At 57.0% G+C, this 115343-nt stretch carries 100 protein-coding genes, 2 tRNA genes and 4 pseudogenes (1 of these 106 running past the window's edge); 68 read left to right on the top strand and 38 right to left on the bottom strand.

From position 1 onward, the window contains the following. Positions 1–145 precede the first annotated feature (145 nt). Genes AC0IXS_RS16095 through AC0IXS_RS16085 form a run of 3 tightly spaced genes read left to right on the top strand, consistent with a single transcriptional unit; the run spans position 146 to position 3607 of the window. On the top strand, positions 146–1456 hold the full coding sequence (locus tag AC0IXS_RS16095) for a murein hydrolase activator EnvC family protein (protein ID WP_004883095.1): 1311 nt from the start codon (positions 146–148) through the stop codon (positions 1454–1456). A 33-nt stretch (positions 1457–1489) separates the two neighbouring features. Further along, positions 1490–2821, top strand: a complete 1332-nt coding sequence (locus AC0IXS_RS16090) for a S41 family peptidase (RefSeq protein ID WP_122669178.1) — start codon at positions 1490–1492, stop codon at positions 2819–2821. A 3-nt stretch (positions 2822–2824) separates the two neighbouring features. Next, a complete protein-coding gene (locus AC0IXS_RS16085) occupies positions 2825–3607 on the top strand; it encodes a divergent polysaccharide deacetylase family protein (protein ID WP_057409564.1) in 783 nt (260 codons plus the stop codon). 3 nt (positions 3608–3610) lie between these two features. On the opposite strand, the gene AC0IXS_RS16080 is transcribed toward AC0IXS_RS16085, so the two are convergent. The 8 genes from AC0IXS_RS16080 to AC0IXS_RS16045 form a co-directional block, all read right to left on the bottom strand. Then, positions 3611–4366 carry a substrate-binding periplasmic protein gene (locus AC0IXS_RS16080; protein ID WP_057409563.1) on the bottom strand — a complete coding sequence of 252 codons (756 nt, stop codon included), beginning with the start codon at positions 4364–4366 and terminating at the stop codon, positions 3611–3613. A gap of 189 nt (positions 4367–4555) precedes the next feature. Beyond that, positions 4556–5326: an imidazole glycerol phosphate synthase subunit HisF gene (hisF, locus tag AC0IXS_RS16075; RefSeq protein WP_025993341.1), complete on the bottom strand. Its 771-nt coding sequence runs from the start codon at positions 5324–5326 to the stop codon at positions 4556–4558. 35 nt (positions 5327–5361) lie between these two features. Continuing rightward, positions 5362–6099, bottom strand: coding sequence for a 1-(5-phosphoribosyl)-5-[(5-phosphoribosylamino)methylideneamino]imidazole-4-carboxamide isomerase (gene hisA, locus AC0IXS_RS16070; RefSeq protein ID WP_057409562.1), 738 nt, complete (start codon positions 6097–6099; stop codon positions 5362–5364). A gap of 23 nt (positions 6100–6122) precedes the next feature. Beyond that, entirely contained in the window at positions 6123–6383 is a 261-nt protein-coding gene (locus AC0IXS_RS16065; protein WP_191957009.1) for a DUF2164 domain-containing protein, read from the bottom strand. A 5-nt stretch (positions 6384–6388) separates the two neighbouring features. Then, positions 6389–7027: an imidazole glycerol phosphate synthase subunit HisH gene (gene hisH / locus AC0IXS_RS16060; protein WP_043306305.1), complete on the bottom strand. Its 639-nt coding sequence runs from the start codon at positions 7025–7027 to the stop codon at positions 6389–6391. After that, the gene (gene hisB / locus AC0IXS_RS16055; RefSeq protein WP_004883084.1) at positions 7027–7620 is read right to left on the bottom strand and encodes an imidazoleglycerol-phosphate dehydratase HisB; all 594 of its coding nucleotides are present in this window, start codon (positions 7618–7620) and stop codon (positions 7027–7029) included. Before hisB ends, hisH begins: the two co-directional genes overlap by 1 nt. 362 nt (positions 7621–7982) lie before the next feature. Beyond that, entirely contained in the window at positions 7983–9179 is a 1197-nt protein-coding gene (locus AC0IXS_RS16050) for an amino acid aminotransferase (protein WP_057409561.1), read from the bottom strand. Between the two features lie 171 nt (positions 9180–9350). Next, entirely contained in the window at positions 9351–11012 is a 1662-nt protein-coding gene (locus AC0IXS_RS16045; protein WP_191954847.1) for an OFA family MFS transporter, read from the bottom strand. 263 nt (positions 11013–11275) lie between these two features. Here AC0IXS_RS16045 and AC0IXS_RS16040 point away from each other — a divergent pair, with 263 nt between their 5' ends. From AC0IXS_RS16040 to AC0IXS_RS16020, 5 genes are all read left to right on the top strand, one after another. After that, complete coding sequence (locus tag AC0IXS_RS16040) at positions 11276–11680, top strand: acetyl-CoA sensor PanZ family protein (protein WP_191954848.1); 405 nt, start codon at positions 11276–11278, stop codon at positions 11678–11680. A gap of 103 nt (positions 11681–11783) precedes the next feature. Beyond that, positions 11784–14006: an AsmA family protein gene (locus tag AC0IXS_RS16035; RefSeq protein ID WP_191957010.1), complete on the top strand. Its 2223-nt coding sequence runs from the start codon at positions 11784–11786 to the stop codon at positions 14004–14006. A gap of 197 nt (positions 14007–14203) precedes the next feature. Continuing rightward, on the top strand, positions 14204–15271 hold the full coding sequence (gene mutY, locus AC0IXS_RS16030) for an A/G-specific adenine glycosylase (RefSeq protein WP_004883066.1): 1068 nt from the start codon (positions 14204–14206) through the stop codon (positions 15269–15271). Continuing rightward, positions 15268–15540, top strand: a complete 273-nt coding sequence (locus AC0IXS_RS16025) for an oxidative damage protection protein (RefSeq protein ID WP_004883065.1) — start codon at positions 15268–15270, stop codon at positions 15538–15540. Before mutY ends, AC0IXS_RS16025 begins: the two co-directional genes overlap by 4 nt. A gap of 101 nt (positions 15541–15641) precedes the next feature. Beyond that, positions 15642–15717 (top strand) — tRNA-Phe (locus AC0IXS_RS16020). A gap of 129 nt (positions 15718–15846) precedes the next feature. Here AC0IXS_RS16020 and AC0IXS_RS16015 read toward each other — a convergent pair. Continuing rightward, a complete protein-coding gene (locus AC0IXS_RS16015) occupies positions 15847–16137 on the bottom strand; it encodes a type II toxin-antitoxin system RelE/ParE family toxin (protein WP_057409557.1) in 291 nt (96 codons plus the stop codon). Next, a complete protein-coding gene (locus tag AC0IXS_RS16010; RefSeq protein ID WP_029244074.1) occupies positions 16130–16375 on the bottom strand; it encodes a type II toxin-antitoxin system ParD family antitoxin in 246 nt (81 codons plus the stop codon). The genes AC0IXS_RS16015 and AC0IXS_RS16010 overlap by 8 nt, the downstream gene beginning before the upstream one ends. Before the next feature lie 182 nt (positions 16376–16557). Between AC0IXS_RS16010 and AC0IXS_RS16005 the strand changes: the two genes are divergently transcribed. The 4 genes and pseudogenes from AC0IXS_RS16005 (at position 16558) to AC0IXS_RS15990 (ending at position 19104) form a co-directional block, all read left to right on the top strand. After that, entirely contained in the window at positions 16558–16839 is a 282-nt protein-coding gene (locus AC0IXS_RS16005) for a hypothetical protein (protein ID WP_004883057.1), read from the top strand. 264 nt (positions 16840–17103) lie between these two features. Continuing rightward, positions 17104–17880 (top strand): annotated as a pseudogene (locus tag AC0IXS_RS16000) (PAS domain-containing protein); the annotation flags it as partial. Continuing rightward, complete coding sequence (locus tag AC0IXS_RS15995) at positions 17875–18450, top strand: methyl-accepting chemotaxis protein (RefSeq protein ID WP_257013862.1); 576 nt, start codon at positions 17875–17877, stop codon at positions 18448–18450. The pseudogene AC0IXS_RS16000 and the gene AC0IXS_RS15995, both read left to right, overlap by 6 nt. Positions 18451–18618: 168 nt before the next feature. Beyond that, on the top strand, positions 18619–19104 hold the full coding sequence (locus tag AC0IXS_RS15990; RefSeq protein ID WP_449121640.1) for a hypothetical protein: 486 nt from the start codon (positions 18619–18621) through the stop codon (positions 19102–19104). Positions 19105–19364: 260 nt separating this feature from the next. On the opposite strand, the gene gabP is transcribed toward AC0IXS_RS15990, so the two are convergent. After that, positions 19365–20756 carry a GABA permease gene (gene gabP, locus AC0IXS_RS15985; protein WP_004883048.1) on the bottom strand — a complete coding sequence of 464 codons (1392 nt, stop codon included), beginning with the start codon at positions 20754–20756 and terminating at the stop codon, positions 19365–19367. 537 nt (positions 20757–21293) lie between these two features. Between gabP and AC0IXS_RS15980 the strand changes: the two genes are divergently transcribed. The 5 genes and pseudogenes from AC0IXS_RS15980 to AC0IXS_RS15960 all read left to right on the top strand — a co-directional run bounded on the left by AC0IXS_RS15980 (position 21294) and on the right by AC0IXS_RS15960 (position 25558). Next, the gene (locus tag AC0IXS_RS15980; RefSeq protein ID WP_025996651.1) at positions 21294–22067 is read left to right on the top strand and encodes an ABC transporter ATP-binding protein; all 774 of its coding nucleotides are present in this window, start codon (positions 21294–21296) and stop codon (positions 22065–22067) included. A gap of 13 nt (positions 22068–22080) precedes the next feature. Continuing rightward, positions 22081–22842 carry an ABC transporter substrate-binding protein gene (locus AC0IXS_RS15975; protein ID WP_025996650.1) on the top strand — a complete coding sequence of 254 codons (762 nt, stop codon included), beginning with the start codon at positions 22081–22083 and terminating at the stop codon, positions 22840–22842. Between the two features lie 66 nt (positions 22843–22908). Beyond that, positions 22909–23604, top strand: a complete 696-nt coding sequence (locus tag AC0IXS_RS15970) for an ABC transporter permease (RefSeq protein ID WP_122690393.1) — start codon at positions 22909–22911, stop codon at positions 23602–23604. After that, positions 23601–24290, top strand: coding sequence for an ABC transporter permease (locus AC0IXS_RS15965; protein ID WP_004883040.1), 690 nt, complete (start codon positions 23601–23603; stop codon positions 24288–24290). The genes AC0IXS_RS15970 and AC0IXS_RS15965 overlap by 4 nt, the downstream gene beginning before the upstream one ends. A 1-nt stretch (position 24291) precedes the next feature. Beyond that, positions 24292–25558: pseudogene (locus AC0IXS_RS15960) on the top strand (methyltransferase). 300 nt (positions 25559–25858) lie between these two features. On the opposite strand, the gene AC0IXS_RS15955 reads toward AC0IXS_RS15960, so the two are convergent. The 3 genes from AC0IXS_RS15955 to AC0IXS_RS15945 form a co-directional block, all read right to left on the bottom strand. Then, complete coding sequence (locus tag AC0IXS_RS15955) at positions 25859–26185, bottom strand: DUF6124 family protein (RefSeq protein WP_057410277.1); 327 nt, start codon at positions 26183–26185, stop codon at positions 25859–25861. Positions 26186–26639: 454 nt separating this feature from the next. Next, positions 26640–26963 (bottom strand): DUF6124 family protein, encoded by a 324-nt coding sequence (locus AC0IXS_RS15950; RefSeq protein WP_057410276.1) that lies wholly within the window; start codon positions 26961–26963, stop codon positions 26640–26642. A 451-nt stretch (positions 26964–27414) separates the two neighbouring features. Further along, positions 27415–28428, bottom strand: coding sequence for a J domain-containing protein (locus AC0IXS_RS15945; protein WP_471825141.1), 1014 nt, complete (start codon positions 28426–28428; stop codon positions 27415–27417). An 821-nt stretch (positions 28429–29249) separates the two neighbouring features. Between AC0IXS_RS15945 and AC0IXS_RS15940 the strand changes: the two genes are divergently transcribed. The 4 genes from AC0IXS_RS15940 to AC0IXS_RS15925 all read left to right on the top strand — a co-directional run bounded on the left by AC0IXS_RS15940 (position 29250) and on the right by AC0IXS_RS15925 (position 35647). Beyond that, positions 29250–29325, top strand: a tRNA-Thr gene (locus tag AC0IXS_RS15940). Positions 29326–29487: 162 nt separating this feature from the next. Further along, positions 29488–30807, top strand: coding sequence for a tyrosine-type recombinase/integrase (locus AC0IXS_RS15935; protein WP_471825139.1), 1320 nt, complete (start codon positions 29488–29490; stop codon positions 30805–30807). A 935-nt stretch (positions 30808–31742) separates the two neighbouring features. Beyond that, on the top strand, positions 31743–32720 hold the full coding sequence (locus AC0IXS_RS15930) for an integrase domain-containing protein (protein ID WP_471825137.1): 978 nt from the start codon (positions 31743–31745) through the stop codon (positions 32718–32720). A gap of 566 nt (positions 32721–33286) precedes the next feature. Beyond that, complete coding sequence (locus AC0IXS_RS15925; RefSeq protein WP_471825135.1) at positions 33287–35647, top strand: AAA family ATPase; 2361 nt, start codon at positions 33287–33289, stop codon at positions 35645–35647. A gap of 555 nt (positions 35648–36202) precedes the next feature. Here AC0IXS_RS15925 and AC0IXS_RS15920 read toward each other — a convergent pair. Both AC0IXS_RS15920 and AC0IXS_RS15915 read right to left on the bottom strand, forming a co-directional pair. Next, complete coding sequence (locus AC0IXS_RS15920; RefSeq protein WP_471825133.1) at positions 36203–37195, bottom strand: retron St85 family RNA-directed DNA polymerase; 993 nt, start codon at positions 37193–37195, stop codon at positions 36203–36205. Further along, positions 37192–38187: a retron St85 family effector protein gene (locus tag AC0IXS_RS15915; RefSeq protein WP_460114121.1), complete on the bottom strand. Its 996-nt coding sequence runs from the start codon at positions 38185–38187 to the stop codon at positions 37192–37194. The genes AC0IXS_RS15920 and AC0IXS_RS15915 overlap by 4 nt, the downstream gene beginning before the upstream one ends. Positions 38188–39009: 822 nt before the next feature. On the opposite strand from AC0IXS_RS15915, the gene AC0IXS_RS15910 reads away from it, so the two are divergent. The 34 genes and pseudogenes from AC0IXS_RS15910 (at position 39010) to AC0IXS_RS15745 (ending at position 75217) form a co-directional block, all read left to right on the top strand. Continuing rightward, entirely contained in the window at positions 39010–39318 is a 309-nt protein-coding gene (locus AC0IXS_RS15910; protein ID WP_471825131.1) for a hypothetical protein, read from the top strand. Between the two features lie 161 nt (positions 39319–39479). Continuing rightward, the gene (locus tag AC0IXS_RS15905) at positions 39480–39743 is read left to right on the top strand and encodes a CopG family ribbon-helix-helix protein (RefSeq protein ID WP_471825129.1); all 264 of its coding nucleotides are present in this window, start codon (positions 39480–39482) and stop codon (positions 39741–39743) included. After that, positions 39706–39996 (top strand): type II toxin-antitoxin system RelE/ParE family toxin, encoded by a 291-nt coding sequence (locus AC0IXS_RS15900; protein WP_471825127.1) that lies wholly within the window; start codon positions 39706–39708, stop codon positions 39994–39996. The genes AC0IXS_RS15905 and AC0IXS_RS15900 overlap by 38 nt, the downstream gene beginning before the upstream one ends. A gap of 197 nt (positions 39997–40193) precedes the next feature. After that, on the top strand, positions 40194–40919 hold the full coding sequence (locus AC0IXS_RS15895; protein ID WP_471826249.1) for a hypothetical protein: 726 nt from the start codon (positions 40194–40196) through the stop codon (positions 40917–40919). Positions 40920–41416: 497 nt separating this feature from the next. Next, positions 41417–43078, top strand: coding sequence for a ShlB/FhaC/HecB family hemolysin secretion/activation protein (locus AC0IXS_RS15890; RefSeq protein WP_191958110.1), 1662 nt, complete (start codon positions 41417–41419; stop codon positions 43076–43078). Between the two features lie 9 nt (positions 43079–43087). Next, positions 43088–43606 (top strand): toxin-activating lysine-acyltransferase, encoded by a 519-nt coding sequence (locus tag AC0IXS_RS15885; RefSeq protein ID WP_122690380.1) that lies wholly within the window; start codon positions 43088–43090, stop codon positions 43604–43606. Positions 43607–43652: 46 nt separating this feature from the next. Next, positions 43653–52853 carry a hemagglutinin repeat-containing protein gene (locus AC0IXS_RS15880; protein ID WP_471825125.1) on the top strand — a complete coding sequence of 3067 codons (9201 nt, stop codon included), beginning with the start codon at positions 43653–43655 and terminating at the stop codon, positions 52851–52853. 308 nt (positions 52854–53161) lie between these two features. Next, a complete protein-coding gene (locus tag AC0IXS_RS15875; RefSeq protein WP_471826247.1) occupies positions 53162–53827 on the top strand; it encodes a hypothetical protein in 666 nt (221 codons plus the stop codon). Between the two features lie 345 nt (positions 53828–54172). Further along, on the top strand, positions 54173–54787 hold the full coding sequence (locus AC0IXS_RS15870) for a GAD-like domain-containing protein (protein WP_471825123.1): 615 nt from the start codon (positions 54173–54175) through the stop codon (positions 54785–54787). A 54-nt stretch (positions 54788–54841) separates the two neighbouring features. Beyond that, positions 54842–55225 carry a hypothetical protein gene (locus AC0IXS_RS15865; RefSeq protein ID WP_137203385.1) on the top strand — a complete coding sequence of 128 codons (384 nt, stop codon included), beginning with the start codon at positions 54842–54844 and terminating at the stop codon, positions 55223–55225. A gap of 155 nt (positions 55226–55380) precedes the next feature. Beyond that, on the top strand, positions 55381–55770 hold the full coding sequence (locus AC0IXS_RS15860) for a hypothetical protein (protein ID WP_471825121.1): 390 nt from the start codon (positions 55381–55383) through the stop codon (positions 55768–55770). 27 nt (positions 55771–55797) lie between these two features. Beyond that, positions 55798–56124, top strand: coding sequence for a hypothetical protein (locus AC0IXS_RS15855; RefSeq protein ID WP_471825119.1), 327 nt, complete (start codon positions 55798–55800; stop codon positions 56122–56124). Positions 56125–56500: 376 nt separating this feature from the next. Next, the gene (locus AC0IXS_RS15850) at positions 56501–56812 is read left to right on the top strand and encodes a hypothetical protein (protein ID WP_471825117.1); all 312 of its coding nucleotides are present in this window, start codon (positions 56501–56503) and stop codon (positions 56810–56812) included. A gap of 54 nt (positions 56813–56866) precedes the next feature. Continuing rightward, on the top strand, positions 56867–58279 hold the full coding sequence (locus AC0IXS_RS15845; protein ID WP_471825115.1) for a hypothetical protein: 1413 nt from the start codon (positions 56867–56869) through the stop codon (positions 58277–58279). Further along, positions 58276–58833, top strand: coding sequence for a DUF6990 domain-containing protein (locus AC0IXS_RS15840; protein ID WP_471825113.1), 558 nt, complete (start codon positions 58276–58278; stop codon positions 58831–58833). The genes AC0IXS_RS15845 and AC0IXS_RS15840 overlap by 4 nt, the downstream gene beginning before the upstream one ends. An 847-nt stretch (positions 58834–59680) precedes the next feature. Further along, positions 59681–59992, top strand: coding sequence for a hypothetical protein (locus tag AC0IXS_RS15835; protein ID WP_471825111.1), 312 nt, complete (start codon positions 59681–59683; stop codon positions 59990–59992). A gap of 125 nt (positions 59993–60117) precedes the next feature. Beyond that, positions 60118–62187: pseudogene (locus AC0IXS_RS15830) on the top strand (hemagglutinin repeat-containing protein); the annotation flags it as partial. Then, a complete protein-coding gene (locus AC0IXS_RS15825) occupies positions 62184–62537 on the top strand; it encodes a DUF596 domain-containing protein (protein ID WP_471825109.1) in 354 nt (117 codons plus the stop codon). The pseudogene AC0IXS_RS15830 and the gene AC0IXS_RS15825, both read left to right, overlap by 4 nt. 127 nt (positions 62538–62664) lie before the next feature. Next, complete coding sequence (locus tag AC0IXS_RS15820) at positions 62665–63207, top strand: polymorphic toxin type 15 domain-containing protein (RefSeq protein ID WP_471825107.1); 543 nt, start codon at positions 62665–62667, stop codon at positions 63205–63207. Further along, complete coding sequence (locus tag AC0IXS_RS15815; protein WP_471825105.1) at positions 63173–63787, top strand: GAD-like domain-containing protein; 615 nt, start codon at positions 63173–63175, stop codon at positions 63785–63787. The genes AC0IXS_RS15820 and AC0IXS_RS15815 overlap by 35 nt, the downstream gene beginning before the upstream one ends. A 204-nt stretch (positions 63788–63991) precedes the next feature. Further along, entirely contained in the window at positions 63992–64381 is a 390-nt protein-coding gene (locus AC0IXS_RS15810; RefSeq protein ID WP_471825103.1) for a PDDEXK family nuclease, read from the top strand. Between the two features lie 245 nt (positions 64382–64626). Further along, positions 64627–65493 carry a hypothetical protein gene (locus AC0IXS_RS15805; RefSeq protein ID WP_471825101.1) on the top strand — a complete coding sequence of 289 codons (867 nt, stop codon included), beginning with the start codon at positions 64627–64629 and terminating at the stop codon, positions 65491–65493. A 62-nt stretch (positions 65494–65555) separates the two neighbouring features. Then, positions 65556–66515 (top strand): annotated as a pseudogene (locus AC0IXS_RS15800) (IS5 family transposase). Positions 66516–66872: 357 nt separating this feature from the next. Beyond that, positions 66873–67202, top strand: a complete 330-nt coding sequence (locus AC0IXS_RS15795) for an antitoxin YezG family protein (protein WP_471825099.1) — start codon at positions 66873–66875, stop codon at positions 67200–67202. Between the two features lie 13 nt (positions 67203–67215). Next, a complete protein-coding gene (locus AC0IXS_RS15790) occupies positions 67216–67572 on the top strand; it encodes a hypothetical protein (protein WP_471825097.1) in 357 nt (118 codons plus the stop codon). A 4-nt stretch (positions 67573–67576) separates the two neighbouring features. After that, entirely contained in the window at positions 67577–67966 is a 390-nt protein-coding gene (locus tag AC0IXS_RS15785; protein WP_471825095.1) for a hypothetical protein, read from the top strand. A 308-nt stretch (positions 67967–68274) separates the two neighbouring features. Further along, on the top strand, positions 68275–68949 hold the full coding sequence (locus tag AC0IXS_RS15780) for a hypothetical protein (protein WP_471826245.1): 675 nt from the start codon (positions 68275–68277) through the stop codon (positions 68947–68949). 345 nt (positions 68950–69294) lie between these two features. After that, a complete protein-coding gene (locus AC0IXS_RS15775) occupies positions 69295–69909 on the top strand; it encodes a GAD-like domain-containing protein (protein ID WP_471825093.1) in 615 nt (204 codons plus the stop codon). Between the two features lie 140 nt (positions 69910–70049). Then, on the top strand, positions 70050–70808 hold the full coding sequence (locus tag AC0IXS_RS15770; protein WP_471825091.1) for a hypothetical protein: 759 nt from the start codon (positions 70050–70052) through the stop codon (positions 70806–70808). 493 nt (positions 70809–71301) lie between these two features. After that, positions 71302–71997, top strand: coding sequence for a hypothetical protein (locus AC0IXS_RS15765; RefSeq protein WP_471826243.1), 696 nt, complete (start codon positions 71302–71304; stop codon positions 71995–71997). Positions 71998–72352: 355 nt separating this feature from the next. Continuing rightward, on the top strand, positions 72353–72967 hold the full coding sequence (locus AC0IXS_RS15760; protein WP_471825089.1) for a GAD-like domain-containing protein: 615 nt from the start codon (positions 72353–72355) through the stop codon (positions 72965–72967). Between the two features lie 226 nt (positions 72968–73193). Beyond that, positions 73194–73532 carry a hypothetical protein gene (locus AC0IXS_RS15755; protein ID WP_471825088.1) on the top strand — a complete coding sequence of 113 codons (339 nt, stop codon included), beginning with the start codon at positions 73194–73196 and terminating at the stop codon, positions 73530–73532. 308 nt (positions 73533–73840) lie between these two features. Continuing rightward, positions 73841–74515: a hypothetical protein gene (locus tag AC0IXS_RS15750; protein WP_449124435.1), complete on the top strand. Its 675-nt coding sequence runs from the start codon at positions 73841–73843 to the stop codon at positions 74513–74515. A 396-nt stretch (positions 74516–74911) separates the two neighbouring features. Then, positions 74912–75217 carry a hemagglutinin repeat-containing protein gene (locus tag AC0IXS_RS15745; RefSeq protein ID WP_471826241.1) on the top strand — a complete coding sequence of 102 codons (306 nt, stop codon included), beginning with the start codon at positions 74912–74914 and terminating at the stop codon, positions 75215–75217. Between the two features lie 94 nt (positions 75218–75311). Here AC0IXS_RS15745 and AC0IXS_RS15740 read toward each other — a convergent pair whose 3' ends face one another. From AC0IXS_RS15740 to AC0IXS_RS15730, 3 genes are all read right to left on the bottom strand, one after another. After that, on the bottom strand, positions 75312–76751 hold the full coding sequence (locus tag AC0IXS_RS15740; RefSeq protein ID WP_471825086.1) for a Fic family protein: 1440 nt from the start codon (positions 76749–76751) through the stop codon (positions 75312–75314). Continuing rightward, positions 76744–77376, bottom strand: a complete 633-nt coding sequence (locus AC0IXS_RS15735; RefSeq protein WP_471825084.1) for a DUF4062 domain-containing protein — start codon at positions 77374–77376, stop codon at positions 76744–76746. Before AC0IXS_RS15735 ends, AC0IXS_RS15740 begins: the two co-directional genes overlap by 8 nt. Before the next feature lie 118 nt (positions 77377–77494). Then, positions 77495–78046, bottom strand: coding sequence for a GNAT family N-acetyltransferase (locus AC0IXS_RS15730; protein ID WP_191954999.1), 552 nt, complete (start codon positions 78044–78046; stop codon positions 77495–77497). 125 nt (positions 78047–78171) lie between these two features. Here AC0IXS_RS15730 and AC0IXS_RS15725 point away from each other — a divergent pair, with 125 nt between their 5' ends. Further along, the gene (locus AC0IXS_RS15725) at positions 78172–78708 is read left to right on the top strand and encodes a hypothetical protein (RefSeq protein WP_043305041.1); all 537 of its coding nucleotides are present in this window, start codon (positions 78172–78174) and stop codon (positions 78706–78708) included. Between the two features lie 8 nt (positions 78709–78716). Here the strand turns inward: AC0IXS_RS15725 and AC0IXS_RS15720 are convergent, their stop codons facing one another. The 7 genes from AC0IXS_RS15720 to AC0IXS_RS15690 all read right to left on the bottom strand — a co-directional run bounded on the left by AC0IXS_RS15720 (position 78717) and on the right by AC0IXS_RS15690 (position 87673). Further along, positions 78717–79676, bottom strand: a complete 960-nt coding sequence (locus tag AC0IXS_RS15720; protein WP_471825082.1) for a quinone oxidoreductase family protein — start codon at positions 79674–79676, stop codon at positions 78717–78719. A gap of 35 nt (positions 79677–79711) precedes the next feature. Beyond that, the gene (locus AC0IXS_RS15715; RefSeq protein ID WP_004883022.1) at positions 79712–79885 is read right to left on the bottom strand and encodes a DUF1427 family protein; all 174 of its coding nucleotides are present in this window, start codon (positions 79883–79885) and stop codon (positions 79712–79714) included. Positions 79886–80353: 468 nt separating this feature from the next. After that, the gene (locus AC0IXS_RS15710; RefSeq protein ID WP_096767332.1) at positions 80354–81142 is read right to left on the bottom strand and encodes an AraC family transcriptional regulator; all 789 of its coding nucleotides are present in this window, start codon (positions 81140–81142) and stop codon (positions 80354–80356) included. 138 nt (positions 81143–81280) lie between these two features. Continuing rightward, entirely contained in the window at positions 81281–82561 is a 1281-nt protein-coding gene (locus AC0IXS_RS15705; RefSeq protein WP_004883019.1) for an OprD family porin, read from the bottom strand. A gap of 216 nt (positions 82562–82777) precedes the next feature. Continuing rightward, a complete protein-coding gene (locus AC0IXS_RS15700) occupies positions 82778–82984 on the bottom strand; it encodes a hypothetical protein (protein ID WP_081021688.1) in 207 nt (68 codons plus the stop codon). A gap of 211 nt (positions 82985–83195) precedes the next feature. Continuing rightward, a complete protein-coding gene (gene aguA / locus AC0IXS_RS15695) occupies positions 83196–84302 on the bottom strand; it encodes an agmatine deiminase (RefSeq protein ID WP_057408552.1) in 1107 nt (368 codons plus the stop codon). A 458-nt stretch (positions 84303–84760) separates the two neighbouring features. Next, positions 84761–87673, bottom strand: coding sequence for an aminotransferase (locus AC0IXS_RS15690; RefSeq protein WP_191958068.1), 2913 nt, complete (start codon positions 87671–87673; stop codon positions 84761–84763). 243 nt (positions 87674–87916) lie between these two features. On the opposite strand from AC0IXS_RS15690, the gene rfbB reads away from it, so the two are divergent. The 6 genes from rfbB (at position 87917) to AC0IXS_RS15660 (ending at position 94301) form a co-directional block, all read left to right on the top strand. Then, positions 87917–88999 carry a dTDP-glucose 4,6-dehydratase gene (gene rfbB / locus AC0IXS_RS15685; protein WP_057408557.1) on the top strand — a complete coding sequence of 361 codons (1083 nt, stop codon included), beginning with the start codon at positions 87917–87919 and terminating at the stop codon, positions 88997–88999. After that, entirely contained in the window at positions 88996–89871 is an 876-nt protein-coding gene (rfbA, locus tag AC0IXS_RS15680; protein ID WP_122668878.1) for a glucose-1-phosphate thymidylyltransferase RfbA, read from the top strand. The genes rfbB and rfbA overlap by 4 nt, the downstream gene beginning before the upstream one ends. Continuing rightward, positions 89868–90413 (top strand): dTDP-4-dehydrorhamnose 3,5-epimerase, encoded by a 546-nt coding sequence (rfbC, locus tag AC0IXS_RS15675; RefSeq protein ID WP_025996600.1) that lies wholly within the window; start codon positions 89868–89870, stop codon positions 90411–90413. The genes rfbA and rfbC overlap by 4 nt, the downstream gene beginning before the upstream one ends. A gap of 219 nt (positions 90414–90632) precedes the next feature. Then, positions 90633–92447: a sensor histidine kinase gene (locus tag AC0IXS_RS15670; RefSeq protein ID WP_057408550.1), complete on the top strand. Its 1815-nt coding sequence runs from the start codon at positions 90633–90635 to the stop codon at positions 92445–92447. After that, a complete protein-coding gene (locus AC0IXS_RS15665) occupies positions 92444–93829 on the top strand; it encodes a sigma-54-dependent transcriptional regulator (protein WP_004883009.1) in 1386 nt (461 codons plus the stop codon). The genes AC0IXS_RS15670 and AC0IXS_RS15665 overlap by 4 nt, the downstream gene beginning before the upstream one ends. Next, on the top strand, positions 93816–94301 hold the full coding sequence (locus AC0IXS_RS15660; RefSeq protein ID WP_057408549.1) for a thioesterase domain-containing protein: 486 nt from the start codon (positions 93816–93818) through the stop codon (positions 94299–94301). Before AC0IXS_RS15665 ends, AC0IXS_RS15660 begins: the two co-directional genes overlap by 14 nt. 236 nt (positions 94302–94537) lie before the next feature. Here the strand turns inward: AC0IXS_RS15660 and cysQ are convergent, their stop codons facing one another. Together cysQ and nudE are read right to left on the bottom strand one after the other, a co-directional pair. Beyond that, the gene (cysQ, locus tag AC0IXS_RS15655; protein WP_057408548.1) at positions 94538–95380 is read right to left on the bottom strand and encodes a 3'(2'),5'-bisphosphate nucleotidase CysQ; all 843 of its coding nucleotides are present in this window, start codon (positions 95378–95380) and stop codon (positions 94538–94540) included. Further along, a complete protein-coding gene (gene nudE, locus AC0IXS_RS15650; protein WP_025996596.1) occupies positions 95377–95943 on the bottom strand; it encodes an ADP compounds hydrolase NudE in 567 nt (188 codons plus the stop codon). Before nudE ends, cysQ begins: the two co-directional genes overlap by 4 nt. Before the next feature lie 99 nt (positions 95944–96042). Here nudE and yrfG point away from each other — a divergent pair, with 99 nt between their 5' ends. Next, positions 96043–96705: a GMP/IMP nucleotidase gene (gene yrfG / locus AC0IXS_RS15645; RefSeq protein ID WP_449116994.1), complete on the top strand. Its 663-nt coding sequence runs from the start codon at positions 96043–96045 to the stop codon at positions 96703–96705. A 410-nt stretch (positions 96706–97115) separates the two neighbouring features. On the opposite strand, the gene AC0IXS_RS15640 is transcribed toward yrfG, so the two are convergent. Then, a complete protein-coding gene (locus tag AC0IXS_RS15640; RefSeq protein WP_122573628.1) occupies positions 97116–98264 on the bottom strand; it encodes an IS4 family transposase in 1149 nt (382 codons plus the stop codon). Positions 98265–98530: 266 nt separating this feature from the next. Further along, positions 98531–98977 carry a peptidoglycan-binding protein LysM gene (gene lysM, locus AC0IXS_RS15635; RefSeq protein WP_057409182.1) on the bottom strand — a complete coding sequence of 149 codons (447 nt, stop codon included), beginning with the start codon at positions 98975–98977 and terminating at the stop codon, positions 98531–98533. A gap of 151 nt (positions 98978–99128) precedes the next feature. Here lysM and AC0IXS_RS15630 point away from each other — a divergent pair, with 151 nt between their 5' ends. The 4 genes from AC0IXS_RS15630 to AC0IXS_RS15615 all read left to right on the top strand — a co-directional run bounded on the left by AC0IXS_RS15630 (position 99129) and on the right by AC0IXS_RS15615 (position 103963). Next, positions 99129–100010 carry a LysR family transcriptional regulator gene (locus AC0IXS_RS15630; protein WP_004883001.1) on the top strand — a complete coding sequence of 294 codons (882 nt, stop codon included), beginning with the start codon at positions 99129–99131 and terminating at the stop codon, positions 100008–100010. A gap of 103 nt (positions 100011–100113) precedes the next feature. After that, positions 100114–100950, top strand: a complete 837-nt coding sequence (gene fdhD, locus AC0IXS_RS15625; protein ID WP_137203371.1) for a formate dehydrogenase accessory sulfurtransferase FdhD — start codon at positions 100114–100116, stop codon at positions 100948–100950. Then, a complete protein-coding gene (locus AC0IXS_RS15620) occupies positions 100947–103283 on the top strand; it encodes an FdhF/YdeP family oxidoreductase (RefSeq protein WP_043305030.1) in 2337 nt (778 codons plus the stop codon). Before fdhD ends, AC0IXS_RS15620 begins: the two co-directional genes overlap by 4 nt. A gap of 197 nt (positions 103284–103480) precedes the next feature. Then, on the top strand, positions 103481–103963 hold the full coding sequence (locus AC0IXS_RS15615) for a glycine zipper domain-containing protein (RefSeq protein ID WP_057409184.1): 483 nt from the start codon (positions 103481–103483) through the stop codon (positions 103961–103963). 154 nt (positions 103964–104117) lie between these two features. On the opposite strand, the gene AC0IXS_RS15610 is transcribed toward AC0IXS_RS15615, so the two are convergent. Continuing rightward, positions 104118–106052 carry a RecQ family ATP-dependent DNA helicase gene (locus tag AC0IXS_RS15610; RefSeq protein ID WP_471825074.1) on the bottom strand — a complete coding sequence of 645 codons (1935 nt, stop codon included), beginning with the start codon at positions 106050–106052 and terminating at the stop codon, positions 104118–104120. Positions 106053–106225: 173 nt separating this feature from the next. On the opposite strand from AC0IXS_RS15610, the gene AC0IXS_RS15605 reads away from it, so the two are divergent. Further along, positions 106226–107056 (top strand): hypothetical protein, encoded by an 831-nt coding sequence (locus AC0IXS_RS15605; protein WP_191954994.1) that lies wholly within the window; start codon positions 106226–106228, stop codon positions 107054–107056. On the opposite strand, the gene AC0IXS_RS15600 is transcribed toward AC0IXS_RS15605, so the two are convergent. The 7 genes from AC0IXS_RS15600 to AC0IXS_RS15570 all read right to left on the bottom strand — a co-directional run. After that, positions 107023–108684 (bottom strand): acyl-CoA synthetase, encoded by a 1662-nt coding sequence (locus AC0IXS_RS15600; RefSeq protein ID WP_191954993.1) that lies wholly within the window; start codon positions 108682–108684, stop codon positions 107023–107025. The genes AC0IXS_RS15605 and AC0IXS_RS15600 overlap by 34 nt on opposite strands. A gap of 662 nt (positions 108685–109346) precedes the next feature. Next, positions 109347–109853: a hypothetical protein gene (locus tag AC0IXS_RS15595; protein ID WP_122690355.1), complete on the bottom strand. Its 507-nt coding sequence runs from the start codon at positions 109851–109853 to the stop codon at positions 109347–109349. Further along, on the bottom strand, positions 109850–110755 hold the full coding sequence (locus AC0IXS_RS15590; protein ID WP_122690354.1) for an NAD synthetase: 906 nt from the start codon (positions 110753–110755) through the stop codon (positions 109850–109852). The genes AC0IXS_RS15595 and AC0IXS_RS15590 overlap by 4 nt, the downstream gene beginning before the upstream one ends. Before the next feature lie 89 nt (positions 110756–110844). Further along, on the bottom strand, positions 110845–111783 hold the full coding sequence (gene tagQ, locus AC0IXS_RS15585) for a type VI secretion system-associated lipoprotein TagQ (RefSeq protein ID WP_122690353.1): 939 nt from the start codon (positions 111781–111783) through the stop codon (positions 110845–110847). Positions 111784–111869: 86 nt separating this feature from the next. Then, a complete protein-coding gene (locus AC0IXS_RS15580) occupies positions 111870–113591 on the bottom strand; it encodes a formylglycine-generating enzyme family protein (RefSeq protein WP_122690352.1) in 1722 nt (573 codons plus the stop codon). Next, entirely contained in the window at positions 113584–114777 is a 1194-nt protein-coding gene (locus AC0IXS_RS15575) for an ABC transporter permease (protein ID WP_191958074.1), read from the bottom strand. Before AC0IXS_RS15575 ends, AC0IXS_RS15580 begins: the two co-directional genes overlap by 8 nt. Then, positions 114777–115343, bottom strand: partial view of an ABC transporter ATP-binding protein gene (locus tag AC0IXS_RS15570; protein ID WP_122690350.1) — the 3' portion only. 150 nt of this gene lie beyond the right edge of the window; only the last 567 of its 717 coding nucleotides appear in the window; its start codon lies off the right edge, out of view — the gene reads right to left on this strand; it ends in the stop codon at positions 114777–114779. Before AC0IXS_RS15570 ends, AC0IXS_RS15575 begins: the two co-directional genes overlap by 1 nt.

The following is a 115343-nucleotide window of genomic DNA, read 5'->3' as shown; positions in this document are numbered from 1 at the left end:
AAACCGGCACAAGGCCATCAGGCGGTGCCGGTTTTTTGTGTTACAGGCCCCAAAGCAGTACGACCGGGGCGTTTTTTTTGTACCCCATGCCGGGCATACTAGGCCTGACACTTTTTCTCACAATTCCTCGGTATCGCCCACCCTCATGCTTCGCGCCTTGATCGCCCTTGTTCTGATCTGCCTGCTCAATCCGGCGTTCGCCGAAGACGAGCGTGCGCAAACCCAAAAACAGATAGACGCTGCGCGTCAGGATGTCGCTGAGCTGCAAAAAGTCCTGAAACAGGTTCAGGAAGAACGCACAGGCGTCCAGAAGGACCTGCGCACCACCGAAACGGAAATGGGCAAGTTGGAAAAGCAGGTCGAGGTCCTGCAAAAGGAACTAAAAAAGACCGAAGCCGAGCTGACGAAGCTCGACGGTGAGAAAAAAAAACTGAATAGCGCCAAGGTTGAACAGCAACGCCTCATCGCCATTCAGGCCCGCGCCGCCTACCAGAGTGGCCGCCAGGAATACCTCAAGCTGTTGCTCAACCAGCAACACCCTGAAAAATTCGCCCGCACCCTTACCTATTACGACTACCTGAGCCAGGCCCGCCTGGAGCAGCTACGCAATTTCAATGAAACCCTGCGTCAGTTGGCCAATGTTGGCAAAGATATCGACCTGCAGCAGGCGCAGTTGCTGGTTCAGAAGAGCAACCTCGACAGCCAGACAGAAGAATTGGCCAAGGTTCGCCAGGAACGTCAGCAGGCTTTGGCTAAACTTAACCAGGACTACAAGGCCCGCGACCAGAAGTTGCAGGCCCGTCAGCAGGACCAGGCCGATCTGGCCAAGGTACTGAAGACCATCGAAGAGACGCTGGCCCGACAGGCCCGCGAAGCTGAAGAAGCACGCCAGAAGGCGCTGTTGGCGGCAAAGGAAGCAGAAGAGAAACGTCAACGTGAAGCCGAGGCCGTCGCCCGCAACAGCGGCAAAACCGATGATGAACCCGCTCCGCGTCGTCCGGTCAAAAGCCCCGGCGCGCTGGTTTCCAGTGCCGGTGTTTCGTACGGCGGACCTTTTGCAGAGGCCAAGGGAAAACTTCCATGGCCCATCGATGGTCGATTGCTTGCACGCTTTGGTGAAGCGCGCGGTGATGACGAGCGGACCAAATGGGACGGCGTCATGATCAGCGCTTCGGCCGGAAGTCAGGTACATGCCGTGCACGGAGGGCGAGTGGTTTTCGCTGACTGGTTGCGCGGCGCCGGGCTTCTGGTCATTCTCGACCATGGTAATGGCTATTTGAGTCTGTACGGACACAATCAGAGCCTGCTCAAGTCGGCAGGCGATATCGTAAAAGCCGGTGAAGCGATTTCCACCGTAGGCAACAGCGGCGGTCAGGACACATCAGCGTTGTACTTTGCTATTCGTCAGCAGGGTCGCCCAAGCGATCCAGCCCAATGGTGCCGCACTCAAGGATAAGTCGGCGCCAATATCAGTAGGAGCTCGTTAGACATGCTGCATTTGTCCCGCCTCACCTCGCTGGCCATGGCGATTGCCATCGTTATCGGCGCGCCGCTGGCGCAAGCTGCCGAAAAGACCACGCCAGCTCCGGCAGCAGCAGTCGCTCCGGCCAATGCCAACGCCAAGCCGCCGCTGCCGCTCGAAGAGCTGCGCACGTTTGCCGAGGTCATGGATCGGGTCAAGGCCGCCTACGTAGAGCCGGTGGATGACAAGACCCTGCTGGAAAACGCCATCAAAGGCATGCTCAGCAACCTTGACCCGCACTCCGCCTACCTCGGCCCGGAAGACTTCCAGGAGCTGCAGGAAAGCACCAGCGGTGAATTCGGCGGCCTGGGTATCGAAGTCGGCGTGGAAGACGGCCTCGTCAAAGTGGTCTCGCCTATCGACGATACCCCGGCCTCCAAGGCAGGCATCGAAGCCGGCGACCTGATCGTGAAGATCAACGGCGCGCCGACGCAGGGTCAGACCATGCAGGAAGCGGTCGACAAGATGCGCGGCAAGATCGGCGAGAAAATCACCCTGACGCTGGTACGCGACGGCGGCACGCCGTTCGACGTGACGCTGGCGCGCGCGACCATTCAGGTCAAGAGCGTCAAGGCGCAGATGCTGGAGAACGGCTACGGCTACATCCGCATCACCCAGTTCCAGGTCAAGACCGGCGACGAAGTGGGCAAGGCGCTGGCCAAGCTGCGCAAGGACAACGGCAAGAAGATGAGCGGGCTGATTCTGGACCTGCGCAACAACCCTGGCGGCGTGTTGCAGTCGGCGGTGCAGGTGGCGGACCACTTCCTCACCAAGGGCCTGATCGTCTACACCAAGGGCCGTATCGCCAACTCCGAGCTGCGCTTCTCGGCAGACCCGGCAGACGCCAGCGAAGGCGTGCCTCTGGTGGTGCTGATCAACGGCGGCAGCGCCTCGGCGTCGGAAATCGTCGCCGGTGCGCTGCAGGATCAGAAACGCGGCATCCTGATGGGCACCGACAGTTTCGGCAAAGGCTCGGTGCAAACCGTGCTGCCGTTGAACAACGATCGCGCATTGAAGATCACCACGGCGCTGTATTACACGCCGAACGGCCGTTCGATTCAGGCGCAGGGCATCAATCCTGACATCGTGGTGCGTCGTGCCAAGGTCACCAACGAAGTCGATGGCGAGAACTACAAGGAAGCCGACCTGCTCGGTCACCTGGGTAACGGCAACGGCGGCGCGGACAAACCGACCCTCAAGGGCGGCGCGGCAGCCAAGGCGCGTCCGCAGGACGATGACTTCCAGCTCAGCCAGGCCCTCAGCCTGCTCAAGGGGTTGAGTATTACGCGCGGCAACTGACGGATGCGTATTCTCTGCCTTCTGCTGTTGGCATTTTCGATCACTGGCGCTGCCCATGCGGCGCCAGTCGAGACCAGCGCAAAACCGGCCAAAGCCTACCTCAGCCTGATCATCGATGACCTGGGCCAGAACCCCGAGCGCGACAGCCGTACGCTCGCCCTTCCCGGCCCGGTCACACTGGCGATCATGCCCGACACACCCCACGCCACCGAATTCGCCAGACAGGCGCATCGCGCGCACAAGACCGTGATGCTGCACATGCCAATGGACCCGGCGACCGGGCCTTATGCGTGGCACCCTGAACTGCCGTTGCCGGAACTTGAAAGCCGCCTGAACGCCGCACTGCTCAAAGTGCCGTACGCAGCAGGCATCAACAACCACATGGGCAGCCGCATGACCGCAGAGCCGGTTGCCATGGCGTGGTTGATGGAAGAGTTGCAGCGTCGGCACATGTTCTTCGTCGACAGCCGCACCAGCGCCAAGACCGTCGCCGCCGCTCAGGCGCAACGCATCGGTCTGGCCAGCGTGTCACGCGATGTGTTTCTCGACGATGAGCGCACGGCCGAAGCCATTACCCGGCAATTACAGACGGCTATCAAGCTGGCGCAAAAGCAGGGCTCGGCGGTGGTGATTGGTCATCCTTACCCTGTCACGCTGGACGTGCTTGAGCGCGAACTGCCCAAACTGAAAGCGCAGGGCATCGAGTGGATCGAATTGCGTGAGATGATCAGCCAGCGTGGCAACAAGGCCATGGCCGGTCATGGCAAAGACGGGACCTATCGCTAGGTTTTACAGGTAACGGTCGTTGATTTTCTTCAACTTCCCTTCGTCGCGCATCTTATCCAGCGCGGCCTGCAGGCGATCCACTACGTCCTGCGGTGTGTCCTTGTTCAAGGCCAGGTACAACTCGGCGGTGTGGAAACGCAGCACGGTCTTGAGATCGGTGATGCCTTCCTGCTTGGCCAGATAAAGCCCTACAGGATCAGCCGTTGCCCACAGATCGATCTGCCCGCTGACCAGTTTTCGAGCGTTGTCCTGATCGCGCAGCATCACCACCGGATCCAGCCCCTTGAGCGCCAGATGCTCGGCGACCGCGTCGCCCTTGTAGGCGCCAATCCGATAACCCCTGGCCTGTTCCAGACTCGACAGCGCAACCGTGCTGTTCGCCGGTGCCAGCAGGACCCAGTCAACCGGCCCGATTGGCCCTACCCACTTGAAGAGGTTTTCCCGCTCCGGCGTACGCACCGTAGAGAACACGCCATAGCCGTGCTTCTCCAGCGCAAGCTTGTACACACGCTCCCAGGGAAAGCGCAGGGTGAGGTTGTAACCGACACCGGCACGCTTGAACATTTCGCGAACCACATCCACGGCGATGCCATTGATGTTGCTGTCCTGAGCGAAATTCTTGCCATCCGCCGCCATGTTGTAAGGCGGGTAGTTTTCGGTCAACAGAACCATTGAGTAGGCAGGCGAGGTGCCAGCCCGGGCGACCTCGCTGAGCAGAACCCCTGCTCCGACCAGTGCGAGAAAAAGACGTTTGAGCATGTTCCGGCACTCGATCTTGGACGACTGAGGCAGAGTGCCGTGAACCTGCGGCAGTGTCTAGCCCGGTGCTATCGGATGTCGCTTCCAGGCAATAAGTCAGAAGCAAAAGCAGGGTGCCAAACGAAAAAGAGCGCTGCTCTCTCAAACCCGGAGGCTTGAAACAACAGCGCTCGCTTCATGCACAACAACTCAACGCATGACGATGCCGCGGCTGGCCATGTAAGCCTTGGCTTCCGGCACCGTGTATTCACCGAAGTGGAAAATACTCGCGGCCAGTACGGCACTGGCGTGGCCTTCGAGCACACCGGCGGCCAGATGCTCCAGATTGCCGACACCGCCCGAGGCGATCACCGGAATGCCCAGCGCATCACTGATGGCGCGGGTGACGCCCAGGTCGAAGCCGTTCTTCATGCCGTCCTGGTCCATGCTGGTCAGCAGGATTTCGCCCGCACCCAGCTCTTCCATCTTCTTCGCCCAGACCACAGCGTCCAGCCCGGTCGGCTTGCGGCCGCCGTGGGTGAAGATTTCCCAGCGCGGCGTTTCGCCCGGCCCGGATACTTTCTTGGCGTCGATGGCGACCACGATGCACTGCGAACCGAAACGGGCAGCGGCTTCGCCGACGAACTCCGGATTGAACACAGCAGCAGTGTTGATCGACACCTTGTCGGCACCGGCGTTGAGCAGGTTGCGGATGTCCTGCACGGTACGCACGCCGCCGCCCACGGTCAGCGGGATGAACACCTGACTGGCCATGCGCTCGACGGTGTGCAGCGTGGTGTCACGGCCATCGACACTGGCGGTGATGTCCAGAAAGGTGATTTCGTCGGCGCCCTGCTCATCGTAGCGACGCGCGATTTCCACCGGATCACCCGCGTCACGGATGTTCTCGAACTTGACGCCCTTGACCACTCGACCGTTGTCGACGTCCAGGCAAGGGATGATGCGTTTGGCTAGGGCCACAGGATCAATCTCCGGTTAATTGAACCAGCGCAGACTCAGCGCTGTTCCAGATCACACAAGGCCTGGGCCTCGGCGACGTCCAGCGTGCCTTCGTAGATGGCGCGACCGGTGATTGCACCGATGATGCCCGGCGCCCTGGCATCGAGCAGCGCCTTGATGTCACCCAGGTTATGGATGCCGCCCGACGCAATGACCGGAATCCGCGTTGCCGCCGCCAGTGCGGCGGTGAACGGGATATTGCAGCCCTGCATCATGCCGTCTTTGGCGATGTCGGTGTACACGATGGCCGACACGCCGTCGGCTTCAAAGCGCTTGGCCAGGTCGATGACCTGCACCGAGCTGACTTCAGCCCAGCCGTCAGTCGCGACGAAACCGTCCTTGGCATCCAGGCCGACGATCACCTTGCCAGGGAACGCGCGGCAGGCTTCAGCCACGAACTCGGGCTCCTTGACCGCCTTGGTGCCGATGATCACGTAGCTCACGCCCGCCTTGACGTAATGCTCGATGGTTTCCAGCGAACGGATGCCGCCACCGATCTGGATCGGCAGGTTTGGATAGCGACGTGCGATGGCGGTGACCACGTCACCGTTGACCGGCTGGCCTTCGAACGCGCCGTTGAGGTCGACCAGATGCAGACGGCGGCAGCCACCTTCGACCCACTTGGCGGCCATGGCCACCGGATCATCGGAGAACACCGTGGAATCTTCCATGCGGCCCTGACGCAGGCGCACGCAGGCGCCGTCTTTAAGGTCGATAGCGGGGATAATCAGCATCGGGGAACCTACTTGTCCGGAAATTAGTTTTTCTCGAGCGCCCACAGGTCACTTTCGATGCTCTCGAACCTCTCCTTGAGGTGCTGCTGAACATCGAAAATGGCTCGATTGTAGTAATGCGGGGCAATCTCGCGCGTGAACAGCTCAAGCACTTCGGCCACCTCGAACGAACCCAGCTCCAGCTCGAAGCGGTCCACAAACAGACGCTTGAGCTCGTCGATCGCCTGCTGTTCATGCTCGGGCGAGAGGGTCAGGATGGGTGGCTTGGCCTTGGCTTTGCTCATGTCGGTTACCAGCGACCGTCCCACGCCGCGAAGTTCTGCAGCAACTGCAGGCCATGGGTATGGCTCTTCTCCGGGTGGAACTGCACGGCAAAGCGCGAACCGTCGGCCAGCGCTGCAGCGAAGTCGAGGCCGTAACGGCCACGGCCCACCACCTGACGCTGATTGACGGCGTCGATGTAGTAGCTGTGGACGAAGTAGAAACGCGCCAGATCGGGGATGTCGTGCCACAACGGGTGATCGACCGACTGAGTGACCTGATTCCAGCCCATGTGCGGCACTTTCAGGTGCTCGCCATCTTCGTGCAGGTCCTTGCCGAAGAACTTCACCTGACCGGGAAACATGCCGATGCAGTCCACGCCGTCGCTCTCTTCGCTGCTGTCGAGCAACGCTTGCATGCCGACGCAGATACCGAGAAACGGACGGTCCTTGCTGACTTCCTGCACCAGCGAGTCAAAGCCCAGACGGCGGATTTCGGCCATGCAGTCGCGAATCGCACCCACACCCGGAAATACCACACGGTCGGCTTCACGAATCACATCGGCGTCGCTGGTGATCAGCACACGGCCTGCGCCAACGTGCTCCAGGGCCTTGGCGACCGAGTGCAGGTTGCCCATGCCGTAATCGATGACCGCAACTGTCTGCATCAGAGAACACCCTTGGTGGAAGGCATCTGCCCGGCCATGCGCTCATCCAGCTCGACCGCCATGCGCAGGGCACGGCCGAAGGCCTTGAAAACCGTTTCGATCTGGTGATGAGTGTTGTGGCCACGCAGGTTGTCGATGTGCAGCGTCACATTGGCGTGGTTGACGAAGCCCTGGAAGAATTCCTGGAACAGGTCGACGTCGAAGCCACCGACGGTTGCACGGGTGTACGGCACATGCATCTGCAGGCCGGGACGGCCCGAGAAGTCGATGACCACACGCGACAGCGCTTCATCGAGCGGCACGTAGGCATGGCCGTAACGGCGAATGCCTTTCTTGTCGCCAATGGCCTGGCTGAATGCCTGACCCACCGTGATACCAACGTCTTCCACCGTATGGTGATCGTCGATTTCCAGGTCGCCCTTGCACTCGATGTCCAGGTCGATCAGCCCGTGCCGGGCGATCTGGTCGAGCATGTGCTCAAGGAAAGGCACGCCGATATCAAATCGGGCCTTTCCGGTGCCATCCAGGTTGATCGAGGCTTTGATCTGGGTTTCCAGAGTATTGCGCTCGACGTAAGCCTTACGTTCGGCCATCACCAGCTCCGCAAAATCATTGGGCGAAAAAGGCGATCATTATAGGCCCAGAACGGCCCCGCATGAAGCAAACAGACGACAGACAGGGGATTTACTGCGCAGCGGCCTTTTGCGCCTCTGCAAGTCCGCTTTTATCAAGCACCCTGTAAGCCACTGAAGAAACGCCAGCTTTTTGTGGGAGGCGGCTTGTCGGCAATGCAGCCGACGCGGTATGTCAGGAAAATCGCGTCATCGTTCATCGCCGGCAAGCCGCCTCCCACGGTCCGGTGTTCGCTGCGCGACAGCGCCATGTTGAATACTGGGTGGCGCCTCCCACACATCACTTTTCCCAGCGGATTACATGTTACCCATCACTGGAGAAATCAGCTGAAAAGGCCTGCAATCGCGTCGCAGACCTTGTCGATATTCCCCTCATTCAATCCCGCCAGACACATGCGGCCGCTGCGGATCAGGTAGACGCCGTGGGTGTCCTTCAGCTCGTCGACCTGCGCAGGCGTGAGGCCGGTGTAACTGAACATGCCGTTCTGGCGGAGGATGAAGCTGAAATCGTGCTGCGGAACCTTCTGCGCCAGCACCGCCACCAGACGAGTCCGCATGTCGAGGATGCGTTGACGCATCACTTCGACCTCGGTCAGCCACTGATCACGCAATTGCGGCGAGTTGAGCACGCGGGAAACCACCTGCGCGCCATGAGCAGGCGGGCTGGAGTAGTTGCGGCGCACAGTCGCCTTGAGCTGACCCAGCACGTTGACGGCCGAAGCGCTGTCTTCGCAGACCACCGACAGCCCGCCCACACGCTCGCCGTACAGCGAGAAAATCTTCGAGAACGAGTTACTGATGAACGCTGTGACGCCAGCCTCCGTCATCGCACGAATGGCATAGGCGTCTTCGTCCATACCCTTGCCGAAGCCCTGATAGGCGATGTCGAGAAACGGAATCAGCTCGCGAGCCTTGACCACCTCTACCACCTGATCCCACTGCGCAACGGACAGATCCGCGCCGGTCGGGTTGTGACAGCAAGGGTGCAGCAACACGATGCTGCGTGCGGGCAATTGCTGCAGCGCATCCAGCATGGCGTCGAATTTCACGCCGCCGGTCTGGGCATCGAAGTAGGGATAGGTGTTGACCTTGAAACCCGCGCCGCCAAACAGTGCGTTATGGTTTTCCCAGGTCGGATCACTGACCCAGACCTGCGAATCTGGAAACGCATACTTGAGGAAGTCGGCACCCACTTTCAGCGCGCCGGAGCCGCCCACGGTCTGGATCGTGGCGACACGACCCGCCAGCACAGCCGGATTGTTCTCGCCGAACAGCAGGGCCTGCACCGCCTGGCGATAAGGCGCGAGACCTTCCATCGGCAGGTACAGCGAAGCGGTCTGCTCGCCCTCGGCCAGTTGCTGCTGTGCAGTGACGGCAGCGGCCAGAGGCGGAATGCGGCCCTGAGTGTCGTAATACAGACCAATGCTGAGGTTGACCTTGTCGGCGCGAGGATCCTTGCCGAAGGTTTCCATCAACGAAAGGATCGGATCACCAGCGTACGACTCCACGTGGGCTAGCATGCAAACAACTCCTTAAAGAATGAAATCAGGCCGGACAACGATCAGGTCTGTGGTTCTGCTGCGGGATATTAACCCCGCCCGCCTCTCTCGTCTTGCCACACAAACCCGAAAACCGGGCAAAAAAAAGCGCATGCACCGAAGTGCACGCGCTTTTTCAGGACTCGCAGACTGTTAGTGGAACAGTACGGCGGTCTTTTGCAGTGTCACCCAGACGCCCCACGCCAGTGGAATGCCCACTGCCAGCCAGGCGGCAATCACCAGCGGCTTGCTGCCCGCTGAAGCTTTCCATTCCAGCGAGGTGGTCGCATCAGCGCCCTTGTCGTGGCCGATGGCTTGCTCAGCCGCCAGCTCCGCGTCGGTCATGAAGTACTTGTCGGCCACCGGACGGATCATCAGGTTGCAGAGGAAGCCCAGCACCAGCAGACCGGCAAGGATGTACAACGTGATGTCGTAGGCGTCGGCACGTGCAACACCGTGGCTGAGTTGATACTCACGCAGGTAGTTGACCAGTACCGGACCCAGTACACCGGCTGCGGCCCAGGCGGTCAGCAGGCGACCGTGGATTGCACCGACCATCTGTGTACCGAACAGGTCGGCCAGGTAGGCAGGTACGGTTGCGAAACCACCGCCGTACATCGACAGCACGACGCAGAACGCGGCAACGAACAGCGCGATGCTGCCCATGTGGCCCAGCGTCGGCACCGACGCGTAGAGCACGAAGCCCAGTGCGAAGAACACGAAGTAGGTAGCCTTGCGACCGATGTAGTCCGAGCACGAAGCCCAGAAGAAGCGACCACCGATGTTGAACAGGCTCAACAGACCGGTGAAGCCCGCAGCGATGGCGGCGATGGCTTTCAGTTGGTCAGCGCTGAGCTGGCTGAAGGTCAGGTCGTTGCCCAGCAGCTTGCCGGCGAACACTTCCTGCAGCAGTGGCGAAGCCATGCCCAGGATGCCGATACCGGCCGAAACGTTCAGGCACAGCACCAGCCAGACCAGACGGAACTGCGGCGTCTTCCAGGCCACGCTGACGTGCACGTGACGGTTGGTGATCATCGCGTTCTTGGCCTTGGCAGCCGGAGCGGTCCAGCCTTCAGGTTTCCAGCCGGTTGGTGGAACGCGGTAGCCCAGTGCGCCGCCGATCATGAAGATGAAGTAGATCACCGCCATCACGACAAAGCTCTGCCATACGCCCACGCTGTCCGCAGAAGCGAAGTGGCCCATCAGGAAGGTCGCCAGAGGTGCACCCACCATCGCGCCGCCGCCGAAGCCCATGATCGCCATGCCGGTCGCCATGCCGCGTTTGTCCGGGAACCACTTGATCAGGGTCGACACCGGGGAGATGTAGCCAAGCCCCAGCCCGATACCGCCGATGACACCCGAGCCCAGCCACATCAGCCAGATCTGGTGGGTATAGATACCCAGCGCCGAAATCAGCAGACCGCCACACCAGCACAGTGCCGAAACAACACCGGCCTTGCGTGGACCTGCGTGCTCGAGCCAGCCACCCCAGATGGCAGCCGAACAGCCCAGGAAGATGAAGAACAGGGTGTAGATCCAGCCCAGCATGGAAATCTGCCAGTCACAGGTCGATGCAAACATCTGTGCAAAGAAGCCCATGTCCGGTGTGCAAGCTACGGGTGCCGAAACACCGACCGCTTTCGACAACGGCAACCAGAAAACCGAAAAGCCGTACGCCATACCAATACAAAGATGGATGGCCAGTGCGGCGGGTGGAACAAGCCAGCGGTTGAAACCGGGCTTGGCGATAATGCGCTCTTTGGACAAGAACGCAGGCTGAGCGGCTGCGCCGCCCAATGCTGTGCTTGTGCTCATTATAATTACCCCAATGTGTGAAGCTTGCAGATGGTCCCGCTGATCCGCCACAGACTCCATGCCGAGCGGCCATGTCTGTTTTATCGGCAGGATGTTCAGATACGTGACAAAAAGACGCACCCGAGCCAGCAGATGCGGAGACTATCACTTACTGATGGCTAATAAGCATCTTGTTACAGTGTTTTTATTATTAAAATCACCCACTTAATCCACGTTGTCTATGACCCCATAGATGCAGTCAATTAAACATCAGGAGAAGATCTATGCCGGTCTTAGTTGGGCTATTAAGTTCGCCCACTTTTCAGGATCAGGAAGACCTGCAAAAGATATATCTCGACGCACCGGCGGATATGTTTCCGCCCTTTTTCGGTGCAGCACAGTTGATCGAAACAACACTGGCAGACGGCGCCTTGCTGGCCGGACGCTTCAACGACCGGCTGCTGGGCGCCGCCCGGCTTGTACGCGGCAAGACTGTCTGGCACCTGTCTCACCTGTGCGTGCGCAAACCGACACGTCGACGCGGTGTCGCTGAACGCATAGTCTGCGAAGGGCAGAAACTGGCCCGGGAAGCGGGTTGCGAACTACGCTTGCTGGCAACCGCCGAGTGTCCCGAAGTCCTCGCCCTGGCGGCCAGGCTTTCTGTGCAACTGGACGTCGCAACGCCCTGAATCACCTGGCGTCATCCAGCCATGAAGGCATCCGAAGCCCGAGACCCTCCTCAGAGCGGTATACTCGTGGGCTATTTTTGAACATCGACACAAGGACTCGCCCATGAAAGCGTTCGGCAAAATCCTGGGGCTGTTTATTCTCGGGTTGTTGCTGATCATCGTGGCTCTCGGCTTCGCCCTGACCCATCTGTTTGATCCCAACGACTACAAAGACGAGATTCGGCAACTGGCACGTGAAAAGGCCAACGTCGAGCTGACGCTCAATGGCGATATCGGCTGGAGCCTGTTCCCCTGGCTCGGACTGGAGCTGCACGACACTCATGTGGCTACCCTGACCGCTCCCGACCAGCCCTTTGCCGATGTTCAAATGCTGGGCTTGTCCGTTCGGGTCCTGCCTTTGCTGCGCAAACAGGTGCAGATGAGCGACATCCGTGTCGAAGGCCTGAACCTGATGTTGCATCGCGACGAGCAGGGTCACGGCAACTGGGAAGACATCGGCAAGCCGCCCGCCGTCGCGTCCACCGACGCGAAACCGGACACCACGCCGACGCCGGAAGCACCCAAGCCGGAACGCGCTTCTCAGCCTCTGAAGCTGGACATCGACAGCCTGACCGTCAACAACGCCCGCGTGGATTACAGCGACGCCCGAAAAGGCCAGACCTTCACGGCAGAAAGTATCCAGCTGAGCACCGGTCCGATTCGCGAAGCGTCGGATATTCCGATCAAGCTGACCGCCTTCCTGAGCACCAACCAGCCCGTGGTACGCGCCAAGACCGAACTGGTCGGCGAACTGCGCATGGACCGCGTGCTCAAGCGCTATCAATTCGAAGACATGCGCCTGTCCGGCGAAGTCGCTGGCGAGCCACTCAAGGGCAAGACCGTGACCTTCTCGGCACAAGGTCAACTGCTGGTGGACCTGGCAGCCAACATTGCCGAATGGAACAGCCTGAAAATCTCGGCCAACCAGCTGCGCGCGCTCGGTGAACTGCGTGCCCGCGAGCTGGACAAGACTCCGCAGCTCAGTGGCGGCCTTTCCATTGCCCAGCTTGATGTACGCACCTTCTTTGAAAACATCGGCCAGCCGTTGCCACCAATGGCCGATGGCGCACTCAGCAAGGTCGAAATGGTCACGCGCCTCAGCGGCACGCCCACCAGCGTGGTACTGGACGGCCTGAACCTGAAAGTGGACGACAGCACCTTCACTGGCCGTGTCGCGATAGACGATTTCGCCAAACAGGCCCTGCGCGTGCAGCTCAAGGGTGACACCTTCGACGCCGACCGCTACCGCCCTGCCGAAAGCGAAGAAAGCAAGGGCGCCAAGGCCGCGCGCAAATCCGAAGTGCAAAGCGATGAAGCCGCAGCTGTCGCCGGGGATTCGCCATTGCCCGAGCAGCCCACCAAGGCTGCCTGGAGCACTGCCAAGCTGTTGCCACTGGAGCGTCTGCGCACGCTGGATGTCGAGGCTGACATCAGCCTGGGCAAACTGACCCTGAACAAATTGCCTATCGACAATGCGGTGTTCAAGACTCAGGCATCGGGCGGTGTCATCAAGCTCGATACGCTCAGCGGCAATCTCTACAACGGCAACTTCGAGGTCAAAGGCAATCTGGATGCACGTCCCGACCTGCCGACCATCAGTGTGCAGACGCGCACCGCCAAAGTACCGGTGGATCGCGTTCTGGAAAGCCAGGGCCAGACGCCGCCGGTACGTGGCCTGCTGACACTGAACAGCAGCCTGACCGGCCAGGGCAACAGCGAGAAAGCGCTGATCGATAGCCTCAATGGCACCGCCAGTTTCGCGCTCAACAACGGCGTGCTGGTCAACGCCAACCTTGAGCAGCAATTGTGCAAAGGCATTTCGACGCTGAACCGCAAACCGCTGACCGGCGAGCCGCGCGCCAAGGACACGCCTTTCCAGCAACTGGACGGCAATCTGGTCATCCGCAACGGCGTGGCGAGCAACCCGGATCTGAAAGTGCGCATCCCCGGCCTGACCGTCAACGGCAATGGTGACGTGGATCTGCGCGTGCTGGGCATGAACTATCGCGTCGGCATCATCATCGAAGGCGACAAGAGCGACATGCCGGACCCGGCCTGCGAGGTCAATCCGCGCTACGTCGGCATCGAGTGGCCAGTGCAGTGCCGAGGCCCGCTGGAACTGGGCGCCAAGGCCTGCCGTCTGGACCGCGAAGGCGTCGGCCAGATCGCAGCAAAACTGGCAGGCGACCGGATCAGCGAAAAACTCGAGGACAAGCTCAACGAGAAGCTGGGCGACAAGGTCAGCCCGGAACTCAAGGACGCGCTCAAGGGGTTGTTCAAGCGCTAGAAAAGCAAGGCGGCGCGATGTCCCTGACACAGCGCCGCCTCGCAAGATACAAAGGACTGTAGGAGCGCGCTTGCCCGCGAAAGCGTCCACTCAGTCACTGATGAGTCGCCTGATACATCGCATCGCGGGCAAGCGCGCTCCTACAACTATCAGCATTTCATCAGGTCACGAGCTGTTTCACAGGAGCCCACCAGGCGATGCAACCCGAGCAATTTTCCAGCGCAGTTCTGGATTGGTATGACCGCCACGGCCGACACGACCTGCCTTGGCAGCAAGGCATCACGCCGTACCGGGTCTGGGTGTCGGAAATCATGTTGCAACAGACGCAAGTCAGCACTGTGCTGAACTACTTCGACCGCTTCATGGAAGCCCTGCCCACCGTACAGGCCCTGGCTGAAGCGCCCGAAGACGAAGTGCTGCACCTGTGGACCGGCCTGGGCTACTACACCCGCGCCCGCAACCTGCAAAAGACCGCGCGTATTGTCGTGGCCGAACACGGCGGTGAATTTCCCCGCGATGTGGAAAAGCTGACCGAGCTGCCCGGCATCGGCCTGTCCACCGCAGGCGCCATTGCCAGCCTGAGCATGGGTATCCGCGCCTCGATCCTGGACGGCAACGTCAAACGCGTTCTGGCGCGCTTCACGGCGCAGGAAGGCTATCCGGGCGAGCCCAAGGTCGCCAAACAGTTATGGGCCACGGCAGAGCGCTTCACGCCCCATACGCGCGTGAACAACTACACCCAGGCGATGATGGACCTGGGCGCAACGCTCTGCACCCGCAGCAAACCCAGCTGCCTGCTCTGCCCGCTGGAGCGCGGCTGTCAGGCACACATGCTGGGGCTGGAAACCCGCTACCCGATCCCCAAGCCGCGCAAGACCGTGCCGCAAAAACGCACCCTCATGCCCATCTTTGCCAACGGCGACGGCGCAATTCTGCTGTACCGCCGCCCGTCCAGCGGACTGTGGGGCGGCCTGTGGAGCCTGCCGGAACTCGATCACTTCGACGATGTGCAGCATCTGGCGACACAACATTCGCTGGAATTGGGCAAGCATCACGAACTGCCTGGCCTGATCCACACCTTCAGTCACTTCCAGTTGAGCATCGAACCCTGGCTGGTACAGGTCCAGGAGTCCGCCCATCACGTGGCCGAGGCCGACTGGCTCTGGTATAACCTCGCCACCCCGCCGCGCCTGGGCCTTGCCGCCCCGGTGAAAAAGCTGCTCAAACGCGCAGCCGACGTATTGAACGCAGGAGAGTCGTCATGACCCGCACCGTAATGTGCCGCAAGTACAAAGAAGAACTGGAAGGCCTCGAGCGCGCCCCTTATCCGGGAGCCAAGGGCGAAGACATCTTCAACCACGTTTCGAAAAAAGCCTGGGCCGACTGGCAGAAACACCAGACCCTACTGATCAACGAACGCCGCCTGAACATGATGAACGCCGAGGACCGCAAATTCCTCCAGGCCGAAATGGACAAGTACCTGTCCGGCGAGGAATACGCTCAGGCTGAAGGCTACGTTCCGCCCGAGAAATAAAGCGTTTCGCGCAGTGAAGGTCGTAAGCGTCGGTAATAATTCAATATTTTTTGACAACGCGCTTGACGACCTCCTGAAAAACACGTTTAATGCGCCCCGTTGCCCAGATAGCTCAGTCGGTAGAGCAGGGGATTGAAAATCCCCGTGTCGGCGGTTCGATTCCGTCTCTGGGCACCACCTTCAGTTTTCAGGTGATGCCAAGCACACCTGAAAGCGCACAAGAAACCCGCCTAGTGCGGGTTTTTTGTTGTCTGGGGTTTACCTCATTCCTTACGACCACCCCTGCGCGGTCGCGATTGAAACGAGTCAAATGTAACGCGACACATCCATTCGGTCGTGCAGGACACGGATAACAGCAATGCCATACTCCGTCGCGCGGAAATAAATTACATGCCGCTCAATGCTGCGACGACGATAGCCTGAACGAATGTGATCACAGGCAGGCGCGGTTTTCGGGTTTTGCGCCAGCTCAGCGAACGCCTCAGTAATAATGTCCACATAGTGGTTAGCCTGTGCTGAACCCCACTCCTGAAACGTATAGAGCCAGATTGCCTCCAGATCGCGTTCTGCGGCAGGCGCAAGACGGTATTCAGTCATGCGCGTTCAACATCCTTTTCTTGAATTCATCGACACTGAACCGCCGGGGCTCGCCGCTCGCCTCGCCTTCTATCAGTGCCTGGCGGATACCTTCAATTTCTGCACTACGCTCCTGCTCACGCCGAATCAGGTCGCGAATATACTCACTGTCATTGGTGTATCGGCCCGCATCTATCTGGGCCTTGATCCAGCTGTCCTGCTGATCGGTGACGGTAATGGTCTTGCGAACGGTTCCCATGATTGAACCTCAAGTGAAGTCATTGACGGCGACCATCTTGTCATACTATTGATGCGTTTTCGCACACCAGCGATCCGATAGGTTGCCTCCACAGTACGTTCGCACCCATGCCTATAACCGATTGAACTTAGCCCCACCCATCCCCTCGAACTCATACATTTGTTTTCAAAGGGAAAAATCCTGTGCTCAAGTTTACCGCCTCCGCCCTCGTCATCGCCGCCACCCTTGGCCTCGCCGCCTGCGACAGCAAATCCGAGCAGAAAGCGCAGGACGCTCAGGCGCATCAGGAAAACGCTCAACAGAAGATGGAATCGGCTCAAGCCAAGGTGAACGACGCAGCGAAAGAGAATGCCGAAGCCGCCAAAGACAAGGCTGCATCCAAGGAAGCTGCTGCCGAAGAGTCGAAAACCTTCGTGCCGACCTCCGAAGTGACCAACACTGTTCAGACACCTGAAAAAAAGTAAAAACGGCCTGTTTTCTTCACAAAGTTTTCACAGCCGTTAAGCCATTGTAGAGCTGCTCCCAAGTGTGAATCCTTAAGCCCGCTCCCCCATCGCGGGCTTTTCTTTGTCCGGCGTTTGGCGCTGACCGCTTTCAGCTAAAAGTTACCGCCAATCCTGATCCTATCCCGCCCGTCCAAAACGTCATTCCAGCACTAATGCCTTCAACTCTGGTGTCGATAGCCTGATGACGAGAATTTCGTAAAACAACACCAAAGGCGGCAGGTTATGTTCGGAAATAAAAGCAAAAACGAACTGGCAGCCATGAAGGCAGAAGTAGATAGCGCAAAAGGACTGATGGGCGCACTTGAAAAATCGATGGCGGTGGTCGAGCTGGATCTTGATGGCAGGATCCTGCGTGCCAACGACAACTTTCTAACAGCAATGGGTTATCGGGCCGAAGAGCTTCCCGGCAAGTCCCACCGCGACTTCTGCGAGCCTGAAATGGCACGCAGTCGTGAGTATGCCGATCTATGGGCATCGCTGCGGGCAGGTAAATTCATATCAGGCACCTTCAAGCGTGTCAGCAAAACCGGGAAAAGTGTCTGGCTAGAGGCCAGTTACAATCCGGTGATAGACGCTCAGGGCAAAGTGATCAAGATCGTTAAGTACGCACTCGACGTCACCCGGAAGGTCATGCTTGAAAACGAAACTCACAGCAAACTCAATGCAGTGGACCGCGCCATGGCGGTGTGCGAGTTCGACCCGACCGGCCATGTGCTGACAGCCAACGACAACTTCCTGCACGTGATGGGTTATTCGCTGACGGACATCAAAGGCAAACACCACAAGACCTTCTGTGAGCCGGCGTTCGTCAACAGCTCGGAGTACACCGAGTTCTGGCGCAAGCTGAACCACGGCGAGTTCGTGGGCGGCCAGTTCAAGCGTCTGGGCAAGCATGGTCGAGTCGTCTGGCTGGAAGCGACCTACAACCCGGTCTATGACGTCGAGGGCAAGCTGTACAAGATCGTGAAGTTCGCCAGCGACATCACTGACCGCGTGGAAAAACAGGAAGCCGACGCGCACGGTGCGTCCAAGGCCTATCACATCTCGGCCGAAACCGAGAAAGTGGCCGAACAGGGCACGCTGGTGATCCAGGAAACGGCACGCGAGATGCGGCAGATTGCCGAGAACATCGGCGCATCTGCCAGACTGGTCGGGCAGCTGGGCGATCGCTCGGAACAGATCACGGCCATCGTCAACACCATCCGTGGTATTGCCGACCAGACCAACCTTCTGGCACTCAACGCTGCCATCGAGGCGGCACGGGCTGGCGATCAGGGTCGTGGCTTTGCGGTCGTGGCCGATGAAGTCCGGCAACTGGCGGGACGCACCAGCGGCTCGACCACGGAAATCGCCGAGATGATCGGCAAGATTCTGGCCGAGACACGCGAGGCCGTCGCGAGCATGAGCGCGACTCAGGAAGGCGCAAACCGGGGCGTTACGCTGGCGGATCAGGCCGGACAGGTGATCGTGCAGATTCGTGACGGCGCGAGCGATGCCGTTGAGGCGGTCAGCATGTTCGCCAACCGTATGGACGAGGCAGAAGCCTTCTCCAAAACCGGCAAAAAGTGACCGCTCGCTGTACCGCTACACTGAGAGCCCGCGCAATGCGGGCTTTTATGTTTCTGCGCCCAGGACATGAATGGCAAAGCCGCTTGCCAGCATCCCGGCCTTGGCTATTCGGGCGCTGTGCGCTTCAATAGCCGCCATTGCCCTTACCGCCGGACAAAGGACCGCCTCATGGCCTCGCCAGACAAGCAACAAAAACGTGCCAAGCGCGCAAAGATCAAGGCCAAGCAGAACCGCTCCGGGAAGTCACCGACCAATGTCGTGCACCCCGTATTCGCCTCTGCGCTGGTCAACCAGCCGTTCGACGATGTGCAGCTGGACATGAATACGTTCGACTTCAAGGACATCGTTGAAAACGGTTTCGACCCGGCCGACTACGAAGACCTGTTCGACACCATGAAAGCCGCCGAGGCCATCAGCCAATTGGCGATGTGTCTGGTGTTCCTGCAATACCCGGTGCTGGCGCTGGTGGTTTCGGAAGAAGACGAAGAGGAAGCGACCGACTTCATGATGGGCCTGCTCATCACCTACCGCGCCATCCACCACGGCGAAGACGAAGACACCGCCGTGGAGTGGGTCGAAGGCAAGGCATTCCAGGCAGATTTCCAGATGGCGTCGGACTTGCTGATGAAGCGCGACACTAGAGCGATGCGCTGACTGATTTGATCAGTCCCTCGCGCTGCGCGGGCACGATCAGAAACCAGGGTGTTTGATGATCGTTCCCACGCTCTGCGTGGGAATGCCTACCAGGACGCTCCGCGTCCGCTCTCAAATGTGGCGCAGATGTGTGCCCAGGCTCCAGCGTTATCCACGTCATGCGCTCGGCTTACTGAATCCTCAGTCTGTGCCATTTGTGACGCGGAGCGTCACGGGAGGCATGCCCACGCGGAGCGATGGGCACGATCAGATATTTGCCATCACCCCAGCGCAGCAGCCCCGACCCGCGAAGCCTTGCGGCGGCGGGAGACGATCAGGCCGGCCCCGACCACCAGCAGGCTGAGCAAGCCGGTCGCGATGATTTCGATGCGGTGCTCTTCCTGGATCAGCATGATCGTCAACACGGCAACGATGAACACAATCACCATCCAGGTCAGCCACGGGAACAGCCACATCTTGAAATCGATGGCCTCACCCGCCGCGATACGCTTCTGACGCATGCGCAGTTGCGACACGGCGATCACCAGATACACCAGCAAGGCGATGGCGCCGGAACTGGCCAGCAGGAAATCGAACACAGCCGCAGGCGCGATGTAGTTGGCGAATACGGTCAGGAACGCCGCCGCCGTCGACAGCAGAACCGCCCAGTACGGCGTGCCGCCCTTGCTGGTGCGCTTGGACAATGCAGGTGCGTCACCACGCTTGCCCAGCGAGAAGAGCATGCGCGACGCGGTGTACAGCGCCGAGTTGAGGCAACTGGTCACCGCAACCAGCACCACCAGATCGACAATCAGCTTGGCGTTGGGAATGCCCATGGCATCCAGCACGGTCTGGTAGGAGCCCACTTCCGCCAGACGCGGGTCGTTCCATGGCACCAGCGACACAACGATGAAAATCGAAACCAGATAGAACAGGAAGATCCGCCAGATCACCGAATTGGTGGCCTTGGTGATCTGCTTGCCCGGATTCTTGGATTCGGCCGCCGCAATGGTCACGATCTCGGTGCCCATGAACGAGAACATGGTGGTCAGCATCGCCGCCAGCACGGCGCCCATGCCGTTTGGCAGGAAACCGCCGGTATCGAACAGATGGCTGACACCGCTGACCTGGCTGGTCGGCAGCAGGCCGAAGATCGCCGCCACACCCAGCACCACGAACGCGATGATCGCCACGACCTTTATCAGCGCGAACCAGAACTCGAATTCGCCGTAGTTCTTCACGCTGAACAGGTTGGTGGCCGTCAGCAGCAAGGTGATGACCAGCGTGAACATCCAGATCGCGATGTTCGGAAACCAGGCGTGCAGAATGGTCGCCGCCGCGTTGGCCTCCAGCGGAATCACCAACACCCAGAACCACCAATACAGATAACCAATGGTGAAACCGGCCCAGTGCCCGATGGCACGGTCGGCGTACGTCGAGAATGAACCGGTATCAGGCGAGGCGACGGCCATTTCGGCCAGCATGCGCATCACCAGCACCACCAGCGTACCCGCTGCAGCGTAAGCCAGCAGCACGGCAGGTCCGGCTTCGGCAATGGCATGGCCGGAGCCTACGAACAGGCCGGCGCCAATGACGCCAGCAATCGACAACATAGTGATGTGTCGAGGTTTCAGCCCTTGTTCGAGCTCGGAAGAGTTAGCGGTACTGCTCATAAAACCACCTGTGCAAGACGAGCGAGGCACACCGAAGCAGCTCGTAAAAAGAAAGCAACGGTGCCGTTCTGTATTCTTGACGCAAGAATTGCGCCAAAATATTTCAAAAACGACGTCGCTCCTGAAACATAGGGGTTGTAGGCGAGCGGTCCCTGAATGGACAAATTGAAAATACGGTCTATGGCGTAGGATTTGTTACCTGACGCCCCAAAACCGCTTCACACCACCGCACCGAAAATGCACACGCCACATATAAAAGCTCACCAATGGTGCGTGCCGTCAGGCGCTGCTGCGCAAAAGCTGCTTCCAACACCCGGTCAAAAATGGCAACATCGCGCCTTTTTCGCGCACACCCACCTCAAACGGGTACTGGATACACGCGCCTGCCTGCCATTTGGCGACAGTCTGCTGCGGCGATGCGACAAACCGTAAAACGCTGTCACATTCACTCTTCGGCGCAGTTGGTTGTCTTTTGAACGCTGTGCTAGCTTGGCGCTCGCCTCGCAGAAAGAGCGCACAACACTATGAGGACCCCACATGGCTGAGGCCACGCCCGCCCTGGAAATCCGCAACCTGCACAAACGCTACGATCAGCTTGAGGTGCTCAAGGGCATCTCGCTGACAGCGCGTGAAGGTGACGTCATCTCGATTCTGGGTTCATCCGGTTCCGGCAAGTCCACCTTGCTGCGCTGCATCAATCTTCTGGAAAACCCGCATCAGGGTCAGATTTTGGTCGCAGGCGAAGAACTCAAGCTCAAGGCAACCCGCAACGGCGAGCTGGTTGCGGCCGACAACAAACAGATCAATCGCCTGCGCAGCGAGATCGGCTTCGTGTTCCAGAATTTCAACCTGTGGCCGCACATGAGCGTGCTCGATAACATCATCGAAGCGCCACGCCGTGTACTGGGCCAGAGCAAGGCCGAAGCCATCGAAGTCGCCGAAGCGCTGCTGGCCAAGGTCGGTATCGCCGACAAACGTCACGCCTACCCGGCCCAGCTCTCGGGCGGTCAGCAACAACGCGCGGCCATCGCCCGCACGCTGGCCATGCAACCCAAGGTCATTCTGTTCGACGAGCCGACTTCGGCACTCGACCCGGAAATGGTTCAGGAAGTGCTCAACGTCATCCGCGCGCTGGCCGAGGAAGGCCGCACCATGCTGCTGGTGACCCACGAAATGAATTTTGCACGCCAGGTTTCAAGTGAAATCGTCTTTTTGCATCAAGGAATGGTCGAAGAACAGGGCACACCGCAGCAAGTGTTCGAGAACCCGCTGTCGGTAAGGTGTAAACAATTCATGTCGAGTCACCGCTAACGGAGCAACACCCATGCAGACGTACAAGAAGATCCTGCTGGTCGCAGCGGCCACCCTGGCTTTCACGACCAGTGCTTTTGCCGAAACCCTGAAGATGGGTATCGAAGCGGCCTACCCGCCGTTCAACAACAAGGACGCCAGCGGTCAGGTTGTGGGGTTCGACTATGAAATCGGCCAGGCCCTGTGCGCCAAGCTCAAGGTTGAATGCCAGGTGGTGACCTCTGACTGGGACGGCATCATCCCGGCCCTCAACGCACAGAAGTTCGACTTCCTGATCTCTTCGCTGTCGATCACCGACGAGCGCAAGCAGGTGGTGGATTTCACCGATCCGTACTACTCGAACAAGCTGCAATTCATCGCACCGAAGACCACGTCCATCGATGTTTCCTCGATCGACAAGGCCAAGGAAAGTCTTGAAGGCAAAGCCGTCGGCGCACAACGCTCGACACTGGCCGCCACGTGGCTGGAAGACAAGCTGGGTATCCTCGATCCCAAGCTGTACGACACGCAGGAAAACGCTTTCCTCGATCTGGTATCCGGCCGCGTTGACGCCATGCTGGCCGACAAATACGTCAGCTACGAATGGCTGAAAAGCGATGCAGGCAAGAACTTCGAGTTCAAGGGTGAGCCTGTCGAGCAGAACGACAAGATCGGCATCGCCGTGCGCAAGGGCGACCCGCTGCGTGAGCGCCTGAACACCGCCCTGAAAGAAATCATCGCTGACGGCACCTACAAGAAGATCAACGACAAGTATTTCCCTTTCAGCATTCTCTGATTCACCTGACGGCGTCGCTGCGGCTTCGACTCGAAGCCCGGCGACCGGTCCTGAATAAGCCTGCCCATGAACATTGATCTCCACGGATTCGGCCCGGCCCTCGCGGCTGGCGCGCTGATGACCGTCCAACTGGCTCTTTCGGCCTTGTGCCTGGGCCTGATACTCGGCCTGCTCGGCGCCTTGGCCAAGACCTCGCCCTACAAGCCCCTGCAATGGCTGGGCGGCACGTACTCCACCATCGTGCGCGGCGTTCCCGAATTGCTCTGGGTATTGCTGATCTACTTCGGCACCGTCAACGGCATGCGCGCGTTGGGTGAAGCCTTCGGCAAGCCGGACCTGGCGCTGAGCGCATTCGCCGCGGGCGTCATCGCGCTGGGCCTGTGCTTCGGCGCGTACGCCACCGAAGTGTTTCGCGGCGCCATTCTGGCGATTCCCAAAGGTCATCGTGAAGCCGGGCTGGCGCTAGGCATGTCGCGCACGCGCATTCTCTACAAGCTGATCCTGCCGCAGATGTGGCGCATCGCCCTGCCCGGCCTGGGCAACCTGTTCATGATCCTGATGAAAGACACCGCGCTGGTCTCGGTGATCGGCCTTGAGGAAATCATGCGCCACTCGCAGATCGCCGTGGGCTTCACCAAGCAAGCGTTCACCTTCTATATGGTCGCGGCCATCATGTACCTGGGCCTGACGGTGCTAGCGATGATCGGCATGTACTTCCTGGAAAAACGCGCCGCCCGCGGCTTTGCGAGGAGCGCATCATGAACTGGGAAGTCATCATCAAGTGGCTGCCACGCCTGGCACAGGGCGCCACCCTGACGCTGGAACTGGTGGCGATTGCAGTCATTGCGGGCCTGATTCTCGCGATCCCGCTGGGCATCGCCCGCGCTTCACGTCACTGGCCGGTTCGCACGCTGCCCTACGCCTACATTTTCTTCTTCCGTGGCACGCCGCTGCTGGTGCAACTGTTTCTGGTCTACTACGGCCTGGCGCAGTTCGATGCCGTGCGCGCGAGCTCACTGTGGCCCTATCTGCGCGACCCTTTCTGGTGTGCGGTCATCACCATGACCCTGCACACCGCCGCCTACATCGCAGAAATCCTGCGCGGCGCGATCCAGGCTGTACCGCCCGGCGAAGTCGAGGCGGCAAGGGCTCTGGGCATGTCGAAATGGAAAGCGCTGTTCTACATCGTCCTGCCACGCGCCGCCCGCATCGGCCTGCCGGCCTACAGTAACGAAGTGATCCTGATGCTCAAGGCCAGCGCCCTGGCCAGCACCGTCACGCTGCTGGAACTGACCGGCATGGCCCGCACGATCATTGCCCGCACCTACATGCCGGTGGAGATCTTCTTCGCCGCAGGCCTGTTCTACCTCGTCATGGCGTTTGTGCTGGTACAGGGCTTCCGCCTGCTGGAAAAGCTGTTACGCGTAGACGCGAGCCAGGGTCGCTGATATGAAGGGGGCTGGCTTTCATCCGGCCAGTCTCCCACGCGAAGCCGCCGACCATGAATTCTGAACCCAGCCTGCAGAACGACACGCTTCGCAGCCACTTTGGTGCGCTGGACAGCTTCCTGTTCGCGCATCAGGGATTGTGGCGACCCAGGCCATTCACCCATCTGCACCTGCCGTGGGAAGCCCAGTACCCTGAGCTGGCGCAGTGGTTGCGCCAACGCACCCTCGAACAGGCTGAAGCGGCGCACCTGGACCCTGACCAACTCGACGCGCCCTTCCCGTTTGCGGCACTGGCATCCGAAGCCGTTGCCCTGAGCCAGGTCGCCGAACTGCCCGTCTACCCGCTCGCCCCAGTCGAAGCGCGCATGAGTGTTGATGTACCCGGGCGCAAATGGCAGCAGATCGAAGCCTTCTCCCGTCATGTGGACACCGGACAGGCAGGCACCCACTGGCTGGACTGGTGCGCGGGCAAGGGTCATCTGGGTCGTCGCCTGACCGGGCGCGGCCAGCAACTGACCTGCCTTGAGCGCGACGCGGCACTGGTCGAAGCGGGCCTTACCCTCAGCGCCCGCCAAGGGCTGGAAGCCCGGCATGTTCAACAGGACGTCATGGCCGATGATGCGTGGCGCAGCCTGCAGCCGCACCATACGCCCGTCGCGCTGCATGCTTGCGGTGATCTGCATGTACAACTGATGCAACTGGCCAGCCACACCGGCTGCCAGCGCCTGGCGATTGCGCCCTGCTGTTACAACCGCACCCGCTTCGATCATTACCAGCCACTGTCCAGCGAGGGCAAAGCATCGGGGCTGACATTGTCGCGTGACGAACTCGGTTTGCCGTTGAGCGAAACCGTGACCGCTGGTGCCCGCGTCCGTCGTCAGCGTGACACCTCGATGGCACGCCGCCTGGGGTTCGACCTGCTGCAGCGCACCATTCGCGGCATCGATGAATATCTGCCCACACCGTCATTGCCCGTCTCGTGGCTTGACGCTCCCTACGAAGATTACTGTCGTCATCTGGCTCAACTGAAAAACCTGCCCTTGTCGGGCGAACAGAACTGGGCGCAATGGGAGGCTGCGGGCTGGCAGCGACTGGCTCAGGTGCGCAACCTGGAACTGGTCCAGAACCTGTTCCGGCGCCCGCTGGAGATGTGGCTGGTGCTTGATCGAGCGCTGTATCTTCAGGAGCAGGGTTACCGCGTCAGCGTGGGGACTTTCTGTCAGCGCCAGCTTACGCCTCGCAACCTGCTGATACTGGGCCATAAATGAAGCTGTAAAACCACAGAACATCCTGTGGATAAGTCTGTTGATGAAAATTCTGAATGGCGCGTTAAAGCTTGGCGCACCAGTTACTGAAGTCCCTGATTTTTCCTGCCTGTTCCGTCAGGAACCCACAAAAACAGTGGTTTGCGACGCAGGCGGGGTATTTGCACACTTATTGGCATGTACGCAAATATTGATGTAGCGATTGTGCATAAAGATTTGGTAACGGCTCTGGAACGGACCTGTTGCAGTGCCGGATCGCGTACGGGTAACACGCCGCTTACGATCCGGTTTCAAGCGGATATCTCAGACTTCTTCGACACACTCCAGGGATCGCTCGACCATCACCTTGGCCATCTCGGCCATATGCATGGCAGCAAACGCCAGGTCCCGTTTCGACCCGATCAACTCGTCGCCCAGTTCATAAGCCGTTGCCGAGGCACAGCGCAGAAAATCCAGTGCATGCAGTAACGTCGCTTCCAGGTTCATGTAATCGGCGCTGTTGTCTTGGGATTCATTGTTGGGACGACTGGTGGGCAGGTAACACGCCATCGCGCGTTTGACGACGGCCTGATCGAAGATCGGTGCGCCAGTGGAGGTGTTAGAGGGTGGATCGGGGGTGACTTTGACCATGTTCTAGCTCCTTCGATGAAATCGCTGTCCTCTCGCTACTAAACGAAAGGGCGGCGACTGTGCACGAGTTAGTAGACCGGTGAGCCAGGCAACCGGCGCACCCGAAGGCGCCAAGCGCACAGCCGCCATAGCATCGGGACGGACCTGATGAAACACGGTTGTGATGCCTTGCTCATTGCGGGCTACTAAACCCCATCGCTGATGGGCAGCGACGAACGGGAGAGTAGAAGCACTGACGGCAAGGCACAAGCGGGCCGGGATTCTCTCGGAAATGTCCCGCAAAGGAAAGAGACGAAGCCTTCAAAAACGGGCCTGAAAGCGTTGCAAGACATGAGTGATGCAGGTTTGACGATCGCTCCTCACGCTCCGCGTGGGAATGCCGCCCAGGACGCTCCGCGTCCGATTCAACTGACTACGCAGATCCTGAGCAAACACAAACACCCGCTACAACTGATTATCCTTCGACACACTCCAGGGATCGCTCGACCATCACCTTGGCCATCTCGGCCATGTGCATCGCAGCAAACGCCAAGTCCCGTTTCGACCCGATCAACTCGTCGCCCAGTTCATAAGCCGTTGCCGAGGCACAGCGCAGAAAATCCAGCGCATGCAGTAACGTCGCTTCCAGGTTCATGTAATCAGCGCTGTTGTCTTGGGATTCGTTGTTGGGGCGACGGGTGGGCAGGTAGCACGCCATCGCGCGTTTGACGACGGCCTGATCGAAGACCGGTGCGCCAGTGGAGGTGTTCGAGGGTGGATCGGGGGTGACTTTGACCATGCTTAGCTCTCCTCAATGAAACCACCACCGAGTCGCGACTAAACGAATGAAGGTGGCGGCTGTACGAAGGTTAGTCGACCGGGAGCTAAGAACCGGCGCACCCGAAGGTGCCCTAGGCACAGCCGCCATAAAGAACAGGCCAATGACCTGATCAAACAGCGGCGCAATGCGCCTTAACTCAAACACGGGCGACTAAACCCCATCGCTGATGGGCAGCGACGGACGGGAGAGTAGAAGCACAGACAGCAAGGCACAAGCGGGCCGGGATTCTCTCGGAAATGTCCCGCAAAGGAAAGAGACGAAGCCTTCAAAAACACGCCTGAAAGCGTTGCAAGACATGAGTGATGCAGGTTTGACGATCGTTCCTCACGCTCTGCGTGGGAATGCCGCCCAGGACGCTCCGCGTCCGATTCAACTGACTACGCAGATCCTGAACCCACACGAATACCCACTAAAACTGATCTTCCTTCAACCGCGTAAACGGCACGCTGCGCCCCTGCAACTTACGCAACGTCAGCTTGTACGCACTGGACTTGATCTGACTGCCCATCGGCGTCTCTTCCAGCAGGATCCGCCCCGAGGCAAACGCACAGCCCGTATCCAGCATCTTGTACTTGAGCAGGTACAGACCCGCGTCCATCTTGGCGAACGAGAACGACGCACCCACCGGAATATAGGCATGCCGGAACGCCTTGCGCCCCATGGCGTCCGTGACCTTGGCGTAAACCGCAGAACCGCCTGCCGTGTTATCAACAGTGATCTGCGACCAGCCATTGTCCTTGAGCGTCGGCATGTCCTTCACATAGTCCGCCTTCTGCGGCCAGGGCGCGCCCATCGGATCAACCGTCGGCACCTCACACTCGGACGCAGCCACGTCCGCAGCTTTCTCAGCCACGCTGACAGGCTCAACCACAGGCTCGGGCTCAACAACCGGTTTGACCCACGGCTGAACCACAGGCACCGATTCAGTCGGCACGAAAGACTTGCCAGCATTGGGGTCGTATCCCATCCACGCGCCGCCCGCACAGAAAATCACGAACACCCCCGCCCAGCGCCACACACTGCCGTGGCGCTGACTTCTGGAAGACTGGGGAGAAGCACTGGCCCGACGCTCAGGGCCGGTATAGGTGGATTGCTGCGGTGCAGCAGACGCCGAGCCAGAAGCACTGGCATACACATGAACGGCACGCCCACGCATCGCCTGCACCTGCCTGCGGCGTGCAGCGTCTTCGCGAGCCCTCTGCTCATCGGCCACCAGCTGCGCGTCATACGCCGCGCGCCTGCCAGCATCGGCCAGCACATCGTGAGACGCGTTGACGACACTCATCATGTCCGAAGCGTAAGGGTCGGAATTCCTGTCCGGGTGCAGCTTCTGAGCGATCTTGCGATAAGCCTTCTTGATCTGATCAGGAGAGGCATCGCGAGCGACATTCAGCAGCTCGTAATGCGTGGGCGTTCTCTGCATTGCACTAGCTGTCCATGGCCGACTGCCATTTTGATACAGCTATATCGGCCAGAACCGCCCGAACTCCAATCGCAATGCTACACACCCGATACAAACGCAAAAAAATGCCCGGATCCTGAGACCCGGGCATCGTTTAAAGCATCGAGACCATCAAAGACCCGCCGAAGCGACCTTGACCGTACCCGACTTGGTGATGACTCCATCAGCGTCCAGACGCACATTCATGCGATTCAGACGGCAATGCACAGCCTCTCTATCACCTGACGCCTGCCCGACCGGACAAGACGTCGTTACCAATATCTTCAAACCGCTTCTCAGTGAATGGCCGGCCTACGGTGTACTGCATCCCCGAAGCCCTGCAACGATCCTTCGTGTCATTCAATGGATAATCCTTTATCCCTGACTGAAAAGTGAACGCCCCTCGCCGCCTGACTCAGTGGCTTGGGCCGTTGAGAACAAGCCTATGCAAAGCGTCCCGAGCGTGCAAACGGCCCAAAAGCCACTAACTCGCCTGGAGCGCTGAACGGCTATAGATAGCCACCACCGGCTAAGTCATTGATTCGCATGGGCAGGTTAAAAATCGACGCGGGTTATGGCCCAATCGCTCTCATCGGCACGGGGCCAAACCAGCATGCCAGAACACCCTTCTACCCGCCATCAGGCAGCCTAATCCGCCAAACCATAGGGAAACGTCCTGCATCCACCACCGACCCTGTCCTGCATGCCGACGCTGAGCCGCACCGGCGGTCAAATTTTTTCAACTGAATCAGTCAGCTAGGGTTTACAAGCGCATCAGACTCTATATACTCGCAGCCCATTACGCCGGTATAGCTCAGTTGGTAGAGCAACTGACTTGTAATCAGTAGGTCCCGGGTTCGACTCCTGGTGCCGGCACCATTCAAGGTTCCATAGAAAGCTTTCAAAATCTCTGGAACCCCCGAAAAACCCGCCTTCTGGCGGGTTTTTTCGTTTTGGCGTTCCGTCGGATTCCGGGGGTAGCCAGCGCTAATAAGGGTACTTTTAAGGATACCTACCAATTCGACATTGGAAAGTACCCTTATGGCTCGTACAACGGCTCCCCTTACCGACAACGCCTGCCGCACTGCAAAGGCTCGCGAACGTGAGTACAAGCTTTTTGACGGCGATGGCCTTTACCTGCTCGTGAAGCCCAACGGTCGCAAAGGCTGGAGGCTCAGGTACGTGAAGCCCGATGGTCGCGAGGGCCTGACCTCACTCGGCAATTACCCGGTGGTCGGGCTGGCTGACGCTCGCCACAAGCGCTTCGAGCTCAAACAGCAGCTCGCCAACGGCATTGACCCCATCCAATCCAAGCAGCAGGCCAAGGTGCAAGCCGTAATCAATGGCCGTACCTTCGAAAGCGTTGCGCTCGATTGGTATGCCGGGATGGTGCCCAAGTGGGCGCCGGGCCACGCCAAGACTGTACTCAGCCGGTTGAAGACTCATGTATTCCCTTTGCTCGGTGCCAGGGCAATCGTTGAGTTGGACACCCACGACCTCATGCAGCCACTGGAAGCCGTGACGAAGCGCGGCACCATCGACGTGGCGCTCAGGATCAAGAACTACCTGCAAAGCATCATGCGCGAAGCCAAACGGCTGCGGCTGATCACGACGAACCCAGCCCACGACCTCGATGGCTCAATCAGAGCACCACGGGTTACACATCGACCCGCACTACCCTTATCGCGGCTGCCAGAGCTACAGACGCGCATCGACGACTACAAAGGTCGCCCACTCACACGCCTTACCGTGATGCTGTCGCTGCACGTGTTCGTACGCTCCAGCGAGCTGCGCTTCGCCCGCTGGAGCGAGTTCGATCTCAATCGCGGCATCTGGGAGATCCCCGACACTCGCCCGGCGCTCGACGGCGTACCGTTTTCCACAAGGGGTACGAAAATGGCCGGAGACATTCACGTTGTACCCTTATCGCCGCAAGCAGTGGGCTTGCTTGAGCAGATCCACGCGATCACCGGCAAATTCGACCTGGTGTTCGCGGGGGATGCCAAACCTTGGAAGCCGATGTCCGAGAACACAGTGAATGCCGCGCTCAGGACGATGGGCTACGACACCAAGGTGGATATCTGCGGCCACGGGTTCCGAGCCATGGCGTGCAGTGCGCTGGTCGAGTCCGGGCTGTGGTCAGAGATAGCGATCGAGCGCCAGATGAGCCACAAGGAACGCAACAACGTGCGGGCGGCTTATACCCACAAGGCCGAGTTCCTCGAAGAGCGCCGGATGATCATGACCTGGTGGAGTCGGTTTCTGGAGGCGAAACGCGAGGACCATGTGACGCCGCATGAGTTTGCCAAGCAGACGGGCCAGAACGTCACGCGGCTTCGCAGTGCCAAGAGAACCGAGTAACCCGCCGCACCACCACCTCAACTCGCTGTGAAGTTACCCACAGCACCGCATGAAGCTCCTCCGCGCGGGTCCTTTCAAACGGGGCTGCAAAGCCGCCCCGTTTGAAAGGACCATACCTAAGAAAAAACTGCTGGCACATCTTACGTCTGTGGAAAACCACTGATGTCCACCGGGGGATAGTTTTATCCACAGGCGCTAAATCCCTGATATCGCGCTGCTTGACGAATATTGTCCACAAGCGTAGACCGGGAGTCGCAACAGCTGTCGATGACAGCACCCCAGGTGACCCGAACCTTTAAGGTCACGCCGCTCCCGCGGTGGTTCACCCGCAAGTACGATTAGCATCCGGCAGCTCGCCCGGTCACTACCCATGTGATGGATGCTCTTACACACATAGCGCTCGTGCGCCAGATACTCCGTACCTCGCTGCCCTGCAGCAACCTATCCGCTTGGCCGAATCCTGCGCCAACCTGTGCCCGTCTCTTTCTCCCGGAAAGAGACGGGCGCTCCTACCGCTGCTGCAGCCCAACTCGTACAAGGCTTTGCGGCATTCTCCCTTGTGACAATCGGCGTGACAAACACCGAAGCCACCAGCAACAGCGATGCAGATGATGGTGCCGCAGCCCACGGAATGGACTGCACCTGACTGACAGTCAGGTATGCCCCGGTCATCGCTTCACTGCCTTCACCCGACTCAGGATCTCGCGGCACTGGTCTCATCAGCCAGTGCAACCTCCACCCGCCCACTTCTTCGGAAGTGCTCAGGAGGTCAGATCATGAGATGCCCAAGCTCCCGGCCGTAAAGAGCCGCCAGTCCCGCGTCAGTGGACAACCCTCACAGGCCGCAGGGGCCTTGATCCCTGATAACACTCAACATTCTTGGCGGGATGACGTGGGGAAGGTTTTAGAGGTTTGGCTTCGAGAGGAGTTTGATTATGGTATTGGTAGGTAGGCGAGACGGGCGCAATTTTGGATGGGGGCGGCAACTCAGTTATGCAGGACCGCAAGCATTGCGCGATTTTTTTGGTGGCGGGCATTACGGCACCGTCAGGGCTCACAGTGATCGCTGGAAGGCTTTCGTGCGCTGGTGCCGGTCGGATGTTGGACCGGGCGTGAACGACGCAAGGCAGATTGATCTGCAGACGCTGTCGGATTATGCAAGGCATCTCCGCGGCTTGGTCGAACGTGGCGAGTTAGCCATTGCTACCGCGCAGAACAGGCTGTCCAGCGTAAACCGGACCATGGCGGCGCTACGCGGTGATCAGTATGTGAAAGTGCCGAGCCCGAGTAAGGCGTTGGGGATGCAGCGGACCAGCGTTCGCATATCCTCACCACAAGGTCAGGATCGGGACCACGTGGTCCGCATCGTCGAGGCGCTTCAAGAGCAGCATCCTCGTGCAGCCGCCATCGTCCGTTTAGCACGGGCGACCGGTATGCGATTGCGCGAGGCTGTTCTCGCAGACCTTCCACGTCTCACGCGTGAAGCCAAATCCCTCGGCAAGATCAACGTTCAGGACGGTACCAAAGGCGGCCGCAGCGGCGCCACAGCGCCGCGTTGGATCAATGTGGATGAGCATGTTCGTGAGGCGCTCCGCCTCGCCGCAGAGGTGTCGCCCTCAGGTAGCCGGAATCTGCTTGGGCAGAACGAGACCTACGTTGATTTCCACCAAAGTGTTGTGCGTCCAGCGCGAGATATCCTTCAGCTCCACGACCTCAAAGGCTTTCACGAGTTGCGTGCGGCGTACGCGTGTGAACGTTACGAGCGGATCACCGATCACCTCGCCCCCGTCAACGGAGGTGAATACAGCCGGCTCGCCCCATATCCTGACCGAGATGCTCGCGTGCAAATCAGCTATGAGCTAGGGCACGGCCGAGTCGACGTCGCTTCCGCCTACATCGGAGGTCGAGCATGAGGAAGCCATTTAACATGGAGCTGTTCTTAACCGGGGTGCTGAAGGGCGCAAATGCCACGCGTGAACGCCACATACGCCAAGCCAAGGCTATTCAGACAGCCATTTCTAAACGCTGGGGTCGAGATAATCCTTGGGAGTGGCAACAAAAACATCTGATTTGGTTTTTGAGCCATTGCCTGGAAGCGCGGTCCCATTCGACACGCTATTACTACCTTTTGACCATACGCCTAATCGGGCAGCGCACCAGCAGGTCTTGGTGTCTCAGATGCTACTCAAAGACGTAGCCTTCCAACCTGAGCACGTCACACGCGGACAGATTAAGCCGAAATTACGAGGCCAACTCAGGCCAATCTTTATCCAAAGAATCGGCCGCCGACTGGCGTCTTGCCACGACAGACAAAGCTCGCTACAAAGTAGGTATGTCGTGCAACCAAGCACGGCATACACAGGAAATGCGGCACTATGCACATTGGACCTTATGGACCTTTTTCTCGAGTTACTGTTCGCTTGGTGAATCCTTTTACCCAACCGATCTATAGCAACTGTTTATCGACACGGACCGAGAGATGCTAACAAAATTTCGTCACATCAAAAACTTTGCTGTATTCAAGGAATGCGACTGGGATACAAGCATTAGAGACAAAGGAAACAACATTGCAATCCTCAAAAAATTAAACATAATTTACGGAAGAAATTACTCAGGAAAGACAAGTCTTTCTCGAATAATTCGAAGCCTCGAAACAGGTGTGAAACACCCAAAATATTTAGATTCCTCATATGAATTTTCGCATACGAATGGGGGATCGCTAAGTGATAAGAACCTCTCAGCATGCCCATACACAGTCAGGGTTTACAATAAAGACTTTTTAGATGAAAACTTAAAATGGCTTTCAAATCCAGACGGGAGCATCAAGCCGTTTACAATTCTCGGCGAGAAGAACATTGAGATTGAAAATGAAATAGCAAAAAACGAAAAAATGTTAGGCTCAATAAAAGAAAAAATCGGCCTACACTGGGATTCGTTCTGCAAAGCGTCCGAGCACAGAGAGCTTGAGGACAAAGTACAACGAAAGAAACGTGAACTAGATGACAAGCTCCGTGAAAAGGCAAACACAGACATAAAGCAGAACCCCATCTATCGAAATATCAATTACAACATTGGAACAATAAAGTCCGATATTGCAACTATTGGAATCGATAAAACTTCAATATTGAGCGCAGAACAAAAAAGCGAACTCACTCTGAGCCTGACTGAGGAATCAAAGGACATAATTGATTTCCAGCTTAGCATTGATAACAAACTACCTATCTACAGAAACGCTGCTGCAGATCTGCTGGGAAGGACGATTAACCCAACGCATATCACTCAAGAGCTTCTTGAAGACCCCCTCCTTGAAGAATGGGTTAGGAACGGACTGGCTCATCATAAGCATAAGGAAAACTGTCAGTTCTGCGGAAACACTCTTACCGCCCAGGTGTGGGAAAAACTAAATGGTCACTTCAACAAAGACTCCGAGAACCTAAGGGATTTAATAGACAATTTAATAGTCAGCATTCGTGATGAGCAAAAAAGAGCTAGAGAATTCTCTTTGCCTAACGATGCAGGCTTCTATTCATCCCTACAAGAGAAGTTTCGAGATATCAGATCCCGACTTACTGAAGAAGTAAAGCAATACATTGCAGCCCTTGGAATCCTAATTACTGAGTTAGAGTCAAGAAAAAGCGATATCTACAAGAGTCGATGCCTTCCCGATATACGTCAGGATTACAAAATCTCCGCTACTATTCAAGAAATAAAGGGCGTCGTAAAAGCCCATAATTTCAAGACCTCATCATTATCCAGCGACCAAGATCAAGCAAGGCGAATACTAAGGCTTTCAGAGGTAGCTACTTTCACTAGGGATATCGATTACAGTAATAAGTCTCATGAGATCGATCGCCTCTCAGGTGAATTGCGTCAATTAAAGATCGCCATTGAAAACCTCAATGAAAAATCCGCAGAAACTTTGGGAAAAATTTCAGAACTTCACAACCAACTTCAAGACGAGCACAAAGGTGCTGAACTTGTAAACCACTACCTGAAAAATCATTTTGGGCATGAAGCTTTACAGTTGAACGCCACAGAAAGCATTGACTCCAAGGTCATAACTTTTAGCATTACCAGAAATGGGGAGCTAGCGTATAACTTAAGCGAAGGGGAATGCAGCCTAGTTGCATTCTGCTATTTCATTGCAAAGCTTCAAGACACAAACACCGTAGGCAAAGAATTAATCATTTGGATTGACGATCCGATCTCCAGCCTTGATAGCAATCATATATATTTCATCTTTAGCCTGATAGAAAATGCTATAGCCAAGCCTATAAAAGATCCGACAACATCTGTCACCACCTATAGATACAGTCAACTATTTATATCCACCCACAATTTAGATTTTTTGAAGTATCTCAAGAGGATATCTAAACCAAAAAATGATAATGAATTTTTTACCCTTGAGAGAGGCGCCGAATCAAGCAAAATAAAACTGATGCCAAGCTATCTCAAAAGGTTTGTGACTGAGTTCAACTACCTTTTCAGTCAAATTCACAAATGCGCCAACCCACATGCAGAATTGGAAGATCACGATGCTTTCTACAATTTCGGAAACAACCTGAGAAAATTTCTTGAAGCTTACCTTTTCTATAAATACCCGAACAATAAGTCAAATGACGAAAAGCTACTACTTTTCTTCGGCGGCAATGATTTACATACAGACTTAACCAACAGAGTCAACAATGAACTTTCTCATCTGGAGGAGATTTTTGATAGAAGCATGAGGCCTATAGAAGTCCCCGAGATTCCAAAACTAGCGAAGTTTGTACTGGAGACAATTCAGCAAAAAGATCCCGATCAATATTCCGCACTTCTTGAAAGCATAAGAGACACTTAATTAACTCTCACGAGCAGCTAGGTAGGTGTGTCCCGTGAGCTTAAAGGCTTGACAGATTACAGGCTTTGACTCAATGCATATGCGTACAATCAGTTTATGAAACGGAAGTTAGAGGTGATGGCGGATGTATCAAGGTGGACGCCGCCCCCTCTTAATGCGGAATTAGCTAGATGTATTCGATGCAGCGTATGCCGTCACGAGGATCTTACCCTTCCAAGGCAATTGCCTTGGGAGTGCAGTCAGGCATGAAACCCAGTCACGACCTAAGGCGCATGCTCATTGCCAATACAGCCAATGCCGCACGATCCATGGGGGAGCCTTCGCTATTAGTGGCGGCGGCGACCTGTCGACCTGCGCCTTGCTCAAGCCAACTCTAGCTCTTGGCCATAAGAAGCCGTAAGTCCCGTGTTAGTGGACAACCCTCAAAGGCCGCAGCGGCCTTGATCCCTGATAACACTCAACATTCTTGGCGGGATGACATGGTGAAGGTGCTTCGAGAGGAGTTTGATCATGGCTTTGCCCCCCCCCCGAAGATTGACTACTGGTAGGTATTACTTAAAAAACATCACCTACGGGAACTGCCTCTTTTTTTCCCAGAGACTCAATGACTTTTGGATTAGATTGAAAGGCTTCGATCAAGTACAAAGTCGGCAAGCCATACTTGTCTAGTGCAGACTTATAGAAAGTAGGCTCAATATATTTTGCAAATGCCAGCAACCCCTTCAAGTTATGCATTTCTTCATCTGTCAGACCTCCCAGGGAGCTCTTGTGGATCAAGGATCGTATATATCGCTTACGCTCTCTTCCTAAAGAAACTTGGTCTTCATTATTTATAACCAGGCCAGTAACGTGACGATTACTCTTTTTAGAAGAAAATACAGTTTTTTGTTCATTCACCTTAAGGGTCGGATAAGCGATTTCTTTGCAGATACTTCTAACGTAGCTTGGCATATTTAGAAGCAAACCCTTCACGTTTGTGGTAAGGGTAATATCGTCTGCATATCGAGTGTAGGTAACTCCCATTTTTTCGCAATAATCTTGGAGCACACAATCAAAACTATACATAAGAGTGTTAGATATAAAAGGAGAAGATGGAGCACCAATACTTAATCTATATGTAGGATCCTGCTTTCTGGCCCAGAAAAATAATTTCCGGACCATGTATGCGTCTTCGGCCGTTATAGCTCCCTTATGTTTCACTATATGGTTTATAAGGTCCGCTGGTGCCATCGAAGGAAAAAAATCTGAAAAATCCATTTTAAGTAAATATTGATTCTTTGCATGAGCCTCTGCATTATCCTTAATGCTCAACCCTTCTCTGTAGGCTGCTGCGCATGAATGAACAGGCAATTCGGACAAGAACTCTTCAAGTACCATCCGCTGCATCATTTTTAACACATCACTCGGCTGAGCAATTACCCGAAAGCCTTTTCCGTTCCTCTTAGGTATGGGATAAACCTTGTACCTGTACGGAGCAGTTTTTATAAAGGAGCGCAATTCCTTAGTGCTAATCATAAATTTTTGCGAAAGCGATTCAAGAATACTCATACTGCCGCTCCAACTTCAGGTAGTGCTGCTACAACTGGCGGAGGTGGCGTTGATGAAGGCGGTAAGCACACAGCCTTTATCACTTGAAGCCTTTTAGACTCACTATCATTAGTTAAATAGAATCTCATTGCAGAAAGCTTTGCCGCTGTTGGCTCAAATTTTCCAGCGAAATTAACCTTCGCAATGTCTTTAGTGGCATAGTAATACTCTGCATGTCCGCGCTTAGCCATGCCTATGAGCTTGAACTTTGTAAGGAGGAATATAAGCCGCTTCGTCTTTTCTCTTCCGATAGCAAGCCCCAACTTACCAAGGAAACTTTCAATCTCTGTAATTTTTAATGCTTGAAAAGTTCTTACAATTTCATATATTACAAAGCTAACGTGCCCCTCGTTATCCTTGTTGAAAAGTTCTGATTTATCTTGATCTGAGACGATGGCTAAAATATCGCTTCGCATTTCCGCCAAAGAATCCTTAAGGGATCCTTTCATATCTACTTTTTCAGTGTTTTCAACTTTTTCCCATGGGTACGCGCACACACTTGATTCTTTAATATCTTGTAAATGCCGAAGAGGGCCAAGCTTAATAAACGAATTTTCTTCGTAGTGTTTTTCGTTTACAAAAACTAAAATCTTATTTCGCAGAGATCTATTTCTTACAAATAGTCCTAGTTCAGTAAGTGCTCCAGCGCTCTCCAATATTATGACTATAAGGGAGGAAATGTGGGCTATATCGCTTTCAAAGACCAATAGATCACGATATATGGAGTCGTGTATCCAGTCCTTAAATTCCTCAGCGAGAGTTATGCTTTCTGCGAGGTCACAACGTGTTTTATTGAGGTGCTCGACAAGAGCCCCGCGTACCGACTCGGGCTCAACAAGCTGGACATCAACCTTTCCGCCGCAAAGAAATAGGATCGGTTGATCATGCACAATTCGAGAGGTTTCGAGCGTGATCTGAGCGAGATGTTCTTCCCTTTTATCATCGAACTTCACTGTTATCACTCAAATGCGTGTTTCTTATCTCATGTCACCGCCACCCTAATGGCCTGAGAGAATAGAGGGAGGGCTCTTTACCAAAGATATAGCGACGAAGTCCCGCGTGGGCTTTAGGAGGAGGAACGACGACTGAGGCCCACGCGGGACTTCGTCGCAACTAAAGCCGATCAATAAATTAGAGTCTGGCTATACACCCGACTAGAGCACGAAGCCCCAAAGCACGTAAAGAGACCTCCATTCTAGGGGCGAAGTGCCAGCAGTCAAGGGGGGTGGCGGCTTTTTTTTAAAAAAACTCATCTCGGCTGCTTCACCCAAAAACGGGGCAAAGTGGGCCTCACACTGAGGCTCAAGGATTAATTCGTTCCTTTCAATTTCAGGCTACTGGATCGAAAGAGTGGTCACAATGCGCTCGCTCCACGATTGCGAACTCAACCATAGACTGGGGCGAGTAAACACTCCAATAGAACGGGGGCTAACAATAAGGATAGCCTTAGGGATAGGAAAAATAAATCTGAACATAAAATTGTTTATTTACATATAGTTATGATGTTTTTCGACTCCTGGTGCCGCACCATACGCAACACCGAAGAAGGCTCACCGAAAGGTGGGCCTTTTTTGTTTTCCCATTCCCGAGCTCTCCCCTCACCGCACGCAGAGCGTGCTAGACAATCTGACTCCGATTACGAGCCCAATCTGCGCGCTCACAAAATGCGTCAGAGCGCGATATCAAAAGAGTGGCACTCCTGCCCACTGACTGGCTATTCTCTGTCCGATTTTGGCGAGCGCTTTTGCTCGCCGTCACAAGGACGAGTAAAGCTGATGACCATTGCACACCACGAACTGAAAGACATGAATCAGATGCTGGAAAGCGGCGTCAACATCTCTCAGATCGCAATCAAATACCCAAGCTATGACTATTGGGAAATCTACGGAAGCGTTAAGGATTACAGCCTACTCGGTAAGAAGCGGATCATTACCAATCGTCTTAATACCCTGCGGGACAGCACCACCAAGGCGGAACGCTCCGACTTGATTGACGAAATCGACACGCTGATCACTGAGATGTACAACCTGACTAAAAGCAATGGAAAAAAACTGGTGGAGATCAGCGAGGTTCTAAACCGTTGATTTCACGAAGGGTTGTGGACTACTTTCGAAGCGTTCTTGGGCGTAGAGCACCGGTCTTAAACCGCGCCCCTGAAACGGGTTGTCATCTCCGGGGATAACCAGATAGAGTCTACACACCAAACACATGTCTACACCGTAGACAGCCTATCAGGAGCGTTCCCATGGTCTCGCCTGTCCTGTCTTTCCGTGTGGAAGCAGAGCTGATCAATCAGCTCGATCAGCTCGCCGAAGCAACCGATCGGGATCGTCAGTATCATCTCAAGCGCGCCTTGGCGCGTTACGTGGAATCAGAATCCTGGCATTTTCAAGCGGTAGCTGAAGGCATTGCGGATGCAGAAGCAGGCAACCTGGTCGATTTGGATGCCGTAAAGGCTAAGTGGGTAGCTCGTGCTGAAAATCGCATTAACCAGCAAGGCGGAAAGTGATCTCTACGGTATTTACGAGCATTACGAACCGTTGTTGGGCGCTGAGGCTTCTGAAGGCGTCGTCTTTCACATTATCAGTGCGATAGAGATGCTGGGGACCTTCCCGCAACTAGGGAAAGCTTCAGATCTGCCCGACTGCAGGGAATTGATAATTTCGAAATATCCCTATCGGGGGGTCTACTCTCTGATAGACAAGACGATCCGAATTTATCGAATTCTGCATCAACGCATCGAACGGGCCGAGGATTGTTAAGCTCGGCTCTGCTAACCCAGGCAAGCATGCCCTCCTGGAAAGCCCGTAAGGCGCTTGTCTGGAGGAGGATAAGGCCCAAGACGAGCCTCATACTTTGTAACACCCCCGCCCCGATACACCGCCCGTCACCCCCTCCTAAAGCTCCACGCCCACCCCGTCGATACCCTGTGGACAAACACAATCATGGATCGATGAATATGCTTACCTCCCTAAACCCATCCGCTATTCCATCTATCGTCGCCAAGCTCACCCCCTCAGACGTCAAGCTCACGCCTCAGCCCATGAGCGATGCCGCGAGAGAAGCGTTGCTGAATGCCAAGCCGATCGTGGTTTCGCCTCCCGTTGTGGTGCCCCCGACCACTACTGGCCCCATCGTAGTGATCGACACGGTTCTGGGGCCTGAGCAGTCGCCGGAGTTTCCTCGACTGGCGGAATTGAACAAAGCCATCACGGCGCAGATGAAGGGCTCGTTCGAGGACTTCAAGGCTGGATTGGCGTATCTGTATCCGGACCTGGCTGACAAGAAGTTCGGTTTCACGGTGCAGGAAGATGGCAGTCTGAAGGCGATCAACAGTTCCGGTGAGTTAAGTGCTTCCGACATGGAGCGTTTGAATTCGCTGTTGAATGCGTCCAGTGATCTGAAATCAGCGGCAGTGGCTTATCGCGATTCGGCCATTGATATGGTGAATGCGGATTCCGCTTTTTCGGGCAGCTACCTCGGTATGTACAACCTGACCAAGGAAAACTTCGCCAATACGCTGGATCTGGGGGCACTATTGATCCCCAAGACCTCGACCCCCTCCAAGGAGCAGTTTGACGGGATGTTTTTCAATCAGATGGCTTCAAAGGCCGAGCGGGCGACGCCGGAAGTTCTCGCAGCGAGAATGGAAGTTCGTTCGAAGGGTTTTGCTGCCACAGCGTGATCGCCAGCGCCTGATCCGCTTTATGTCAAGCTCCAGACCGGCGCGAGGGTGCAACGCACCCTCGGCGCACAGCACGCGCTCAACGCTTCTCCTGCCTAATCATTCGTACAGACCTGACGACCGAAACGCCGACATCGCCGGAATGTTCCGCCTGGCGTTCACGACATATTTGTGAAGACGTTCATGTTTGTATCGATTTTTTTACACATCCAGAAACTTTTTTGAACTTCGGGCCTCTGTTGTGGGCGCGCTGTAGGATTTTTCCTAATCGCTGACGGCGATTACTGCGCGCACTCTTTTATTCATTGCTTCAGCACTTCTGCTATCAGCAGCGGGCCGAGCTTGTGTACCCACTATTCAGACCTCAGGGAAGAGACATGCCTCCAGCTGCACGCGCGCGAACGAGCAAACCAGACAGTGCTTGTTCTTTCGCCGGTTTCTCACGCCGGTCCTTGCCCAAGGCAGGACATCTCGCGTTGCTTTCTCTGGCTGCGTGGATGACCGCTGTGAGCAGCGTTGCTCAGGCGGCAGGCCCTGAAGAGGAGTTGCTGCGCCAGCGTGAGCGTGAACGCATACAGCGCGAGCAACTGGAAACACGACCGGATGTGCGCCTTCAGGCTCCCGTGGTGGATGAAAGCGGTAAGCGCCTGCCCGAGAAAGAGAGCCCCTGCTTTGCCATCAACGACATTCGTCTGATTGGCGAAGCGTCCGAGAAATTTCAGTGGCTGCTGCGTGCGGCAAACCCGAAGGAAGACCCTGCGATAGGTCGCTGCCTGGGCGGCGCCGGCATCAACATGACCATGAAGCGCATGCAGAATGCGGTTATCGAGGCGGGTTATGTCACGACTCGCGTGCTTGCCGAAGCTCAGGATTTGAACAGCGGCATTCTGGTGCTGACGCTGGTGCCGGGACGTATCCGCGAGATTCGTTTCGCCGAAGGCACCAGCCGTCGCGCCAACATGTGGAACGCGATGCCTGCCAATCCCGGCGATCTGCTCAACCTGCGCGACATCGAGCAGGCGCTGGAAAACTTCAAGCGTGTGCCGACCGCCGAAGCCGACATTCAGATCACGCCCGCCCGAGCGGCAGATGCCAAGCCTGGCGAGAGCGACGTGGTCATCAAGTGGAGCCAGCAGTTCCCGGCCCGCGTCAGCCTGTCCATCGACAACTCGGGCAGCAAGACGACCGGCAAGTATCAGGGCAACGTCTCGCTGTCGCTGGACAATCTGCTGTCGCTCAACGATCTGTTTTACGCCAGCATCAACCACGATCTGGGCGGTGGTGAGTCAGGCCATAAAGGCTCTGACGGCAACACTTTCCACTACTCGCTGCCGTTCGGTTACTGGCAACTGGGTTTCACGACCAGCGAATACAACTATGAGCAGTCGGTAGCCGGTGCGTCCCAGACGTATCAATACCGGGGCGAAAGTCGCAACAACGAACTTCGCCTGTCGCGCCTGCTGTATCGCGATGCCGTGCGCAAGACCACCGCTTGGGGCAGTTTGTGGACGCGCTCTTCGGAAAACTTCATTGACGACACCGAGATCGGCAACCAGGACCGACGCATGGCGGGCTGGCAGTTGGGCCTTGATCATCGCGAGTTCATTGGCGCTTCGATTCTTGACCTCGGGGTTGCCTATCGTCGCGGCACCGGCGCGCATGACTCGCTGCGAGCACCTGAAGAGTCGGTGGGCGCAGGTACATCGCGCTCGCAGATCATCACGGCCGACGCTCAGTTGCAGGTGCCATTCACGATCAGTGATCAGCGCCTGCGTTACATCGGCGCCTGGCGCTCGCAGTGGAACCGCACGCCACTGGTGCCGCAGGACCGCTTCCAGATTGGCGGACGCTACAGCGTGCGCGGGTTTGACGGGGAAAACATCCTGTCGGCAGATCGTGGCTGGACGGTGCGCAACGAAATCGGCCTGGCGCTGGGGCAGACCGGCCAGGAGCTGTACACCGGCGTCGATTACGGCGAAGTCAGCGGCCAGGCCAGCGAGTTCCTGATCGGTAAGCGTCTGGCGGGCGCCGTAGTGGGTGTGCGCGGCGGTTACAAAGGTTTGTCGTATGACTGGTCAGTGGGCACGCCGCTCAAAAAGCCGGACGGCTTCGAGACGGCCAATGTCACCAGCGCCTTCACCGTCATCTGGTCATTTTGAGGTCATCCGATGCTATTCGACACGATTGACCTCATCGCCCCCGGCCTGATCGACGAGCCCTGGAACGAAGCCACGGTACTCGGCTCCGTCACTTGGCTGTGGATGCATTCCGCCGCGCATCGCGATGCGCCATTGCACGCGTTACCGACGCTGCTGCTGCCTGCCCTGAAGCATCGCCAGTTCGTATTGGGCACCGAACACGGCAAGCCGGTGTTCTACCTGTCCTGGCTCAACCTGGACGAGGCTGCGGAGCGGCGTTACCTGCAGCAATCGCCGCTGAGCATGGCCGAGACCGACTGGAACAGTGGCGACCGTCTCTGGCTCAACGACTGGGTCGCGCCCTTTGGCCACACCGCCGTGGTGACGCGCCTGCTGCAGCGCCACCTGTTTACACACCGATGCGGACGCGCGCTCTACCACCGAGGTGACGAGCGCGGCCTGCGGATCAAGACGTTCCAAGGTATCGGGGTCATCCCGGAACAGGCCAAGGCCTGGTTTGCAGCTCATCCGCTGGCAACAGCGATATAACTTCAATCCTGGTTTCTGCGGGGCCTGCTCCGCAAATGGAATTGCAATGAACAAGCATCTGTACCGAATTGTTTTCAACAAGGCCCGTGGCCTGCTGATGGTGGTGGCTGAAAACGTCGCCAGCCAGGTCAAGGCACCCGGTACCCGCTCCAGCCAGTCGGCAGGCGCAGGCGCGCGCACTGCAACGCTGGGGTCCCTGCGCTTTGCGGTCATGGCGGCGATCGGGCTGGTGTCATTGATGTCGGTACCGGCATGGGCTGACGGCATCGTTGCCTCTCCAGGCGCCCCGGCCAGCCAGCAGCCGACCGTGATCAACAGCGCGAACGGCACGCCGCAGGTGAATATCCAGGCCCCCAGCGCAGCAGGCGTATCGCGCAATACCTACAGCCAGTTTGATGTGGGCACTCGCGGCGCGATCCTCAACAACAGCGCGGCCAACACCCAGACGCAACTGGGTGGCTGGATCGAAGGCAACCCCTCGCTGGGCAATGGCAGCGCACGAGTGATCCTCAACGAAGTCAACGCCAGCAATCCCAGCCAGCTACGCGGTTATGTCGAGGTCGCCGGCCAACGGGCTCAGGTGGTGATCGCCAACCCGGCAGGCATTACCTGTGACGGTTGCGGCTTCATCAACGCCAACCGTGCAACGCTGACCACCGGCCAGGCACAGTTGGAGAACGGCAGCATCACGGGTTACACCGTGAACGGCGGTACGCTCAACATTCAGGGCAAAGGGCTCGACACCCGCGAAGCCGACTACACCGACCTGATCGCCAGAACGGTGCAGGTCAACGCGGGCGTCTGGGCCAACGACCTCAAGGTCACGGCCGGACGCAATCAGGTCAACGCCGACAACACGCAGGCGCGGCCACTGGCGGCAGTCGATGGCGACAAACCTGCCGTCGCCATCGACGTTGCTCAACTGGGCGGCATGTATGCCGGAAAAATCATGCTGGTGGGCACCGAGTCAGGTGTCGGCATGCGCAACGTCGGGCAGATTGGCGCGACGGCCGGAGAGGTGGTCATCAGTGCCGACGGCAAGCTGCAGAACAGCGGAACGATCAGCAGCGCCACCGCCAGCCGCATCAACGCGACTCAAGTGGAGAACAGCGGAACGCTGTATTCCAAAGGCGGCCTGAACCTGGAAAGCTCCGGCGATATCGATAACAGTGGAACCATCGCCAGCCAGAACAACACGACCCTCACTGCCAAAACCCTCCGCAGCACCACCGCATCGAGCCTTGCTGCCGGTGTCGGCGCTGACGGCAAGCTGAGCGGCAGCGGCAACCTTGCGGTGCAGGCAACCTCGGTGAAAGCGCAGGGGCAGAATCTGGCCTCGGCCGATGTCAGCGTCCAGGCAGATGACCTCGACCTGAGCAGCAGCCAGACCCAGGGTCGCAACGTTGCACTGACCGCCCGCACCGGCGACGCCAACCTGACTGGCAGTCGGATCGACGCCAGTCAGCAACTGAATGCCCGGTCTACCCGAACCCTACGCACCGACTCGGCCAGGCTCAATGCCGACAATGTGCAACTGAACGCCAACGATATCTCCAACGTCGGCGGCCAGGTCGTACAGACAGGTACGGCAAAGACATCAATCAATGCCGCCGCCACACTGGATAACCGTAACGGGCGCATCGCTTCGAACGCGACCGATGTGGCCATCAGCGCGAACCGGATCGACAACAGCTCAGGTAACGTCGAACACGCAGGCACAGGTGTGCTGGATGTGCAGGCCAACCGGCTCGACGGCAGCAAAGGCAGCCTGGCGAGCAACGGCAAGCTGAACATCAAAGCCACCGACGTCGTTCTCGACGATGGCACGGCTCAGGCTGCGCAGATCAACCTTGATACCGCCACCCTCTCCAACCAGCGCGGCAAGATTATTCAAACCGGCGCACAGCCTCTACAGATCACCGCCCGCGAACGCCTCGACAATCAAAACGGACAAATCAACAACGGCGGCGCAGTGGTTCTCGACGTCGGCACGCTGAACAACCAGAACGGTAAAGTCATTACCACCGCTGGCGGTCCTTTGACGGTGACTGCGACCCGTCTGATCGACAACACCCTTGGCACGCTGGCGGCCAGTGGCACGCTTCAAGCCAGCGGCCCACGCCTGGAAAACACCAGCGGCACGCTGAGCGCAGGCGGTGAGCTGCTGGCGACATTCGATCAGTTGAATAACGCGACCGGCACCATTGCTGCCACTCAGCGCGTTGCACTGACTACCGGGCAGCTCGACAACAGCAAAGGTGCCATCGGCTCCGTGCAATCCGGTGTGCAGGCCACGGTGAGTGCAGGACCGCTGGTCAATACCGGTGGGCGCGTTGAGGCCAAGGGCGACATTGCGTTGTCCGCCAACGGTCTCAACAACAGCAGCGGTGGCGTCATCAGCGGTCAGGCCGTGAGCGTCGATACGCGCGGCAGTTTGCTGGACAACAGCAAGGGCACGCTGAACGCCGACGCAACGCTGGACCTGCGCAGCGGTGAATTGCGCAACGCAGCGGGTCTGATTCAAGCCAAAGGCAAGCTGTTGATCGATACCGGCACACAGGCCCTGAGCAACCTGCAGTCCGGCACCACGCAAGGTATCAGCGGTCAGGACGCAGTGGAGATCCGCAGCGCCAGCCTCGACAACACCACAGGTTTTATCGGCGCCAAAGGCAGCCTGTTACTCGCCACCACGGCGCTGAATAACAGCAGCGGTGGCCAGATCATCGGCGAGAAGACCGTGCGCGTTGAAGGCGCCCGTCTCGATAATCGCGGCGGCCAGTTGCAAAGCCTCGGCGACGTCACGCTGGTGCAGGGCGAGTCGGTCAGCAACCAGGGTGGGCTCATTCGCAGTGCCGGCGTGTTGAACGTCGACACTCAACAGCTCGACAACAGCGCCACCCAAGGCACCAACCAGGGCCTTGAAGGCCGCAGCATGACACTGGCGGTCAACAGCCTGGTGAACCAGACCGGCGCCATACGCACCGACAACGGGTTGTCGCTCGGCGTGAGCCAGGCACTGGACAACCAGAACGGGCTGATCTCCTCCGGAGGTGATCTGACCATCAGCGACCGTGACACGGCGCAGCGTCGTCAGTCGCTCAACAACCTGAACGGAACACTGATTGCGGGCAAACTGCTGTCGCTCAACGCTGCGTATTACAGCGGAACAGGCCGGGCGCTGAGCCTGGGCGACCTGAGCTTCAGATTGCAGAGTGGTCTGGACCTGAGCGGGCAAATTCAGGCCAACAACACGCTGGACCTGAGCACCGCAGGCGCGCTCACCAACACGGGTCGCCTGCTGGCAGGCAAATCCTTGTTGATCAATGCACAGACGCTGGATAACCGCGCCAATGCAGAGATAAGTGCCGGTCAGGTTCGTCTGACGATCAATGACACGCTGACCAACCGGGGCCTGATCGACGGTCAGCAAGTCCGTGTGCAGGCAGCGACCCTGAATAACCTGGGCACGGCCCGTCTCTACGGCGATCAACTGGCGATTGCCACAACGACCCTGAACAACCTCGACGAAAACGGCCTTGCGGCGACGATTGCAGGCCGTGAATCGCTGAATATCGGCGCCACCACGCTGAATAACCGCGAAGAGTCGCTGATCTTCAGCGCGGGCAATCTCGCCATCGGCGGCTCGCTGAGCGCCACCGATACCGCGCAAGGCCGCGCCCAGTTGTTGACCAATGCCAGTGCTACCATCGAGGCGCTCGGCAACCTGTCGCTGAATGTGCAAAGCGTGCGCAACACGAACGAGCATTTCAGCACGCGCGTGGTTGAAGTCAGCCGCACGCCGCAACAGGAATTCCAGCTCAGCGGCTCGACCAATCGCTATCAGGCGAACGAGATTTCCCTGCGCAACGACGAGGTGAATTACCTCGTCACCCCTGAGGGGCAGCGCGACAACTGGAACCGCTACGACTACACCCGCGTGGTCACGGAAACCCAGATCGCGACCTCAGCCCCGGCACAGATTCTGTCTGGCGGGACGATGCAGATCAGTGCCGGTGACGTGCTCAATGACAAGAGCCGCATCATCGCTGGCGGGCTGCTGCAAGCGGACGTGGGCAGCCTGACCAACACCGAGGTGTCGGGCCAGCGCACCACCATGGACAGCGGCACCGCCACCAATTTCTACCGCATGCAGCGCAAAGGGCGTGACCGTCAGGGATCGAGCACGGCAGCCTACACCCCTGCCCCTCTGATTCAGGACATCTCGCTGCAACCGACCGTTTTTGCGCAGAACTCGACGGTCAACGGCACAGGCACGCAGATCAGTGCGCGCGGCACCCAGGCTGTCAGTCAACAGATCGCCGGCACCGGTGCGGTCAGTGCGCCAGTGGCCCGAACCTTTCAGGTGACGCCTATCGTTCAGGTCGCCGCCCAGACAACCCTCAACACCAAAGGCGTTGCCGAGCAGATCCGCACCGGCGGCCCCTCGCTCGAACTGCCCAACAACAGCCTGTTCACCACCAATCCGCAGAACACCGGTAGTTACCTGATCGAAACCGATCCGCGCTTTGCCAGCTATCGCACCTGGTTGTCGTCGGACTACATGCTTGAACGCCTGCAGGTCGACCCTGCCCTGACCCAGCAGCGCCTGGGTGATGGCTTCTATGAGCAGAAACTGATTCGCGAACAGGTTGCACAACTGACCGGCCGCCGTTTCCTCGACGGCTACGCCAATGATGAAGCGCAATACCGCGCGTTGATTGATAACGCAGTGACCCTCGCCGATCAGTGGAAGCTGGTACCGGGTGTGGCGCTCAGCGCCGAACAAATGGCGCAATTGACCAGTGACATCGTCTGGCTGGTGCAAAAAGACGTCACCCTGGCCAACGGCCAGACCCGCAGCGTGCTGGTGCCGCAGGTCTATGTTCGCGTGCAGGAAGGCGATCTCGACGGCTCAGGCTCCCTGATCGCGGGCCAGCGCCTGAACCTGAACATCGCAGGCGACCTGATCAACAGTGGCAGCCTGGCCGGCCGCAGCGTCATGGCGATCACGGCGCAGAACATCGAAAACCTGGGCGGTCGCATCCAGGCCAATAACGTGTCGCTGACCGCACGGGAAAACCTGAACAATCTGGGTGGTCTGATCGGCGCGACAGACAGCCTGGCCATCAACGCCGGGCAAAACGTCAACGTCATTTCCAGCAGCCGTGACAGCAGCAGCGACCAAGGCACCCGCACCGCCCTGTCCAGGGTTGCAGGGCTGTTCGTCAGCGGTGCTGGCGGCACGCTGGACGTCAACGCGGGCCGGGACATCAACCTGACCGGGGCCCAGGTGGTCAACGCAGGCACAGGTGGCAGCACATCCCTGAAGGCTGGCAACAACATCAACATGGCCACGGTCGGCGAAGCGCATCAGCAAGCCGTGACCTGGAACAGCAGCAACTGGCGCAAGGACAGCAGCCAGACCGAAGTGGGTTCTACGATACAAGGGCAAGGCGATGTACGCCTGAGCGCTGGGCAGGACCTCAATGCCCGCGGCGCCAGCGTGACCACTCAGCAAGGCGCGATCATTGCCGACGCCGGGCGTGACATCAACCTGACCGCCGCACAGAACACCCAGTTCGCCGACGAGGCGCACAAGGTCAAGGGCAGTAACGGGATGTTCTCCAGCAAGACCACCACAACCCGAGACACCACCAGCCAGACCCTGGCTCAAGGCTCGACGTTGAGTGGCGAGCAAACCTACGTACAGGCCGGTCGCGACATCAACCTCAGCGGCAGCAATGTGGTGTCCACCAGCCAGACCATTCTGGCGGCTGACAACAACATCAACATCGAAGCGGCCACCGAGAGCAGCAGCGAACGTCACGACAAGTCGGTCAAGAAAAGCGGCCTGTTCAGCGGCGGCGGCATCGCGGTCACCATCGGCACCCAGCAGCAGAGCGTCAAGGACCTCACGACCAAACAGACCGCTGCCGCCAGCACCGTGGGCTCGACCAAAGGCGATGTGCTGATCGAGGCAGGTAACAACTACCGGCAGGTGGGCAGTCAGGTTTCCGCGCCTGAAGGCAATGTCGATATCAAGGCGAAAAAGATCGACATCCTTGAGGCCCGCAATACCAGCAATCGCGAGCGCGAAACGCTGTTCAAACAGACCGGCTTTACCCTGACTGTAACCAACCCGGTGATCAGCGCGATCCAGACGGGCCAGCAGATGAAGCGTGCGTCGGAGAAAACCGACGACGGCCGCATGAAAGCGCTGGCAGCGGCCACAGTCCTGCTGGGGGGCAACAATGCCGCCACTGCTGTGGCGATGAACCCTGACATGGCTGGCGGGTTGAATATCAGCCTGTCGCTGGGCACCAAGAAGAACGAGAGCAAGACCACCCAAACCAGCGACAGCGCTGCCGGTTCGACCATCACCGCCGGTAAAGACGTGAGCCTGCGAGCGACTGGCGCCGGTGCAGACAGTGACATCACCGTCCAGGGCAGCCAGATCAAGGCCGGCCGTGACGCCAGCCTGATGGCCGACGGCGACATCAACCTGCTGGCTGCCAATAACACCAGCACCCAGAACACCGACAGCAAAGGCAGCAGCGCCAGCGTCGGCATCGGCTTCTCGCTAGGTGGCACCAAAAACGGCTTTACCCTCGACCTGGGCGTCACCGGCAATAAGGGCCAGGCCGACGGTGATGAACTGACCCACACCAACACCAAAGTCGAGGCGGGCAACCAGTTGCTGCTGGCCTCTGGCGGCGATACGCAGATCAAGGGTGCGGTAGCGAGTGGCAAGAAGGTCATCGCTGACGTCGGCGGCGATCTGAACATCGAAAGCCTGCAGGACACCAACACCTACAAGGTGGATGAAAAGAGCCTCGGCTTTGGTGTCAGTCTGTGCGTTCCGCCCTTCTGCGCCGGCATGAGCACCATCAGTGGCGGCAGCGGCAACTTCGGCGCGACCAACATCGACTCCAACTACGCCAGCGTGACCGAACAATCGGGTATCAAGGCCGGAGACGAAGGCTTCGACATCAACGTACGTGGCAACACGGATCTGGTCGGCGGCATGATCGCCAGCAGTGACAAGGCTGTGCAGGATGGCAAGAACAGCCTTGTCACATCCAGCCTCACCAGCCGCGACATCAAGAACAAGGCCGAGTACGACGCCAACACCGTCAGCCTCGGCGGCGGCTACAACGAAGTCGGCAAGGACCAGAAAGGCAACGCGCAGACCGGCGGCACGGTCAACCCCGGCACTGACCTGGCGAAGAACGAAAACAAGATCGGCGCCAACATGCCGATCGCCATCAGCGCCAGTGACAACGCCAGCAGCGTGACCCGCAGCGGTATCAGCGGTGGCGCCATCGTCATCACCGACGCCGCCGAACAGCAGAAACACACCGGCCAAACCGCCGATCAGACTGTTGCCAGCCTCAACCGCGACGTGTCCAGTGATCGCGACGGCAGCAACGCACTCAAGCCGATCTTCGACGAGGACGAGATCCGCGCAGGTTTCGAGATCGTCAGTGCGTTCTCCAACGAAGCCAGCACCTTTTTGGCCAACAAGGCACAGGAAGCGGACCTCAAGCGCGACCAGGCGAAAGCGTTGCAGGAGAAAGCCGACCAGATCAACGGCAACAATGATGCCGCACAGATGGCCCTGCAGACCCAGGCAAGGCAACTGCTGGGGGAAGCCAACGACATCTCAGAAAACTGGGGCGCAGGAGGCACCTACCGCCAGATCACCACCGCCCTGATCGGCGCAGCCGGCGGCAACATCAGCGCGGGCAACGCTGCCTTCGTGCAAGGGCTGGTGGTCAACTACGTTCAGCAAAAAGGCGCGAGCTACATCGGCGACCTAGTGGCCGACGGCGAACTCACCGAAGGCTCTCCCCTGCACGCCGCCTTGCACGGCATCGTCGCCTGCGCAGGTGCCGCTGCCAGCAGCCAGAGCTGCGGCAGCGGTGCCGCAGGCGCAGCGGCCTCCAGCCTGCTGACCGGCCTGTTCTCGCAAAGCAGCCCCGACGAAAGCGAAGAACAGCGCGAAGCCAAACGTAATTTGATCGTCAGCCTGGTAACCGGCTTGGCAGCGACCAGTGCTTCCATCGACCCGACTGCTGCGAATACGGCGGCGGGTGCGGCGGTGGATAACAATTGGTTGGCGACGCAGCAGATTGTGCAGTTCAAGAAGGAATATGACGAAGCGAAAGGCTTCGGTGAAACGAGCAAAGTGTTTGCCAAATGGGCCTACATCAGCAGTAAACAGGATGTCCTGACGCAGTTCGGTATCGGTAAAGGTCTGGCGCAGTCCGGCTGGAATGACGTCACGGGGCTGGCGGAGTTTGTCGCCCATCCGATCGAAGGGTTGAAAGGCCTGAAAGAGCTCGTCAACAACCCCGCAGCCCGAGAACAATTTGGCGAAACCCTGATCAAGGAGCTCAACGTCAAGATCGACCGGGTGACAGTCGCACTGGAGAAAGGCGGCGACGAGAATGCGGTCCTGCTGGGTCAATCCATCGGCGAGATTGCCTGGCAGGTGGGCAGCATCGCGACCGGTGTCGGCGGTGCCGCCACCGGCGGCGTGGCGCTGGCCAAGGCCGGGATCAAGGTGGGTGGCGCACAGCTTGAGAAAATGGCGGAGCTCGCTAGAATCGAGAAGGTTGCGGCAAATAATGCCAAAAATCTGAATCCGATGAGCGCAATGACGGATTCGGAAGCAGCGGTGCTGGTTGATCGGAATGTTTTGGAGGCTGGGACAAAAGGGCCGGAGCAGGTTACCCCCGATGCAATCAACCCGCTCAAAGTAAGCACGGTTGAAGACCTGTTTGGGCAGACATTTGAAAGTATCCCGCTGTCGCACCTTCCCAATTGGAAGACCGGTTCGCTTGCAAATGATGGGGTGTTGGGCGAGCAACTGGCCCTTCAAACCCTTAACGAAAAAACCGGCCTCAACTTCAAGCCATTGCAGAACGGTAGCAACCACGGCTGTGATGGCTGCGCGGTGGCGATCAATGGCGATACGATTACCGTGGTGGTGATGGATGCGAAGTCTTCGGTGAATGGCGTGAATAAGGCCGGTACGCCGCATGGAGATCCGGAGACAAGATTGAGAGAGTGGTTGCAAAAAAGCTCGATAACCCAATCCGACCCAGCGTTGGCTGAAGACTTGGTATCCGCGCTGGGAAGCGAGGGAGTCAAAGTCCAAGGCGTTACCGTTAAAATTGGTTTGCCAGCACCCGGTAAAACAGGTAAAGCAGAAATTAAGGTGGAATCATGGCCCAAAAAATAAATCAATGTGAACGCGTGGGTGTGAACCCAAGGTGGCCCTCCTACAAATCAGTACTCGCTCGCATCGCCAGAGGGCCGCATGTTGATGATGCGTTTTATGTCAACGCGATAGGCAGATACGTCTCCCGGGAGGATGCAAGGCCCACTGGTCCAATGATGGTTCCAAATAAAAACAATGCGACAAATAGCACCCCAGAGCGAATGGCGCGGGTCAGACTCTATAAAGTGCTTGCCACTGCCCCAGACAACCCGCAATGGTTGCAGGAATTGGCTCGCTGGATGCGTTACTGGCAGGTAGGTGTTTGGCAATTGTACTTTTGGGCACACCAGTACGATCAACGCCCCGGTAACTATATCCGCCAACAAAACTACAGTATCCAAACCGGTACCAACATGATGGCTGCGATGGCGATCCTGGGTTGGAAAGATGCCGTTATCCATCAGGGCTATCTCACTCATGCGGCACTTAATCGCAAACATCAGTTGGTGATCGAGTACGAAGAGCAGCACCGCCGGGCCCAGGCCTTTATGCTGCGCGTGTTTGCCGACTGGGTGGGGGATGTATCGCACCCGTGGCCAGCCTATGCATATGATGAACCTGTCTACGAAGCTCTACTGGCCAACTGGCGCACCGCCAACCCCGACGACTTGTTGCCCTGCCTGCTGGCCGCATGTGACCGCCACACCTGGCAAACCGGCAAAGACAGCCAAAAAAATTCGTACGATTTCGATCAGGAATGCCACATGGAGCGCGTGCCGTTGGAAATCCTCTACATACTGCGTCTACGCCAATGGGAAGGCTTGCCCAATCCTCAGCAGATTGATCATCCGCTGATGGCCGCGCCCTTTGACCAACTGCCGCCCGAGCAGCCAGTGCCTGAGTTCGACGAGTTGATGCAAGGTGTGCTCAAGCGCGCAAGGGAAGACTGGCCACAGTACGATGAAATGCTGTCTTTGCCAGCGTTGAAGAGTTGAACAGAAGCAGATGGACCTGCCGGGTCGGTACGCGGTGCTGCCGCCGGGATTGAATGACTTGGCAGGGTTACCTTGGTACGTAACTGCCAGCAGGCCCGTGACGACCGCCGAGTTTCAATACGTTTGTTTGTTGACGAGACGACTGGTGTAGCGACAAGCGCCGAAATACTTGAAACGAGGACTGCAGCCAAAAATTATAGCTCGAGTGCAAAAATAGGGGTCAAAGCACGGCTTTGCTTATTTTTTAAAAATAATAGCCTGCCCCCCTATTTTCTATTTTCTCCTAACGGAAATGTTGGCTGCCAAACTTGATGCCCGGCTTTAGCTACTGAGAGGCTCGCAAAAATGAGAGATCCAGATTTCGAAGCTTTTATAGCTGAAGCAGGAGAAGCGACTATTCGTCGTGATGTGCTTCAAGAGCAAATATTAAAATATTCCGGCATGTTGCCGGATGCTTTACTGGGATACTGGAAAGAAGAAGGTTGGTGCGGTTATGCCGATGGATTATTTTGGACCGTCAACCCTGATGACTATAAGCACTTGATTGATATGTGGTTGGCGGGAACTGAAATTGAAGGGCTCGACAACTATCACGTGATAGCTCGGAGCGCATTTGGAGCATTGTATGCATGGGGAGAAAAATATAACCAAAGAATAGTAGTTTCATGTTTCACAGGTTCAATTGTCGCTCTAAAAAGCCAGCTACAGAAACCGAATAAAAATCCAGATCTCGCAATACAAACCTTTTTTGCAATGTTCGAAAAGGAAAAATATGATCTGGAGAATGGCGAGGGTCAATTTTTATTCGAACAAGCCCTGAAGAAGCTGGGCCCGCTCGACGAAAGCGAAATTTATGGATTTCAACCGCCGCTTTTCCTCGGTGGAGCACCTTGTTTGGAGAATATAGTCAAATGCGATTTAGATGTTCATCTGACTATTCTTCGTCAGCTGAAGCGTTAATTTTTTAGGCAGTACATCGCTAAAAGCTTCGGTTAAGCTAAATTTGGCGATCCGTTGATATCAGAAACTCTCCTGCGCGGCATCGTCGCCTGCGCAGGAACAGCCAGCAGCCAGAGCTGCGGCAGCGGTGCCTCAGGCGCAGTGGCGTCCAGCCTGTTAACCGGCCTGTTCTCGCAAAGCAGCTCCACCAAAGCGAAGTACGGCGCGCTGTGCAGCGCTGAGAAAGTCGAACAAGGTACTTCATTAACTAAAGATGATCGGAACACGCATCAGAAATGTATGACAGGAAAGTGCGTCGTCAACACTCTAGAGTTATCAGATGTGGTATCTAAGACGGGAGCTAAAATTATTGTAAATACGACAATGCTACCTGAGCATTTAAACAAAGCACTGCAAGAAGGAGCGAGTGTTATCGTTCAGGTTCCTGCTGGTCAATGAAAAAACCTCATAATTATTTACAGCATTAAGCCTGTTGATGGCGTGAGTTACTATATGACGTAAGCCCCGTATGTCGGGCCAAGGGGTGTTCAACAAGGGCTGGTAGATGGCGCAATGCCAACAGGCGTTGATGTCATTGTGATAGGGAAGTGAAAATGAATATCGGCGATATTATTGAGTTAGAGGGTTGGTTGGTTATTATTGATTGTAGGCTTTTCCTCATACCAGAGAACTATTCAGAAGATTATGAAGACGGCGAAAAAATTGAGATATCTAACCCTGAAATAATGTTTTCTGTGATGGATGAAATCCTTCCCTTGGCCGGAGGAAAAAGCTGTATATTTCATAAGTCTAAGGTCTCGGGGGTCTTGATCGAGCTTATGCCAATGAAGGTAAAGCCAACAACGTTATCTGTAGAGGAGAGAGGACATAGTTTTATTTCTATAGATATTGAGGGTGATGTTGAAAAACATAAAGCTCGGTACGAAGATTTTCTTAAGAAGAGACAAAATGTTAAGTCCGGTGACTGGCTAGATTACTTGTAGGTACAAAAGCTTTTGTAAAGGACTATATTGACATTATTTCTCCAAAAAGAGGACATCGGGGCACACCACGGTTTTGCGTTTTTAAAAATAATAGTGGTCTGTCCCCTATTTTCCGCTGCCAATAACACCAGCACCCAGAACACCAACAGCAAAGGCAGCAATGTCGGCATCGGCTTCTCGCTAGGCGGCACCAAGAACGGGGTTATCCTCGACCTCGGCGTCACCGGCAAGATGTTAAAATGGGACCTGTATACTGGAGCATCTATACGCCCAGAGAAGTTTACCGTCACCTATAAAGTTGGGTCGGAGCGCCCTGTGAGAGCAACCTACGTCAACAGCCCAAGAGGCATATGATGATTGATGATGAAATCAATCAAGGCATTGGTAAAATTCTGGTAGCAATTGCCCCCCAGAAGCGCAAGAAGTATTGTAGAAGCCGAGCTGTCCTTGGAAAACGATCATTGCAAACTATCATTTGACGATACCGCAGAAAAGGCTGAAAAACAGTGGTTTATACCTAAAACAGCTAAAGTTGACAGTGACCTACTTGATCTCCTATTAAGACTGAGAAGTTTTTTTGAAACTAGAAAGCTGTATACAGAGGGAAAGCCATGGACCGGCTGCACAGTGAAGCGTTCCTTGAAAACAATGAAGATAAAGATAGAATTTAAATATAGTTGAAAATATCCATTTTCAATAATGAATCCAGCAAGCTTTTAAAGGAACACACATGATTACCAAAGACCTTGTATTAGTTAAAGAAATATTTTCCATTATTGATAACGGAATTATCGACGGCTATGATCGTTTTCGTTACGAGGTGATAATAGGAAAAGGATTCATAGACACAGAGTTACTTGTCGAAAAGGATGGAGTAGAGACCACCAACGCCCGGACAGAAATGGACGATACACAGCTGTATGAGTTGGTAGATAAGCTTAAGCATAGCGCTGAGCAACGGGGTGAAAATTGGGTTTCATTCGTAGTTTCATATAAACATGGAGAGCAAGTCAGTACAAAGTTCAAATACCCTGAAAACTGAGGTGCTCATAGACATATAGTTTACCTAGGAAAGGTCTGAAGTAGGCATTGATTTTTGATCCCCTTGTGGCTTGAGATTCAAGAAAGCTCGCCCGATCAGATAATCAGACTTTTCCCGCTTTTAACTCGACACCCGGATCAAAGGCGCGGTAGCGAGTGGCAAGAAGGTCATCGCCGACGTCGGCGGCGACCTGACATCGAAAGCCTGCAGGACACCAACACCTACAGCATCGTCGCCTGCGCAGGTGCCGTCGCCAGCAGCCAGAGTTGCGGCAGCGGTGCCGCAGGCGCAGCGGCCTCCAGCCTGTTGACCGGCCTGTTCTCGCAAAGCAGCCCCGACGAAAGCGAAGAACAGCGCGAAGCCAAACGTAATTTGATCGTCAGCCTCGTGACCGGGCTGGCAGCGACCAGTGCTTCCATCGACCCGACTACCGCCAATACGGCGGCGGGTGCGGCGGTGGATAAAAATTGGTTAGCGACGCAGCAGATTGTGCAGTTCAAGAAGGAATATGACGAAGCGAAAGGCGTCGGCGAAACGGGCAAAGTGTTTGCCAAATGGGCCTACATCAGCAGCAAACAGGACGTGCTGACGCAGTTCGGCATCGGTAAAGGTCTGGCGCAGTCCGGCTGGAACGACGTCACGGAACTGGCGGAGTTTGTCGCCCATCCGATCGAAGGGTTGAAAGGCCTGAAAGAGCTCGTCAACAACCCCGCAGCCCGAGAGCAATTTGGCGAAACCCTGATCAAGGAGCTCAACGTCAAGATCGACCGGGTGACCGTCGCACTGGAGAAAGGCGGCGACGAGAATGCGGTCCTGCTGGGTCAATCCATCGGCGAGATTGCCTGGCAGGTGGGCAGCATCGCGACCGGTGTCGGCGGTGCCGCAACGGGCGGCGTGGCGCTGGCCAAGGCCGGGATCAAGGTGGGTGGCGCACAGCTTGAGAAAATGGCGGAGCTCGCTAAAATCGAGAAGGTTGCGGCGATTAATGCCAAAAATCTGAATCCGATGAGCGCAATGACGGATTCGGAAGCAGCGGTGCTGATTGATCGGAATGTTTTGGAGGCTGGGGCAAAAAAGGCAGGGCCCCCAAAAATTACTATCAAGGATCACTATGACCACCATCTGAACATGGTAGATGACATCAAGGATCAACTTTTATCTCAAGGGTTCAGAGTCAGCGAAAAAGAAATATCATTTGGCAGTTCCTGTGGCACAGGTCGTTGCAGACCAGATATCGTTGCCGAAGCGCCAGATGGAACCCTTAGGATTATTGAAGTTAAGACAGGGAATGCGGATCTTAGTATTCGGCAATCCGAGATTTTCCCTCAAATACAAGATGGCAGTTCGATTCCAAGGGGTAAGGTTGCCGAAAGCTTTGGCCTAAGGCCAGGGGTGCCGTTAAAGGAGCAAGGATATCCTGATGGAATTCCAATTGAAATTATGAATTTTCCTGGGGCCAAGCAATGAACGAAAAAAATGTAGTGTCAATTTTGAAGGAACAGGGTTGGGATTGTAGCAAGGATGAAGTAGGTGACTATTTTTGCGTAACCGATCTCGGAGGCATTCAACTTCAGGTCATACCTTCTGTGGGTAAACGCTCGGACCATTTTCGGGTTTCGCTCATGCCTTCCATTTCGACAGAAGAATTTTCTGACGCTGTTTCTTTTATATCGGGCGATGTGCGCAACAACATTCCAATTAAGGTAAGTAATGATGCGCCAGAAAAGTTAGTTAATCTGTCTAGCGATAGTGTTATCAAGCTAACTGAGAAAGCTATATCTTGGGCACGCTCCCAGAGTATCGATGAAGGATTAAAGTTTTATAAAGATCTGCCAACCGATGCTAAAGGAGCGCTGCCTATCCGACATTTAGCAGCTCTAGCTTTAGCGGGTGATATCGGACGTTTGAGTATTTATAAACAGAGCTTTGATAAGGGTGATCGACTTGGATTTGCGCCCTATATCACTACCGAGATGCTTAGTCGAGCACTCATACTAGGCGAAGAAAAAAAACAATTATAGAAAGATCAAGCAAAAAAGGATACTTATAGGGACTACGCTATCTCCCATAAGAGCGGGGAGGTGATGCAAATGTGGATTCGGAGGGCTCTGGCAGAGCCAAGCTCCAGCGATTGATGACGCTTTGAGTACATCCATCACCAACGGCAGTAGCAAAAATAGCAAAAATAGGAGTCAGGACACAGTTTTGCTTTTTTAGACATAATAGTGGTCTGCCCCTTATTTTCCGCTGCCAATAACACTCGCACCCAGAACACCGACAGCAAAGGCAGCAGTGCCAGCGTCGGCATCGGCTTTTCTCTAGGCGGCGCCAAGAACGGGTTTACCGTCGACCTCGGCGTCACCGGCAAGATGTTAAAATGGTATCTGTATACTGGAGCATCTATACGCACAGAGAAGTTTATCGTCACCTATAAAGTTGGGTCGGAGCGCCCTGTGAGAGAAACCTACGTCAACAGCCCAAGAGGCATATGATGATTGATGATGAAATCAATCAAGGCATTGGTAAAATCCCGGTAGCAATTGCCCCCCGAAGCGCAAGAAGTATTGTAGAAGCCTAGCTGTCCTTAGAAAACGATCATTGCAAACTACCATTTGAATATACCGCAGAAAAGGTTCAAAAACAGTGGCTTATACCTAAAACAGCTAAAGTTGACAGTGACCTACTTGATCTCCTATTAAGACTGAGAAGTTTTTTTGAAACTAGAAAGCTGTATACGGAGGGAAAACCATGGACCGGCTGCACAGTGAAGCGCTTCTTGAAAACAATGAAGATAAAAAATAGACTTTAAATATAGTTAAAAATATCCATTTTCAAAAATGAATCCAGCAAGCTTTTAAAGGAACACGCATGATTACCGAAGACCTTGTATTAGTTAAAAAAATATTTTCCATTATTGATAACGGAATTATCGACGGCTATGATCGTTTTCGTTACGAGGTGATAATAGGAAAAGGATTCATAGACACAGAGTTACTTGTCGAAAAGGATGGAGTAGAGACCACCAACGCCCGGACAGAAATGGACGATACACAGGTGTATGAGTTGGTAGATAAGCTTAAGCATAGCGCTGAGCAACGCAGTGAAAATTGGGTTTCATTCGTAGTTTCATATAAACATGGAGAGCAAGTCAGTACAAAGTTCAAATACCCTGAAAACTGAGGTTCATAGACATGTAGTTTACCTAGGAAAGGTCTGAAGTAGGCATTGATTTTTGATCCCCTTGTGGCTTGAGATTCAAGAAAGCTCGTCCGATCAGATAATCAGACTTTTCCCGCTTTTAACTCGACACCCAGATCAAAGGCGCGGTAGCGAGTGGCAAGAAGGTCATCGCCGACGTCGGCGGCGATCTCAATATCGAAAGCCTGCAGGACACCAACACCTACAAGGTCGACGAAAAGAGCCTCGGTTTTGGTGTCAGTCTGTGCGTTCCGCCCTTCTGCGCCGGCATGAGCACCATCAGTGGCGGCAGCGGCAACTTCGGCGCGACCAACATCAATTCCAACTACGCCAGCGTGACCCGCAGCGGTATCAGCGGTGGCGCCATCGTCATCACCGACGCCGCCGAACAGCAGAAACGCACCGGCCAAACCGCCGATCAGACTGTTGCCAGCCTCAACCGCGACGTGTCCAGTGATCGCGACGGCAGCAACGCACTCAAGCCGATCTTCGACGAGGACGAGATCCGCGCAGGTTTCGAGATCGTCAGTGCGTTCTCCAACGAAGCCAGCACCTTTTTGGCCAACAAGGCACGGGAAGCGGACCTCAAGCGCGAACAGGCGAAAGCGTTGCAGGAGAAAGCCGACCAGATCAACGGCAACAATGATGCCGCACAGATGGCCCTACAGACCCAGGCAAGGCAACTGCTGGGAGAAGCCAACGACATCTCCGAAAACTGGGGCGCAGGCGGCACCTACCGCCAGATCACCACCGCCCTGATCGGCGCAGCCGGCGGCAACATCAGCGCGGGCAACGCTGCCTTCGTGCAAGGGCTGGTGGTCAACTACGTTCAGCAAAAAGGCGCGAGCTACATCGGCGACCTGGTGGCCGACGGCGAACTCACCGAAGGCTCTCCCCTGCACGCCGCCTTGCACGGCATCGTCGCCTGCGCAGGTGCCGCCGCCAGCAGCCAGAGCTGCGGCAGCGGTGCCGCAGGCGCAGCGGCCTCCAGCCTGCTGACCGGCCTGTTCTCGCAAAGCAGCCCCGACGAAAGCGAAGAACAGCGCGAAGCCAAACGTAATTTGATCGTCAGCCTGGTAACCGGCTTGGCAGCGACCAGTGCTTCCATCGACCCGACTGCTGCGAATACGGCGGCGGGTGCGGCGGTGGATAACAATTGGTTGGCGACGCAGCAGATTGTGCAGTTCAAGAAAGAATATGACGAAGCGAAAGGCTTCGGCGAAACGAGCAAAGTGTTTGCCAAATGGGCCTACATCAGCAGCAAACAGGACGTGCTGACGCAGTTCGGCATCGGTAAAGGTCTGAGGGAGGCCGGCTGGAGCGACGTCACGGGCTTGGCGGAATTTGCCATGAATCCGGCCGAAGCAATGAAAGGTTTACTCCAACTGGCTAACAGCACTGAAGCCCGTGAGCAGTTTAGCGAAAGCTTCTTGAACGACATCAACGCCAAGATCGCCACGGTCCAGAAAGCCATTGAAGTCGGCGGCGACGAAAACGCCGAAGCCTTAGGCAGGACCCTAGGCGAAATCGCCTGGGACTTCGGCAGTCTCGCAGCAGGTTTCGGTGGCGCGGCAAAAGGCGGCGTGACGCTGGCGAAGGCAGGGATCAAGGCGAGTGGCGCACAGCTTGAGAAAATGGCTGAGATCGCTAGAATCGAGAAGTTTGCAAAAGCTGAGTCCCAAAAGAATCCGCTTGTCGAGGCTGAGAAGGCGGCGCTTGATCGCATAGCAAAGAACAATAAAGGTCCTGATTTAACAACCAAGCAGCCTGGAACAATCCTACAGCGCCAATCTGACAATCGGATTGGCGATCTTGCAGAGCAATATAATAATCCAACTCTTCAGCCTAAGGATTTCGAATTGACGATAGGGGGCAAAACGTTCAAAGCTGATTCTCAACTTAGTATGGGCGCACCAGTCTACGCCGGGGCTACAACTTCAGATGTGATGAAATACTTTAAACAGTTGACAGGATCTGACAGCATGCCAACGGTCAAGTCGATTCCTGGAAAAGGAGACGTATATGCAGCCAAGATTACTTCTGGCGAAAACGCAGGCAGCAAAATCACGTTAAGGAATTTCTCGGACTCAGCCCAGCAGTCAGGTGCAACGTGGACAATAGATGTAATAAATCCTTCCATTAATGCGGGCAAAAGAATCGAGATCAAATTCAAATGAACATAGATTCTCTGTATGACGCTGTTCTCAAAAGTTCATTTGGTCTTTCGATGGGTTCGATCTGGCAGCACTTAAGTATAGAACTGTCTAGTTTAGAACTGAGCAATGAAGAAAAGTCCGAGATTTTTTTTAAAATACTCAAACGCCTAATTACTGAGGGACATATAAAGCTGGCTGCGAAAGGAAATTTTCTTATGGGGGACATTGAAGAGCAGATTGATCTTATCAAGCTGGCATGGCCTGTCGCCCCCGAGGAAGATGAACTGGATGGTTTTGGTTTTTGGTTTTTAACCACCTCACCTGCAGGCGTAGTATGGCTAACCTCTGATGGTCAGGAAGTATGGGCATGAGCCGTTAATAATTAAGAGCCGCAAGAGGAAAATATAGGGTAAACCACGGTTTTGCTTTTTAAGCATAATAGTGGTCTGCCCCCCATTTTCCCGATGCCGAGTGGATGTGCTTACCAAGGTCGCGCTCATGCCCCACCAAGTCCAACAACTACAGCATTTCTGCAGCCCCCTCCGGGGCGACCATGACCATGTACGAAAATCAGAAGCCTTTAATGCACTCGCATGCGTGCTATTAGAAGCTGCCCCCTGTTTTTACATTCAAAACGGACGTAATCCGATTGCTGAATCAATGCAAAAAAGCCTAGGCAATGAGCTTGAATCGTTAATATTTAACAACATCCGACAACACTTAATAAGTAAAAATGTTCCACCATCAGAAGCGACTGAAATGGCTAAAGCTCGTGCAAAGGCGATAAGATCAAATCTCGCTGCCTTACACGAACCGGACATGGTAGCAGGTGGCTATAATGCGCCAGCTCCCGTAAGAATGGGTGATAAGAATGTGAATTCTTCTATCGGGGGAAGCTGGCCGAGCCGAATTCCAGAGACTGATAACGCTGTGAATACAGCTATCGCTAACGGCAATGGTAACGCTAGACTTAATGTTCGACTTGAGCTACTGAGGGGTGCGAAAAATGAGAGATCCAGATTTCGAAGCTTTTATAGCTGAAGCAGGAGAGGCCACTATTCGTCGTGACGTGCATCACGAGCAAATCTCAAAATATTCCGGTATCTTGCCGGATGCCTTACTGGGATACTGGAAGGAAGAAGGTTGGTGCGGTCATGCCGATGGATTGTTTTGGACCGTCAACCCTGATGACTACAAGCATTTACTTGATATGTGGTTGGCGGGAACTGAAATTGAAGGACTCGACAACTATCACGTGATCGCACGTAGCGCATTTGGAGCATTGTATGCATGGGGAGAGAGATATAACCAAAGAATAGTAGTTTCATGTTTCACAGGTTCAATTGTCGCTCTAAAAAGCCAGCTACAGAAACCGAATAAAAATCCAGATCTCGCAATACAAACCTTTTTTGCAATGTTCGAAAAGGAAAAATATGATCTGGAGAATGGCGAGGGTCAATTTTTATTCGAACAAGCTTTGAAGAAGCTGGGCCCACTCAACGAAAGCGAAGTCTATGGATTTCAACCGCCGCTTTTCCTCGGTGGAGCACCTTGTTTGGAGAATATGGTCAAATGCGATTTAGATGTTCATCTGACTATTCTTCGTCAGCTGAAGCGTTAACTTTTTGAAGCAGTACACCATTAAAAGTTTAGGCTAAGCAAAATTTGGCGATCCGTTGATATCAAAAACTCTCCTGCGCGGCATCATCGCCTGCGCAGGGGCCGCAGCGGTGCCTAAGGCGCAGCGGCCTCCAGCCTACTGACCGGCCTCTTCTCGCAAAGCAGCCCGGACGAAAGCGAAGAACAGCGCGAAGCCAAACGCAATTTGATCGTCAGCCTCGTGACCGGGCTGGCAGCGACCAGTGCTTCCATCGACCCGACTGCTGCGAATACGTCGGCGGGTGCGGCGGTGCTGGTTGATCGGAATGTTTTGGAGGCTGGGGCAAAAGGGCTAGGTCAGACAGGTGGGGCCGTTAATCCGGGTACGACACTTGATCTGTTTTCAGCCACCCGAGGTAAAGATCTTTCGAAGCTAACCAATGAGCAGATTGGTGACCTAGGTGAAGATATCTCCAAGGTTTTCTTGCGTGACAACAACCACACTGACACCTTCGCTGTGCAGAACCGCAGTGGTAACGGTATCGACATTGTAAGCCGTACGCCGGATGGCCGCCTCGCGTTCACTGAAGTAAAAACTTCGCGAACGGGAATGTAGGAGATCTTTCCGTACGACAGCAGAACATGACAACGTTCATCGAGGATGTTCTGAGTCAGGCAGCCAGTCGGCAAGGTCGTTACAGGAGCATCAGCTTGGCAGAGCAGCAGCAGGCTAGGCAGATGCTTCGGGAGTTCAGGCGTGCCCCTGAAAATGTGAGCGGTAATTTGATCGGCGTTGACCTACAGGGTGAAGTATTGCGGGTCTCACCTTGGGCGCGTAATTGACTGATGGGACGTACCAGAATGAAAAAAATAGAAAGAATCCTTGAGCAGCATCGGCACTGGCTCTCTCAGTCGGATGGGATGGTGGCTCAAGAGCTTGAGTACCTTGAAGAGGATCTTGCCTGTGACTCCTTGGAGGGTTTGGGCAATGTATCTGATTCATTGGGGATACTTGCAGTTTTTCACGGTATACAGGGAGAGGTTTCTATTTGTACCGGTGATATTTCTGGCTGGGAGGAAGTATCCCGCGCGATGATTTACCGCTATTGGGTGCTAATGCTCAAAGCTAAGACCTTTTCTAATACGAGCTTTCTTCAAGGCATTAGAAACGCCCCGAATCTGACCAATCAGTTGAGCAATGCAGGTTGCTTACTTGCAGGTTTCATTGCTGCGGATAGGCAAGATCTAGCGGAATCAGTCGCCGATGTGCTTGTCGGGATGTTAACTGCTGATGGAGCTGTTGATCCCGGCTATCTCAAAGAGCGTCGATTCGAACCTTTCATGCTGTGGCTCTATTCTGTCTATTCGGGTGGGAGTGCACCTGCCCTGATTGAGTCTATGGATCTCGGCATTTACAAGAAAGTGATAGACAGTTGGGCAGATGAGCAAAGGCTTGCCGGTGTACTGGACGCGGTATGCCAATATCACTTAGCTAACGCCGAAGATAAGGGCGGAGCTTGGGACCCTGAGTTCAAAAACCCACCTTTTGATTTGCTGCCTTTGGAGGTCTTCGCAATTTTTAAGGTTCGCCAACAGTGCGGGTTGAAGTCACCTGCAGTTGCGAATCCCTTGTTATCTGTTGACGTGGCTGCATGGGAGAATCTGGCTTTCAAGCCTGATGACGTTTCTGTAAGGGTTGAGACGGCCTATAGAAATTTCTTCAGCTAAGGAATCTCCGAACAAATCCCCAATGTGATGAAATACGCCTGAACACCTGATCCGAGTCGCCCATGAGCCAGATGAGCTTTTTCGGTTTCGAATACGCCGGCAAACGCAAGCAGACACGCCGCGAACGCTTCCTTGCCGAGATGGATCAGGTGTGCCCTGGACGGGTTTGCTGGGCCTGATCGAGCCGTTCTATCCCGAGGCTGGCGGCGGGAGAAAGCCCTATCCTTTGGAAACCATGCGGCGTATTCATCTGCTGCAAAACTGGTTCTCCTCAGCGACCCGGCCATGGAAGAAGCGCTCTACGAAATCACGCCCATGCGCCAGTTTGCACGCCTGACCTTGAGCGCCCCGATACCTGAAAACACCACGATCATGAACTTCCGGCATCTGCTGGAAAAGCATCAACTGGCACCTGCGCTCATCAACGGTTATCTGCAAGAGAAATGCGCCGAGGCACCATCGTCGATGCCACCATCATTCATGCACCCAGCTTGACCAAGAACAAAGACGGCGAGCGCGACCCTGAGATGCATCAGACGAAGAAAGGTAACCAGTACTTCTTTGGCATGAAGGCGCATATCGGTGCCGATGCCGAGTCCGGCCTCGTTCATCACGTCCATGGCACTGCTGCCAATGTGGCCGATGTCACGCAGGTCGCCGAGCTGTTGCACGGCGAAGAAAGCGCGGTTTATGCAGACGCTGGATACACCGGTGTCAAGAAGCGTGAAGAGCATGAAAATCGTGAGGTCATCTGGCAAATCGCGGCGCGGCGCAGCACATATTCCAGGCTCAATAAACGCAGCGTTCTCTACAAGGCCAAGCGCAAGATCGAGTTCTGCAAAGCGCGGACACGGGCCAAGGTCGAGCATCCGTTTCGGGTGATCAAATGCCAGTTTGATTACGTGAAAGTGCGTTTTCTTGTGCTGATGAAAACCACGGCTCAGCTGACTACGCTGTTCGCCCTGTCGAACCTGTGGATGGCTCGAAAACACTTGATGGGTATGGGTAAGTTGCGCGCTTAACATGGACAAACGGGCGAAAACGCCGAAGCCTTAGGCAGCGCCATCGGCGAACTTGCCTGCCAGGTGGGCAGCATCGTGAAAAGTGTGTGGCGCGCAGCTTGAGAAAATGGCGGAGATCGCTTGCACGGAGAAGCCCGCCCAAAAAATATAGAGTGCACATCAGAAATTTTCTGTGCCCCGTTGATTTCCGAGATTAATTTTTTTTGGCGAGAGATGTTTCTTTGAAAAAATGGCAATGTACACCTTTGCAGAGAAACAAGCTGCGTTAATAGTACATCGAAGATAAGCTGATTGCAGGCATGCCTGCTTGTAGGCCTGTGAGTGTTGACTTCAAAAATGTGCCTGGAGGTGGGTTTAATGAATGAACAGCGGCTTTACGAAAAAATCGGGCAGCTTCTAATTGATGCAGGCCCCTCAGACGCTAAAAAAATAATAGCCAGAGCGGAGCTTTTCGCCGAAGGCGACGGCGGCAGCTATGAGTTTGATTACTTTGATAAAACTGGTGACTTGAATTGGTTTGATCCCGACGGTCGCGCAGTGGGAGATTTAACAGACTTGCTAGTGCAGTTGAGGCATTATTTTGTTCTGAATGGCTTGTGCACAGACGAAAAAGCCTGGTCTGGATGTGTAGTTAGTTTGGATGTAGAAAATATAAAAATAAATATTGAATTTAAGTATGACAATTGAATAAGAGATCCTGGTGAGATGGAGCCAGAGCAGCGGTGCCGCAGGCGCAGCGGCCTCCAGCCTACTGACCGGCCTCTTCTCGCAAAGCAGCCCCGACGAAAGCGAAGAACGGCGCGAAGCCAAACGTAATTTGATCGTCAGCCTCGTGACCGGGCTGGCGGCGACCAGTGATTCAATCGACCCGATTACCGCTAATACGGCGGCGGGTGCGGCGGTGAATAACAATTGGTTGGCGACGCAGCAGATTGTGCAGTTCAAGAAGGAATATGAAGAAGCGAAAGGCTTCGGCGAAACGGGCAAAATGTTTGCCAAATGGGCCTACATCAGCAGCAGACCTTCCCAATTGGAAGACCGGTTCGCTTGTAAATGATGGGGTGTTGGGCGAGCAACTGGCCCTTCAAACCCTCAACGAAAAAACCGGCCTCAATTTCAAGCCATTGCAGAACGGTAGCAACCACAGCTGTGATGGCTGCGCGGTGGCGATCGATGGCGATACGATTACCGTGGTGGTGATGGATGCGAAGTCTTCGGTGAATGGCGTGAATAAGGCCGGTACGCCGCATGGAGATCCGGAGACGAGGTTGAGAGGGTGGTTGGGTAATAGCTCAATTGCCGATTCGGACCCAGCGTTACGTGATGCTTTGCGAGCAGCGCTGCTTTCTGAAAACGTCAAAGTCCAAGGCGTGACCGTCAAAGTCGGTGTTCCTGCCCTAGGTAAAACAGGTGTAGCAGAATTTAAGGTGGAACCATGGTCCAAGAAATAATTCAGTGCGAGCGCTCGGGCGTAAACCCGAAATGGCCTTCCTACAAAAGTGTGCTGGGGCGCATAGCCAAGGGGCCACATGTCTCGGATGAATATGAGATAGCTGGTATTCGCGAGTACGTTACTCGCGAGGATGCTTCGCCGAAGCGTTCAATGATGGTTCCAAACAGAAACAATGCAACAGATGCTCGTGCAGAATGGATGTCGGTGACAAGGGCTCACAAAGTACTTGCCACTGCAACGGGAGACCCGCGATGGCTTTCCGAATTGGCACACTGGATGCGTTATTACCAAGTAGGCATTTGGCAGTTGTTTTTTTGGGCGGGGCAGTTTGACGTTTTGGCTAAAGCCGTAGGTAATGACAGACGCCAACAAAACTACAGCATCCAAACCGCTGCCAACATGATGGCAGCCATGGCGATTCTGGGCTGGAAGGAAGCTGTCATCCACCAAGGCTATTTGACCCATGCGGCGCTCAACCGTGGTCATCAACTGGTCATCGAGTATGAGGAGGAGCACCGCCGCGCCCAAGCCTTTATGCTACGTGTGTTTGCCGATTGGGTGGGCGATGTCTCGCATCAATGGCCTGCTTATGCTTACGACGAACCCATCTACGAAGCCTTGTTGGCCAAGTGGCGCACTCCCAGCCCCGACGACCTGATGCCCTGTCTGTTGGCCGCGTGTGACCGCCACACCTGGCAAACCGGCAAAGAGAGCCAGAAGAATTCTTACGACTTCAATCAGGACTGGCACTTGGAGCGCGTGCCAGTGGAAATCCTCTATATATTGCGTCTACGTCAGTGGGAAGGCTTGCCCAATCCGCGGCAGATTGATCATCCGCTGATGGCAGCGCCCTTTGACCAACTGCCGCCCGAGCAGCCAGTGCCTGAGTTCGATGAGTTGATGCAAGGTGTGCTCAAGCGCGCAAGGGAAGACTGGCCACAGTATGATGAAGTGCTGTCTTTGCCAGCGTTGAAGAGTTGAATAGAGGCAGAAGGACCTGGCGAGTCGGTAGGCAGTGCTGCCGCAGGGATTGAATGACTTGGCAGGATTACCTTGGCACGTAACTGCCAGCAGGCCCGTGACGACCGCCGAGGTTCAAGACGTTTGTTTGTTGACGAGACGACTGGTGTAGCGACAATCGCCGAATACTTGAAACGAGGACTGCAGCCAAAAATTATAGCTCGGGTGCAAAAAATAGGGGTCAAAGCACGGCTTTGCTTATTTTTTAAAAAATAATAGCCTGCCCCCTATTTTTCTATTTTCCCCTAACGGAAATGTTGGCTGCCAAACTTGAAGCCGGCTTTAGCCACTGAGAGGCTCGCAAAAATGAGAGATCCAGATTTCGAAGCTTTTATAGCTGAAGCAGGAGAGGCGACTATTCGTCGTGACGTACCTCAAGAGCAAATATCAAAATATTCCAGCATATTGCCGGATACTTTACTAGGATACTGGAAGGAAGAAGGTTGGTGCGGTTATGCCGATGGATTGTTTTGGACCGTCAACCCTGATGACTATAAGCATTTACTTGATATGTGGTTGGCGGGAACTGATATTGAAGGAATCGACAACTATCACGTTATCGCACGAAACGCATTTGGAGAATTGTACGCATGGGGCGAAAAATACAATCGGAAAATAGTCGTTTCATGTTGCACAGGTGCAATAATCGCTCTAAAAAACCAGCTACAGAAACCGAATAAAAATCCAGGTCTCGCAATACAAACCTTTTTTGCAATGTTCGAAAAGGAAAAATATGATCTGGAGAATGGCGAGGGTCAATTTTTATTCGAACAAGCCCTGAAGAAGCTGGGCCCACTCGACGAAAGCGAAGTTTATGGATTTCAACCGCCGCTTTTCCTCGGTGGAGCACCTTGTTTGAAGAATATAGTCAAATGCGATTTAGATGTTCATCTGACTATTCTTCGTCAGCTGAAGCGTTAACTTTTTAGGCAGTACATCGCTAAAAGCTTCGGTTAAGCTAAATTTGGCGATCCGTTGATATCAAAAACTCTCTCCTGCGCGGCATCATCGCCTGCGCAGGGGCCGTAGCAACTGGCGTACCTTCAGAGGTATAATAAACTATGAAACCGTACATACAGATATCGCTTACAACAAAGATTGACACCTTTGACTGGAAGTTTGGCGAAGCTTTTATTGCCTCGCTACATGAGTGGAACGGACTAATTTTGCCCGAGCAAATATCACATAATGCCGATAAATTTTTAGATTCATTTGTGGGCGCAGATGAGTGTAAAGATTATTGGGGGGTTGAAGGGGAGATACGGGTTAACGGCTCAACGTCTCGCTTTCATGAAGATTTTGCCTGGCGCCGAAAAAAAACAATCAAATCAACCGGATATATTCGGCATAAAACTCAAAATATCCGTGCGCAAGTAGTTCCGGGCTCATTAAATTTTCGCTCCGCCTGCAGTGAAAAAGTTGATTGGTATTTGCTTTTTAAAAAATGGTGTGAACTATTTTCTCCTCAACTTGGCTGTCTTCATAAATTTGCGGGTCTTGAGCTTGACACTAGAAATAAAAATGATAGCTTTCAAATAGGGTCATTTAATGCTGCGTTGAAGCCGGATGTGCCAAACATCGGTTGGGCAATGTTTTATGGGGATGAGTTTGAAGAAGCAGTAGATGCCGATAGAATCGCAGCAGCAGGCTTTCCTGTTGAAAAAATAAATAATGGCTATTTGGTCAGAGTCACAGAAAACATCCAAGACGTTTTAGACAACTTCCCGCTGTTTTCAAGACGGCGCGCCGAACTCAAAACATTATTTCGAAAAGATTTCTTCCTTATTCAACACGAACCCTTGGTTTTGGCGAGTAGATGAATACTATAATCCTGCCTCTAGTTGAATTTTTACCGAGAGAGTGATTGGACAATGGTCCGATAACCCAATCCGATCCCGCGTTGGCTGCAGCCTTGAGATCCGCGCTGCGAAGCGAGGGAGTCAAAGTCCAAGGCGTTACCGTTAAAGTCGGTTTGCCAGCACCCGGTAAAACAGGTCAAGCAGTAATTAAGGTGGAACCATGGCCCAAACAATAAATCAATGTGAGCGCATGGGTGTGAACCCAAGGTGGCCCTCCTACAAATCAGTACTGGCTCGCATCGCCAGAGGGCCGTATGTTGAGGACGCGTTTTATGTCAACGCGATACGCGAATACGTCACTAGGGAGGATGCAAGGCCCACTGAGCCCATGATGGTTCCAAATAAAAATAATGCGACAGACAGCATCCCAGAACAAATGGCGCGGGTAAGACTTTACAAAGTACTTGCCACCGCCCCAGACAACCCGCAGTGGTTGCAAGAATTGGCTCATTGGATGCGCTATTACCAAGTCGGTGTCTGGCAATTATTCTTTTGGGCACACCAGTACGATCAACGCCCCGGTAACTATATTCGCCAAGAAAACTACAGCATCCAAACCGGTACCAACATGATGGCCGCGATGGCGATCCTGGGTTGGAAGGATGCCGTTATCCATCAGGGCTATCTCACTCATGCGGCGCTTAATCGCAAACATCAGTTGGTGATCGAGTACGAAGAGCAGCACCGCCGGGCCCAGGCGTTTATGCTGCGCGTGTTTGCCGATTGGGTGGGGGATGTATCGCACCCGTGGCCGGCCTATGCATATGATGAACCTGTCTACGAAGCTCTACTGGCCAACTGGCGCACCGCCAACCCCGACGACCTGATGCCCTGCCTGCTGGCCGCATGTGATCGCCACACCTGGCAAACCGGCAAAGACAGCCAGAAAAATTCGTTCGATTTCAATCAGGTTTGCCGCATGGAGCGCGTGCCGTTGGAAATCCTCTACATACTGCGTCTACGCCAATGGGAAGGCTTGCCCAATCCTCAGCAGATTGATCATCCGCTGATGGCCGCGCCCTTTGACCAATTGCCGCCCGAGCAGCCAGTGCCTGAGTTCGATGAGTTGATGCAAGGTGTGCTCAAGCGCGCAAGGGAAGACTGGCCACAGTACGATGAAGTGCTGTCTTTGCCAGCGTTGAAGAGTTGAACAGAAGCAGATGGACCTGCCGGGTCGGTACGCGGTGCTGCCGCAGGGATTGAATGACTTGGCAGGATTACCTTGGCACGTAACTGCCAGCAGGCCCGTGACGACCGCCGAGGTTCAAGACGTTTGTTTGTTGATGAGAATACTGGTGTAGCGACAATCGCCGAATACTTGAAACAAGGACTGCAGCCAAAAATTATAGCTCGAGCGCAAAAATGGGGGTCAAAGCACGGCTTTGCTCATTTTTTAAAAAAAATAATAGCCTGCCCCCTATTTTTCTATTTTTCTATTTTCTCCTAACGGAAATGTTGGCTGCCAAACTTGATGCCCGGCTTTAGGTACTGAGAGGCTCGCAAAAATGAGAGATCCAGATTTCGAAGCTTTTATAGATGAAGTGGGAGAGGCCACGATTCGTCGTGACGTACCTCAAGAGCAAATATTAAAATATTCCAGCATATTGCCGGATACTTTACTAGGATACTGGAAAGAAGAAGGCTGGTGCGGTTATGCCGATGGATTGTTTTGGACCGTCAACCCTGATGACTATAAGCACTTGATTGATATGTGGTTGGCGGGAACTGAAATTGAAGGACTTGACAACTACCATGTGATCGCACGAAACGCTTTTGGAGAATTGTACGCATGGGGCGAAAAATACAATCGGAAAATAGTCGTTTCATGTTGCACAGGTGCAATAATCGCTCTAAAAAACCAGCTACAGAAACCGAATAAAAATCCAGGTATCGCAATACAAACTTTTTTTGCAGTGTTCGAAAAGGAAAAATATGATCTGGAGAATGGCGAGGGTCAATTTTTATTCGAACAAGCCCTGAAGAAGCTGGGACCGCTCGACGAAAGCGAAGTTTATGGATTTCAACTGCCGCTTTTCCTCGGTGGAGCATCCCGCTTGGGAAATATAGTCAAATGCAATTTAGACGTTCACTTGACTACTCTTCGCCAACTGAAACGTTAATTTTTTGAGGCAGTACATCATTAAAAGCTTAGGTTAAGCTAAATGGCGATCCGTAGATTGATATCAAAAAACTCGCTCCTGCGCGAGGGGCCGCCGCCAGCACCCAGAGCTGCGGCAGCGGTGCAGTAGCGTCCAGCCTGCTGATCGGCCTGTTCTCGCAAAGCAGCCCCGACGACTGTCAATACGACGGCAGGGGCGGCGTGGCGCTGGCCAAGGCGGGATCAAGGTGGGTGGCCCACAGCTTATAAAAATGGCGGAGATCGCTAGAATCGAGAAGGTTGCTAAGATAGAGGCCTTACCTGATCGACCAGTATCAAAATTGCCTTATGACAACGGCTCAAAAGCCAAAACACCTGAGAGCAGTCACGACTCGGCCGGCACAACCCTAGGGTCGCCGGGTAATAAATCAATTGTCGACTCAGATCCTGCTTTACTCGATGCTTTGCAAGCGGCCTTGGATTCAGGAAAAACCAAGGTTCAAGGTGTAACAGTCAAAGTCGGTATTCCCGCCCCTAGTCAAACAGGTGTAGCAGAATTTAAGGTGGAACCATGGAACAAGAAGTAATTCAGCGCGAGCGTTCGGGCGTGAACCCCAAATGGCCCTCCTACAAGAGCGTGCTGGGGCGCATAGCCAAGGGGCCACACGTCTCAGATGAATACGAGTTGAATGGCATCCGTGAATATGTTGAGCGCGGCGATGCATTTGCGAAGCCGTCAATGCCTGTACCGAATAGTGACAACGTTACGCGTAGTAGCTCCGAATGGATGGCCGTCACACGAGCCCACAAGGTCTTGGCAACCGCACCAGATAATCCGCAATGGCTTCTGGAATTGGCCCATTGGCTGCGCTATTACCAAGTAGGAATTTGGCAGTTGTTCTTCTGGGCGGGCCAGTTCGACATTATTGCCAAAGCGGCAGGCAATGATCGACGCCGCCAAAACTACAGCATCCAAACCGCTGCCAACATGATGGCCGCCATGGCGATTCTGGGCTGGAAGGAAGCTGTCATCCACCAAGGCTATTTGACCCATGCGGCCCTCAACCGTGGTCATCAACTGGTAATCGAGTACGAAGAGCAGCACCGCCGCGCCCAAGCCTTTATGCTGCGTGTGTTTGCCGATTGGGTGGGCGATGTCTCGCATCAATGGCCTGCTTATGCTTACGACGAACCCATCTACGAAGCCTTGTTGGCCAAGTGGCGCACTCCCAGCCCCGACGACCTGATGCCCTGTCTGTTGGCCGCGTGTGACCGCCACACTTGGCAAACCGGCAAAGAGAGCCAGAAGAATTCTTACGACTTCAATCAGGACTGGCACTTGGAGCGCGTGCCAGTGGAAGTCCTCTATATATTGCGTCTACGTCAGTGGGAAGGCTTGCCCAATCCGCAGCAGATTGATCATCCGCTGATGGCAGCGCCCTTTGACCAATTGCCGCCCGAGCAGCCAGTGCCTGAGTTCGATGAGTTGATGCAGGGTGTGCTCAAGCGCGCAAGGGAAGACTGGCCCCAGTACGATGAAGTGCTGTCTTTGCCAGCGTTGAAGAGTTGAACAGAAGCAGATGGACCTGCCGGGTCGGTACGCGGTGCTGCCGCAGGGATTGAATGACTTGGCAGGATTACCTTGGTACGTAACTGCCAGCAGGCCCGTGACGACCGCCGAGTTTCAATACGTTTGTTTGTTGACGAGACGACTGGTGTAGCGACAAGCGCCGAAATACTTGAAACGAGGACTGCAGCCAAAAATTATAGCTCGAGTGCAAAAATAGGGGTCAAAGCACGGCTTTGCTTATTTTTTAAAAAATAATAGCCTGCCCCCTATTTTTCTATTTTCTCCTGAGAAAGGTCTGAAGTAGGCATTGTTTTTTGATCCCCTTGTGGCTTGAGGTTCAAGAAAGCTCGTCCGATCAGATAATCAGACTTTTCCTGCTTTTAACTCGACACCCAGATCAAAGGCGCGGTAGCAAGCGGCAAAAAGGTCATCGCCGACGTCGGTGGCGACCTCAATATCGAAAGCTTGCAGGAAAACAACACCTACAAAGTGGATGAAAAGAGCCTCGGCTTTGGTATCAGTCTGTGCGTTACGCCCTTCTGCGCCGGCATGAGCACCATCGGTGGCGGCAGCGGCAATTTCGACGCGGCCAACATCGACTCCAACTACGCCAGCGTGACCGAACAATCGGGTATCAGTTTGACGGAATGTTTTTCAATCAGACGGCTTCAAAGGCCGAGCGGGCGACGCCGGAAGTTCTGACGGCGAGGATGGAAGCGCGTTCGAAGGGGTTTGCAGCGACGGCGTGATTCTGGTCGAGGGCAGTCTGCCCGTCGGCACGACTACTCCAAGATTCTCAGCCATTCTCAAGCCTGGCGCGAATGACATTCCCCAAGCTAGTCAGGCGATATCTCTGATTGCTGCTCGTAGGCTTGCCGGGGATTGTCATCACGAGCACGCCCTTCTCAAGCGCAGGCGCCAAGTAGTGTTTGCGGAAGTGCTCGGCATCCGTCAGCTTCAATCGGCGCTGAAGTTCGGCACGCTTCACATCGCCGTCTACCGCCCTGATAAGCCGCTCGACTTCCGGGGTGACTTCCGGGGTGACTTCCGGGGTGACTTCCGGGGCGACTTCCGGGGTGAAGAACGTCAGGGTGACGCCGGAGGACTCTTCTGAGTGCCATTGCGGTGCCGGAAGACCGCTCTGCTCGCATGCCTCACGAATCAGTACGCTGCCGCGCCCCAGCTTTTCCATATAACCCTGAAGGTAAAGAGCGTGGGCAATATCAGGATTGCGAAGAATTGAAACGTGACCCTGCTGCAGCTTTTCAGCATCGACACCTTGGGGCAAGCTTCCAGAATTCCAGATTTCCAGCCGGGCGGGACTGACCTCAACCTTGATTCCGCCAGAAAAACTGCTGTAGTCCCTGTGAGCAAAAGCGTTTACAACGCCTTCGCGTATCGCTGCCTCCGGGAAAAGCGGCACGTCTTCTCGCTGATTGCTGCCCTGAGTGAAGCGCGCTCTCGATGGGGTGTTACGCATGATGAAAGCAATCAGTTGCTCGATGACTTGAGTCATCGGGCCGGCAAAATGCTGTAAGTCCTGATACTCATCGGCCGCCTTGCTGCGATAACAGACAGCTCGAACACGAGCTTGAGGGTGTCGACGTACAGGGTCCTCGGCCAGCAGAACATCCGCAGCGTTAGTAAGGCGGCCATATTTCGCGAGCGACAAGAACTGCAACTGATGCAGAAGACCTTGCCCGGATTCTCTGGCATCAGTTGGCGTACGTGAGGCCGCGAGCAACTTCTGGCAGGCGGAACGCGATAGCTGCTCCTCGTCCAGTTCGGAAGAAAACAGTCGCTCCCAACGCTCAGGCTCAATCTGTTTGCGCAGAATCATGTCACGAATGACGTCAACACCTGCCCTCAACGCCTGATGACCTTGGCGAACATAAATGGCGTCGCGAAAAGCATAGGGAATGTCTTTGCCTGAAGGAACTTCAATGCCGAGCACTCGGCGTCCATCAACCTCCTGTACTTCCACTGAAAAAAGTACAGGAGGCCGGATCTGATCCTTGAGTTCGAGCTCCAGCGTTTGCGCGGCGTGTTGCGCCTCTTCAAGGCCAAGCGTCGGACTATCCGCGTCAATGTCGCAGAGCACATAACCGCCCTGGGAGTTGAGATAGGCGCACACCAGCGGGCCGCAAATCTCGACGCTGGCTTGCGTCCTGACTTCGATGTTCTGATCTTCACCCAATTGCAGCAGTGTCTTGAGTTGGGAGGGCGTTTTATTCATCGCCGCCTCTCAAGCGCCGGGCGACCTGCGCACTGTCACCCATGTTCTCCCTGAGGCGCTGCTCAAGGTCCTGATAGCGAGAAAACTGTGCCGTCACAAACAGGCCCGCTTCACCATCGCGCTCAAATTTCTGAACCCAGTTACCCTGACGCTCATTCAACGGCAACTGCTCCATGGTGGCATCCTCATACATGTCGATGACTTTCAGATCGGTGATCGACGTTGCCTTGTGCTTCAGGCTGAGGCTCTGTCTTTGTTGCTGATCATTGTAGCCAAGGTCCCTCAGCAGAATACGCGCAAATACCACATGATCATGAGCCAGAAACCAACGCGGCTTTTTCAACGCGATGGCGGCCTTCATTTCCTGATGGGTGATGGAGATGCCTGTATTGTCTACACCACTGCCGTACTGAGGCGTGATGATGCCTAGGAACAGGTCACACTGTTTCACCGCTGCTAGGCAGTTTTCGAATGCGGTCTGTTCCGAAGATACGGGCAGGGTGCCTTTATGCGACATCAACACCTCATAACCGAAACTGGTCAGCAGCGTATAAACAAGGTCAAGTAGTTCTTCAACCCCATAGACCGTAGAGGACACCATGATTTTGAGTTTCTTTTCATCCATGCCTTGGCTGACCTGCATCCGTTTTAACATCTCGCCCCGTATCGACTGGTTGGAGAAGGTACAGCTTCAAGCCCTTACTGCCTAGCGAGTCAGCTGAACTCCGCAGTCAGACAAGGCATCACCTATTACTACGCCCCACCCACTCCTCCCGCGTCATCTCCCAGATCTCCTCCGGGAATCTGCCGCTCACGTAATCACTTTCCCCCGTCGACACCAATCGCATGCCTTCCTTGATCGAAACCCGCCGCGACCCTCCGTTCGGTGCAGCCTTGGGAACCTGCATCACGGGTTGGCCGAGGGTTTCGAACCAGAACGCGTTGATCACCACGCAGGCTTCCTGCATGTAGCCGTTACCTTGCCAGTCCGGGTGCAGCCAGAAGCCGCGGTTGTTGCCGGGAGTGGTCATGAGGCTGATGCTGCCGATGATGTCGTGCGGCGCGGTGTGCAGGCGGATCATCCAGTGCCACTGGGTGCCTTGCTCGGTGGCTGGCAGGGCGACGTCCTGGATGTAGCGCAGCGCGCCGTCTTCGGGATACGGCCAGGGCACGCGATTGTTCAAGAATCGTACGATTTCCCACTGCGGAAAAAGCTGCTGCATGGCGGGTGCGTCGGCCAGCTGAAGCGGAGTCAGCAGCAGGCGCTCGGTTTGCAGGGTTGGGGTCGTGCTCATGACGAGGTCCTTGTCGTGTCGCCGGATTTACAGGATGAACGGTCCCCGTTCGGGCAATTTTGGTCGAACTGCTCAACTTGAATCAGGGTCTACCCAGCATCTTTAACATTCGGTATCAATTCACAGTGCCCAGAATTATCACAGACGAGACGCCCGAGCACGTCGTCGATGAGCAACAGGTCAAATTGTTCGGCTCGCCCAAGGAACGGCTGGATTTCTATCGGCGCGAGATTCATTACGAAACGACCAACCTGTCGAACCGCACCAACGCCTATTTGTCGGCGCAGTCGTTTCTGGTGATTGCCTATGCGTCGTCGATGGCAAACGCGAACACGGATTGGGGCGTGATGTTCACGCTGGTGGTGCCACCAATGCTGGCGTTGCTGGGGCTGTTCTGCACGATTGCGGCGTGGCCGGGCATTCGGGCGGCGTGCGACATCATCATGCACTGGCATCGCAAGCAGGCGGGGTTGCTGCGCAGCGAGCCGGTCATCGGGTTGACCTATGACGACTCGCCGCTGTTCAGCGACTGGGAGTCCAGCGAAACCGGGCCGAAGAAATCACTGTTGTTCTCCAAGCGCACGCCTTGGCTGTTCAGTTTTTTCTGGCTGTTTCTGGGCAGTTTCGCGGTGTTCGTGCAGTTGCTTGCACTGGACAACTGATTACGGTTTCAAGGCACCAGAATGATCTTGTCTCCCCTGCCCTCGTTGACTTCGGTATAGCGCGCAACACCTTCACTCAAGGGCGATTCAACCAGATCGCCCGGTAGCGCCAGCAGCCCCTGATCGAAGAACTGACCGAACTGATCCAGCATAGTGGCGCACGTTGCGCAGTCGTAGAGCAGCGAGTTGATGCCCACCACCGATCCGCCTTTGCGATACAGCGCCAGCGCAGGCAGTTGCACGTGGCCGCCAGCGGGCGCGGCAATGATTGCGATGCGGCCGAACGGCGCCAGCGCAGGGACGGCGGCCGGCAGCCAGAAGCCGGTGGTGTCGAAGATCACGTCGGCGCCACCTTTGAAGACTTCGTCGACCTGACTGCCGAGGCTCTCCGGGGTATCGAGCAACAGTCCGGCGAAACCGTCGGCTTCCAGCGCCTGCAGGTGCTCGGGACGACGCACTGCGCCCAGCACCTGAGCGCCGAGAATCTTGCCCAGCGCCATGGCTGCACTGCCGACCGCGCCATTGGCACCGATGACCAGCAGGCGTGTGCCGCTTTTTACCAGGCTGCGCTGCAGTGCATCCCAGGCGGTGGTGTAAGGCACGCCGAGGCTCGCGGCCTGAACGAAGCTCAAGGCTTCGGGTTTTAGGGCGACGCCTGCGGCAGGCAGGGTGATGTATTCGGCATGCGAGCCATCGCGAAAGAAGCCTGGCTCTTTGCCGGTGCCCCAGACGTGCTGACCGATCAGCGCTTGCGGGCCTTCAATGACCACACCCGCAAAGTCGCGACCGGGAATGCGCGGCAGTGTGGTGTAGGGGAAGCGACCCAGCACGTTCTTCACGTCGCTGGGGTTGAGGCCGGCGGCTTTTACCTGGATTAGTACTTCGCCTTCGGCAGGCTTGGGTGTTGGCAGTTCGACGTATTGCAGGGCGGCGAGGTCGCCGGTTCGGGAGAATTGCAGGGCATTCATTGAGGAGGCCTTTTTTGAGAATGGAAGACTGAAGATCAGGAAACCCAGGAGGTCAGCAGGTGCTTGCCCATCGGCCAGGCCTGTTCACCCAGTTGCATACCCAGCAGACCGACCAGCGCAATGGCAGGCGGTGCGGGCGAGCGGAAATCCAGTGCGCCGTACAACAGGCCGACGGCTGCGCCGATGGCGAGGGAAATGAGGTAACTCATGCAGAAGCTCCGAAGAGGTAAGCGATGAGCAGAGTGTATGGAAGGGCTGGAATGCGGATCGGCCAAGGGCTTCTGTTTATCGGCCAGATGTAGGCGTCATCGTGATCTTGCTCTGCGTGGGCATGCCTCCCGTGACGCTCCGCGTCACAAATGGCACAGACTGAGGATTCAGTGAGCCGAGAGCATGACGTGGATAACGCTGGAGCTTGTCCACGCATCTGCGCCACATTCAAGAGCGGACGCGGAGCGTCCTGGGAGGCATTCCCACGCGGAGCGTAGGAACAATCAGCGTGATCTCAAGCACGCCGATCATGCCCATGCTTGTGCTCAGCGTTATACCCAAGTCTTGCTGCAACCACGGACTACTGCGGGAGGCCGCTTGCCGGCGATGCGCTTTCAGAAGCGCCACATCAGTGACTGAACTGACGCCATCGCCGGCAAGCCGCCTCCCACGGGGTATGTATTCAGTCAGGCACTCTCGCGTTGATCATTGCTGGCAACATACTGTGACGGCGCGACGCCCAGTTCGCGGCGGAACATGTCGCTGAAGCTGCTGGGCGAATAGCCGAGCGAGCGGGCGATGCGGCTGACCGGTACGCCCTGGATAACTTCGGCCACGGCAGTGGCCAGCTGCACTTGCCTGCGCCATTCGGCGAAGCCCATGCCGAGGGCGCTTTGAAACAGACGCGATAGCGTCCTTACGCTGGCCCCGGCATTTTCGGCGTGTTGTTCGAACGGGATGTCCAGCGAAGGCTCGCTCATGACGGCCTGGCACAGGTTCATCAAGCGCCGGTCCGAACCGTCTGGCATGGGGATTTTCAGCAACGAGCGGCGGGCGCGCTTGAGTTCCAGCAGGCCCAGATTCACCAGCGCGTCGTAATATTCCTGCTCACGATCCCGATCCAGCGCCACCAGATTGAGGATGACTTCGCGCAACAGACCGCCGACTTCGAACACCTGCACGGTGCTTTCCAGCGTCTGGGCAATGGCCGGGCGCAGGTAGATATTGCGCATCTCCAGGTCCGACACCACGCGAATTCCGTGCTCGACACCCGGCGGCAACCAGACCGCGCGTTGCGGCGGTACGACCAGCGCTTCCAGCGGCGTTTCGACCCACATCACGCCCGACATGGCGTACAGCACCTGCCCCCACACATGCTGATGCGGCTCGATGAAGCGCCCACGCGGATAGGTGCGCGACAGCGGCTGAACGGGAACGGCGATGTCAGAAAGATCGGGCGGTGCGGCAAGGGCCATGGCAGTGACCGGCTCTGAAGAGATGAGCGCATGGTAGCAAAGCCGCCTGCGCACGTTGAGCGGCCTTGAGTCAGCACAGACAAAAATGCCCCGGTCCGGAACCGAGGCATTTTGATGAAGCACTAACCCGTCACACGATCAGAAAACGTTGATCGGGTAATCCACGAAGATACGGGTTTCGTTGCCTTCACTGTTGTACGCCTGAGCGTCAGCCGACACACGCAGGAACGAATTACGCAGACGAATCGACAGATCCTTGGCCGGGCCGCTTTGAACGACGTAGGTCAACTGGCTGAAGATTTCGCGTTCGGTACCGTTGCCGCTGCCTGCAGTGCCGTCGTCGATGTTGTCGCCACGCACGTAAGCAGCGCGGTAGCTCAGACCCGGCGTGACCAGACCGGACAGATCGACGCCATAGGCAGCCTGCCACGAACGCTCGTCCTTGCCGTTGAAGTCGGACCAGTAGGAGTTGGCCAGGTAGATGGTGTTACCGCCATCGCTGGTGCCGCCGTCATTGCGATAGCCGCCGTACACATAGCCGATGTCGCCGCTGCTGCGCTGGTGAGCGAGGGTGAACGAGTGAATGCCCACCGCCCACGTCGCCGCCAGGCTCCAGATCTTGTTGTCACGGTCGTCGCTGTTGGCGAAGTCCTTGTCCAGCTTGGTCTTGTAGCCGTTGAAGTCCAGGGTCAGCGACTGTTCCTGCGGCAGGGCGAAGACGTAGTTCAGGTTCACGTACTGCTTTTTCAGAACGTCTTCGTCGTCGGAGGCGTAGAAAGCGGCAGAGAATTCCTTGGTGAACTTGTAGCTGGCACCGTAGACGTTGATGCTTTTCAGGTCACCGCTGTCACGGCCTTCAGCGCTCTTGCGCGCCTGCTGGGTGAAACGACCGGCCACTACTTCAAGGCCATCGATCTCCTTGGAAGTAATCATGGTGCCGGTGTAGCTTTCCGGCAGCAGACGGGAGTTGTCGTAGCTCAGCACGGGCAGCTGAGGCATCTGGTCGCCGTACTTGATGACGGTGTTGGAAATACGGGCCTTGACGGCGGCGCCAGCACGGGTCAGGTCGTCGGCGGCGTCGCCCTGACCGTTGTCGCTTTTCTTGAAGAAGTCGATACCACCGGCACCGGCGCGACCTTTGCCGCCGTCCAGACGAATGCCATACAGGCCGAAGGCGTCAACGCCGACACCGACAGTCCCCTGCGTAAAGCCTGACGTGAACACGCCCATGAACGCCTGGCCCCATTCGGCCTTGTCTTCACGGTCGTTCTTGTAGTCGCGGTTGATGTAAGCGTTGCGCAGATTGACGGTCAGGCTGCTGTCTTCGACGAAACCCTTGGAGTCTGCCTGCCCTTGAGCCATGGCCTGGCCAGCGCTGATGATGCCCAGAGCGAGCATACCCATACGTGTGTTAAGCATCTGTCTTCCCTTTTTATACGAGTTGACACGCGCTGTGGCGACGGCGGGAGCCGTTCAGGACTCTCAGGTTCCAAACCTGACAGCCGCACGATGTCATCGCAGTGGACTACTGATGCACGTACATGGCGCAAAGCCACAAGCGGTGGGACGCGAATCCTAGTCCCAGGGCTTGAAGGGTGTCAAACACGCAGAGGGCCGAAACAGAGCAGTCGGCACTTAATCCTTCAGCACACCCAGCAATGCCTCCAGTTCGGCATCATTGAATAAACCGGCCGGATAGCGCTGCAACAACATGGCGCGTACATCCGATCTTGGTTTTGCAGGCCTGGTCGTCCTTAACCAATCCGCCATCAACTGACGGGCCTCGTTACTGGAAGAAGCAGACAACCCACGAGCACGATGCTGGCTGATAACTGCGTTCATAGTGACAACCTCTTAATTCATGAGGGGCTAAATTTACGGACGCTGTGTGACAGTCACGCGAAGAAAACGAATCAGGCCTCCTGTTGATTAAAGATGAGATTCCGATAAACGCTACGAGGTATTTCGCAAAAAAAAGCCCATCGGACGATGGGCTTGAAGCAGCAAGAACAGGACCAGTTGGCCACTATCAGATGTTACTAATCATTACTGACTAGTCCTTGTGAGGGGCCGGTTGCTGTTGTGTCAGACAGTGAATATTGCCGCCGCCCAGCAGCAATTCCCGACCTGGAACCATCACCACTTCGTGCTCTGGAAACAGCTGTTGCAGTATTTGCCGGGCTTTCTCGTCCATCGGATCGTCAAAACTCGGGGCGATGATGCCGCCGTTTACAATCAGGAAGTTCACGTAGGAACCGGCCAGGCGCACCGATGGATTGCGCTCCTGGCTACCATGCACCTGATCGACGCCCCCGCATTCTTCGTCCGTTGCGAACAATGGACCCGGAATCGGCATTTTGTGCACGATAAACTCGCGACCCTGAGCGTCACGGGTGTTTTCCAAAATACTCAACGCGGCGTGGCAGCGTGGGTAGTTGGGGTCTTCGGGATCATCGGTCCAGGCCAACAGGACTTCACCCGGACGGATGTAGCAGCAGAAGTTATCCACATGCCCGTCGGTCTCGTCGTTGAACAGGCCGTCCGGGAGCCAGACGATCTTGTCCACGGCCAGGCTATCGCTCAGTACGGTCTCGATCTGCTCGCGGGTCAGATGTGGATTGCGGTTACGATTGAGCAGGCATTCCTCGGTGGTGATCAGCGTGCCTTCGCCATCGACGTGGATGGAGCCGCCTTCCAGCACGAAACCTTCGGTCACGTAGCGCGGGCAGCGCTCGATTTCCATGATCTTGCTCGCCACTTGCGAGTCGAGGTTCCACGGCGCGTAAAGACCGCCGTCAAAGCCGCCCCAGGCGTTGAAGTCCCAATCCACACCACGCACTTCGCCACGGTTATTGATGACGAACGTGGGGCCGGTGTCGCGCACCCAGGCGTCGTTGTTGCTGATTTCCACGACACGGATGTTCGGCATGTCCAGACGCGCCCGTGCGTTGTCGTACTGTGCGGCTGACACGGCAACAGTCACCGGTTCGAAACGTGCGATTGCCTTGGCAACTGCCACGTGTGCAGCCTGAGCAGGCTTGCCGCCCAGACGCCAGTTGTCCGGGCGCTCCGGCCAGACCATCCAGACCTGAGTCTGCGTGGCCCATTCGGCAGGCATGTGAAAGCCATCGGCGCGTGGCGTGCTGTTGAGTGTGGTCATGTCAGTCAGGACTCCAGTGGGAGGTCGAAGGTGTTGATCGTGACCTTAACAGACCGGCCATGACAATCTGGGCGACTTTATAGCGGATATAAATCCGCATAAGAAGGGACAATTGTATTTATTTAGTATTTTATCGCTTAATTTATCGATATTAATCTGGATTTTATATTAGCCGATCCAATGTGACGCGGAGCGTCACGGGCTGCATGCCCACGCGGAGCATGGGCACGATCGGTGTCGAGGCAGGCGCTGATGATCGTTCCCACGCACCAGCGTGGTAACGCCGCCCAGGACGCTCCGCGTCCGCTCTCGAATGCGACGCGGAGCATGGGCATGATCGGTGCGCTTGAGACCCCTGATCGTTCCTACGCTCCAGCGTGGTAACGCCTCTCAGGACGCTCCGCGTCCGCTCTTGAATGCGACGCGGAGTCGTGGGCACGATCATTCTGACCCTCAGCTCACTCAAGCTCGCGCAGTACCTTCGAGACCATGTCCACGAAGAAGTCGGCGCTCTGGCGGGTGGTGCACATCGGCGGTTTGATCTTGAGGATGTTCAGGTAGTCGCCAGTCGGCTGCATGAAGATGCCCAGCTCGCGCAGGCGTTCGCAAAGTTGTGCGGTTTCTTCGGTCGCGGGTTCGAGGGTCTGGCGGTCACGCACAAACTCCACGCCCAGATAAAACCCCATGCCATGCACCGCGCCCACCAGCGGATGATGATCGGCCAAGGCTTGCAGACGCGCCTTGAAATGATCCCCGATGACCCGCGCATTGTCCCAGAGCTGTTCTTCTTCCATCACATCCAGCACGGCCAAGCCGATCCGACAGCTGACCGGGCTGCCACCTGAAGACGAGAAGAAATAACCCTCGGCCTCCAGCGCCTCGGCAATCTCACGGCGAGTGATGACGGCACCCAATGGATGGCCGTTGCCCATCCCTTTGGCCATGCTGATGATATCCGGCACCACGCCCTGCTCTTCGAAGCCCCAGAAGTAATGGCCCAGACGCCCGTAACCCACTTGCACTTCGTCGGCGATGCACACGCCGCCCGCAGCACGAACCTTGTGATAGACCTGCTGCAGATAACCCGGCGGCAGGGAAATACCGCCTGCGTTGCCATACACCGGCTCGCAGATGAAACCCGCCACCTGACGCTGCTGCCCGGCCAGTTTTTCCAGCACCTGATCGACGCTGCGCACGTACTCGGGCGCACTGTCAGGGCCGCGATACGGCCCGCGATAAACGTTGGGCGCAGTCACCGGATGCACCCAGTCCGGCCGGGTGCTGAGCGCCTGTGGGTTGTCGGCAATCGAGGTGGAAATCGCATCGGTCGCCACCGACCAGCCGTGATAGGCCTCCAGCACGCTGAGCATGTCGCGCCCGCCGCTGTAGGCCCACGCCAGGCGGATCGCCAGATCATTGGCTTCAGTGCCGCTGTTGACCAGAAACACGCGATCCATGCCCTCCGGCGCCAGCTCGAGCAGGCGCTCGGAAAACTCGGCGATGGCCGCATAATGAAAGCGTGAGTTGGTATTGAGCAGCGACCACTGACGACTCGCCTCGTGAGCCATGCGCGGATGACCATGGCCCAGCACGGCCACGTTGTTGAGCATGTCCAGATAGGAGCGGCCGTGCATGTCGATCAGATGGTTGCGCCAGCCGCGCTCGATCTGCGGCGGCGCGTGGTAATAGTGCTTTTGCGAGCGGGCGAAACTGGCGTCACGTCGCGCCAGCAGATGCGCAGGGTCTTCCAGCGCCGGTGCATCGCAATCGAAGCCCAGCAACGTAGCGGGTGACGGACAGAACGTGCGCCAGGCACCGGCCCATGAGTGCGTGGTGAATAACGGCGGGCTGAGATCTGGCACGGCACACAGTTGCAGCAGCAGCGAGCCTGCGCCGTGCCCGATCAGGTCACCCGCGCTCACCGCCCCCTGCACAGTCAGATCAGGCATGACGCCCCACAAACGCAGGTTCACACACTCGCCTGCCAGCATCACAGCGCCATCGGCCATCAATCGGAGCGCGCCCGCGAAAGGCGCGTGCAGCGGCGTTTCGGCCGGCACATGAAGCTCGACGTGCAGGGCAAACGTCTCAGGCTCTCTGGCGCTGTCGGGCATCGTGCGCGACAGGCGATATTCGCCAAAACGACTGGCAGCCAGACCCGTGTGCTCGGCGGCTTCGCTGAGCAGGTATTCATCGATACCGCTCTGCTCCCAATTGCCGGCGACGAAGTGCTCGCTCAGGACGCCCAGATCGACCAGCGCCGGCTTCACGCCTGCCAGCGTCGGCAGCAACGGTGCGTACGCAGGTTGCTCGAACGGTGCAGGGTTCAAGCCCACCGCCTGCAGAATCGCCGCCTCCATCAGAACCATGGGCACTGAAGTCGCAACGTCGAAGATGTTCCACTCGCCTTCAAGGTTGGCCTGGATATACGCATTGCCCGGCTCGACGCTGGCCTGCTGCTCGCTGCTGAGCACCAGCACCGCCGAGCGGGCGACGATCAGCGGCCACAGCGCCTGCAACTCTTCGGTCTTGAGCGGGTTGATGGCGTGGTAGGCCTGAATGGCCGGGAGGATATACAGCGGATCGCCTTCGGCATGGTGCAGCAGCGCCGCGCAGGTGACCGACAGATCCGCCACCCGCCAGGTGGTCAGCAGATCGCCGAAATCGATCAGCCCTTGCAACTGCCATTGCCGCCGGGCGTCGCGCCGCCAGACCACGTTATGTTCCGTGATATCCAGATGCACGGCCTGAATGGGCAGCGCCGGGATCAGCGGCAGCAGCCGTCGATGCGCCTGCTCGCCCGCCTCGATCAGACAGGCGCGGGCATCGGCGTTCTCGATCACCGGCAACAGGTGCTTGATCAGTGCATAAGCATGGCGCGGGTCCCATTGCAGAATGCGCTCAAGGCCCGGATGTTCGAAGTCGGCCAGTGCACGGTCGACCTTCGCACACAGCTCGCCGAGCCCGACCACGACGTCACGTCCCAGATGCGCAACATGCCCCAGCGACTGCCCGTCGATGAACTCCAGAAGGCGGATATGAACCGGCTGGCCATCGATCTCAAGGGAGAGCAGTTGTTCGGTGTCATTGGCGCGAATCACGCCCGGCACATTCAGGCCGCTGTGCCCCGCCAGGTGCTGAAGTGCGCCGTGCTGGGCGTCCAGCTCTTTGACCGAATAGGCACCGTGGCAGATTTTCAGCACATAGCGCCGCTTTTCGGTCTCCAGCAAAAAATTGCGGTCCTGCTGGCTGCCCAGGGTTTTCAGCGTGCCACTCAGCCCATAGTGCTGCTGAAGCAGTTGCAGGGCCTGTTCGGCACTGACCTCGGGACACGGCAGGCTGGAACGACGGATAAGGGTGGCGAGCGGCATGTGGACCTCTGTTTTTATTCGCGGGAACGGCAGAGCACTTTATTTTCGGTGGGGCAACTATAAGGGCAACGGCTCGCGGCACCCAATCACGTTCGGGCATAAAAACGCGACGTCGGTTTACTGTCGCTCTACAGGATACGAATCAATTTATTTCATACCCTGCGCGCGATTTATTGCCTGATGCTGTGGGTCGTTAGCAAACGCTATGCTGCATTACGTCAAACACACTTTGAAGGTCAGTTCATGCGAATACTCGTTACCGGAGGCGCAGGTTTTATCGGCTCTGCATTGATTCGACACCTGATACAGAACACCGAAAACGAGGTGTTGAACCTCGACACGTTGACCTACGCGGGCAACCTGGAATCGTTGCACCCTATCGCAACCAATACCCGTTATGAATTCGTCCAGGCCGACATCTGCGATCAGGCGGCCGTCAGCGCCGTACTCTCACGTTTCGAGCCGCAGGCGATCATGCACCTGGCGGCCGAGTCCCACGTCGACCGTTCCATCGACGGACCGGCCGAGTTCATCCAGACCAACATCGTCGGCACCTACAGCCTGCTGGAAGCCACACGCGCCTATTGGCTGAAATTGCCCGAGGCCGAGCGCCAAGCGTTTCGCTTTCATCACATTTCGACCGACGAAGTGTACGGCGACCTGCACGGCGTCGATGACCTGTTCACCGAGACCACGCCCTACGCGCCCAGCTCGCCGTATTCGGCCAGCAAGGCGGCGTCCGACCATCTGGTCCGCGCCTGGCATCGCACCTACGGCCTGCCGGTGGTGCTCACCAACTGCTCGAACAATTACGGGCCGTACCACTTTCCGGAAAAGCTCATTCCGCTGGTCATCCTTAACGCTCTCGCGGGCAAGCCGCTGCCGGTCTATGGCAACGGCCTGCAAGTGCGTGACTGGCTCTATGTGGAAGACCACGCCCGCGCACTGCTCAAGGTCGTGACCGACGGCGTGATCGGCGAGACCTACAACATCGGCGGCCATAACGAGCAGAAGAACATCGATGTGGTGCGCGGCATCTGCACATTGCTGGATGAACTGGCGCCGCAAAAACCGGCGGGTGTGCAGCAGTACAGCGAGCTGATCACCTACGTGGTCGATCGCCCTGGTCACGACCTGCGCTATGCAATCGACGCCGGCAAGATTGAAAGGGAGCTGGGCTGGACACCCGAAGAAACCTTCGAGTCCGGGCTGCGCAAGACCGTGCAATGGTATCTCGATAACCTGGACTGGTGCCGCAGGGTTCAGGATGGCAGTTATCAAGGAGAGCGACTGGGCTTCACTGACCACAAGGATCTGATTGCATGACCAAAGGCATCGTTCTGGCCGGGGGCTCCGGCACCCGTTTGCATCCCATCACGCTTGGCCTGTCCAAGCAGTTGCTGCCGATCTACGACAAACCCATGATCTATTACCCGCTGTCGGTGCTGATGCTGGCCGGTATTCGGGAAATCCTGATCATCTCCACGCCGGAGGATTTGCCGCAGTACCGCAAGCTGTTGGGGGACGGCAGCCAGTTCGGTGTGCAGTTCAGTTACGCCGAGCAGCCGAAACCGGACGGACTGGCGCAAGCTTTTCTGATTGGTGAGCAATTCATCGGCAACGATTCGGTGTGCCTGATCCTGGGCGACAACATTTTCCACGGTCAGCATTTCAGCGTGCAGTTGCAGCAGGCTGCGGCCCAGAAGACCGGCGCGACGGTATTCGGTTACTGGGTCAAGGACCCTGAGCGTTTCGGAGTGATCGACTTCGACGAGACTGGCCGAGCGCTGTCCATCGAAGAGAAGCCCAGGGCGCCCAAATCCAGCTACGCGGTGACCGGGCTGTATTTCTACGACAACGAGGTGATCCGGATTGCCAGAGACGTCAAGCCGTCGCCCCGTGGCGAGCTGGAAATCACCGACGTCAACAACGCCTATCTGCAACGCGGCGACCTGCGTGTAGAGCGCTTCGGACGTGGCTTCGCGTGGCTCGATACAGGCACTCATGATAGTCTTCTCGACGCCTCGGCCTACGTACAGACCATCGAACACCGACAGGGCCTGAAAGTTGCCTGCCTTGAGGAAATCGCCTATCAGAACGAATGGATCGACCGTGACCATTTGCTCAGGCGTGCCGACTACTTCGGCAAAACCGGTTACGGTCAGTACCTATTCAAGATCGCAGGGGAAACCACGTGAATGTAATTGCAACAAAACTGCCCGATGTCCTGATTCTGGAACCCAAGGTGTTCGGCGACGAACGCGGCTTTTTCTACGAAAGCTTCAATGCGAAGGCGTTCAGTGAAGCCACCGGCCTGGACAGGCAGTTCGTGCAGGACAATCACTCCCGCTCGCAGAAAGGCGTACTGCGCGGCCTGCATTACCAGATCGACAATGCCCAGGGAAAACTGGTGCGCGTCACAGTGGGCAAGGTTCTGGACGTTGCAGTGGATATTCGTCGCAGCTCGCCGACCTTCGGTCAGTGGGTGGCCGTTGAGCTGTCTGCCGAGAACGCCCGTCAGCTGTGGGTGCCCGAAGGCTTCGCACACGGCTTCGTGGTATTGAGCGACTACGCCGAGTTTCTGTACAAGACCACCGACTACTACACGCCGTCGGCAGAGCGTTGCATCAGCTGGAACGATCCGGACCTGGCCATCGACTGGCAGCTCGACGCAGCACCGCAGTTGTCGGCGAAGGATCAACAGGGCAAAAGCCTGAAAGAAGCCGAACTGTTCGCCTGACCGTTCCGGCAGCGGCGGTTTGTCCGGGTGCCTGACGCGGTCGTGGCGGGCATAATAGGCCTTTGATGCCCACGTCAGGATCGACCGGGTTTTCCATTGCCCGCAGGGACATCATCGCGAGGCGCCGCAGTCGCTGTCAGGGGTTGAACCTCTGTTCGACGCCAGCGGCGGCGTCCGCGATAGCCGCTGCAGGCACCGCCAACCACTCGGCGATTGCCAATGACCATAACCTCTGCCCTGCCTCCCCGCCCCCGCTGGCGCAGCCTCGCCCTGCTGGCCCTCTGTCTGGCACCGCTGTTGTGGCCACTGGAACACCTTGCCGAGCGCTATTACCGCAACGAGCTGGCCAATCAGAACCGCCAGACGCTGGACCTGTACGTCGCCAACCTGCTCGGCACGCTGCATCGTTACGAAACCCTGCCACAGATCCTCGGTGACCTGCCCGCCTTGCGCGCGGTTCTGACATCTCCGGGCGACAGCACCGCACAGGGCAACGCCAACCGCCTGCTCAGGGACATTTCGCAACAGACCGGCGCGGACGTCATGTACCTGATGGACGCCAAGGGCCTGACCCTGGCTGCATCCAACTCGGATCAACGCGACAGCTTCATCGGTCGCAACTTCTCGTTTCGTCCGTACTTCACCGACGCACTGGCGGGCAGAACGGGCCGGTTCTTTGGTCTGGGCACCACGTCGGTCAAGCGCGGTTATTTCTTCGCCGGGCCCGTGCACGATGGCGAGCGGGTGATCGGCGTGCTGGTGGTCAAGGTCGATCTGGATCACACCGAAACGCTCTGGGGCAAGACGCCCGAGCAACTGTTGCTGACCGACCAGAACGGCGTGGTCATTCTGACTTCCAACCCGGAATGGCGCTTTCGGGCGACGCGGGACCTGACCGACGACGAGAAGAAAGCCATCGTGGCGATCCAGCCCTATCCGACCCGCGACCCGCGTCCGCTCAAGATCGATGACCACGCGTGGCTGACCCAGAGCCAGGCGATCACCGAAACCGGTTGGAACGTGAACATTCTCGCGCCCCGTGCGCTGATCGACCGTCCTGTGCGCACGGTGCAGGCGATTGGCGGCGCTGCGTTGCTGGTCCTGATGCTGTTGCTGGGTCTGATGATGCAGCGTCGGCGTCACTATCTGGACCGCATCGCCTTCGAGGCCAAGGCCCGGCGTGAACTGGAAATGCGCGTGATCGAACGCACCAGCGACCTTGAAGGCCTTAACAGCCGGCTGCGTCAGGAAGTGCTGGAGCGCGAACAGGCGCAGCAGGAACTGGTGCGCGCTCAGGACGAACTGGTGCAGACCGGCAAGCTGTCGGCACTGGGCACCATGTCGGCCAGCATCAGCCATGAACTCAACCAGCCGCTGGCCGCCATTCGCAGCTATGCGGAAAACGCCGAAGTGCTGCTCGATCATCAGCGCACCGAAGAGGCCCGCGGCAACCTGAAGCTGATCAGCGAACTGACCGGGCGCATGGCCTCAATCATCGCCCACCTACGCGCCTTTGCCCGGCGCGACCGGCATGCGCCGGAAAGCGTGGCGCTGCAACCGGCACTGGACGACGCGCTGGCGTTGCTGACCAAACGTCGGCGCGCCATGGAAGTCGAGTTGATCCGTGATGTACCCGACGCGACACTGTGGGTACAGGCTGGCGAAACCCGCCTGCGCCAAGTGCTCGGCAACCTGCTGGCCAACGCGCTGGATGCCCTGACTGAAAAGGGTCCGCCGCGCAAGCTGTGGATCAGTGCCGAGCAGACCCGCGAAGGCGTCAATCTGTACATTCGCGACAACGGGCCGGGCTTTTCCCAAGAGGCCTTGGCGCGGGCACGCGAGCCATTCTTCACCACCAAGACTCGCACTCAGGGGCTTGGGCTGGGGCTGGCGATCTGTGACACCCTGATGCGTGCGCTGGACGGCGAACTGCTGTTCGCCAATCACTCGAGCGGCGGCGCACTGTTGACCCTGCGCCTGCGTGCCGGCGCTTCCGGCGCCAACCTTCAACCGCCAGAGGACCTATCTGCATGAGTTCGGACACAGCCATCGACAGCCAGATTCAGGTGGTGCTGATCGACGACGACTCCCATCTGCGACAGGCGCTGCGCCAGACCCTGGATCTGGCAGGCCTGAACGTTCTGTCGCTGTCCGAAGCCGACGGACTTGCCGAGCGCATCGGCCGCGACTGGCCGGGCGTGGTGGTCAGCGACATCCGCATGCAGGGCATGGACGGACTGGAACTGCTGGTGCAACTGCATGAACAGGACCCGGACCTGCCGGTGCTGCTGATCACCGGGCACGGCGATGTACCGCTGGCCGTGAAGGCCATGCGCGCCGGGGCTTACGACTTTCTGGAGAAACCGTTCGCCAGCGATGCCATGCTCGACAGCGTCCGCCGTGCCCTGGCCTTGCGCCGGCTGGTGCTGGATAACCGCAGCCTGCGTCTGGCCCTGAGTGATCGCCAACAGCTGAGCACGCGTCTGGTCGGTCAGTCAGCACCCATGCTGCGCCTGCGCGAACAGATCGGTGCGCTGGCAGGCACTCGCGCCGATGTGCTGATTCTGGGCGAAACCGGTGCGGGCAAGGAAGTGGTTGCGCGGGCGCTGCACGACCTGTCCAACCGTCGAAACGGTCCGTTCGTGGCAATCAACGCAGGAGCGCTGGCCGAGTCGGTGGTGGAAAGCGAGCTGTTCGGCCACGAGCCGGGCGCCTTTACCGGCGCGCAGAAACGCCGCATCGGCAAGTTCGAATTCGCCAATGGCGGCACGCTGTTTCTCGATGAAATCGAAAGCATGAGCCTGGATGTTCAGGTCAAGCTGCTGCGTCTGCTGCAGGAGCGTGTGGTCGAGCGCATGGGCAGCAATCAGCAGATCCCGCTGGACATCCGCATCATCGCCGCCACCAAGGAAGACCTGCGTCAGGCGGCGGATCAGGGGCGTTTCCGTGCCGACCTGTATTACCGGCTGAACGTCGCCTCGCTGCGCATTCCGCCGTTGCGAGAGCGCGGTGAAGACGCGCTGATGCTGTTCGAGCACTACGCCGATGCGGCCAGCATGCGTCACGGCATTCCCACGCAGGAACTCAAGCCGGGCCAGCGCGCATTGCTGCTGCGTCACAGTTGGCCCGGCAACGTTCGGGAGCTGCAAAACGCCGCTGAACGCTTTGCGCTGGGGCTTGAACTGGAGCTGGAAGGCAATGCGATGCCGGACGCGCCGCCTGTTAGTGGCGGCTTGAGTGAACAGGTGGAAAGTTTCGAACGTGCGCTGATTGCCGCCGAACTGGCTCGCCCGCACAGCTCGGTGCGCAGCCTGGCCGAAGCGCTGGGCGTGCCGCGCAAGACCCTGCATGACAAGCTGCGCAAGCACGGTCTGAATTTTGGCGACAGCAGCGGAGCGTCCGATGAAACCGACTGAGCCACAGGCACCGTTGCCAGGCAACGCAGCGGCGGAACTTGAGCAGGTGCTGCACCACGACATCCCGCTGACCCGCGAAATGGGCATCCGCGTCATCGATTGGCAAAACCATCGACTGCGCCTGCACCTGCCGCTGGCACCCAACGTCAACCACAAGAGCACGCTGTTCGGCGGCAGCCTGTATTGCGGCGCGGTGCTGGCCGGATGGGGTTGGCTCCATCTGCGCCTGCGTGAAGCAGGGATCGACGACGGGCACATCGTGATTCAGGACGGGCAGATCAGCTATCCGCTGCCGGTCCGCGAAGATGCGATTGCTGTGTGCGATGCGCCGGATGTGGCGCAGTGGGACAGGTTCATCACCACCTACCAGCGTCGCGGCCGCGCACGCCTGGAGCTGCCGACCCGCATTCATGCGCAGGACAGCGATGAATCGGCAGTGAAGTTTACCGGGCAGTTTGTGTTGCATCGATGAGCGGACGCGGAGCGTCCTGAGCGGCATTCCCACGCGGAGCGTGAGGAACGATCAAAACGAAAGTGCCTGAAGCAATACACACCCCGTGGGAGGCGGCTTGCCGGCGATGGCGTCAGGTCAATCACTGCTATGTCGCTTCAGAAAAAGCATCGCCGGCAAGCCGCCTCCCACAGGTACTGCGTACATTCAGCAGGATCTGCGCGTAGCGATAGCGTGAAGACTTACGAGCAATCAGTTCAAGACTGCGCCAGCACCAGCAACTTCTCGCGCCATTCGGCTTTGGCGGGCAGCGCCAGGAAAAACGGGTTGAGCAGCGACTCGCGGGCAGGATAGGAGAAGCGCTGGCCGTCGAGTTGCAGGACTTCACCGCCAGCGCCTTCGAGCACGCCCTGCGCCGCAGCCGTGTCCCACTGCGAGGTCGGGGCCAGACGCGGGTAGCAGTCGGCGGCGCCTTCGGCCAGCAGACAGAACTTCAACGAGCTGCCGATATTGGTTAGTTGCAGCGGACCGAGGCCTGCTGCCAAACCTGCCAGCAAATGCTCCTGCTCGGGGCTTGAGTGCCTGCGACTGGCGACGACGGTGAACGCCTGTCCGGTCTGTAATTCGTGACGCACCTGAATCGGCGCGCAATGACCGGGTGAGTCACTGCGCCACGCGCCCAGTTCTGCGCCTCCGAAATAGCAGCGGTCATTGGTGGGCATGGATACCACGCCAAACACCACGCGGCCGTGCTCGATCAGCGCAACGTTGACCGTGAACTCCTCGCTGCCGGAAATGAACTCCTTGGTGCCGTCCAGCGGATCAACCAGCCACCACCGCTCCCAGGTCGCACGCTCGCTGAGCGGGATGTCGGCGTCTTCCTCGGACAGCACGTGAATCGTCGGATCCAGCGCCAGCAGGCCCTCGACCAGCACCTGATGGGCCGCCAGATCAGCCGCCGTTACCGGTGAATCATCGGCCTTGGAGGTCACGCTGACGTTCGCGCGCCAGAACGGCAGAATGGCCTCGCCCGCCAGGCGTGCAAGGTCGATGACGGGAGCGAGCAGCGGGTGCGGCAGGTTGTCGAGCGAGTCGGTCATGGTTGGAACAGTCCACGTTGGGTCAGCAGGTCACGGGTGAGGTACAACGCAGCCAGGGCGCGCCCTTCGCTGAACTGTGCATTCTGGGCCAGGCTCGCCAGCTCCCGCAGGTTGATCTTGTCCACACGGATTGGCTCAGGCTCGTCACCTTCCAGCCGCTCTTCGTACAGATCGGTCGCCAGCACGACCTGGATTTTCTGGTTCATGTAGCCGGGCGACAACGACAGCTCGGTCAGGTGCTCCAGTTGGCGCGCGCCAAAACCGGCCTCTTCCTTGAGTTCACGGTTAGCCGCGGCGAGGATGTCTTCGCCCGGCTCGATCAACCCTTTGGGCAGCGACAGCTCGTACTCGTCGGTGCCGCCGCAATATTCTTCAATGAGAATCGCGTGGTCGGCATCGAGCATCGCCACGATCATCACCGCGCCATAGCCTGTACCTCTGCCCACCAGACGCTCATACGTACGCTCGACCCCGTTGGCAAAGCGCAACTGCAACTCCTCCACGCGGAACAGACGACTGCTGGCGACGATAGCGCGGGCGAGAACGGTTGGTTTCTGACGCATGACAGGCTCCTTCACATGGACGGGGTACTATAACGCGGCTTTTCCGAATGTTCGTGTCGGATATGCTTACTCATCAGAACCCACTTCCAAGAGGCAACCATGCTTTCCATGCCCTGGAGCGAAATTGATACCGTCCTGCTGGATATGGACGGCACCTTGCTCGATCTGCATTACGACGACCACTTCTGGTTGCAACACCTGCCGCAGCGTTACGCCGAACTGCACGGCATCAGTTTCGCCATGGCCTGGCTGGAATTGAAACCGTTGTTCGAACGCAACGCAGGCACGCTCAACTGGTATTGCCTGGATTTCTGGAGCACCGAGCTGAAGCTGTCGGTGCGTGACCTGAAGCGGGAAATCGCCCACATGATTGCGCTGCGTCCGGACGCAGAGACCTTTCTGGCGGCGATCAAACAGGCAGGCAAGCGGGTGATCATGATCACCAATGCCCATCGCGATTCGCTGTCATTGAAGATGGAGCGGATTGAACTGGCGCCCTACTTCGAGCGGTTGATCAGTTCCCATGACTACGGCTTTCCCAAGGAAAACCAGCAGTTCTGGGACGCGCTGCACGCCGACACTGCCTTCGACCCGGCCCGCAGCCTGTTCATCGACGACACCCTGCCGATCCTGCGCAGTGCTGGCCGTTTCGGTGTCGCGCATTTGCTGGCGGTCAGCCAGCCCAACAGCCAGAAAGCGCCGAAGGACACTGAAGAGTTCGCGGCCGTCGAGGATTATCGGGAGTTGATCAAGGGGTTGTGATAGGCCCGCAGACGCTCTGCATCGCACCGCAAAGCGGACGCGGAGCGTCCTGAACTGCGTTACAGGAGCGTGGGAACGATCAGCGATCTCAAGCACACTGATCGTGCCCATGCTCCGCGCTCATCGTTATACACAAGTCCGCCTCGACACTGATCGTGCCCATCGCTCCGCGTGGGCATGCCTCCCGTGACGCTCCGCGTCACAAATGGCACAGATTGCGGATTCAGTGAGCCGAGCGCATGACGTGGATAACGCTGGAACTTGGGCACGCATCTGCGCCACATTCAAGAGCGGACGCGGAGCGTCCTGGGAGGCATTCCCACGCAGAGCGTAGGAACGATCAGCGATCTCAAGCACACTGATCGTGCCCATGCTCCGCGTCACTAGTGTCCGGGGAAAGTCCGCTGCCGTCATAGCAAAAGGCTACCCTGGGCTACTTTCATCTCTTCGTTCTTTCGTCGTCGGTTTTTTCGATGCTCTTTGGCTAAAGGTCTTTCAAACAAGACGCAGACCAAGGAGCGTGTCAGGTCGAAAAGCGAGCCACAGAAATTCGATCGCTTCTGAAAAATATGCAGCAGTACATACGTAATAATCGCGCTGTAAATCTGCAATTTCACCGCATTTTCGGAGAACGCGTAGAAACGCTTTAGTTTGAGATGCTGCTTGATCCACTTGAAAAACAGCTCAATCTGCCAACGTTCCTTGTACAGGTCGGCAATCTCTTCAGCAGAGCGTGTCAGGTCATTAGTGACCAGCGTGAGCGGGTTTTCCCATGTTTCGAGCTGGACCTTCACACGTCGTACCGGCGTCCCCCTGAAAACACGATGCCGTTTACCAAACTCCACGATGTCATCGGCCTGCACTCTGCTTTCGGGCGATGGGCAGGAGTGCTTATGAGACAGCTGTACATTGGCGTCTTTTTTGAGTCGTGTAACGAAAAAAGCCCCGGCCTGATGAATCTGATACCACCAGTTGTAGCTGCAATAGCCTTTGTCGAAAACATAAGTCACGCCTGACTCAATCGGCACCTTCAAAGCATCAGTCACGTCGTTGACGTTGGCAGGGGTAATGCTGATGTAGACCGGGGCGCACTGGACAGGATCAAAGCCGCTATGCACCTTGAGGCCTTGTGTTATGCGGGTCTTGGTGGCCTTGGTCCATTCGTCAAAATCGGGTCCGCGCAACGTGATTGAGGTGGAATCAATAAGGCTGATCATGCGTTTGGCCAGTCGGCGTTGCTGCCCGCTTATAGCGCTCAGCATGGATTCGCAGGCCTTTTGAAACGGGATGAAACTGCGCTTGTTAAGCGCGTCGGAAAGCGTAGAGCGAGGCACCGGCCTGGCATTCAAATGGTGATGTTCATCGAAGGCTTCAGACATCGCCGAGAGGCTGCGCAAACTGCTGCTTTGCTGCAAATGCCCCAGCACCAGCGTCACCAGCAAATCGCGAGATGTACAACGTTTGGCGTACCGATCGGCTCCGCAGGCTTTGACTTCTTTTTGGAAAAACTGCGAGGGAAATGCAGACAGCAACTGACCGAGATGAGTATTGGAGAACATGGCAATAATCAAGTCTGAAAGGGCTGATTATGACGCAGATGCCCGTCGTAGAAGAGGGGGCGGAGCCCCCTCCCTATTTTCCCCGGACACCAGTGATGCTCCGCGTGGGTATGCATCCTGTGACGCTCTGCGTCACAAATGGCACGGATTGCGGAGCCAGTAAGCCGAGCGCATGACGTGGATAACGCTGGAGCCTGGCCACGCATCTGCGCCACATTCGAGAGCGGACGCGGGGCGTGGGGACGATCATTTGCCCGAGCGACTACTCACTCCGGAATGCGCAGTTTCTGCCCTGGATAGATCTTGTTCACATTCTCGAGCATGGGTTTGTTGGCGTCGAAGATTTTCTGGTACTTGTTCGCATCGCCATACATCTCTTTCGAGATCTTACTCAGGGTGTCGTCTTTTTTGACCTCATAGAATCTGGACTCGGTCGCAGCTGGCGCGCTGCTGGCAACGGTCATCTGGTCGTCCACTTTCTCGACACCTTCGATATTGCCCAGTGTCACCAGGATTTTTTCCTTCTCCTCCTGACTGGCCACCTCGCCCTTCACGACGACTGTTCCGCCGTCGACTTCTGTCTGAATGTTGGGGTTGCCCAATCCGACCTTGGAAATATGATCCTTCAGGACTTCATCTGCGTTGGCATTGCCGGGCGTGATCGCATCAAGGATCTTTTCGCCCGCCTCTTTCACAAAACTCCAAATGCTCATAATCCGGTTCTCCTCAATTGAGTTGTCAGATGTGCACCATCAACCATAGCCCTTATAAACCGCGGCCTGCAGAGTTCCGACCAACGTGGAATGACCATCGTTCAGCCTGAACGCGTAGAATCGACCATCTGGACTGCCCACCGGAGTGAATATGGACATCAAGCAACTCAAATTCCTGATCGCCCTCGACGAAACCCGCCACTTCGGGCAAGCAGCTGCGCGCTGCAATATCACCCAGCCCACGCTGTCGATGCGGCTGCGTAATCTGGAAGAAGAGCTTGGCTTGCCGCTGGTCAATCGCGGCCAGCGCTTTGAAGGCTTTACCGCGCCGGGCGAGCGCGTGCTGGCCTGGGCACGCACGGTGCTTGCGGCCTACGACGGTCTGCAGGCCGAAGCGGCGGCCTGTCGGGGTCATCTGGTCGGTACGCTGCGCCTGGGCGTGGTGCCGCTGTCGAGCTTCGATCCTCTGCCGCTGCTGCACCGGCTGCATCAGATGCACCCCAACCTGCGTTTCGAACTGTCTTCGCTCAGCTCCGAACAGGTGCTGGAGCAACTGGCGAGCAATCGTATCGATCTGGGCGTCTCGTACCTGGAGCGGCTGGACAACGACCGTTTCGACTCGCTGGCTCTGGATGACACGAAAATGGGGCTGCTTTACGACCGACGCCATTTCACCTTCGGCGATGAGCCGTTGAGCTGGGCGGACCTGGTCGAGCTGCCGTTGGGCATGCTGACCAGCGGCATGCACTTCCGCCAATCCATCGATCACAACTTCCACAGCCGGGGTCTTCAACCTCAGCCGTTGCTGCAGACCGATGCCGTTCATCAGTTATTACAGGCCGTACATGGCGGTTTCTGCTGCGCAATCATGCCGCTGGACGGCGGATTGGAGACGCTGACCGAGCATCTTGCCATGCATCCGATTGCCGATGCCCGCACGTTGGCCCAGCTGGGGCTGATCATGCGCCGCAGTGCACCTCGTTCGGCGCTGGCGGAAGCGTGCTTTGCGCTGGTGGCAGAAATCCCTCGATAAGACATTGATCGACGTCATCTATCAGTGCATCGGAACTAGCGATTAGACGATACCGGACAACACGCCTAGTCTTACAGGTGTCAATCTGCCGGTATCTCTGCCCATGCAAGCCAAGCGCACGGTCGGCACCGCGTCTGCTTTCGCGCCCGCCCCCGAAGCCAGCCAGTCCTACAGCTACGCGACCCTCGAAGGTCAGGACGGCGCACGCACTGAGCTTGCTGAAGAAGTAGCGCTGGCAATCGCCTACAACGGCATCAGTCAGGCCGTCATGCTGGTCAGCCCCACCGATCTTGAAGACTTCATCGTCGGTTTCAGTCTGGGCAGCGGAATCATTGCCTCTCGCGATGAAATCTACGACTTCAAGCTCAGCGGCTGCGGCTCTGCGATGCAGGCCGAAGTCGAAATCGCCAGCCGTGCCTTCTGGGAAATGAAACAACAGCGCCGCCAACTGGCTGGCACCAGCGGCTGCGGCCTGTGCGGCGTCGAAGCGGTCGAGCAGGCGCTGCCGGAACTGAACGTTCTGCCCGGCGCGCCGCTTCCACCCATCCAGTGGCTGGAAGGCCTGCGTCAGCGCATCGGCGAATTCCAACCCTTGGGCCGACACTGCGGTGCGGTGCATGCCGCCATCTACCTGGATGGCAACGGCCAATTGCTGCTGGGCCGCGAAGACATCGGTCGCCATAACGCGCTGGACAAGCTGATCGGCGCGCTGGTCCGCCAGGACATCCCGCTGGCGGGTGGCGTTGCCATCGTGACCAGCCGATGCAGCCTGGAGTTGATCCAGAAAGTTTTGCGCGCAGGCATCCAGACACTGGTCAGCCTGTCGTCGCCCACCGGTCTGGCCCTGCAATGGGCACGCCGGCACAACCTCAATTTAATCCACCTGCCGCAGCACAGTGCGCCGCGGGTCTATAGCCCTGCGATGGAGATTCAAGCGTGAGCACTCATCACCAAGCCGACAAGACACCTACCCCCCGCTACAAGCCATACAAAGGTGCGGCAGGCGGCTGGGGCGCACTGATCAGCGTGACGCAGGCCTGGCTGGGCAGCGACAACGCGCTGAAAAACCTGCGCATGATGCTCAAGACCAACCAGAACGGCGGCTTCGACTGCCCGGGCTGCGCCTGGGGCGATTCGCCGGAAAGCGGCATGGTCAAGTTCTGCGAGAACGGCGCCAAGGCGGTCAACTGGGAAGCCACCAAGCGTCGTGTGGACCCGGCCTTCTTCGCCCGTCACAGCGTCACTGCGCTGCTGGAGCAGAGCGATTACTGGCTTGAGTATCAGGGTCGCCTGACCGATCCGTTGGTCTACGACGCCGAAACCGACCGTTACAAGCCGATCGCCTGGGACGCGGCCTTTGCGCTGATCGCCAAACACCTGAACAACCTGCCCAGCCCGAACATGGCCGAGTTCTACACCTCGGGCCGCGCCAGCAACGAGGCGGCGTATCTGTATCAGCTGTTCGTGCGCGCCTACGGGACCAACAACTTCCCCGATTGCTCGAACATGTGCCACGAGGCCAGCGGCGTTGCGTTGTCGCAAAGCGTGGGCGTCGGTAAAGGCACCGTCACCTTCGACGACTTCGAACACGCGGACGCGATCTTCGTGCTCGGCCAGAACCCCGGCACCAACCACCCGCGCATGCTGGAGCCACTGCGTGAAGCGGTGAAGCGTGGCGCGCAAGTGGTCTGCGTGAACCCGCTCAAAGAGCGTGGCCTGGAGCGTTTCCAGCATCCGCAGCACCCGGTGGAAATGCTCACCAACGGCGACCGTCCGACCAACACCGCCTACTTCCGCCCGGCGCTGGGTGGCGACATGGCGCTGCTGCGCGGTATGGCCAAGTTCCTGCTGCAATGGGAACGCGAGGCACAGGCTGCCGACGCGCCGTCGGTTTTCGACCACGCGTTCCTCAACGAACACACCGAAGGCGTGCTGGATTACCTGGCCGCCATCGATGACACCTCGTGGGACGAGCTGGTCGAGCAGTCCGGCCTGACGCTTGCCGACATCGAGCAGTCGGCGCGCATGTACGCTCTGGGCAAGAACGTCATCATGTGCTGGGCGATGGGCATCACTCAGCACCGTCATTCGGTGGCGACCATTCAGGAAATCGCCAACCTGATGATGCTGCGCGGCAACATCGGCAGGCCGGGCGCAGGTCTGTGCCCGGTTCGCGGCCACAGTAACGTGCAGGGCGACCGCACCATGGGCATCAACGAACGCCCTCCGGTGTTCCTGCTCGACGCGCTGGAAAAACGCTTCCAGTTCAAGGTGCCACGAGAGAACGGCCACAACGTGGTCGAAGCCATTCACGCCATGGCCGAAGGCCGTTCCAAGGTGTTCATCGCACTGGGCGGCAACTTTGCCCAGGCCACACCTGACAGCCATCGCACCGCCGAAGCACTGAGCAATTGCGACCTGACGGTTCAGATCAGTACCAAGCTCAACCGCAGCCACCTGTTCCACGGCAAGGACGCGCTGATTCTGCCGTGCTTCGGCCGCACCGACATCGACATTCAGGCCAATGGCCCGCAAGCGGTCACGGTGGAAGACTCGTTCAGCATGGTTCACGCCTCGAACGGTCAATTGCAGCCGTCGTCGTCGCAGATGCGCTCCGAGCCTGCGATCCTGGCCGGTATCGCCAACGCCACGCTGGGCAAGCAGCCTGTCGACTGGCTGTGGCTGGTCGAGGACTACAACCGCATTCGCGACCTGATTGCCGACACCATTCCGGGCTTCAAGGATTTCAACGAGCGCATCAAGAACCCGGGCGGCTTCTATCTGGGCAACGCGGCGGGTGCACGTCGCTGGAACACTCCATCGACCCGGGCCAACTTCAAACCCAACAAGCTGCCGGGCACCCTGTTGCATGAAGGCATCAGTTCGACTGGAGAGGTGCCGGACCTGATCATGCAGTCCATGCGCTCGCACGATCAGTACAACACCACGATCTACGGCCTGGACGACCGTTATCGCGGCGTCAAAGGTCAACGCGACGTGCTGTTCGTCAACGAAGCCGACATCATTCGCCTGGGCTTCCAGCCAGGCCAGAAAGCCGACCTGATCTCGATCTGGGACGACAAACGCGAACGCCGCGTCAAGGGCTTCACCCTGCTGCCGTTCGACATCCCGGCCGGTCAGGCTGCCGCCTACTACCCAGAGGTCAACCCTCTGGTGCCGCTGGAAAGCGTCGGCGAAGGCAGCAGCACGCCGACGTCGAAGTTCGTGGCGATTCGTCTTGAGCGTTCCACTGAGTCGGCGCGGATTATCTGACGCCCACAAAAAAAGGCCCGTTTCGCTGGAAACGGGCCTTTCACAAGTAACCTCAGACTGCGTTTTCAGCTTTAAGTTCCTTAGCTAAAACAATAACTTAGCATTCTGTGTTGCATTCGTGTTACTCGTCGGATTTGCATTGCTACATTCTTCACTTGACACGAATATCGCGCCGTCATCCCTATGAGATTCCCTACATGAAGTATTCCTCGATACTGTTGTTGTCTCTTACCCTGACCACCGGTTTCGCCTCTGCAGGCGATAACGTGACGGCAGGCGTAGGCGGAGCATTGGGTGGGGTACTCGGTTCAGTCGTCGGCCAGCAGCTCGGCGGTAGCACCGGTTCAGCGATTGGCGCTGGCGTCGGCGGCGCAGCCGGTGGTGCAGTCGGCGCAAACCGCCATAACCGCACAGAAGCAGCCATCGGTGGAGGTCTGGGCGCGGCAGGCGGTAACGTGATAGGCCGCAGCGTAGGCGGCAATACCGGCAGCCTGGTTGGCTCGGCTGCTGGTGGCGGCGCAGGTGCGGCGCTGGGTAACTACATGGGTAACGAGAGCCGTAACGATGACCGTGGCTATCGTGGTGGTCGTGATGACCGTCGTGAGTATCGTGGACACGGCAACCGTGGCAAGCATTACGGCCATCGCAAACATGGTCGTGGCTACTACCGCGATCGTTGATCGTCAAAATGTCTGAAAACCGGCCGCTCTCGAGCGGCCGGTTTTCGTTTGGGGCTGACAGCGCGCGCCAGCTCTATCGCCGGCAAGCCGCCTCCCACAATCAGGTGTCTGCTGCAGATAAGCGCTGTGTCAGGCTTATAGGCCTTGGCCGTCGTTATGAATCCATCCGACCCTGCACCCACGCCCTGACCTGCGCATACGGGTAATCCTCAAGCTCGGCAAACCCTGCGGTCGCCCGCGCCTTGAGTTTGGTGAACAGCGGCACGCTGATGCCGCACAGGAAACGCGTCAGGCATTCGGCGCTGGGTAGCTGGCCGTTGTAGTCATGGTGCTTGCGGATGAAATCGCCACACAGGTGCTGAAAATCCCTTTCATCAAGCGGCTGCAGCGCGGGCGGCTCTGGGAGGTAAGCGACCTGACCGTGGCACACCGAACAATGCCCGCAACGCTCGGGCGCGTTATCGTCCCCGAAGTACCGGGCCAGGCGATGAGTCAGGCATTGATCGCTGGCAAACACCTCCAGCATGGTGTGAATCCGGGCGACCTCGGTCGTTTCGTGCTCACTGAAGTAGACGTGCAACTCGTTACTCAGCGCATCCGGGTCAAAGTCGGTGCGCAGCAGGCTGTAGACCTCGGTCATCTGCTTGCTTTCCAGCTCGATCCAGCCCTTCTCCTGAAAGTAATCCAGCGCCGTGACCACACGCCCGCGCTCGGCGCCGTATTGCTGATACAGCGCGTCGAAGTCCACCGTCGCCCAGGTTCGCGCCCGGCTGGACGTCTGAATCACAGCTTCGACAAACTGACGCCGCTCGCCCTCGAAGCGCGCCATCAACTCAGCGGGCTCGATCAAAAATTTGAAACGGTATTCGGCAAAGTACGCATAACGCGGCGCGATGATCCCGCGCAGTTCCAGTTGCACCAGCAGGGTTTTGAGCGGCAGTTGGCGGATGTTGCTGAGATCGGCCAGCGGGTTCAGCAGAAACTCCCACTGTCCGTCACCACGAGCGCTCAGCAGGTCGTCCAGCACCCGTGCTATACCCTCGCGCTCCGGCGTGTCGCCATACACGAAGTTTTCCAGCACGTTGAGGCTGTCGCGGTTGGCCAGCACCAGACAATCGGACGCCGCGCCGTCACGCCCTGCCCGACCGATTTCCTGGCTGTAGTTCTCGATGGACTTGGGCAGATCGAAATGCACCACGTTGCGGATGTCGCTTTTGTCGATGCCCATGCCGAAGGCGATTGTCGCCACGATGCAGTTCAACTGGCCACTCATGAACTGTTTCTGGATCGATTCACGCTTATCGTTCGGCAGACCGGCGTGATAGGCACTCGCGGGAAGTCCGTTCTGCTGCAGATGCGCGGCGATGTATTCAGCGGTCTTCTGCAACGTGACGTAGACAATGGTCGGCTGCCCGCCTCGTTCGCTCAACCACTCGACCAGCCGTCGACGCTTGTCGCGTCCGGCGACCGGTTCGACCCACAGGTGCAGGTTGGGGCGATAGAAGCCGATGGTCACCACGTCCTGCGGGGCGATGGCGAACTTCTCCTGCATGTCGATGATCACCTGCGGCGTGGCCGTGGCGGTCAGCAGCAAGGCTTGCGGGATATTGAACTCACGCTGGTAGTCGGGCAGCTTCAGGTAATCGGGACGGAAGTTGTGGCCCCATTCGGAAATGCAGTGCGCCTCGTCCACCACCAGCAGCGAGATCGGCACTTGCGTGATGAACTGTCTGAAACGCTCATTCTTGAGGCGCTCCACGGAGATCATCAGAATCTTCAGCTCGCCGGACCGCGCCCGCGCCATGACCTGCGCGACATCTTCCCGGCTCTGCGCTGAATCGATACTTGCCGCCGAAATACCGTGACGCTGCAGGAACGCCAACTGATCCTGAATCAAGGCCAGCAATGGCGAAACCACCAGCGTAAGGTGCGGCAACATCAGCGCAGGCAACTGGTAACACAGGGACTTGCCCGAGCCGGTCGGAAAAATGGCTGCAGCAGAACGCCCGGCAAGCACGGCGCTGATCGCAGCCTCCTGCCCTGGACGAAACTGCGAGTAACCGAAAACCTGTTCAAGACGCTCGTGCATTGGCAAAATTCCGTGGTGAATCAAAACGGACTCGACCTTAGCCTGTCGGGCTCCGCGAATACACTTCTAAAACATTTCAGAAATCCCGCCGAACGCCGATATCCTTGAAGTTTCGCGCCCGCTGCACGGCGACAAGACCTGACAGCGCAAGATGGATGACTCAAGGAGCAGGGATGAATTCCAATCAGCAGCAGCCTGACGATGACGGCATTATCCGCATCCAGCGTCTGGTGCCCGGTCAGGTCGATGTGGTGTTGGGTTCGCATCCGACCCGCCGATCAACGCCACGTCCTCGCAAGCCGCGCGCCTACGGTCTGTGGCTGGCAGGCCTGATCGTTGTGGGCTGCCTCGGCGGCATGATTGCTTCGCAGCTGCGCAAGCCCAAGGTCATTGTTCCTGCCATTGAGCAGCCCGCCGTTGAGGCGCAAACACCCGAGACGGACTCCGAGCCCGCACTGCCTGCCAGCACGCCTTCTGCCGCCTTGCGCCAGGAGCCTTACGTGGTGCCGACGCCTGCTCCTGCGACCACGGCGGCACAAAACGCCCCAGTGCAACCGCTGGATAACTGTCTGAAGAACGGCAATGTCATCGACGAAAGCGTTCTGAACTGCCGCTTCGGACAAGTTCCGCGAGCCGTTCAGGCCGAGCCGGCCAAAGGCATGGTGTCCGCAACCTACATGGCTGAATTCAAGGCCGATGCCGCTCGCCCCGCGGCCCGTCCGTCACGCCCTTACAAGGTCGCAACGGTGTCGATACGCGAATGGGACGGCCGCGACCGCTACCGCGCGCAATGGCGTGTCTATGACAACACCATCGACGGCGACAGCGTGTGCGAAAACTTCCTCGCCCGCTCGGTGGAGCGACGCGAGTGCCGCAGATCTGCTCAGGTCAATTTCCGCGAAGAATGCCGGGACTGGACCAAGCGCGCCAGCCGGGACCGCGATCAGGAAAGCAGAAACGCCGAACAACGTTATTGCGAAGCAGCGGCGACCTTTACGCCCTGATCGGTCTGGCCATTTTTTGCCCAGTCCCGCAACAGAAACTTCTGGATCTTGCCGGTCGAGGTTTTCGGCAGCGGTGTGAACACCACGGTTTTCGGCACCTTGAAACCTGCCAGGTGCTCGCGGCAAAAACGCATGATCTGCTCGCCCGTCACCTCGTCACAGCCAGTCTTGAGTGTGACGAAGGCACAAGGCGTCTCGCCCCATTTCTCATCGGGTCTGGCTACCACAGCGGCCTCCAGCACGGCAGGATGGCGATACAGCACGCCCTCGACTTCAATGGTCGAAATGTTCTCGCCGCCAGAAATAATGATGTCCTTGCTGCGGTCACGGATCTCCAGGTAACCGTCGGCATGCCAGACGGCCAGGTCGCCGGAATGAAACCAGCCGCCCTCGAAGGCCTTGTCTGTCGCGGCCGGATTGCCCAGATAGCCTTTCATGACCGTGTTACCGCGCATGTAGATCTCGCCAATGGTCTGGCCGTCCTTTGGCACCGGCTGATGGGTATGCGGGTCGGCGACCATGACGCCTTCAAGCGTCGGGTAACGCACGCCCTGACACGCCTTCAGCGACGCACGCTCGTCAGGCGGCAACTCGTCCCACTCCGCCTTCCAGGCGCAGACGGTGACCGGACCATAGGTTTCAGTCAGACCATAGGCATGAGTAATACAGATGCCCATCGCCTCGACCGACGCAATCACCCGGGCAGGAGGCGCAGCACCGGCGGTCATCGCATTGACCGCGTGCCCGAACGAGACGTCCGCAGCATTGGGCAGATTGGCCAGCGCATTGAGCACGATGGGCGCCCCGCACAAATGGCTGACCTTGTGCTCGCTGATCAGTGTGATGATTTTCTGCGGATCGACCCGCCTCAGGAATACGTGCGTACCGGCCTGCGCAGTGATCGTCCACGGATAACACCAGCCATTGCAGTGAAACATCGGCAACGTCCATAGATAGACGGGATGCAGCCCCATGCCCCACGCCATCTGATTGCCAATGGCGTTCAGAAACGCGCCGCGATGGTGATAGACCACACCCTTGGGGTCGCCGGTCGTGCCGGAGGTGTAATTCAGGGAGATCGGCGCCCATTCGTCCTCAGGCCACTGCCACTCGAACTCGGGATCGCCCACGGCGAGCAGTGCCTCATAGTCGAGCTCGCTGAGTGCCCGCCCTTCGCCGTATTCAGGGTCGTCCACATCAATCAACAACGGCGGATGCTCCAGCATGGCCAGTGCCGCATGCACCACCGCATGAAACTCCCGGTCAGCTATCAACACCTTGGCTTCGCCGTGCCCGAGCATGAAAGCGATGGCAGACGCATCCAGTCGCACATTCAGCGTATTGAGCACCGCCCCCAGCATCGGCACCCCAAAATGCACTTCAAGCATTGCCGGAATATTGGGCAGCATCACCGCAACCGTATCGCCGCTTTGCACGCCCAATTGACTCAACCCTGAAGCGAGCTGACGACAACGGCGATACGTCTGCGCCCAGTCCCGCCGGATCGCACCATGGACCACCGCCGGATAATCCGGGTAAGTCGTGGCTGTGCGCTCCAAGAAACTTAAAGGCGTAAGCGCCATGTGGTTGGCCGGGCCTTTGGACAGCCCCTGATGGAAGATCGACATAGACACACCCTGGCGAATTATTAGCTCTGGACCCCAGCGGGCCGGTGATTTCGTGATTCTGCTGTGCTCAGTTATAGCTCGCGCAGGCAGGACTGCATCACCCGACCTTCGACTAAATCCGACGCAGGTATAGCGAAAGGCTTACACGCTAATGAGCCATCAGCTATTTTTGAACCCATGACATAGCCGTAAGATTGGATCCAACAACTGGTGAACAAGGAGTTCGCCAGGATCAGGGACGATCGACCATCGCCACGAAGGCAGCCGACAGGGAGTTGGAATGGTCTTGGTACAAACCCGCTTCGGCGGGTTTTTTATTGCCTGCGATTTGTGAAGCGTCATGGACGACTGATCAAAATATGTACGCCCTCTTCCTCCCACGCATCACCTGTCACATTCCCACGGCATGTTGATGCAGGAACAGGGCTGCAACGGCCCCGTATAGCCAAAGGCTTACACGCCCTAGGGGTAGTTGGCTATTTTTGTCCAACAACAAGAGCCGTAATATTGGATCCAACAAGTGGTGAGCAGGGAGCTCACCAGGATCAAGGACGATCGACCATCGCCTCGGAGGCGTCCGACAGGAAGTCGGGATGGTCTTGGGAAAACCCGCTTCGGCGGGTTTTTTGTTGCCTGCGCAAAAGTGCGCTGTCTGCCGCAGGCTACCGGCGACGCGTCTTTGGTTTGCGCAGTTTCTCGCGATTGCTCTCCAGAGCCTCCCGACGCTGCGCTTCAGCACCGGCTTGCTCACGCTCGAATCTGAGAGCAATGAAGTCGACGCGCATTTCTCGTTGCCGCTGGCTGTTGAGCATCAGCAGCCCCAGCAGCGGCAGCAGTAAACCCAGCCCGTAGAGAAACAGCTCGATACCGCTGCCATAGCCGGGAAACGTTGGCAGAACGGCAACCAGGCTCACGAGCAACATCGCAACCAGCAGCCAGCAACCCCAACTGCGTCCACGGGTGATCATGATGCCGCCCAAAGCGAGCAGCATCGAGGCGCAGACAAGCACCACGACCTGAATGATCGTATTGTCCTGTGCATCCTTGAACCAGGTGTAAAAGACCTGTGAGACCGCCATGGCCATCGAGAAGGTGATGAGGAGCATCGATCCCAGAAAGGACGGGAAATAACGCGTCCTGAAGGCAAAATAATTGTGGCGGTCAGTCATTCGGTTACTTCCTCGTATAGACCCACCGCAATGCTTTGCATGTAGCTACTACCTACCAGCCCCATTCCAACGCTGAGCACGTCCTGCAACTGGAGTACCGTGGCGGGTTTGAGCTGAGTGGGCGTCATACGTGTTGGCAGCTCACCACTGCGCTGCTTGAGCTTGAGCAACCGGGAAGTCAGCTTCGGATTCTGAAGCGTCAGCAATTCTTCGGTCAGCGCCTTGCGTTGCTGCCGGTTGAGCTCCTTGGTCAGGTCGAACCAGCTGCGTCCGGTGGCAGCCTTTCGGGCCTGCATCAATTTGTAAGTGGTCAGCCCTGTGGCTCCAACGCCTGATAGAGAAGCGATATCCAGAACCGAGGCGATAACCTGATACAACTCCGAATCGTCCATCTTGTCGTTCGCAGCAGGTGATCTGACTTCGTTGAGGGTTCTGGCCAGACCGATACCGCACTGCGCGGTGCTGGCGGCGGCTGACGCATAGCCCAAGGCAGTAATGACCAGGCTGGCACCGCCTGAAAAAGGCACTGCTGCCCCGCCGCCAAACACGGCGATCCAGCCGAGGACTGCGCCGCCGCAGGACATGGTGGCACTGAACGCCTCGTACATCAGACGGGATTCGCGAGGGTTGGTCTGCACCTCGCGCGCGAACTGCTGGGGTGCGATGTTGCGTTTGGCCTCCCGCAGGATCAGCCGCTTGGGCTGGATGCTGCAGATGGGCGTAAATTCTCGAAGCGTCACGACATTGAAGTCGCTGTCGATATACACGACACCCGCTCCTGCAATGCCGGGGTCGGAATCGATCGCGGCAAACAGCCGCTGAACATTGATTCTGGCCATAATGTTCTGACGGGCCAACACCTGCGAAGGGCTGTTGTACAACCCGATCATGGGGACTGACATCGGTATTCCTCGAATCCATTCGACAGACTTCACCGGCCCCTCTAAAGGGGCCGGTGAAGCGATCGATCATGGCTTATGCATCAACGTACTCAGACGTTCGGGCAAGGCACGGGAGCCCAGTCGCCAACATCAGGGTTTTTGCACATGCTGTTGACCTGAGTCTGACCGGCGTTAGCCACCTGAGCGCTTTCGGCCTGCTTGACCTTGGCCTGCTGCAGGTTCTTCTCGGTACCGACCGCTTCTTTCGGCACGTCAGGCAGTTTCTTCGACCCACTCTTTTTGTTTCCACCCTTTTTGTTTGAAGTGGCGGCCACTGGTGCGGTCTCGGCATTGGCAACGACGACAACGTCGTTACGCTTCACGCCAACCTGCTGCAGGTCTTTTTCGTAAGCCTGGGTGTAGCTGCTCAGGTCTTCGCTGGCACGACCGTTGACTGCGGCGATCAGGTCGTTGGACTCTTTCAGACCGGCAACGATTTCAGCCAGGCGCTTGCGGCCTTCGGTGGCGTTGATGGTATTGGCCTTGCGACCCGAGATCAGGCTGGTGAATTCACGCTGATAGCAGGACTGCGACGCCTTGGCGTAGGCGGTGCTGCGGTCGATGTCAGCCGCGCTTTTGTTGATGTCAGTGGAGTAGGACGCGATACGCGCATTGTCGTCAGTGATCTGCTTTTGACGCTCGGTGTAGTAACCCGCGGCGCCGCCAACCAGGGCACCACCTGCGGCACCAATGGCAACGTTACGCGCACGCTTGTCGGAGTCGCCGGTCAAGGCACCCGCCAGTGCGCCACCCACGGCACCCAGCGCCGCGCCGGTCGCGACCGATTTGGTCATGTCCGAATCGGTCTGACGCAGATGCTGTACAGGTTCGTAGCACGTCGGGTAGTACTCGACCTTGGTGCTTGCACCGACTTTGGAGACCGGTGAGCTTGCGCAGCCGGTCAGCAATACAGCGCCGAAACCGGCAGTCGCCAGCAGCAAGGCACGGCTTTTCGAGGCCGAGACAAAGGGTTTACGGGACAAAAGCATATTGGCGTTCTCTTCTTTAGGTTTGACTAGCCCGGTGCGGCCTGATGCCGCCCGAGTCCCCTCTGTGCTTGCCAGACACCGGCCGGTCATTGCTGGCTGGCCGATGCAAGCAATTGCTTCACAATCGTTTCCGGATCGGCGCGTTTCTGCTGGCGGTATTCGCCCACATGACGCACGAACAGGGTCGCCCGGGTGACCAGGCTCTTGCCGATGATCGGCTTACGATTGAGTTCTTCTTTGATCCGCTGGAACTGCGCCTGAATCACCGCATCGGTGTAGCGCGTGCCGGTCGCCAGGTTATCGATGTAGATTGCTACCGCGCCGTTCAGCGCGCTCTGACCGTTGTCGATGGCAGTGCCGAACAGCTTCGCACTGGCCTCGTCCCTGGCGGCCACGGCCTGCTGCTGGCTCTTCTTCAGGTTGGTCAGGCGGATGTTGTAGTTATTGATGGTTTCAGCCACCAGCGCAGCGGATTGAATCAGGTTGCCGGCCGCCTCTTCACGCTGCTGGGCAATGAGCGAAACATTGCGCTTGAGCTCTTCGTTGACCAGTCCCAGTTCGGCCTGCAAGCGGGGATCGGCGCTGGCGGCGATAATGCTGTCCAGACGCTTGGTCGGATCCTGCGCATCGTCGATGGCATCGGTCAGGGATGCCAGTCGACCTTCTTTCTGCCATTGTTCGAACAGCTCCTTGTAGCGCGAGCGCGGGGCGGAAAGTGCGCCGATGGCCACCCGGAAACCCGTGGTTTCGTTGCTCTGCTCGGAGCCGTCAGCGGCAAATAACGGGTACTCACGACGCATGCCGGTGAACAAGGTGCCCTCGCCTTCCAGGTAATTGCCGCCTTTGGCCACAAACCCGCCGTAAGCCCCCTGACGCCGTCCGGCGTGCACCAGCTGAAAAGACTCCTGCACCATTTCCGCGGCGTTGCCGATCACGTCGAACATGCCGATCGGGTTGGGCAGTTTGGTGCCGATCGGCATCAGGCGAGCGGCCTGTCCGGTGCCTCCGGCGACCTGATTGAACACCGCCCAGTCAGACAATGGGCCGTCACTTTCGCTGCCTTCGACACGGCGAGGAAACAGGCGGCCGTCCATGTCCTGGCGGCTTACTGCCTGCGCGCCACGGGCTGCAAACTCCCATTCCACTTCGGTCGGCAATCTTACGAAACCCGTGCCGCCCTCTTCTGCGTCTGTGCCACGCCCGCTGACGGGTAGCAACTCTCGGTGATATTTCATCAGCCAGGCGCTGTACACCGCAGAGAAGCGTTCGGCTTCAAAGCGAGACAGTTTGACCTTGGGCAAACGACCGGCCATGCCACTGGGCGCATCGCAGGCCGGTGCTGGCTCGCCGCTGGCCAGCGACTGTGCCTGGGACATCACCTGCGCGTACTGGCGCGCGGTCACTTCATATTTGCCGATGAAGTACATCATCGGTTTGAGCGGCGTTCCCGCATCGGTCTTGGGCAACAACGGACTGATCGTCTTGCGCCAATCGGCGGGCAGGTCCTTGAGGGTGAACTGACCGTTGATGAAGTCTCGGCGGTAGCCGGAAATGAACGACTGCTTGTAGCCCGGCTCATCTTCGCTGAACGGATAGCCAAGACTGATCTCGCGGTCGTCCAGACTGCCCTGCGCCAGAATGTACACGTATCGGAACACCATCTCGCCTTCACACGGCAGCGGCAGGCTGATGTCGTCAGCCAGCGGTTTGGGGTTGTCCAGTTTGTCGTCATCGGCGCGAACGCCCCACGACGATACGCACAATGCGGCGATTGCCAGCACCAGGCCAGTCCTGCGCAACTCAAACATCTCTAATCCCTTCAGAAGCGTCGATACGAGCGACACGCAAACCTCCCAACACCGCCGCCGCAGCGCTGGCGCTCAAGACAGCAAGCAGTGCCACCAGATAATGATGCGGTAACAGGTGGCTGGCGTATTCGCCGCTGACCTTTACAAACAAACGGTTCAGGCCCAGTTCGGCCGCACCGTACAGCGCTGCACCCAGAACAGCGGCAAGCGTGCCACTGTACAAGGCCTGCAGCACGACAAATAACAACAGTGCGCCGGTGCTGAAACCCAGCAGTCGCAGCACAGACAGCTCACGCCGCTTGCGCTCGACCGAAGCCAGCGCACCGGCAAACACGGCTGCACAGGCACCCGATACGGCCAACGCGGCAATGACCCAGAACACAATCGAAAGGTTACGGCTCAAGGATTGCACTTGAGCGATTGCCTGAGCCTGGGTGGACACCAGCACGCCACTGTCGGCGAAGTAGCGGCGCAAGGGTTCGACGGCATTCAGGTCACGCGCGTAGAGGCGAAACGCAGGGTAGATACGCGGTTTGTCGGAGGATGGCTCGCCTGCCCAACCAAAGGCGGTAACGGCACGTCCGTCACGATAGTCTTCGACGGCCTCCAGAAACGCCAGCGGTGCAAACAGTGCATCGCGCTGGAAGCTTTCCAGCGGCAGGATCCCCTGCACACGCACCTGAGTGCGCTGCGTCTGCACAGTGCCTGAAACCTGCCGGGTGAAGGCCGCATCTATCCAGTCACCCACCCGTGCATCGAGTTTTTCGGCGGCAGTCCTGCTCAACAGCACGCTGTCTGCGCGTTGTGTTGTGGCCTGACCGTTCAACAACGGATCCCCTTTAGCGGTCGGGATCATTTCGACATTGAGCGTCTGGCCATTCATGGACAGATCGGCGGTCGCGGCAATCTGGCGAGTGCGGGGCAGAACGAAACCTACGTCCGGGCGCGCGGCCAGGGTCTTGATGAATTGCTCAGTGAAGCGTCCACCGCCCAGCGGAATCACTTCACGTACGGCAGGATCCTGTTCCAGCCGCTCGGTCAGGCTACCGATCAGGCCGAACTTGAGGCCAAACAACACCAGCAACGGTGCGATCACCGCAACCAGCGCCAACACGTTGCATGCCGAGAGCCGGCTTTCAGCACGATAATCCTGCCAGGCCATACTGGCGATCAGAGACATGCGCATCAACCCGCCTCCGCCAGTGTGGCCGTCACGCCGCCGTCCGTATCACGTCGGCACTCGATGCGCAGCACGACGATACCGGCGTGGCGAACCAGCGCCTCATCATGTGTCGCGATGACACAGCAGGCGCCTTGCTTCGTTGCCTGAGTCAGTAGCAATTGCATGACCCGGGCAGCATTGAGCGGATCCAGCGCGGCCGTCGGTTCGTCGGCCAATAGCAGTTGTGGAGCATGCGCCAGTGCTCTGGCACAGCTCACGCGCTGGCGTTGCCCGACCGACAGCGCGGCGGGTTTCTTGCGCAACTGGTCAGCGATTTCCAGCTGATTTGCCAGGCGATCGACCGTGCCGTCGTCATCCAGCCCCAGCAGACTGCGAGACAGCGCAATATTGCTGCGCACATCCAGATACCCCAGCAGACCACCGGTTTGCAGCACATAGCCCAGATGGCGGCTGCGCAGCCCAGCGAGCTGGTTGTGCCTTGCGTCACGCCACAGGCTGCCAATATCGTGCTCGCCAGCCGGCGTCGAAAAATCGAAGCGCTGCATTTGGTCCGGTGATGAAACCAGCGC

This window comes from Pseudomonas sp. AC016, assembly GCF_979253365.1.
The sequence above is the reverse complement of the archived record's forward strand: the minus strand, read 5'-3'. Positions and strand labels throughout refer to the sequence as shown.

Bases quoted from the DNA above. Each gene is read 5' to 3' on its own strand.
- AC0IXS_RS16095 (WP_004883095.1), top strand. From the start codon at position 146: ATGCTTCGCGCCTTGATCGCCCTTGTTCTGATCTGCCTGCTCAATCCG.
- AC0IXS_RS16090 (WP_122669178.1), top strand. From the start codon at position 1,490: ATGCTGCATTTGTCCCGCCTCACCTCGCTGGCCATGGCGATTGCCATC.
- AC0IXS_RS16085 (WP_057409564.1), top strand. From the start codon at position 2,825: ATGCGTATTCTCTGCCTTCTGCTGTTGGCATTTTCGATCACTGGCGCT.
- AC0IXS_RS16080 (WP_057409563.1), bottom strand. From the start codon at position 4,366: ATGCTCAAACGTCTTTTTCTCGCACTGGTCGGAGCAGGGGTTCTGCTC.
- hisA (WP_057409562.1), bottom strand. From the start codon at position 6,099: ATGCTGATTATCCCCGCTATCGACCTTAAAGACGGCGCCTGCGTGCGC.
- AC0IXS_RS16065 (WP_191957009.1), bottom strand. From the start codon at position 6,383: ATGAGCAAAGCCAAGGCCAAGCCACCCATCCTGACCCTCTCGCCCGAG.
- hisH (WP_043306305.1), bottom strand. From the start codon at position 7,027: ATGCAGACAGTTGCGGTCATCGATTACGGCATGGGCAACCTGCACTCG.
- hisB (WP_004883084.1), bottom strand. From the start codon at position 7,620: ATGGCCGAACGTAAGGCTTACGTCGAGCGCAATACTCTGGAAACCCAG.
- AC0IXS_RS16050 (WP_057409561.1), bottom strand. From the start codon at position 9,179: ATGCTAGCCCACGTGGAGTCGTACGCTGGTGATCCGATCCTTTCGTTG.
- AC0IXS_RS16045 (WP_191954847.1), bottom strand. From the start codon at position 11,012: ATGAGCACAAGCACAGCATTGGGCGGCGCAGCCGCTCAGCCTGCGTTC.
- AC0IXS_RS16040 (WP_191954848.1), top strand. From the start codon at position 11,276: ATGCCGGTCTTAGTTGGGCTATTAAGTTCGCCCACTTTTCAGGATCAG.
- AC0IXS_RS16035 (WP_191957010.1), top strand. From the start codon at position 11,784: ATGAAAGCGTTCGGCAAAATCCTGGGGCTGTTTATTCTCGGGTTGTTG.
- mutY (WP_004883066.1), top strand. From the start codon at position 14,204: ATGCAACCCGAGCAATTTTCCAGCGCAGTTCTGGATTGGTATGACCGC.
- AC0IXS_RS16025 (WP_004883065.1), top strand. From the start codon at position 15,268: ATGACCCGCACCGTAATGTGCCGCAAGTACAAAGAAGAACTGGAAGGC.
- AC0IXS_RS16015 (WP_057409557.1), bottom strand. From the start codon at position 16,137: ATGACTGAATACCGTCTTGCGCCTGCCGCAGAACGCGATCTGGAGGCA.
- AC0IXS_RS16010 (WP_029244074.1), bottom strand. From the start codon at position 16,375: ATGGGAACCGTTCGCAAGACCATTACCGTCACCGATCAGCAGGACAGC.
- AC0IXS_RS15990 (WP_449121640.1), top strand. From the start codon at position 18,619: ATGGCCTCGCCAGACAAGCAACAAAAACGTGCCAAGCGCGCAAAGATC.
- gabP (WP_004883048.1), bottom strand. From the start codon at position 20,756: ATGAGCAGTACCGCTAACTCTTCCGAGCTCGAACAAGGGCTGAAACCT.
- AC0IXS_RS15980 (WP_025996651.1), top strand. From the start codon at position 21,294: ATGGCTGAGGCCACGCCCGCCCTGGAAATCCGCAACCTGCACAAACGC.
- AC0IXS_RS15975 (WP_025996650.1), top strand. From the start codon at position 22,081: ATGCAGACGTACAAGAAGATCCTGCTGGTCGCAGCGGCCACCCTGGCT.
- AC0IXS_RS15970 (WP_122690393.1), top strand. From the start codon at position 22,909: ATGAACATTGATCTCCACGGATTCGGCCCGGCCCTCGCGGCTGGCGCG.
- AC0IXS_RS15965 (WP_004883040.1), top strand. From the start codon at position 23,601: ATGAACTGGGAAGTCATCATCAAGTGGCTGCCACGCCTGGCACAGGGC.
- AC0IXS_RS15955 (WP_057410277.1), bottom strand. From the start codon at position 26,185: ATGGTCAAAGTCACCCCCGATCCACCCTCTAACACCTCCACTGGCGCA.
- AC0IXS_RS15950 (WP_057410276.1), bottom strand. From the start codon at position 26,963: ATGGTCAAAGTCACCCCCGATCCACCCTCGAACACCTCCACTGGCGCA.
- AC0IXS_RS15945 (WP_471825141.1), bottom strand. From the start codon at position 28,428: ATGCAGAGAACGCCCACGCATTACGAGCTGCTGAATGTCGCTCGCGAT.
- AC0IXS_RS15935 (WP_471825139.1), top strand. From the start codon at position 29,488: ATGGCTCGTACAACGGCTCCCCTTACCGACAACGCCTGCCGCACTGCA.
- AC0IXS_RS15930 (WP_471825137.1), top strand. From the start codon at position 31,743: ATGGTATTGGTAGGTAGGCGAGACGGGCGCAATTTTGGATGGGGGCGG.
- AC0IXS_RS15925 (WP_471825135.1), top strand. From the start codon at position 33,287: ATGCTAACAAAATTTCGTCACATCAAAAACTTTGCTGTATTCAAGGAA.
- AC0IXS_RS15920 (WP_471825133.1), bottom strand. From the start codon at position 37,195: ATGAGTATTCTTGAATCGCTTTCGCAAAAATTTATGATTAGCACTAAG.
- AC0IXS_RS15910 (WP_471825131.1), top strand. From the start codon at position 39,010: ATGACCATTGCACACCACGAACTGAAAGACATGAATCAGATGCTGGAA.
- AC0IXS_RS15905 (WP_471825129.1), top strand. From the start codon at position 39,480: ATGGTCTCGCCTGTCCTGTCTTTCCGTGTGGAAGCAGAGCTGATCAAT.
- AC0IXS_RS15895 (WP_471826249.1), top strand. From the start codon at position 40,194: ATGCTTACCTCCCTAAACCCATCCGCTATTCCATCTATCGTCGCCAAG.
- AC0IXS_RS15890 (WP_191958110.1), top strand. From the start codon at position 41,417: ATGACCGCTGTGAGCAGCGTTGCTCAGGCGGCAGGCCCTGAAGAGGAG.
- AC0IXS_RS15885 (WP_122690380.1), top strand. From the start codon at position 43,088: ATGCTATTCGACACGATTGACCTCATCGCCCCCGGCCTGATCGACGAG.
- AC0IXS_RS15880 (WP_471825125.1), top strand. From the start codon at position 43,653: ATGAACAAGCATCTGTACCGAATTGTTTTCAACAAGGCCCGTGGCCTG.
- AC0IXS_RS15870 (WP_471825123.1), top strand. From the start codon at position 54,173: ATGAGAGATCCAGATTTCGAAGCTTTTATAGCTGAAGCAGGAGAAGCG.
- AC0IXS_RS15860 (WP_471825121.1), top strand. From the start codon at position 55,381: ATGAATATCGGCGATATTATTGAGTTAGAGGGTTGGTTGGTTATTATT.
- AC0IXS_RS15850 (WP_471825117.1), top strand. From the start codon at position 56,501: ATGATTACCAAAGACCTTGTATTAGTTAAAGAAATATTTTCCATTATT.
- AC0IXS_RS15840 (WP_471825113.1), top strand. From the start codon at position 58,276: ATGAACGAAAAAAATGTAGTGTCAATTTTGAAGGAACAGGGTTGGGAT.
- AC0IXS_RS15835 (WP_471825111.1), top strand. From the start codon at position 59,681: ATGATTACCGAAGACCTTGTATTAGTTAAAAAAATATTTTCCATTATT.
- AC0IXS_RS15825 (WP_471825109.1), top strand. From the start codon at position 62,184: ATGAACATAGATTCTCTGTATGACGCTGTTCTCAAAAGTTCATTTGGT.
- AC0IXS_RS15820 (WP_471825107.1), top strand. From the start codon at position 62,665: ATGCCCCACCAAGTCCAACAACTACAGCATTTCTGCAGCCCCCTCCGG.
- AC0IXS_RS15815 (WP_471825105.1), top strand. From the start codon at position 63,173: ATGAGAGATCCAGATTTCGAAGCTTTTATAGCTGAAGCAGGAGAGGCC.
- AC0IXS_RS15805 (WP_471825101.1), top strand. From the start codon at position 64,627: ATGAAAAAAATAGAAAGAATCCTTGAGCAGCATCGGCACTGGCTCTCT.
- AC0IXS_RS15795 (WP_471825099.1), top strand. From the start codon at position 66,873: ATGAATGAACAGCGGCTTTACGAAAAAATCGGGCAGCTTCTAATTGAT.
- AC0IXS_RS15775 (WP_471825093.1), top strand. From the start codon at position 69,295: ATGAGAGATCCAGATTTCGAAGCTTTTATAGCTGAAGCAGGAGAGGCG.
- AC0IXS_RS15770 (WP_471825091.1), top strand. From the start codon at position 70,050: ATGAAACCGTACATACAGATATCGCTTACAACAAAGATTGACACCTTT.
- AC0IXS_RS15765 (WP_471826243.1), top strand. From the start codon at position 71,302: ATGCGCTATTACCAAGTCGGTGTCTGGCAATTATTCTTTTGGGCACAC.
- AC0IXS_RS15760 (WP_471825089.1), top strand. From the start codon at position 72,353: ATGAGAGATCCAGATTTCGAAGCTTTTATAGATGAAGTGGGAGAGGCC.
- AC0IXS_RS15740 (WP_471825086.1), bottom strand. From the start codon at position 76,751: ATGAATAAAACGCCCTCCCAACTCAAGACACTGCTGCAATTGGGTGAA.
- AC0IXS_RS15735 (WP_471825084.1), bottom strand. From the start codon at position 77,376: ATGGATGAAAAGAAACTCAAAATCATGGTGTCCTCTACGGTCTATGGG.
- AC0IXS_RS15730 (WP_191954999.1), bottom strand. From the start codon at position 78,046: ATGAGCACGACCCCAACCCTGCAAACCGAGCGCCTGCTGCTGACTCCG.
- AC0IXS_RS15720 (WP_471825082.1), bottom strand. From the start codon at position 79,676: ATGAATGCCCTGCAATTCTCCCGAACCGGCGACCTCGCCGCCCTGCAA.
- AC0IXS_RS15715 (WP_004883022.1), bottom strand. From the start codon at position 79,885: ATGAGTTACCTCATTTCCCTCGCCATCGGCGCAGCCGTCGGCCTGTTG.
- AC0IXS_RS15710 (WP_096767332.1), bottom strand. From the start codon at position 81,142: ATGGCCCTTGCCGCACCGCCCGATCTTTCTGACATCGCCGTTCCCGTT.
- AC0IXS_RS15705 (WP_004883019.1), bottom strand. From the start codon at position 82,561: ATGCTTAACACACGTATGGGTATGCTCGCTCTGGGCATCATCAGCGCT.
- AC0IXS_RS15700 (WP_081021688.1), bottom strand. From the start codon at position 82,984: ATGAACGCAGTTATCAGCCAGCATCGTGCTCGTGGGTTGTCTGCTTCT.
- aguA (WP_057408552.1), bottom strand. From the start codon at position 84,302: ATGACCACACTCAACAGCACGCCACGCGCCGATGGCTTTCACATGCCT.
- AC0IXS_RS15690 (WP_191958068.1), bottom strand. From the start codon at position 87,673: ATGCCGCTCGCCACCCTTATCCGTCGTTCCAGCCTGCCGTGTCCCGAG.
- rfbB (WP_057408557.1), top strand. From the start codon at position 87,917: ATGCGAATACTCGTTACCGGAGGCGCAGGTTTTATCGGCTCTGCATTG.
- rfbA (WP_122668878.1), top strand. From the start codon at position 88,996: ATGACCAAAGGCATCGTTCTGGCCGGGGGCTCCGGCACCCGTTTGCAT.
- AC0IXS_RS15670 (WP_057408550.1), top strand. From the start codon at position 90,633: ATGACCATAACCTCTGCCCTGCCTCCCCGCCCCCGCTGGCGCAGCCTC.
- AC0IXS_RS15665 (WP_004883009.1), top strand. From the start codon at position 92,444: ATGAGTTCGGACACAGCCATCGACAGCCAGATTCAGGTGGTGCTGATC.
- AC0IXS_RS15660 (WP_057408549.1), top strand. From the start codon at position 93,816: ATGAAACCGACTGAGCCACAGGCACCGTTGCCAGGCAACGCAGCGGCG.
- cysQ (WP_057408548.1), bottom strand. From the start codon at position 95,380: ATGACCGACTCGCTCGACAACCTGCCGCACCCGCTGCTCGCTCCCGTC.
- nudE (WP_025996596.1), bottom strand. From the start codon at position 95,943: ATGCGTCAGAAACCAACCGTTCTCGCCCGCGCTATCGTCGCCAGCAGT.
- yrfG (WP_449116994.1), top strand. From the start codon at position 96,043: ATGCTTTCCATGCCCTGGAGCGAAATTGATACCGTCCTGCTGGATATG.
- AC0IXS_RS15640 (WP_122573628.1), bottom strand. From the start codon at position 98,264: ATGTTCTCCAATACTCATCTCGGTCAGTTGCTGTCTGCATTTCCCTCG.
- lysM (WP_057409182.1), bottom strand. From the start codon at position 98,977: ATGAGCATTTGGAGTTTTGTGAAAGAGGCGGGCGAAAAGATCCTTGAT.
- AC0IXS_RS15630 (WP_004883001.1), top strand. From the start codon at position 99,129: ATGGACATCAAGCAACTCAAATTCCTGATCGCCCTCGACGAAACCCGC.
- fdhD (WP_137203371.1), top strand. From the start codon at position 100,114: ATGCAAGCCAAGCGCACGGTCGGCACCGCGTCTGCTTTCGCGCCCGCC.
- AC0IXS_RS15615 (WP_057409184.1), top strand. From the start codon at position 103,481: ATGAAGTATTCCTCGATACTGTTGTTGTCTCTTACCCTGACCACCGGT.
- AC0IXS_RS15610 (WP_471825074.1), bottom strand. From the start codon at position 106,052: ATGCACGAGCGTCTTGAACAGGTTTTCGGTTACTCGCAGTTTCGTCCA.
- AC0IXS_RS15605 (WP_191954994.1), top strand. From the start codon at position 106,226: ATGAATTCCAATCAGCAGCAGCCTGACGATGACGGCATTATCCGCATC.
- AC0IXS_RS15600 (WP_191954993.1), bottom strand. From the start codon at position 108,684: ATGTCGATCTTCCATCAGGGGCTGTCCAAAGGCCCGGCCAACCACATG.
- AC0IXS_RS15595 (WP_122690355.1), bottom strand. From the start codon at position 109,853: ATGACTGACCGCCACAATTATTTTGCCTTCAGGACGCGTTATTTCCCG.
- AC0IXS_RS15590 (WP_122690354.1), bottom strand. From the start codon at position 110,755: ATGTCAGTCCCCATGATCGGGTTGTACAACAGCCCTTCGCAGGTGTTG.
- tagQ (WP_122690353.1), bottom strand. From the start codon at position 111,783: ATGCTTTTGTCCCGTAAACCCTTTGTCTCGGCCTCGAAAAGCCGTGCC.
- AC0IXS_RS15580 (WP_122690352.1), bottom strand. From the start codon at position 113,591: ATGTTTGAGTTGCGCAGGACTGGCCTGGTGCTGGCAATCGCCGCATTG.
- AC0IXS_RS15575 (WP_191958074.1), bottom strand. From the start codon at position 114,777: ATGCGCATGTCTCTGATCGCCAGTATGGCCTGGCAGGATTATCGTGCT.